This window comes from Acidovorax facilis, assembly GCF_023913775.1.
In the GTDB taxonomy this organism is placed as follows: Bacteria; Pseudomonadota; Gammaproteobacteria; order Burkholderiales; family Burkholderiaceae_C; genus Acidovorax; species Acidovorax facilis.
In genome coordinates this window covers 1-103,739 of sequence record NZ_JAMXAX010000007.1, presented here as the reverse complement: position 1 = coordinate 103,739, position 103,739 = coordinate 1, and the positions used below count along the sequence as shown (strand labels likewise).

General features: G+C 63.2%; 88 protein-coding genes, 7 tRNA genes, 1 other RNA gene and 2 pseudogenes. 42 read left to right on the top strand and 56 right to left on the bottom strand.

What is annotated here, in order from left to right; genetic code table 11:
• Positions 1-787 precede the first annotated feature (787 nt).
• From NFX52_RS04495 to ompA, 5 genes are all read right to left on the bottom strand, one after another.
• Positions 788-2,047, bottom strand: coding sequence for a tyrosine-type recombinase/integrase (locus NFX52_RS04495; protein ID WP_055402497.1), 1,260 nt, complete (start codon positions 2,045-2,047; stop codon positions 788-790).
• A gap of 218 nt (positions 2,048-2,265) precedes the next feature.
• Positions 2,266-2,652, bottom strand: a transfer-messenger RNA (tmRNA) gene (gene ssrA, locus NFX52_RS04490).
• 12 nt (positions 2,653-2,664) lie between these two features.
• Positions 2,665-3,330, bottom strand: coding sequence for an HAD-IA family hydrolase (locus tag NFX52_RS04485; protein WP_055402499.1), 666 nt, complete (start codon positions 3,328-3,330; stop codon positions 2,665-2,667).
• 10 nt (positions 3,331-3,340) lie between these two features.
• Positions 3,341-4,051 carry a bifunctional 2-polyprenyl-6-hydroxyphenol methylase/3-demethylubiquinol 3-O-methyltransferase UbiG gene (gene ubiG, locus NFX52_RS04480; protein ID WP_055402501.1) on the bottom strand — a complete coding sequence of 237 codons (711 nt, stop codon included), beginning with the start codon at positions 4,049-4,051 and terminating at the stop codon, positions 3,341-3,343.
• 93 nt (positions 4,052-4,144) lie between these two features.
• Positions 4,145-4,783 (bottom strand): outer membrane protein OmpA, encoded by a 639-nt coding sequence (gene ompA, locus NFX52_RS04475; RefSeq protein WP_055402503.1) that lies wholly within the window; start codon positions 4,781-4,783, stop codon positions 4,145-4,147.
• A 224-nt stretch (positions 4,784-5,007) separates the two neighbouring features.
• Between ompA and gyrA the strand changes: the two genes are divergently transcribed.
• The 16 genes from gyrA to mnhG all read left to right on the top strand — a co-directional run bounded on the left by gyrA (position 5,008) and on the right by mnhG (position 23,880).
• A complete protein-coding gene (gene gyrA, locus NFX52_RS04470) occupies positions 5,008-7,674 on the top strand; it encodes a DNA gyrase subunit A (RefSeq protein ID WP_055402505.1) in 2,667 nt (888 codons plus the stop codon).
• A 107-nt stretch (positions 7,675-7,781) separates the two neighbouring features.
• A complete protein-coding gene (gene serC / locus NFX52_RS04465; protein WP_055402507.1) occupies positions 7,782-8,891 on the top strand; it encodes a 3-phosphoserine/phosphohydroxythreonine transaminase in 1,110 nt (369 codons plus the stop codon).
• 54 nt (positions 8,892-8,945) lie between these two features.
• Positions 8,946-10,043: a prephenate dehydratase gene (gene pheA / locus NFX52_RS04460; protein ID WP_055402509.1), complete on the top strand. Its 1,098-nt coding sequence runs from the start codon at positions 8,946-8,948 to the stop codon at positions 10,041-10,043.
• Between the two features lie 12 nt (positions 10,044-10,055).
• Positions 10,056-10,928, top strand: coding sequence for a prephenate dehydrogenase (locus NFX52_RS04455; protein WP_055402512.1), 873 nt, complete (start codon positions 10,056-10,058; stop codon positions 10,926-10,928).
• 135 nt (positions 10,929-11,063) lie between these two features.
• Positions 11,064-13,106, top strand: coding sequence for a bifunctional 3-phosphoshikimate 1-carboxyvinyltransferase/cytidylate kinase (locus tag NFX52_RS04450; protein WP_055402514.1), 2,043 nt, complete (start codon positions 11,064-11,066; stop codon positions 13,104-13,106).
• 191 nt (positions 13,107-13,297) lie between these two features.
• A complete protein-coding gene (rpsA, locus tag NFX52_RS04445) occupies positions 13,298-14,998 on the top strand; it encodes a 30S ribosomal protein S1 (RefSeq protein WP_304439398.1) in 1,701 nt (566 codons plus the stop codon).
• A 137-nt stretch (positions 14,999-15,135) separates the two neighbouring features.
• Positions 15,136-15,471, top strand: coding sequence for an integration host factor subunit beta (locus NFX52_RS04440; protein ID WP_455423998.1), 336 nt, complete (start codon positions 15,136-15,138; stop codon positions 15,469-15,471).
• A 121-nt stretch (positions 15,472-15,592) separates the two neighbouring features.
• Positions 15,593-15,889: a LapA family protein gene (locus NFX52_RS04435; RefSeq protein WP_252635490.1), complete on the top strand. Its 297-nt coding sequence runs from the start codon at positions 15,593-15,595 to the stop codon at positions 15,887-15,889.
• The gene (lapB, locus tag NFX52_RS04430) at positions 15,874-17,031 is read left to right on the top strand and encodes a lipopolysaccharide assembly protein LapB (protein WP_207401857.1); all 1,158 of its coding nucleotides are present in this window, start codon (positions 15,874-15,876) and stop codon (positions 17,029-17,031) included. Before NFX52_RS04435 ends, lapB begins: the two co-directional genes overlap by 16 nt.
• Before the next feature lie 37 nt (positions 17,032-17,068).
• Positions 17,069-17,530, top strand: coding sequence for a ComEA family DNA-binding protein (locus NFX52_RS04425; protein ID WP_055402523.1), 462 nt, complete (start codon positions 17,069-17,071; stop codon positions 17,528-17,530).
• 115 nt (positions 17,531-17,645) lie between these two features.
• Positions 17,646-20,612 carry a monovalent cation/H+ antiporter subunit A gene (locus NFX52_RS04420; protein ID WP_207401856.1) on the top strand — a complete coding sequence of 989 codons (2,967 nt, stop codon included), beginning with the start codon at positions 17,646-17,648 and terminating at the stop codon, positions 20,610-20,612.
• On the top strand, positions 20,603-20,968 hold the full coding sequence (locus tag NFX52_RS04415; protein WP_055402527.1) for a Na+/H+ antiporter subunit C: 366 nt from the start codon (positions 20,603-20,605) through the stop codon (positions 20,966-20,968). The genes NFX52_RS04420 and NFX52_RS04415 overlap by 10 nt, the downstream gene beginning before the upstream one ends.
• Positions 20,965-22,689, top strand: coding sequence for a monovalent cation/H+ antiporter subunit D (locus NFX52_RS04410; RefSeq protein WP_055402529.1), 1,725 nt, complete (start codon positions 20,965-20,967; stop codon positions 22,687-22,689). Before NFX52_RS04415 ends, NFX52_RS04410 begins: the two co-directional genes overlap by 4 nt.
• Positions 22,686-23,216: a Na+/H+ antiporter subunit E gene (locus tag NFX52_RS04405; protein WP_055402531.1), complete on the top strand. Its 531-nt coding sequence runs from the start codon at positions 22,686-22,688 to the stop codon at positions 23,214-23,216. Before NFX52_RS04410 ends, NFX52_RS04405 begins: the two co-directional genes overlap by 4 nt.
• Positions 23,213-23,491: a K+/H+ antiporter subunit F gene (locus tag NFX52_RS04400; RefSeq protein ID WP_055402533.1), complete on the top strand. Its 279-nt coding sequence runs from the start codon at positions 23,213-23,215 to the stop codon at positions 23,489-23,491. Before NFX52_RS04405 ends, NFX52_RS04400 begins: the two co-directional genes overlap by 4 nt.
• Positions 23,488-23,880, top strand: coding sequence for a monovalent cation/H(+) antiporter subunit G (mnhG, locus tag NFX52_RS04395; RefSeq protein WP_055402535.1), 393 nt, complete (start codon positions 23,488-23,490; stop codon positions 23,878-23,880). Before NFX52_RS04400 ends, mnhG begins: the two co-directional genes overlap by 4 nt.
• A gap of 51 nt (positions 23,881-23,931) precedes the next feature.
• On the opposite strand, the gene NFX52_RS04390 is transcribed toward mnhG, so the two are convergent.
• Positions 23,932-27,582 carry a hydantoinase B/oxoprolinase family protein gene (locus NFX52_RS04390; protein WP_207401855.1) on the bottom strand — a complete coding sequence of 1,217 codons (3,651 nt, stop codon included), beginning with the start codon at positions 27,580-27,582 and terminating at the stop codon, positions 23,932-23,934.
• 79 nt (positions 27,583-27,661) lie between these two features.
• On the bottom strand, positions 27,662-28,198 hold the full coding sequence (locus tag NFX52_RS04385) for a winged helix DNA-binding protein (protein WP_055402539.1): 537 nt from the start codon (positions 28,196-28,198) through the stop codon (positions 27,662-27,664).
• 173 nt (positions 28,199-28,371) lie between these two features.
• Between NFX52_RS04385 and NFX52_RS04380 the strand changes: the two genes are divergently transcribed.
• The 5 genes from NFX52_RS04380 (at position 28,372) to NFX52_RS04360 (ending at position 32,691) form a co-directional block, all read left to right on the top strand.
• Positions 28,372-29,355 (top strand): TRAP transporter substrate-binding protein, encoded by a 984-nt coding sequence (locus tag NFX52_RS04380; RefSeq protein WP_055402541.1) that lies wholly within the window; start codon positions 28,372-28,374, stop codon positions 29,353-29,355.
• Positions 29,356-29,372: 17 nt separating this feature from the next.
• On the top strand, positions 29,373-29,882 hold the full coding sequence (locus NFX52_RS04375) for a TRAP transporter small permease (RefSeq protein ID WP_252635489.1): 510 nt from the start codon (positions 29,373-29,375) through the stop codon (positions 29,880-29,882).
• Positions 29,883-29,902: 20 nt separating this feature from the next.
• A complete protein-coding gene (locus NFX52_RS04370; RefSeq protein ID WP_252635488.1) occupies positions 29,903-31,207 on the top strand; it encodes a TRAP transporter large permease in 1,305 nt (434 codons plus the stop codon).
• Between the two features lie 111 nt (positions 31,208-31,318).
• Positions 31,319-31,705, top strand: coding sequence for a fluoride efflux transporter CrcB (crcB, locus tag NFX52_RS04365; protein ID WP_055402547.1), 387 nt, complete (start codon positions 31,319-31,321; stop codon positions 31,703-31,705).
• Between the two features lie 122 nt (positions 31,706-31,827).
• Positions 31,828-32,691: an LOG family protein gene (locus NFX52_RS04360; protein WP_055402549.1), complete on the top strand. Its 864-nt coding sequence runs from the start codon at positions 31,828-31,830 to the stop codon at positions 32,689-32,691.
• 39 nt (positions 32,692-32,730) lie between these two features.
• Here NFX52_RS04360 and NFX52_RS04355 read toward each other — a convergent pair whose 3' ends face one another.
• From NFX52_RS04355 to NFX52_RS04325, 7 genes and pseudogenes are all read right to left on the bottom strand, one after another.
• Complete coding sequence (locus NFX52_RS04355) at positions 32,731-33,927, bottom strand: MFS transporter (protein WP_055402551.1); 1,197 nt, start codon at positions 33,925-33,927, stop codon at positions 32,731-32,733.
• Entirely contained in the window at positions 33,924-35,450 is a 1,527-nt protein-coding gene (locus NFX52_RS04350) for a DNA recombination protein RmuC (protein WP_055402553.1), read from the bottom strand. Before NFX52_RS04350 ends, NFX52_RS04355 begins: the two co-directional genes overlap by 4 nt.
• Positions 35,451-35,531: 81 nt before the next feature.
• A complete protein-coding gene (locus tag NFX52_RS04345) occupies positions 35,532-36,524 on the bottom strand; it encodes a 2-hydroxyacid dehydrogenase (RefSeq protein ID WP_055402555.1) in 993 nt (330 codons plus the stop codon).
• Between the two features lie 169 nt (positions 36,525-36,693).
• A pseudogene (locus NFX52_RS04340) lies at positions 36,694-38,107 on the bottom strand (sodium:proton antiporter).
• A 125-nt stretch (positions 38,108-38,232) separates the two neighbouring features.
• Positions 38,233-39,453, bottom strand: coding sequence for a nicotinate phosphoribosyltransferase (gene pncB, locus NFX52_RS04335; RefSeq protein WP_055402558.1), 1,221 nt, complete (start codon positions 39,451-39,453; stop codon positions 38,233-38,235).
• Positions 39,454-39,683: 230 nt separating this feature from the next.
• On the bottom strand, positions 39,684-40,169 hold the full coding sequence (locus NFX52_RS04330; protein WP_055402561.1) for an acyl-CoA thioesterase: 486 nt from the start codon (positions 40,167-40,169) through the stop codon (positions 39,684-39,686).
• On the bottom strand, positions 40,166-41,107 hold the full coding sequence (locus NFX52_RS04325) for a histone deacetylase family protein (protein ID WP_055402562.1): 942 nt from the start codon (positions 41,105-41,107) through the stop codon (positions 40,166-40,168). Before NFX52_RS04325 ends, NFX52_RS04330 begins: the two co-directional genes overlap by 4 nt.
• Before the next feature lie 199 nt (positions 41,108-41,306).
• Between NFX52_RS04325 and NFX52_RS04320 the strand changes: the two genes are divergently transcribed.
• From NFX52_RS04320 to NFX52_RS04310, 3 genes are all read left to right on the top strand, one after another.
• Entirely contained in the window at positions 41,307-41,855 is a 549-nt protein-coding gene (locus NFX52_RS04320) for a phasin family protein (RefSeq protein ID WP_055402564.1), read from the top strand.
• 420 nt (positions 41,856-42,275) lie between these two features.
• Positions 42,276-43,328: an extracellular solute-binding protein gene (locus NFX52_RS04315; protein ID WP_055402566.1), complete on the top strand. Its 1,053-nt coding sequence runs from the start codon at positions 42,276-42,278 to the stop codon at positions 43,326-43,328.
• 115 nt (positions 43,329-43,443) lie between these two features.
• Positions 43,444-44,202: a 3-hydroxyacyl-CoA dehydrogenase gene (locus NFX52_RS04310; protein WP_055402569.1), complete on the top strand. Its 759-nt coding sequence runs from the start codon at positions 43,444-43,446 to the stop codon at positions 44,200-44,202.
• A gap of 204 nt (positions 44,203-44,406) precedes the next feature.
• Here NFX52_RS04310 and NFX52_RS04305 read toward each other — a convergent pair whose 3' ends face one another.
• The 12 genes from NFX52_RS04305 to folC form a co-directional block, all read right to left on the bottom strand.
• The gene (locus NFX52_RS04305) at positions 44,407-47,289 is read right to left on the bottom strand and encodes a bifunctional diguanylate cyclase/phosphodiesterase (RefSeq protein WP_055402570.1); all 2,883 of its coding nucleotides are present in this window, start codon (positions 47,287-47,289) and stop codon (positions 44,407-44,409) included.
• 142 nt (positions 47,290-47,431) lie between these two features.
• A tRNA-Asp gene (locus tag NFX52_RS04300) sits at positions 47,432-47,508 on the bottom strand.
• Between the two features lie 52 nt (positions 47,509-47,560).
• Positions 47,561-47,636 (bottom strand) — tRNA-Glu (locus tag NFX52_RS04295).
• A 30-nt stretch (positions 47,637-47,666) separates the two neighbouring features.
• Positions 47,667-47,742, bottom strand: a tRNA-Ala gene (locus tag NFX52_RS04290).
• Positions 47,743-47,806: 64 nt separating this feature from the next.
• Positions 47,807-47,883: transfer RNA gene (locus NFX52_RS04285), tRNA-Asp, on the bottom strand.
• Between the two features lie 52 nt (positions 47,884-47,935).
• A tRNA-Glu gene (locus NFX52_RS04280) sits at positions 47,936-48,011 on the bottom strand.
• 30 nt (positions 48,012-48,041) lie between these two features.
• Positions 48,042-48,117 (bottom strand) — tRNA-Ala (locus tag NFX52_RS04275).
• A 65-nt stretch (positions 48,118-48,182) separates the two neighbouring features.
• Positions 48,183-49,604 carry a glutamate--tRNA ligase gene (gene gltX / locus NFX52_RS04270; RefSeq protein WP_055402572.1) on the bottom strand — a complete coding sequence of 474 codons (1,422 nt, stop codon included), beginning with the start codon at positions 49,602-49,604 and terminating at the stop codon, positions 48,183-48,185.
• Positions 49,605-49,722: 118 nt separating this feature from the next.
• Positions 49,723-51,228, bottom strand: coding sequence for an amidophosphoribosyltransferase (gene purF, locus NFX52_RS04265; protein WP_055402574.1), 1,506 nt, complete (start codon positions 51,226-51,228; stop codon positions 49,723-49,725).
• 78 nt (positions 51,229-51,306) lie between these two features.
• A complete protein-coding gene (locus NFX52_RS04260; protein WP_055402576.1) occupies positions 51,307-51,795 on the bottom strand; it encodes a CvpA family protein in 489 nt (162 codons plus the stop codon).
• Positions 51,796-51,821: 26 nt separating this feature from the next.
• A complete protein-coding gene (locus tag NFX52_RS04255; RefSeq protein ID WP_055402578.1) occupies positions 51,822-52,655 on the bottom strand; it encodes an SPOR domain-containing protein in 834 nt (277 codons plus the stop codon).
• Positions 52,656-52,688: 33 nt separating this feature from the next.
• Complete coding sequence (gene folC / locus NFX52_RS04250; RefSeq protein WP_055402580.1) at positions 52,689-54,014, bottom strand: bifunctional tetrahydrofolate synthase/dihydrofolate synthase; 1,326 nt, start codon at positions 54,012-54,014, stop codon at positions 52,689-52,691.
• 48 nt (positions 54,015-54,062) lie between these two features.
• Here folC and NFX52_RS04245 point away from each other — a divergent pair, with 48 nt between their 5' ends.
• From NFX52_RS04245 to argG, 4 genes are all read left to right on the top strand, one after another.
• The gene (locus NFX52_RS04245; RefSeq protein WP_055402708.1) at positions 54,063-54,449 is read left to right on the top strand and encodes an ArsC family reductase; all 387 of its coding nucleotides are present in this window, start codon (positions 54,063-54,065) and stop codon (positions 54,447-54,449) included.
• A gap of 146 nt (positions 54,450-54,595) precedes the next feature.
• Complete coding sequence (locus NFX52_RS04240) at positions 54,596-55,252, top strand: glycine zipper 2TM domain-containing protein (RefSeq protein ID WP_055402582.1); 657 nt, start codon at positions 54,596-54,598, stop codon at positions 55,250-55,252.
• A gap of 151 nt (positions 55,253-55,403) precedes the next feature.
• Complete coding sequence (gene ppnP, locus NFX52_RS04235) at positions 55,404-55,721, top strand: pyrimidine/purine nucleoside phosphorylase (protein ID WP_055402584.1); 318 nt, start codon at positions 55,404-55,406, stop codon at positions 55,719-55,721.
• 84 nt (positions 55,722-55,805) lie between these two features.
• Positions 55,806-57,143 carry an argininosuccinate synthase gene (argG, locus tag NFX52_RS04230; protein WP_055402586.1) on the top strand — a complete coding sequence of 446 codons (1,338 nt, stop codon included), beginning with the start codon at positions 55,806-55,808 and terminating at the stop codon, positions 57,141-57,143.
• A gap of 129 nt (positions 57,144-57,272) precedes the next feature.
• Here the strand turns inward: argG and murB are convergent, their stop codons facing one another.
• Positions 57,273-58,346 (bottom strand): UDP-N-acetylmuramate dehydrogenase, encoded by a 1,074-nt coding sequence (murB, locus tag NFX52_RS04225; RefSeq protein ID WP_055402588.1) that lies wholly within the window; start codon positions 58,344-58,346, stop codon positions 57,273-57,275.
• A 74-nt stretch (positions 58,347-58,420) separates the two neighbouring features.
• Between murB and NFX52_RS04220 the strand changes: the two genes are divergently transcribed.
• The 3 genes from NFX52_RS04220 to NFX52_RS04210 all read left to right on the top strand — a co-directional run bounded on the left by NFX52_RS04220 (position 58,421) and on the right by NFX52_RS04210 (position 60,748).
• Positions 58,421-58,906, top strand: a complete 486-nt coding sequence (locus NFX52_RS04220; protein WP_055402590.1) for a YajQ family cyclic di-GMP-binding protein — start codon at positions 58,421-58,423, stop codon at positions 58,904-58,906.
• Between the two features lie 148 nt (positions 58,907-59,054).
• Positions 59,055-59,702: a retropepsin-like aspartic protease family protein gene (locus tag NFX52_RS04215; protein WP_055402591.1), complete on the top strand. Its 648-nt coding sequence runs from the start codon at positions 59,055-59,057 to the stop codon at positions 59,700-59,702.
• Positions 59,703-59,725: 23 nt separating this feature from the next.
• Positions 59,726-60,748, top strand: a complete 1,023-nt coding sequence (locus NFX52_RS04210) for an HD-GYP domain-containing protein (RefSeq protein WP_055402593.1) — start codon at positions 59,726-59,728, stop codon at positions 60,746-60,748.
• A gap of 71 nt (positions 60,749-60,819) precedes the next feature.
• On the opposite strand, the gene plsY is transcribed toward NFX52_RS04210, so the two are convergent.
• From plsY to NFX52_RS04195, 3 genes are all read right to left on the bottom strand, one after another.
• On the bottom strand, positions 60,820-61,485 hold the full coding sequence (gene plsY / locus NFX52_RS04205; RefSeq protein WP_055402596.1) for a glycerol-3-phosphate 1-O-acyltransferase PlsY: 666 nt from the start codon (positions 61,483-61,485) through the stop codon (positions 60,820-60,822).
• A 48-nt stretch (positions 61,486-61,533) separates the two neighbouring features.
• Positions 61,534-62,025, bottom strand: coding sequence for an aminoacyl-tRNA deacylase (locus NFX52_RS04200; RefSeq protein ID WP_055402597.1), 492 nt, complete (start codon positions 62,023-62,025; stop codon positions 61,534-61,536).
• A 70-nt stretch (positions 62,026-62,095) separates the two neighbouring features.
• Positions 62,096-63,055, bottom strand: a complete 960-nt coding sequence (locus NFX52_RS04195) for a LysR family transcriptional regulator (protein ID WP_055402600.1) — start codon at positions 63,053-63,055, stop codon at positions 62,096-62,098.
• A gap of 178 nt (positions 63,056-63,233) precedes the next feature.
• Between NFX52_RS04195 and NFX52_RS04190 the strand changes: the two genes are divergently transcribed.
• Both NFX52_RS04190 and NFX52_RS04185 read left to right on the top strand, forming a co-directional pair.
• The gene (locus NFX52_RS04190; RefSeq protein WP_055402602.1) at positions 63,234-64,232 is read left to right on the top strand and encodes a Bug family tripartite tricarboxylate transporter substrate binding protein; all 999 of its coding nucleotides are present in this window, start codon (positions 63,234-63,236) and stop codon (positions 64,230-64,232) included.
• Positions 64,233-64,251: 19 nt separating this feature from the next.
• Positions 64,252-65,667 (top strand): M20 family metallopeptidase, encoded by a 1,416-nt coding sequence (locus tag NFX52_RS04185; RefSeq protein ID WP_055402604.1) that lies wholly within the window; start codon positions 64,252-64,254, stop codon positions 65,665-65,667.
• Positions 65,668-65,735: 68 nt separating this feature from the next.
• Here the strand turns inward: NFX52_RS04185 and NFX52_RS04180 are convergent, their stop codons facing one another.
• The 4 genes from NFX52_RS04180 to NFX52_RS04165 form a co-directional block, all read right to left on the bottom strand.
• A complete protein-coding gene (locus NFX52_RS04180) occupies positions 65,736-66,797 on the bottom strand; it encodes an aldo/keto reductase (RefSeq protein ID WP_055402606.1) in 1,062 nt (353 codons plus the stop codon).
• Between the two features lie 122 nt (positions 66,798-66,919).
• Positions 66,920-68,140, bottom strand: coding sequence for a dienelactone hydrolase family protein (locus NFX52_RS04175; protein WP_207401854.1), 1,221 nt, complete (start codon positions 68,138-68,140; stop codon positions 66,920-66,922).
• 42 nt (positions 68,141-68,182) lie between these two features.
• Positions 68,183-69,730, bottom strand: coding sequence for a flavin-containing monooxygenase (locus NFX52_RS04170; RefSeq protein WP_055402610.1), 1,548 nt, complete (start codon positions 69,728-69,730; stop codon positions 68,183-68,185).
• Between the two features lie 10 nt (positions 69,731-69,740).
• Positions 69,741-70,541 carry an SDR family oxidoreductase gene (locus NFX52_RS04165; protein ID WP_055402612.1) on the bottom strand — a complete coding sequence of 267 codons (801 nt, stop codon included), beginning with the start codon at positions 70,539-70,541 and terminating at the stop codon, positions 69,741-69,743.
• Between the two features lie 247 nt (positions 70,542-70,788).
• On the opposite strand from NFX52_RS04165, the gene NFX52_RS04160 reads away from it, so the two are divergent.
• Positions 70,789-71,829 (top strand): AraC family transcriptional regulator, encoded by a 1,041-nt coding sequence (locus tag NFX52_RS04160; protein ID WP_055402615.1) that lies wholly within the window; start codon positions 70,789-70,791, stop codon positions 71,827-71,829.
• 7 nt (positions 71,830-71,836) lie between these two features.
• On the opposite strand, the gene NFX52_RS04155 is transcribed toward NFX52_RS04160, so the two are convergent.
• The 10 genes from NFX52_RS04155 to NFX52_RS04110 form a co-directional block, all read right to left on the bottom strand.
• Entirely contained in the window at positions 71,837-72,919 is a 1,083-nt protein-coding gene (locus NFX52_RS04155) for a 2Fe-2S iron-sulfur cluster-binding protein (RefSeq protein WP_055402617.1), read from the bottom strand.
• A gap of 17 nt (positions 72,920-72,936) precedes the next feature.
• Positions 72,937-73,656 (bottom strand): ABC transporter ATP-binding protein, encoded by a 720-nt coding sequence (locus NFX52_RS04150; protein ID WP_055402619.1) that lies wholly within the window; start codon positions 73,654-73,656, stop codon positions 72,937-72,939.
• Positions 73,653-74,411 (bottom strand): ABC transporter ATP-binding protein, encoded by a 759-nt coding sequence (locus tag NFX52_RS04145; RefSeq protein ID WP_055402621.1) that lies wholly within the window; start codon positions 74,409-74,411, stop codon positions 73,653-73,655. The genes NFX52_RS04150 and NFX52_RS04145 overlap by 4 nt, the downstream gene beginning before the upstream one ends.
• Positions 74,408-75,403, bottom strand: coding sequence for a branched-chain amino acid ABC transporter permease (locus tag NFX52_RS04140; RefSeq protein WP_082437672.1), 996 nt, complete (start codon positions 75,401-75,403; stop codon positions 74,408-74,410). The genes NFX52_RS04145 and NFX52_RS04140 overlap by 4 nt, the downstream gene beginning before the upstream one ends.
• 195 nt (positions 75,404-75,598) lie before the next feature.
• Positions 75,599-76,519, bottom strand: coding sequence for a branched-chain amino acid ABC transporter permease (locus NFX52_RS04135; protein WP_055402712.1), 921 nt, complete (start codon positions 76,517-76,519; stop codon positions 75,599-75,601).
• A gap of 36 nt (positions 76,520-76,555) precedes the next feature.
• Positions 76,556-77,767, bottom strand: a complete 1,212-nt coding sequence (locus tag NFX52_RS04130; RefSeq protein ID WP_055402623.1) for an ABC transporter substrate-binding protein — start codon at positions 77,765-77,767, stop codon at positions 76,556-76,558.
• A gap of 44 nt (positions 77,768-77,811) precedes the next feature.
• Complete coding sequence (gene andAb / locus NFX52_RS04125) at positions 77,812-78,159, bottom strand: anthranilate 1,2-dioxygenase ferredoxin subunit AndAb (RefSeq protein WP_055402625.1); 348 nt, start codon at positions 78,157-78,159, stop codon at positions 77,812-77,814.
• An 8-nt stretch (positions 78,160-78,167) separates the two neighbouring features.
• The gene (gene andAd / locus NFX52_RS04120) at positions 78,168-78,653 is read right to left on the bottom strand and encodes an anthranilate 1,2-dioxygenase small subunit AndAd (protein WP_055402627.1); all 486 of its coding nucleotides are present in this window, start codon (positions 78,651-78,653) and stop codon (positions 78,168-78,170) included.
• Between the two features lie 12 nt (positions 78,654-78,665).
• Positions 78,666-79,946, bottom strand: coding sequence for an anthranilate 1,2-dioxygenase large subunit AndAc (andAc, locus tag NFX52_RS04115; RefSeq protein WP_055402630.1), 1,281 nt, complete (start codon positions 79,944-79,946; stop codon positions 78,666-78,668).
• 189 nt (positions 79,947-80,135) lie between these two features.
• Positions 80,136-81,140, bottom strand: a complete 1,005-nt coding sequence (locus NFX52_RS04110) for an AraC family transcriptional regulator (RefSeq protein WP_055402631.1) — start codon at positions 81,138-81,140, stop codon at positions 80,136-80,138.
• A gap of 319 nt (positions 81,141-81,459) precedes the next feature.
• Here NFX52_RS04110 and NFX52_RS04105 point away from each other — a divergent pair, with 319 nt between their 5' ends.
• The 6 genes from NFX52_RS04105 (at position 81,460) to NFX52_RS04080 (ending at position 88,216) form a co-directional block, all read left to right on the top strand.
• Positions 81,460-82,368, top strand: a complete 909-nt coding sequence (locus NFX52_RS04105; protein ID WP_055402634.1) for an alpha/beta fold hydrolase — start codon at positions 81,460-81,462, stop codon at positions 82,366-82,368.
• Between the two features lie 201 nt (positions 82,369-82,569).
• Positions 82,570-83,674, top strand: a protein-coding gene (gene prfB / locus NFX52_RS04100; protein ID WP_121420455.1) for a peptide chain release factor 2 whose coding sequence is annotated in 2 segments (ribosomal slippage) — positions 82,570-82,650 and positions 82,652-83,674 — 1,104 coding nt in all. Because the reading frame shifts where the segments join, the coding sequence is not laid out codon by codon here.
• A gap of 9 nt (positions 83,675-83,683) precedes the next feature.
• Positions 83,684-84,358: an HAD family hydrolase gene (locus tag NFX52_RS04095; protein WP_055402639.1), complete on the top strand. Its 675-nt coding sequence runs from the start codon at positions 83,684-83,686 to the stop codon at positions 84,356-84,358.
• The gene (gene pepN, locus NFX52_RS04090; RefSeq protein ID WP_055402640.1) at positions 84,342-87,098 is read left to right on the top strand and encodes an aminopeptidase N; all 2,757 of its coding nucleotides are present in this window, start codon (positions 84,342-84,344) and stop codon (positions 87,096-87,098) included. The genes NFX52_RS04095 and pepN overlap by 17 nt, the downstream gene beginning before the upstream one ends.
• Before the next feature lie 23 nt (positions 87,099-87,121).
• Positions 87,122-88,129, top strand: a complete 1,008-nt coding sequence (locus tag NFX52_RS04085) for a class 1 fructose-bisphosphatase (protein WP_055402642.1) — start codon at positions 87,122-87,124, stop codon at positions 88,127-88,129.
• A gap of 11 nt (positions 88,130-88,140) precedes the next feature.
• Positions 88,141-88,216 (top strand) — tRNA-Thr (locus tag NFX52_RS04080).
• A gap of 960 nt (positions 88,217-89,176) precedes the next feature.
• Here NFX52_RS04080 and NFX52_RS04075 read toward each other — a convergent pair.
• The 3 genes from NFX52_RS04075 to NFX52_RS04065 are packed head-to-tail and all read right to left on the bottom strand — an operon-like array spanning position 89,177 to position 95,325.
• Entirely contained in the window at positions 89,177-92,575 is a 3,399-nt protein-coding gene (locus NFX52_RS04075; protein ID WP_055402647.1) for a DEAD/DEAH box helicase family protein, read from the bottom strand.
• Positions 92,576-93,790 carry a restriction endonuclease subunit S gene (locus NFX52_RS04070; RefSeq protein WP_238385808.1) on the bottom strand — a complete coding sequence of 405 codons (1,215 nt, stop codon included), beginning with the start codon at positions 93,788-93,790 and terminating at the stop codon, positions 92,576-92,578.
• Positions 93,787-95,325, bottom strand: a complete 1,539-nt coding sequence (locus tag NFX52_RS04065) for a class I SAM-dependent DNA methyltransferase (protein WP_055402651.1) — start codon at positions 95,323-95,325, stop codon at positions 93,787-93,789. The genes NFX52_RS04070 and NFX52_RS04065 overlap by 4 nt, the downstream gene beginning before the upstream one ends.
• Positions 95,326-95,669: 344 nt before the next feature.
• On the opposite strand from NFX52_RS04065, the gene NFX52_RS04060 reads away from it, so the two are divergent.
• Positions 95,670-96,515: a hypothetical protein gene (locus tag NFX52_RS04060; RefSeq protein ID WP_156358889.1), complete on the top strand. Its 846-nt coding sequence runs from the start codon at positions 95,670-95,672 to the stop codon at positions 96,513-96,515.
• 172 nt (positions 96,516-96,687) lie between these two features.
• On the opposite strand, the gene NFX52_RS04055 is transcribed toward NFX52_RS04060, so the two are convergent.
• From NFX52_RS04055 to NFX52_RS04015, 9 genes are all read right to left on the bottom strand, one after another.
• Positions 96,688-96,903: a hypothetical protein gene (locus NFX52_RS04055; RefSeq protein WP_055402655.1), complete on the bottom strand. Its 216-nt coding sequence runs from the start codon at positions 96,901-96,903 to the stop codon at positions 96,688-96,690.
• Positions 96,904-97,178: 275 nt separating this feature from the next.
• Positions 97,179-99,161 carry an AAA family ATPase gene (locus tag NFX52_RS04050; protein WP_082437673.1) on the bottom strand — a complete coding sequence of 661 codons (1,983 nt, stop codon included), beginning with the start codon at positions 99,159-99,161 and terminating at the stop codon, positions 97,179-97,181.
• Positions 99,161-99,481, bottom strand: a complete 321-nt coding sequence (locus tag NFX52_RS04045) for a hypothetical protein (RefSeq protein ID WP_207401853.1) — start codon at positions 99,479-99,481, stop codon at positions 99,161-99,163. Before NFX52_RS04045 ends, NFX52_RS04050 begins: the two co-directional genes overlap by 1 nt.
• Positions 99,478-99,819, bottom strand: a complete 342-nt coding sequence (locus tag NFX52_RS04040) for a hypothetical protein (RefSeq protein WP_207401852.1) — start codon at positions 99,817-99,819, stop codon at positions 99,478-99,480. Before NFX52_RS04040 ends, NFX52_RS04045 begins: the two co-directional genes overlap by 4 nt.
• An 82-nt stretch (positions 99,820-99,901) precedes the next feature.
• Entirely contained in the window at positions 99,902-100,153 is a 252-nt protein-coding gene (locus NFX52_RS04035; protein WP_055402659.1) for a hypothetical protein, read from the bottom strand.
• Between the two features lie 149 nt (positions 100,154-100,302).
• Positions 100,303-100,980, bottom strand: a complete 678-nt coding sequence (locus NFX52_RS04030) for a hypothetical protein (protein ID WP_156358892.1) — start codon at positions 100,978-100,980, stop codon at positions 100,303-100,305.
• Positions 100,981-101,082: 102 nt separating this feature from the next.
• On the bottom strand, positions 101,083-101,373 hold the full coding sequence (locus NFX52_RS04025) for a helix-turn-helix domain-containing protein (protein ID WP_055402662.1): 291 nt from the start codon (positions 101,371-101,373) through the stop codon (positions 101,083-101,085).
• Positions 101,370-101,693, bottom strand: a complete 324-nt coding sequence (locus NFX52_RS04020) for a type II toxin-antitoxin system RelE/ParE family toxin (protein WP_055402664.1) — start codon at positions 101,691-101,693, stop codon at positions 101,370-101,372. Before NFX52_RS04020 ends, NFX52_RS04025 begins: the two co-directional genes overlap by 4 nt.
• 21 nt (positions 101,694-101,714) lie before the next feature.
• Positions 101,715-103,037 (bottom strand): tyrosine-type recombinase/integrase, encoded by a 1,323-nt coding sequence (locus NFX52_RS04015; protein ID WP_055402666.1) that lies wholly within the window; start codon positions 103,035-103,037, stop codon positions 101,715-101,717.
• Between the two features lie 329 nt (positions 103,038-103,366).
• Between NFX52_RS04015 and NFX52_RS04010 the strand changes: the two are divergent.
• A pseudogene (locus NFX52_RS04010) lies at positions 103,367-103,739 on the top strand (helix-turn-helix domain-containing protein); the annotation flags it as partial.

Genomic DNA, 103,739 nt, shown 5'->3' with positions numbered 1-103,739 from the left:
CAGTCAGAAGTGGACCATGCCGATTCGGGATTGGAAGGCAGCGCTGACCCGATTTACCATTCAGTTCGGAGACCGCATCTCCGTCAACTGAAGTCCGAACCGTTTACACAAAAATTCGGACACGCCCCTTCTTCGAGAAGACTTTTTGACGCCTTCTGGCGGCGTCGGGCGATGAGCCTGCTGACCAGTCGTCGACAAGCACGTTGTTGCCCGCTGTCCATCCCGCGCGCCGACGTGCTGGCACATTGGGAGTTCCAGCTAACCCGCCCAACGATGGCCGTATGAGCCCCCCGGCGGCACTGTAAAAGCTATTGCAGGCCCGGTCGGCATGAGGAGCTCCCCCATATGGCTCCAGCAAGAAGCCGACCTCAAAAGCGCAGACAGTCTCACCGAATACCATCGTTCGAAGAGGCTTCTAGTCGCGATGGACATCGCAGTTGGGATCCGTCTGATTGAGAATGGTGCAGCGTACTCACGTGTCGCATGATGCTATCGTCGGTCGCACCTCCGCGCTGGACTTGGACCAGCATTCAAGGGCTGATGAGTGAGCAGCTGGCTCTCGTGAATGTGCACTTACGGTTACCCCGCCAGCGATGGGCGGCGGCTGCTTTTGGCCGACAGCGGCCGACCGCTAGCATAGCCCGAAGGTCTGCTTCCGCTGCAGAACGGCCATTTACACCGCCAAGCTCACACGCTTTGCCGACAGGGTCTCAGCATTCAATTGAAGAGAAACTGCCATCGATTCATGGCAACCCACCGCAATGACCAAGTCCAGCGAAATGGCAGATCAGGTACTTGCATCGTCAAGAGTTTTGGAAGTCGTCTTGCCTGCTGCTTTGCCTTCCCTCAGTCTGTCCAGATAGTCTGCCCACCGCTGCATCATTTTCGTTCGATGGGCTAGGTACTGTGTCCTGTTGTAAGCGCGCCCATTGGCGTCCTTCACGGCGTGAGCCAGCTGCGCCTCAATCACCAACGGGTCCACATCCAATCGCTCCGCCAGCATTGTTCGCGCCGTGGCGCGAAAGCCATGCCATGTTTGGATCTCCGGCGTATAGCCCATGGTGATGAGCGCGGTTCGCACTGAGTTCTCTGAAGTAGGTCGACTGTGGTTGCGCTCACCGGGAAACACCAAGGCACTGTGCCCCGTCAATGGATACAGCTCTCGCAACACTTTCACAGCCTGGGTTGAAAGAGGCACCAGATGTGGATCCCCGTTTTCCTTCCCGTCCTTGCCTCGCTTCATCCGGATAGCCGGAATCGTCCAGAGGGCAGCATCCAGGTCAACCTCGGCCCAAGCTGCACCGCGCAATTCGCCAGGACGCTGAAACAACAAGGGTGCCAACTGTAGTGCCGCCCGCACGATAGGCCCGCCCTTGTAAGCCTGGATAGCACGCAGTAGCTCACCCAGTTTGACCGGTTCGGTAATGGCAGCGAAGTGCTTACCCCGGTACGGAGACAACGCGCCTTTGAGGTCTCCCGTGATATCCCGCCCCACCCTACCGGTGGCGACGCCATAGCGCCAGACCTGGCGAGCCAACATCAATCCACGATCGGCCGTCTCTACAGCCCCGCGCTCTTCCACCTTGCGCAGGGTTGCCAGCAGTTCCACCGGCTCAATCTCAGCTAGGCGACGACCCCCTAGCCAAGGAAAGAGATCACGTTCGAACTGGCGCAGCGAGCGCTCGGCATGAGAATCACTCCATAGAGGCTTCTGTTTGTGGTACCACTCCAGAGCGACAGCCTTGAAGGTATCCCCGGCACTGGCAGAAGCCTTCAGCCTTTCCACCTTTCTGGCATGCACAGGATTTATTCCTGTCGATTTCTGCAGCCTGGCGGTATCACGAGCCTTGCGAGCCGCCGTCAGGCTGATCGAGGGATAGCTGCCCAGAGCCATGCGCCCTTCCTTGCCCTCATGCCGATACTTCCAGAACCAGCGCCTCGATCCCCCGGGAGCGACTTCCAGGTACAAGCCTCCCGAATCCGATAAACGCTCCCGCTTCGATGTGGGGGAACAGACGGCGTTGCGGCACTGTGCGTCGGTCAACATGGGGGAACACCTCCAGAGGTTTCACTAGGATTTCCCCTCTGAAACGGGGGAACAAACGCCGCCAGTCTACCCTTTTCGGATTTTGTTCCCCCGTCTGTTCCCCCGCCTCAGCCTGGCTGCCAGGAGATCGCCCCGGACGTCTCCACACCGTAACCCATTGATTTACCAAAGAAAAAGGGCGTTCACCGGATGTTGGTGAACGCCCTTGGACGTCGTAATGGTGGAGCTGGCGGGAATTGAACCCGCGTCCGCAAGCCTTCATCGGGCAGATCTACATGTTTAGCGATCTGATTTGAGTCTCGCCGCCTGTGTCGCGCAGTCGCACGCTACACAGGCCGCCAGCACCCTATTTTCTCACTCCAACCCAAGGTACCCGGATCAGAGCCAGCCCATGTAATTATCCTTGCAGCCGGGAGGCACTGATTGCTCAGAACCCCCTTGCCCAGCCCATCGGCCAACTGTTGCAAGGCTCACTGGCAATTAAGCAGCGAGTGCGAAACGTTCGTCGTTTGCAGTTAGTTTTTTAAATCGAGATTTACGAGCGTGACTCAAGCTCGACATGCACCACACCGATTCCGAACCCACGTCGAAACCAGGACAGCCCCAGACCCTCTATTTTAGGTGCGTACAAGCAATTGCAAGAGCTCGACCGGAGATTTAATTGCAGCATGGGCGCCCCACTCCGTCGGATTGGTCTTGGCCCCCAGGTATCCGTAGGTTGCTGCGACAGTTCCCATGCCCGCAGCGAGGCCTGCAAGAATGTCGCGCTCATCGTCCCCAACATAGATGCACTGCCCCGGCTCCAGTTTCAAGCGCGACGCCGCTTCGAGCAGAGGGGCTGGATGGGGTTTTGCATGGGGAGTGGTATCTCCGCTGATCACCGCTCCTGCGGTCGCAAACAGCGGAATGGCGCGGGTCAGAGGGTCCGTAAAGCGGGTCGCCTTGTTGGTCACCACGCCCCACGCCAGATTGCGGCGGAGGATCTGGGATACCAGCTCCGGGACCCCCTCAAAAATGCTGGTGCGTTCTGTCATGCACGACTCATAGTTCACAAAGAACTCCTCGCGCATGGTCAGAAAGTCGGGATGGTCAGGCGCCATGCCAAATGCCTCGCCCAACATGCCACGGGCACCGGCACCTGCCATCGGACGATAGCGCTCCAGCGGCAGGGAGGGCAAACCACGGTCCGTGCGCATCTTGTCGGCAGCAGCGCCTAAATCAGGGGCACTGTCAATCAGTGTTCCATCCAGGTCAAACAGCACCGCGCGGATATTCTGAAACATTGGCTCGGCCTCAGGCTGCGCGCCGAGTGGCAAACAGGTAGTTCACACTGGTGTCGCTGCTCAACCAGTAACGTTGCGTAAGGGGGTTGTACTCCAGGCCTCGGGTGGTCTGCACATCAAGGCCCGCACTGCGGCAGCTGGCGGCCAGTTCGCTGGGTCGAATCATCTTGGCGTATTCATGCGTTCCACGGGGCAGCATGTTTAATACATATTCAGCGCCCACAATGGCCAGCATGAAAGCCTTGGCACTTCGGTGTATGGTCGAAAAGAACACCCATCCGCCCGGCTTCACGAGCTCAGAGCAGGCTCGCACAACCGATGCAGGATCAGGCACATGCTCAAGCATTTCCATGCAGGTCACCACGTCAAAGCTGGCGGGTTGCTCTTTGGCGAGCGCCTCCACACTGACTTCCCGGTACTGGATGTTGGTGGTCTGTGCCTCCAGAGCGTGCAACTGGGCCACTCGCAGTGCCTTGGAAGCCAGGTCAATACCCAACACGTCCGCGCCTTTGCGGGCCATGGAGTCGGCCAAAATACCGCCGCCACAGCCAACATCCAGTACGCGCTTGCCTGACAGGCTGCACTGCGTATTGATCCAGTCAAGCCGCAAAGGATTAATCTGGTGCAAGGGGCGAAATTCACTTTCGGGATCCCACCAGCGATGGGCCAATTCCGAAAACTTGGCCAGTTCGGCCGGATCTGCATTGACGATTTCACTCATGCACTGATTCTCCACGACGAAAGGCAATGAACAAAAAACCCCAGACGCAAAAAAGCCCCGATAACGGGGCTTTTTTGGGAAGCAATCCGAGGATTACTTGGAAGCGCGGGTACCAACCACTTCGATTTCCACGCGACGGTTCTTCGCACGGCCTTCGGCAGTCTTGTTGTCAGCCACGGGTTGCTTTTCGCCCTTGCCTTCAGTGTAAACGCGGTTCTTTTCGATGCCCTTGGACACCAAGTAAGCCTTCACGGCTTCGGAACGACGCACAGACAGCTTCTGGTTGTAAGCATCGGAGCCCACGGAGTCGGTATGACCCACGGCAATGATCACTTCCAGGTTGATGCCCTTGACCTTGGAGACCAGGTCATCCAGCTTGGCCTTGCCTTCTGGCTTCAGCACCGACTTGTCGAAGTCGAAGAATGCGTCAGCAGCGTAGGTCACCTTGGTAGCCACAGCAGGAGCTGGAGCGGCAGGAGCTGGAGCAGCGGCAGCAGGAGCTGGGGCAGCAGCAGGAGCGGCAGCAGCAGGAGCTGGAGCAGCGATAGCGCCATCGCAGCCAGGAGCAGCCGTTGCAGGCGTCCAGTTGGCATCGCGCCAGCAGTATTCGTTGGTGCCGTTCTTCCAGACGATGCCAGAAGCGTTTCTCCAGTTGTCAACGGTTTGTGCGCCAGCGGCGGTTGCGAGCGCTGCAGAGGCAAACAACATCGCCACTTTGTTCAGTTTCTTCATGGTTCTCCTCTTGGGGAAAAAGCCGCAGCCGCGCTGCGAATCAGGACGCTTGGAGTGACCATCACCCAAAGCGTTCAAACGATTGTGCCATACGTAACAGGGCAAAAGCGGGGGCACCCGCCTGGGGCCCGTAGGACAAAACCGGAATTGCTTCGATATGTTGCGTGGTCGCTACACGGTCTTACCTCTAAAATGGTTCTCCTTCGCCGCCACCGCAGTCCCCAATGACCCAGTTTGCCAAAGAAACCCTGCCGATCAGCCTCGAAGAAGAGATGCGGCGCAGTTACCTTGATTACGCGATGAGCGTGATCGTGGGCCGGGCCCTGCCCGACGCGCGTGACGGCTTGAAGCCAGTGCACCGCCGCGTGCTTTTTGCGATGCACGAGCTCAACAACGATTGGAACCGGCCTTATAAAAAGTCGGCCCGTATCGTAGGCGACGTGATTGGTAAATACCACCCACACGGTGATTCCGCTGTATACGACACCATCGTGCGGATGGCACAGGATTTTTCGCTGCGCCACATGCTGGTAGACGGCCAAGGAAATTTCGGATCGGTGGATGGCGATAACGCCGCAGCGATGCGGTATACCGAAATCCGCCTGGCCAAAATCGCGCATGAAATGCTGGGCGATATCGATAAGGAAACCGTCGATTTCGGTCCCAACTACGACGGCAGCGAAAAGGAACCGCTGGTATTGCCCAGCAAGCTCCCGAATCTGCTGGTCAACGGTTCGGCCGGTATTGCCGTGGGCATGGCCACCAATATCCCGCCCCACAACCTCAACGAAGTGGTCGATGGCTGCCTGCACATGCTGCGCAACCCCGATGCCACGGTTGATGAGCTGATGGAGATCATTCCCGCGCCCGACTTCCCCACGGCCGGCATCATCTATGGCATCAACGGCGTCAAAGACGGTTACCGCACGGGGCGTGGGCGTGTGATCATGCGCGCCAAGTGCCATTTTGAGGACATCGACCGGGGCCAGCGCCAGGCCATCATCGTCGATGAGCTGCCCTACCAGGTCAACAAAAAGACGCTGCAGGAGCGCATGGCCGAGCTGGTGCACGAGAAGAAGATCGAAGGCATCAGCCACATCCAGGACGAGTCTGACAAGTCGGGCATGCGCCTGGTGATCGAGCTCAAGCGCGGCGAAGTGCCCGAGGTAGTGCTCAACAACCTGTACAAGCAGACGCAGCTGCAGGACACGTTCGGCATGAACATGGTGGCGTTGATCGACGGCCAGCCCCGCCTATGCAACCTGCGCGACCTGATCAGCGTCTTTTTGCAGCACCGCCGTGAAGTGGTCACCCGCCGCACAGTGTTCGAGCTGCGCAAGGCGCGCGACCGTGGCCACGTGCTCGAAGGCCTGGCCGTGGCGCTGGCCAACATCGACGACTTCATCGCCATCATCCGCAACGCACCCACCCCGCCGGTGGCCAAGGCCGAGCTGATGGCCCGCCCCTGGGACAGCAAGCTGGTGCGCGAGATGCTCACCCGCACGCGTGCCGACGGTGGCGTGATCAATGCTGACGACTATCGCCCCGACGGCCTCGAAAAAGAATTCGGCATGGGCCAGGACGGCCTGTACCGCCTGTCGGAAACGCAGGCCCAGGAAATCCTGCAGATGCGCCTGCAGCGCTTGACCGGCCTGGAGCAAGACAAGATCGTGGCCGAGTACAAGGAGGTCATGGCGGTCATCCAAGACCTGCTGGACATCCTGGCCAAGCCCGAGCGCGTCTCCACCATCATTGGCGACGAACTCACCTCCATCAAGACCGAGTTCGGCCAGCACAAGCTGGGTGCTCGCCGCAGCATCGTCGAGTACAGCGCGCAGGACCTCTCCACCGAGGACCTGATCACCCCCACCGACATGGTGGTGACGCTCAGCCACACTGGCTACATCAAGAGCCAGCCCCTGTCCGAATACCGTGCCCAGAAGCGCGGCGGACGCGGCAAGCAGGCCACAGCGACCAAGGAAGACGACTGGATCGACCAGCTCTTCATCGCCAACACGCACGACTACATCCTGTGCTTCTCCAACCGAGGCCGCCTGTACTGGCTCAAGGTCTGGGAAGTGCCCGCCGGCTCGCGCGGATCGCGTGGCCGCCCCATCGTGAACATGTTCCCGCTGCAAGACGGCGAAAAAATCAACGTCGTGCTGCCACTGACCGGCGACATGCGCACTTTCCCGGCCGACCGCTATGTGTTCATGGGCACCAGCATGGGTACCGTGAAGAAAACGGCGCTGGATGAATTCAGCAACCCGCGCAAGGGCGGCATCATCGCCGTCAACCTGGATGACGGCGACTACCTGATCGGCGCCGCCCTCACCGATGGCAAACACGACGTGATGCTGTTCAGTGATGGCGGCAAGGCCGTGCGTTTCGATGAAAACGACGTGCGCCCACTGGGCCGTGCGGCACGTGGCGTACGCGGCATGATGCTGGAAGACGGCCAGAGCGTGATCGCCATGCTGGTCGCCGAGGACGAAACCCAGAGCGTGCTCACCGCCACCGAAAACGGCTATGGCAAGCGCACCAGCATCACTGAATACACCCGCCACGGCCGGGGCACCAAGGGCATGATCGCCATCCAGCAAAGCGAGCGCAATGGCAAGGTGGTGGCCGCCACGCTGGTGCATGCTGACGACGAGATCATGCTGATCACCGACAAGGGCGTGCTGGTGCGCACCCGCGTCTCCGAGATCCGCGAACTGGGCCGCGCCACGCAGGGTGTCACACTGATCGCATTGGACGAAGGCTCCAAGCTCAGCGGGCTGCAACGTATTGTTGAAAACGATGCCAATGTGGCTGAGGGCGAAACCGAAGGCAACGCCAACGACGGAAACCCGCCAGCCGCCGAAACCCCGGAACCACCAGACGCTTGAGTCAGACCAGCGGGTGCTGCCCCGACGGCGCAGCACCCATTGCGCTATTAAAACTGAAGCTGCTAGCGCTTATCTGATAAGCGCTAGCAGCCATTTTGACCAAAAAAATGAAACGCCCATACAACTTCTCGGCCGGCCCGGCCGCCATACCCACCGAAGTCCTGGAGCAGGCCGCCGCCGAGATGCTGGACTGGCATGGCAGCGGCATGGGCGTGATGGAAATGAGCCATCGGGGCAAAGAGTTCCTGTCCATCTACGAACAGGCGGAAGCCGATCTGCGCGAGCTTCTGGCCGTGCCCGCCAACTTCAAGATCCTGTTCATGCAGGGCGGTGGCCTGGCCGAGAACGCGATCGTCCCGCTCAATCTCTCGCGGGCCGGCGTGGTTGATTTTGTGGTGACTGGCAGCTGGAGCCAAAAGTCGCAGAAGGAAGCGCGCAAATACGCATCCGAAGTGAACATCGTTGCCTCCTCCGAAGACACCAGCTTCACCACCGTGCCCGACCCGGCCTCCTGGACGGTGAGCCGGGGTGCGAGCTATTTGCACATCTGCAGCAACGAAACCATCAATGGCACCGAGTTCCACGAGCTGCCCGACCTGAAGGCCCTGGGCAGCGATGCACCACTGATCATTGACTTCTCTTCCCATGTCGCATCGCGGCCGGTGGACTGGTCACGTGTCGGACTGGCCTTTGGCGGTGCGCAGAAGAACCTCGGGCCTGCAGGCCTCACGCTGGTGATCGTGCGCGAGGACCTGCTGGGCCACGCCCTGCCCGCGTGCCCCAGCGCGTTTGACTACCGCGTGGTGGCAGAAAACCAATCCATGTTCAACACCCCCCCCACCTGGGGCATCTACGTTGCAGGCCTGACCTTCCAGTGGCTCAAGCGCCAGACCGAAGGGGCCTTGAGCGGTGTGGCAGCCATGGAGCAGCGCAACATGGCCAAGGCGGATCTTCTCTACAAAGCCATCGACAGCTCGCAGTTGTATGTGAACAAGGTGGCTGCCAACTGCCGCTCGCGCATGAACATCCCGTTCTTCCTGCGCGACGAAAGCCGCAACGAAGCCTTCCTGGTCGGCGCCAAGGAGCGCGGCCTGCTGCAGCTCAAGGGCCACAAGTCCGTGGGCGGCATGCGAGCCAGCATCTATAACGCCATGCCCCTGGCGGGCGTGCAGGCGCTGGTGGACTACATGCGAGAATTTGAACAAAAACACGCCTGAGCGGACTACGGCCCACCCACGTTTTCGCGACAGCGCACCGATATTTTCCCATCCATGAACACTCCGCAAGCCTCACCCGACCTCGCCAGCCTGCGCGTGCAGATCGACAGCATCGACCAGCAACTGCTCACGCTGCTGAACCAACGGGCGCTCGTGGCCGAACAGGTGGGTGAAGTCAAGAAGCGCGAAGGCACGCCCTTTTTCCGACCCGACCGTGTAGCCCAGGTCATCGACAAGATCACCAACGCCAACCCTGGGCCGCTCAAGGGCGCGCACGTCGCTGCCATCTGGCGCGAGATCATGTCCGCCTGCCTGGCGCTCGAATCGCCCCAGCGTGTGGCCGTGCTGGGCCCCGAGGGCACGTTCTGCGAGCAGGCAGCGATCGAGTTCTTTGGCGGCGCGGCCGACCTGATGTACTGCGCCAACTTCGACGAAGTGTTCCACGCCACAGCCGCTGGCAGCGCGCAGTACGGCGTGGTGGGCGTGGAGAACTCTACCGAAGGCGTGGTCACCCGCTCGCTCGACCTCTTCCTGCACACCCCCACCCACGTAGTGGGCGAAGTCAGCCTGCTCGTGCGCCACAACCTGCTGCGCACCCGCAACTCACTGGATGGCATTGAGGTGGTGCTGGCCCATCCGCAAGCGCTCGCACAATGCCAGGCTTGGTTGTCCAAGCACCTGCCGCATGCCGAGCGCCGCCCGGTGTCCAGCAATGCCGAAGGCGCACGCCTGGCCACCACCAACCCTGCCTGGGCGGCCCTCTCCAGCGAACGTGCAGCCACTCAGTTCGGCTTGCACATCGTCTCCCACGCCATTCAGGACGACGCCTACAACCGCACCCGCTTCGCCATCATCTGCCTGCCGCACACGCTGCAGACGCCACCACCCTCGGGCAAGGACTGCACCAGCCTTGTGGTGTCGGTGCCCAACCGCCCTGGCGCCGTGCACGACCTGCTGGTGCCGCTCAAGACGCATGGTGTGTCCATGACGCGCTTCGAATCGCGCCCCGCCCGCACCGGCCAGTGGGAGTATTACTTCTACATCGATCTCGACGGCCATCCTGCCCAGCCCCATGTGGCCAGGGCGCTGGAAGAACTGCGCAGCCTGTGCGCGTTCTACAAGGTCCTGGGCACCTACCCTGTCTCGTCATAAGGAGCCGTCGCCATGTTCGAACAACTGGGACTGATCGGCTGCGGGCTCATGGGAGGCTCATTCGCCCTGGCCATGAAGAAGGCCGGCCTGGTCAAACGCGTGGTGGGTTACAGCAAATCACCCTCCACCACCGACCGCGCCCGCCAGCTGGGTGTGATCGATGTCGAGGCGCCGTCCGCCTTGCTGGCCGTTGCTGGCGCTGACATTGTGCTGGTGGCCGTGCCCGTGGCCGCCACCGAAGCCACGCTCAAGGCCATCAAGCACCTGGTCACCCCCCAGATGCTGATCATGGACGTGGGCTCCACCAAGGCCGATGTGGTGCAGGCCGCACGCCGCGCCTTGCGCGACCAAGTGGGCTCGTTTGTGCCTGCACATCCAATCACAGGGCGCGAAGTGTCGGGCGTGGAACATGCCGAGGCCGATCTCTACAGCGGGCGCCAGGTGATCCTCACGCCCACCGAACGCACCTTCACCGCGCAGCTGCAAAAAGCCCAGGACATCTGGACGGCCCTGGGCAGCCGTGTGACCAGCATGTCGCCCGAGTCGCACGATGCGGCGTTTGCAGCTGTCAGTCACCTGCCTCATGTGCTCGCCTTTGCGATGATGAACAGCATCACGGGCCAGGACACCGGAGACGATTTCCTGTCGCTGGCGGGCCCGGGGTTCCGGGACTTCACGCGCATTGCAGCCAGTGATCCCAAGGTGTGGCGCGACATCCTGCTGTCCAACCGCGACGAGCTGATCGCCCAGTCCAAACTGTTCCAGCAGGCACTGCACACCATCGAGCAGGCCATGCAAAAGGGCGATGCCCAGGCGCTGGAAGACATGCTGACGCTGGCCAGCGAGACCCGGGCGCATTGGCGCATGGGTGCGAAGAGAAAGTAACCCCCTGAGTCGCCTGCGGCGCCTTCCCCCAAGGGGGACGCACCCAGTGGCCTGGCAAAGCCAGTTCCACGGGTGCACTGGGATGGGCCTGCGCCAGTAATGGCGGGCGCTTGGACCAATGGACGAAAGATACCGATGTACAGCACCGCATTTATTGACCTGCCCCCCTTGCAAGCCGCTGCAGGTGAAGTCCACCTGCCGGGCTCCAAGAGCATTTCCAACCGCGTGTTGCTGCTGGCGGCGCTGAGCAACGGCACCACCACCGTGCACGACCTGCTGGCGTCCGACGACACCCGCGTCATGCTCGACGGGCTGCGCCAGATTGGCTGCACCGTGGACGAGGCGGGCAGCACCGTGCACATCACGGGCCTGGGCGGCCGCGCACCGCAGTCGCCGGCCAAGCTCTTCATGGGCAATGCTGGCACTGCCATGCGCCCGCTGACGGCCGCACTGGCCTTGCTGGGCGGTGAATTCGAGCTGTCGGGCGTCCCGCGCATGCACGAGCGCCCAATTGGCGACCTGGTGGATGCACTGCGCCAGCTGGGCTGCCAGATCGACTACCTGGGGAACGACGGCTACCCGCCGCTGCGCATCGCCCACGCCAATGGCGTCCCTGCGCTGGCACTGGCAGAGCCCATCCGCGTGCGCGGCGATGTGTCCAGCCAGTTCCTGACCGCTCTGCTCATGGCATTGCCACTGGCGGCCGGCACTCAGAACATCGTGATCGATGTGGTGGGGGAATTGATCTCCAAGCCCTACATCGCCATCACCCTCCAGCTTCTGGCGCGCTTCGGCATCGTGGTCGAGCACCAGAACTGGCAGCGGTTCACGATTGCGGCGGGCAGCCGCTACCAGTCGCCCGGCACCATCCACGTCGAGGCCGACGCATCATCTGCTAGCTATTTCATAGCGCTTGGCGCAATCACATCAAGCGCTGGCGGCCAAAGTGGCATCAAAATTCAAGGCGTGGGCCTCGATTCGATCCAGGGCGACATCCGCTTTGTCGATGCCGCCCGTGCCATGGGTGCCGTGGTCACCGGTGGCCCCAACTGGCTGCACATCCAGCGGGGTGAACCGGGCCAGGGCTGGCCGCTCAAGGCCATTGATCTGGACTGCAACCACATCCCCGATGCCGCCATGACGCTGGCCGTGATGGCGCTGTATGCCGAGGGCACCACCACGCTGCGCAACATCGCCAGCTGGCGCGTGAAGGAAACCGACCGCATCGCCGCCATGGCCAACGAACTGCGCAAGCTCGGAGCCACGGTGGAAGAAGGGGCGGACTTCATCCGCGTCACGCCACCTGCCCAAGTCCAAGACTGGAAAGCAGCCAGCATCCACACCTACGACGACCACCGCGTGGCCATGTGTTTCTCGCTGGCGGCGTTCAACCCGGCGGGCCTGCCCGTGCGCATTGAAGACCCCAAATGCGTGGCGAAGACCTTCCCGGATTACTTTGAAGCCCTGTTCTCGGTGGCAAGCACTGCCACTGGCCACATCCCGGTGATCTGCATCGACGGCCCCACCGCCTCGGGCAAGGGCACCGTGGCGGCTGCGGTCGCGCAGCGCCTGGGCTACCGGTTCCTGGACTCTGGGGCGATGTACCGCATCACGGCCCTCGCCGCCCTGCGCGCTGGCCTGGCCATCACCCCCGAGCACGAGGCCCGCATTGCCGCCTTGGCGCAGACGCTGCCCGTGCGTTTCGAAGGGGGCCGGGTGTGGCTGGGCAGCGACGATGTAACGGAAGCCATCCGCACCGAAGAGGCCGGCATGAACGCATCCCGCGTCTCTGCCCTGCCCGCCGTGCGGGGGGCGCTCGTGGATCTGCAACACAGCTTCCAGCGTCTGCCGGGGCTGGTGGCCGACGGCCGGGACATGGGCACGGTGATCTTCCCGGACGCCCCTTTGAAGGTCTATTTGACGGCCAGCGCCGCCTGCCGCGCCGAGCGCCGTTATAAACAGTTGATTTCAAAGGGTTTTTCGGCTAGTATCGCAGACCTCCGCGCAGATCTGGAAGCGCGCGACGCCCGGGACAGCACCCGCAGCGTTGCACCTCTCAAGCCCGCGCAGGACGCTCTGGTCCTGGACAACTCCGATTTGACGATTGAACAAGCCGTTGAAAAGGTGCTGGCCTGGTGGCAGGAGCGTCAACCTTTCGCAGGGTCTGCGCAGGGTTGAAACGTGTGGAGCCTTTTTTAGAACGGGCTCCACAGGCAATGCTGAAAGGCCTTGCCACAGGCCCACGCAACTCCTCTCGCGCGCCAGCGCACAGGTTGTGTGGATCGATAACCTAACCCGCGGTTCTACCGCAAAAAACCACCGCAAGCAGCTATAAAAACAGTAGCAATGGTGCTACTGGAATCCTGTTTGTGGCAAGGAAACACATGTCCGAATCTTTTGCCGCCCTTTTTGAAGAATCTTTGCAGCGCACGGAAATGCGCCCAGGCGAAGTCATCACCGCTGAAGTCGTGCGCGTTGAGCACAACTTCGTGGTCGTGAACGCTGGCCTCAAGTCCGAAGCCTACGTGCCGCTGGAAGAGTTCAAGAACGACAAGGGCGAAGTCGAAGTCCAAGTGGGTGACTTCGTGTCGGTGGCCATTGGCTCCATCGAAAACGGCTACGGCGACACCATCCTGTCGCGCGACACCGCCAAGCGCCTGGCTTCGTGGATGAGCCTGGAAAAGGCCCTGGAATCCGGCGAATTCGTCACTGGCACGACCAGCGGCAAGGTCAAGGGCGGTCTGACCGTTCTGGTCAACGGCATCCGCGCATTCCTGCCCGGTTCGCTGATCGATACCCGTCCGATCAAGGATCTGACGCCGTACGAAAACAAGACCATGGAATTCAAGGTCATCAAGCTGGACCGCAAGCGCAACAACGTGGTGCTGAGCCGCCGCGCTGTGGTGGAAGCCTCCATGGGCGAAGAGCGCGCCAAGCTGATGGAAACCCTGAAGGAAGGCTCCATCGTTCAAGGCGTGGTCAAGAACATCACCGAATACGGTGCATTCGTGGACCTGGGCGGCATCGACGGCCTGCTGCACATCACCGACATGGCGTGGCGCCGTGTGCGTCACCCCTCCGAAGTGGTGACGGCTGGCCAGGAAATCACGGCCAAGATCCTGAAGTTCGACACCGAAAAGAACCGCGTGTCCCTGGGTCTGAAGCAAATGGGCGACGACCCATGGATGGGCGTGAACCGCCGCTACCCCCAAGGCACCCGCCTGTTCGGCAAGATCACGAACATTGCCGACTACGGCGCGTTCGTCGAACTCGAACCCGGCATCGAAGGCCTGGTGCACGTGTCTGAAATGGACTGGACCAACAAGAACATCGCTCCCGCCAAGCTGGTTTCGCTGGGCGACGAAGTCGAAGTCATGGTCCTCGAAATCGACGAAGACAAGCGCCGCATCAGCCTGGGCATGAAGCAGTGCAAGGCCAACCCATGGCAAGAATTCGCACAGGACACGAAGCGCGGCGACCGCGTGAAGGGTCCTATCAAGTCGATCACCGACTTCGGCGTGTTCGTGGGCCTGGCTGCCGGCATCGACGGCCTGGTTCACCTGTCTGACCTGTCGTGGAACGAAGCCGGCGAAGCCGCAGTTCGTAACTACAAGAAGGGCCAGGAAGTGGAAGCCATCGTGCTGGCCGTGGACGTGGACCGCGAACGCATCTCGCTGGGCATCAAGCAGCTCGACGGCGACCCATTCACGACCTTCGTAACGGTGAACGACAAGGGCCAGACGGTGACCGGCAAGGTCAAGACCGTGGACGCCCGTGGCGCTGAAATCGACCTCGGCGAAGACATCGTGGGTTACCTGCGCGCTTCGGAAATCTCCCGCGACCGCGTGGAAGATGCCCGCAACGTGCTCAAGGAAGGCGACGAAGTCACGGCCGTGGTGGTCAACGTGGATCGCAAGACCCGCAACATCCAGCTGTCGATCAAGCAAAAGGACATGGCTGACGAACAAGGCGCCATGGCCAACCTGAGCCAGCAATCGAGCCGCGAAAGCGCCGGCACGACCAGCCTGGGCGCCCTGCTGCGCGCCAAGCTGGACAACTCGGAAAAGTAAAGCGCTGACCCGTTGAGGAGCCTCAGCGCACATTGCGCGGTAAGCTCCTTGTACGGTCAGACAGCGGGCGCCTCGGCGCCCGCTCTTTTTTCAGCAAAGACCTGCCCACCCGCAGCCTGCCCATGCCCCAAGATTCCATGACCCGCTCAGACCTCGTTGAAGAACTGGCCGCGCGCTTTGGTCAGCTCACCCATCGCGATGCCGAATACGCCGTCAAGACCATCCTGGACGCCGTGGGCGAGGCCCTGGTGCGTGGGCACCGCATCGAGATCCGGGGCTTTGGCAGCTTCTCGGTCAACCACCGCCCACCCCGCATGGGACGTAATCCGCGCAGCGGCGAGGCCGTGGCCATCCCCGAAAAACGGGTGCCCCATTTCAAGCCTGGCAAGGCCCTGCGTGAAGCCGTGGACAAGCGCACCGCCGAGATGGAAGAAAACTCCGGTGCCGCCAGCAGCACAACCATTCAAAAATAATATCTGCTCGCGCTTTACAGATAAGCGCTAGAGGCCTATTTGACTTGAATTCTCATCCTGCAAGGGCCATGCGGCCCAGCAGGCACAAGCTCTTAGAATCGCCCCACCACTGGGGAGACCGATGAAATACCTCCTGTGGCTGCTCAAGGCAGCCATTTTTTTTACGCTGTTTGCCTTCGCGCTGAACAACCAGCAGGACGCCACCGTGCACTTCTTCTTTGGCACACAATGGCGCGCGCCGTTGGTGCTGGTGGTGTTGACCGCATTTTCAGCGGGCCTGGCCGTGGGAGTGCTGGGCATGGTGCCGCGCTGGTGGAGGCACCGCACCGCAGCGCGACGCGCCCATGCCGCGGTGGCAGCGCCCACGCCTGTGGCATCCTCCGCCCGACCTGCCTTCCGCCCATGGAATTTGACCTGACCTGGATCCTGCTGGGTCTGCCCGTGGCCTTTGTGCTGGGCTGGCTGGCTTCGCGTTTTGACCTGCGCCAACTGCGTGCAGAAAACCGCCGCGCGCCCAAGGCCTACTTCAAAGGCCTGAACTTCCTGCTCAACGAGCAGCAGGACCAGGCCATCGACGCCTTCATCGAGGCCGTGCAGAACGATCCCGATACGTCTGAACTGCACTTTGCCCTCGGCAATCTGTTCCGCCGCCGGGGCGAATACGACCGCGCCGTGCGCGTGCACGAGCACCTGCTCTCGCGCGGCGACCTCTCCCGCACCGACCGCGAACGTGCCCAGCACGCGCTGGCGCTCGACTTCCTCAAGGCCGGGCTGCTCGACCGCGCGGAAGACGCCCTGCGCCGCCTGGAAGGCACGCCCTTCGAGGCCCAGGCCCGCCTGGCCCTGCTGGCCATTTATGAACGCTCGCGCGACTGGCCACACGCCGCCACCATTGCCCGCAAGATGCACGACGCCGACCAGGGCGATTTCAGCACCCGGCAGGCCCACTACCTGTGCGAGCAGGCGCTGGCGCTGAGTGCCCAGGGCGACCTGCCCGGTGCCCAGGCGTTGCTGGAACAGGCCGTGGCCGCCGCCCCTGAAGCTGCACGCGCGCGCATTGAACTGGCGCGCCTGCAACGCCTGATGGGTCAGCCGGCTGCCGTGCTGTCCACGCTCAAGGCGCTGGGCGAGCGCAACCCCGCAGCGCTGCCCCTGGCCGCCCCGCTGATGGTCGAGGCTGCCACCGCTACCGGCCGCACCCAGGAAGTACATGCCCTTTTGCAGGCGCACTATGCGCAAGCGCCTTCGCTGGACGTGCTGGAAAGCATCGTGGCCATGGAAGCCGCCGACGAGACCACCCGCCCATCCGCCCGCCAGCGTTATGTGGAGCACCTGGACAAGGAGCGCTCGCTGGTCGCCGCTGCCAAATGGCTGGCCACTGAAAAGCTGGAACACGAAGAATTTCACCCCCAGATCCAGCGCGCGCTGGACCACGCGGTCAAGCCCCTGACCCGCTACCGCTGTGCGGCCTGTGGCTTCGAGGCCCGCCAGCATTTCTGGCAATGCCCCGGCTGCCAGACCTGGGACAGCTACCCCGCACGCCGGGTCGAAGAACTCTGACCCAAGCCTTCATCCCCAACGCTGTAAAACCCTTGCCATGCTGAAGAAACTGCTGACCCTGCTGGTTGCCACGCTGCTCGCCACCGCCACCTGGGCCGCCGTGGACGTGAACACCGCCACCGAGGCCGAACTCGACGGCATCAAGGGCATCGGGCCCGGCCTGTCGGGCCGCATCCTGGAAGAACGCAAGAGCGCCCCCTTCAAGGACTGGGCCGACTTCATTGGCCGCGTGGGTGGCGTGGGCAACAAAAGCGCCGTGAACTTCTCCAAGGAGGGCCTGACCGTCAACGGCAAGAAGTACAGCGCAGCGGCCGCCGCCAAGGCGGAAGCCAAGAGCAAACAGAAAGAGAAAGAAAAAACCGCCAGCCACGAGGGCACCGAACGCAAGGCCCGCAGCAGCGCAGACAAGACCGCCGCAGCACCAGCCACACCACCAACAGCGGCACCTGCAGCCCCCGCCCCTGCCGCTACCCCAGCAGCCAGCGCTAGCAAAAACTAAGCAGACTTCACAAGCAGCAAGCCCGCTCCAGCGGGCTTTTTTTTTTCACCCACCACAAGCTCGGCAGCAAGGGCTGGGCAGGGTTTTTAGGGGCTGCCCCTAAAATTGTTCGCGCATGCCCCTGATCACTCTCATCCTCCTCCCCTTCATCGGCAGCCTGCTGGCGGCAGTGTTGCCCGCCAATGCCCGCAACACCGAGTCCACGCTCGCCGGGCTCATTGCCTTGTTCTGCACGGTGCAGGCGGCGCTCTACTTCCCACAGATTGCAGACGGCGGCGTGCTCCGGCAAGAGCTGGCTTGGCTCCCTGCCCTGGGCCTGAACCTCGTCATCCGCATGGATGGCTTTGCGTGGATGTTCTGCATGCTGGTGCTGGGCGTGGGTAGCCTGGTGGTGCTGTATGCGCGCTACTACATGTCGGCCGCCGACCCGGTGCCACGCTTCTTCTCGTTTTTTCTGGCGTTCATGGGAGCTATGGCGGGTGTGGTGCTGTCGGGCAACATCATCCAGATTGCGTTCTTCTGGGAGCTGACCAGCCTGTTTTCCTTCCTGCTGATCGGCTACTGGCACCACCGCAAGGATGCGCGGCGCGGCGCACGCATGGCGCTCACGGTGACGGGCACAGGCGGGCTGGCCATGCTGGCGGGCATGCTGGTGCTGGGCCACATCGTGGGCAGCTACGACCTGGACCATGTGCTCGCGGCCGGGCAGCTCATCCAGAACCATCCGCTGTACCTCACGGCCCTGGTGCTGATACTGCTGGGCGCGCTCACCAAAAGCGCACAGTTCCCGTTCCACTTCTGGCTGCCCCACGCCATGGCTGCGCCCACGCCCGTGTCGGCCTACCTGCACTCGGCCACCATGGTGAAGGCCGGTGTGTTCCTGATGGCCCGGCTGTGGCCCGCACTGTCGGGTACGGAAGAGTGGTTCTGGCTGGTAGGCGGTGCGGGCCTGGCCACGCTGCTGGTGGGCGGTTACGCGGCCATGTTCCAGAACGACCTCAAGGGCCTGCTGGCCTACTCGACCATCTCGCACCTGGGCCTCATCACCCTGCTGCTGGGCCTGAACAGCCCGCTCGCTGCCGTGGCCGCCGTGTTCCACATCATGAACCACGCGACCTTCAAGGCCTCGCTGTTCATGGCTGTGGGCATCGTGGACCATGAAAGCGGCACGCGCGACATACGGCGCCTGTCGGGCCTGCGCAGGATGATGCCCATCACCGCCACCCTGGCCATGGTGGCCAGCGCGGCCATGGCGGGCGTGCCGCTGCTCAACGGCTTCCTGTCCAAGGAAATGTTCTTTGCCGAGACGGTGTACGTGAACACCACGCCGATGCTCGAATGGCTGCTGCCCGTCGCCGCCACAGTGGCCGGCATGTTCAGCGTGGCGTACTCGCTGCGCTTCACGGTGGATGTGTTCTTTGGCCCACCCGCTACCGACCTGCCGCGCCCGCCCCATGAGCCGCCGCACTGGATGCGCGTTCCTGTCGAACTGCTGGTGCTGGCCTGCCTGGTGGTGGGCACGCTGCCCGCCTGGTCGGTGGGTGCCTACCTGGCCGCCGCCGCACGGCCCGTGGTGGGCGGCGAGCTGCCCACGTACAGCCTAGCGGTGTGGCATGGCTTTAATACCCCGTTTGTAATGAGCCTGGTGGCATTGGGCGGTGGCATTGCGCTGTATGCGCTGCTGCGGCGCCAGCGCGCGCGCGGCATGCTGGATGCACCGCCCCTCATGCACCACCTGAGCGGCCAGCGCATGTTTGAGCACCTGCTGGCCGCCCTCACGCTGGCGGGCCGCAACGGCCGCCGCCTGCTGGGCACCAGCCGCCTGCAGTGGCAGATGCTGTGGCTGGCCGCAGCGGCCCTGGTGGCGGGTACCCTGCCCCTGTGGGCGCGGGGACTGCCAATTGGCGACCGCGTGCAGTTGCCACTGTCGCCCACGTTTGCGCTGCTGTGGCTGCTGGGCGCCGTGTGCGCCGTGGCGGCGGCCTGGCAGGCCAAGTACCACCGACTGGCCGCACTCACACTGCTGGGCGGCTCGGGCCTGTGTGTGTGCCTGACCTTTTTGTGGTTCTCGGCGCCCGACTTGGCGCTCACACAGATCGTGGTGGAGATCGTGACCACCATCCTCATCCTGCTGGGCCTGCGCTGGCTACCCCGCCGCGACGAAAGCCTGCGCGTGCCCACCCTGGCCGAAGAGCGCCGGACCCAGCTGCGCCGCTACCGGGACCTGGCACTGGCGTTGAGCGCGGGCGCAGGCATGGCGCTGCTGTCGTTCGCGATGATGAGCCGCCCCTTCCCTGACAGCACCTCCACCTTCTTCCTGGAGCGCGCACTCACCGAAGGAGGCGGCACCAACGTGGTCAACGTCATGCTGGTGGATTTCCGGGGCTTTGACACCTTTGGCGAGATCGTGGTGCTGGGCATAGTGGCGCTCACGGTGTATGCGTTGTTGCGGCGCTTCCGCCCCGCGCGCGAAGTGATGGACCTGCCACCCCAGCAGCGCGCCCTGCCCGCCGATGTGGACACCGACCTCGCCAACCCACGCCAGACTGCTGACACCGCCGTGGGCTACCTCATGGTGCCCGCCGTGCTGGTGCGGCTGATGCTGCCCTTTGCCACGCTGGTCGCGGTCTACCTCTTCATGCGCGGGCACAACGAGCCCGGCGGCGGCTTTGTGGCGGGGCTGGTGTTCTCGGTGGCGCTGCTGCTGCAGTACATCGTTTCGGGCACCTCGTGGGTCGAGGCCCACCTGCCGCTGTACCCACGCCGCTGGATCGGCATGGGCCTGCTGACGGCACTGGCCACCGGACTGGGGGCGTTGGCCTGGGGCTACCCGTTCCTCACCAGCCACACCGCGCACTTTGCGCTGCCTGTGGTGGGCGAGATCCATGTGGCCAGCGCGCTGTTCTTCGACATTGGCGTGTTCACCCTGGTGGTGGGCTCCACCATGCTCATCCTCACCGGCATTGCCCACCAGTCGGTGCGCAGCCACCGCTACAACAATGCGCGCGCCGACGACGAGGCGGCAGAACAGGCCGCTGCCGCCGCGGTGCCCACCACCCGGGGAGAAACTGCATGGAACTGATACTGGCCCTGGCCATTGGCGTGCTCACCGGCTCGGGTGTGTGGCTGCTGCTGCGCCCACGCACCTTCCAGGTCATCATGGGCCTGTCGCTGCTGTCGTATGCCGTCAACCTCTTCATCTTCAGCATGGGCCGCCTGGGCCTGGCGATTGACAAGGAGCCCGTGCTGCAGCCCGGGGTGCCGCAAGACCTGGCCCACTATGCCGACCCCATGCCCCAGGCACTCACGCTCACGGCCATCGTCATCGGCTTTGCCATGACGGCGCTGTTCCTGGTGGTGCTGCTGGCCTCACGCGGCATGGCGGGCACCGACCATGTGGATGGCAGCCGCTCGAAAGACGCCCAGGAAATGCCATGACGGGACCCGGTTTCACTGCCTCCCTCGCGGCATCGCTCATGCCGCACCTGATCCTCGCCCCCATCGCGCTGCCCCTGCTCACTGCCGGGCTCATGCTGCTGTTGCGCGAAGAACGACAGCGCACCAAGGTCACGCTCAACATCACATCGACCCTGGTCGGCCTGGTGGTGGCTGTGTTGCTGCTGGTGCAGGCCAAGGAGCCCAGCGTGCAAACCAGCCTGGGCGTGTACCTGCCGGGCAACTGGCCGGCGCCGTTCGGCATCGTGCTGGTCATCGACCGCCTGTCGGCCATGATGCTGGTGCTGACCAGCACAGTGGCGCTCGCCACGGTGCTGTTCTCGGCCGCGCGCTGGCACCGGGCGGGTGTGCACTTTCACCCGCTGTTCCAGTTCCAGCTCATGGGGCTGGCAGGCGCGTTCCTCACGGCCGACCTGTTCAACCTGTTCGTTTTCTTCGAGATCATGCTGGCCGCCTCCTACGGGCTGCTGCTGCATGGCTCGGGACGCCCACGCGTGTCGGCGGGGTTGCACTACATCGCCATCAACCTCGCGGCCTCGTCGCTGTTCCTGATCGGTGTGTCGATGCTGTATGGCATCACCGGTACGCTCAACATGGCCGACCTGGCGCAGAGCATTGCAGGCATTGCGCCTGCAGACCGAGGCCTGCTGCATGCGGCGGCGGCCATCCTGGCGGTGGCTTTTCTCATCAAGGCCGCTGTGTGGCCGCTCAACTTCTGGCTGGTACCCGCCTACAGCGCGGCCACGGCGCCCGTGGGCGCACTGTTTGCGCTGATGACCAAGGTGGGCGTGTACAGCGTGCTGCGGCTGTGGACGCTGTTGTTTGGCCCCGAGGCCGGTGAATCGGCCCAGTTTGGCAGCCAGTGGCTCATCGGCGGGGGCCTGCTCACCATGGCCTTCGGCGCTATCGGCATGCTGGGCTCGCAGCGCCTGGGGCACCTGGCAGGCTTCAGCGCCGTCCTGTCGTCGGGCACGCTGCTGGCGGCCGTAGGCTTCGGCCAGAACCTGCTCACAGGCGGGCTGCTGTACTACCTGCTCAGCTCCACGCTGGCGGTGAGCGCCCTCTTCCTGCTGACCGACCTGATCGACCGCTGGCGCAACGACGGCTTCAACCTCGCCCCCTACGAGCAGACGGACGATGCGCCGTTTCTGTCGGCCGATCTGGTGCCCACGGAAGGCATGAACCTCGACGACAAGGAGGAGGCGCTCATCGGCGAGGTGATCCCTGCGGCCGCTGCCTTCCTGGGTCTGGCCTTCATCGCCTGCACGCTGGTCATTGCGGGCCTGCCACCGCTGCCAGGGTTTGTGGGCAAGTTCGCCATGGTGCATGCGCTGCTCAACCCGCTGGGGCTGGGCGCATCCAGCGGGTTCCAGCTGGGCGCGGCGGGCTGGACGCTGGTGGCCCTGCTGGTGGCCTCGGGCCTGCTGGCGCTGGTGGCCTTGACCCGTGCAGGCATCCGCCATTTCTGGGCCGCACATGATCGGTCGGCCCCCAAGCTGCTGGTACTGGAAGGCTTGCCCATTGCTCTGCTGCTGGGTGCCTGCGCTGCGCTGGCATGGCAGGCCGGCGCGGTGATGCGCTACACCCAGGCCACGGCCGACGCATTGCACGCGCCCGCTGGCTACATGCGCGCGGTGATGACCGCTGAGCCTGTGCCCAACCCGCCCCATCCTGCCACCACACCGGGGGGCAACCTGCCATGAAGCCAGAGCCCCTTCCCACATCCACATCGCCCCGGCCCTTCAAGCGGCTGGTGCCCGCGCCCCTGCTGTCGCTGGCGCTGCTGGGCCTGTGGCTGCTGCTCAACCGCAGCCTGAGTGCCGGGCATTTTGTGCTGGGCAGCGTGCTGGCGCTGGCGATTCCGCTGCTCACGGCCGGGCTGCGCCCGCTGCCGGTGCGCGTGCGCAAACCGGGCGCCGTGCTGCGCCTGGCCTTCACGGTGGTGGCCGACACCACCCGCTCCAACCTGGCCGTGGCCCGCCTGCTGCTGGCGCCCGGCCGCAGGCGCCACCCTGCCGGGTTTGTGCATATCCCGCTCGATGTGCGCGACCCCAACGCGCTGGCCGTGCTGGCGATGATCGTCTGCATCACCCCTGGCACGGCCTGGGCCGAGCTGTCGCTGGACCGCAGCGTGCTGCTGCTGCATGTGCTGGAACTGGACGACGCGGCCACCCTGATCGCCGACGTGAAGCGGCGCTACGAGACCCCTTTGATGGAGATTTTTGAATGACCCCGATACTGGATTGGGCCCTCCCCATCGCCCTGTTCATGCTGGCCCTGGCCATGGGCTGCGCGCTGATCCGCCTGCTCAAGGGCCCCTCGGCGCAGGACCGCGTGCTGGCGCTCGACTGCATGTACCTGAGCGGCATGCTGGTGATGCTGGTGCTGGGCCTGCTGTATGGCAGCAAGAACTACTTCGAAGCTGCGCTGCTGCTGGCGCTGTTCAGCTTTGTGGGCTCCATGGCCATGGCCAAGTTCCTGCTGCGTGGCGAGGTGATCGAATGACCGAAGCCGCTACCACTGCCGCCGCCGTGCTGCCGCTTTGGCTTGAAGTCATCGTGGCCTTGCTGGTGTTGGCGGGCGCCGGGCTGGCTCTGCTGGGCTCCACCGGCTTGCTGCGCCTGCCCACGTTTTTCGAGCGTGTGCATGCGCCCGCCATCATCGCCACGCTGGGCTGCTGGCTGATCATGCATGGCACCGTGCTGTACTTCTCGGTGGCCGACCGCAGCCTGGCGCTGCATGCGCTGCTGATCGCCGTGTTTGTGGCTATCACGGTGCCGATCATGTCGATCTTCTTGATGCGCGCGGCGCTGTTCCGCGCGCGGCAGATGGGGCTGGACGTGCCGCCCAGCCTCAGCCAGCCCAAGGCTCCCGCAGAAGGCAAAGACTCCTGATTTGATAGCTGCCTGCGCTTGATGGACGAGCGCAAGCAACCATTTTGATTCCTACTTTTGGTCTGAAGATCCAAAACCGCCGCCGCCCGGCGTGTGGATTTCAAACACGTCGCCCGGCAGCATTTCGGCCTGGCCGATGTGGTCCAGCAACTCCACGCGGCCATCGCTGCGCACCACCTTGTTGATACCCACAGCGCCCGGCCGGCCGCCCGCCATGCCAAACGCGCCATGGTGGCGGCCGTTGGACAAGATGCTGGCCGTCATCGGCTCCAGAAAGCGCACACGGCGGATGCCGCCATCACCACCCTTCCACTGCCCGGCGCCGCCCGAGCCCTTGCGGATCTCGTAGCCCTCCAGCCGCACCGGAAAGCGGAACTCCAGCACCTCGGGGTCCGTGAGGCGCGAGTTGGTCATGTGGCATTGCACGACGCTGGTGCCTGCAAAGCCGCCAGTGAGCTGCCCGTTGGCATCCCACACGCCGCCCGCGCCGCTGCCCCCCGAGATGGTCTCGTAATACTGGTAGCGCGTGCTGCCAAAGGTGAAGTTGTTCATGGTGCACTGCCCCGCCGCCATCAGACCCAAGGCGCCATACAGCGCATTGGTGATGCACGTGGACGTTTCCACATTGCCCGCCACCACCGACGCTGGCGGGTTGGGGTTGAGCATGCTGCCCGGCGGGATGATCACGTTGAGCGGCTTCAGGCACCCCGCATTGAGAGGAATGTCGTCATCCACCAGCGTGCGGAACACATACAGCACCGCCGCCATGCACACCGCCGTAGGCGCGTTGAAATTGTTCGTCTGCTGCGCGCTGGTGCCGGTGAAATCGATGGTGGCGCTGCGACTCGCTGCATTCACTTTCACCGCCACGCTGATCTGTGCGCCGTTGTCCAGAGGCAGCGTGAACGCACCGTCCTTGAGCCGTGTGATGACGCGGCGCACGGACTCTTCGGCGTTGTCCTGCACGTGGCGCATGTAGGCCAACACGACATCGAGGCCAAACTCGGCCACCATGCGGCGCAGCTCCTGCTGGCCCTTTTCGTTGGCGGCTATCTGAGCCCGGAGGTCGGCCATGTTCTGCTGAGGGTTGCGGCTGGGGTATTCGCCGCTCTCCAGCAGCGCAATCATCTCGGCTTCGCGCAGCACGCCGCGCTCCACCAGCTTCACGTTGTTGATCTGCACGCCCTCTTCCTCGATGCGCGTGGAGAACGGTGGCATGGAGCCCGGCGTGGTGCCGCCCACATCGGCGTGGTGGCCCCGGCTGCCGACGTAAAACGTGGGCGTGGCCTCATCGGCGATGTAGACCGGCGTGATGACCGTGATGTCCGGCAGGTGCGTGCCGCCGTGGTACGGGTCGTTGAGCACGAACACATCGCCGGACTGCATCTTGCCTTGGTTCTCACGGATCACGGTTTTAATGCTCTCGCCCATCGAACCCAGGTGCACCGGCATGTGCGGCGCATTGGCAATCAGGTTGCCTGCGGTGTCGAACAGCGCACAGCTGAAGTCCAGCCGCTCCTTGATGTTCACCGAGTAGGCCGTGTTCTGCAGCTGCAGCCCCATCTGCTCGGCGATGTTCATGAACAGGTTGTTGAACACTTCGAGCAGCACCGGGTCCACCGTGGTGCCCACGGCGTGTTGCACGGCACGGGCCACGCGGCGGTTGAGCAGCAGGTGGTCCAGGTCGGTCAGCGCGGCCTCCCAGCCGGGCTCCACGATGGTGGTGGCGTTCTTCTCGGCAATGATGGCCGGGCCGGGAATCACATCGCCGGGGCGCAGGTCCTCGCGCACCACCAGGGCGGCGTCGTGCCATGCTGCAACGCCATCCACCCCGCCGGTGTACATGCGCACGGTGCTGCGGCGCGGCACTTCGCGCGCGGGCTGCAGCGCGTGGCGCGGCTCCACGGGTGCATCGCCGGACACCACGGCCTCGACGGACACGGCCTCCACCACCAAGCCCTTGCCCTGCATGAGAAAGGCAAAACGCTGGCGGTAGGCGTTCTCGAACGCGGCGGTGATTTCGGCCAGCGACCCAAACGGCACGATGAGTGCCGAGTCGCTGCCCTCGTAGCGCACATGCACGCGGCGGTGCACCACCGCAGTGCCCGCGCCCACCTGCTGGCGCTCCAGCTCGGTGCGCGCGGTGGTGGCGAGTTGGTCCAGCGTGGCTTCGATGCCTGCGAGCGCTTCGGGCGCGAGCTTGGTTTCCACCGCCTGTTCGCGGATCACGTTCTGGTCCGCCAGGCCCATGCCGTAAGCACTGAGCACGCCCGCCAGCGGGTGCACAAACACGCGTGTCATGCCTAAAGCATCGGCCACCAAACACGCATGCTGGCCGCCCGCGCCCCCAAAGCATTGCAGCGTGTAGCGCGTCACGTCATACCCACGCGCTACGCTGATCTTCTTGATCGCGTTGGCCATCTGCTGCACGGCGATCTGGATGAAGCCATGGGCCACGTCTTCTTGCGAGCGGCCGCTTTGCACCGCCAGCTGCGCAAACTTCTGCCCCACTACATCGCGATCGAGCGCCTCGTTGGCTGCGTGGCCAAACACCTTGGGGAAGTGCGCGGGCTGGATCTTGCCCACCATCACGTTCGCATCGGTCACGGCCAGCGGGCCGCCCCGGCGGTAACTGGCAGGGCCGGGGTTCGCGCCCGCGCTTTCGGGGCCGACGCGGAAGCGTGCGCCGTCAAAACCCAAGATAGAGCCGCCACCAGCCGCGACGGTGTGGATGCTCATCATCGGCGCACGCATGCGCACGCCCGCCACCTGGGTCTCGAACTCGCGCTCGAACTCGCCCGCGTAGTGGCTCACGTCGGTGCTGGTGCCGCCCATGTCAAAGCCGATGACCTTGTCGTGGCCCGCCAGGCCTGCGGTGCGCGCCATGCCAACGATGCCGCCTGCGGGGCCTGAGAGGATCGCGTCCTTGCCCTGGAACACCTGCGCATCCGTGAGGCCGCCCGACGACTGCATGAAGAACAGCTTCACGCCTGGCATTTCGCTCGCCACCTGGTCCACATAGCGGCGCAGGATGGGCGACAGGTAGGCATCCACCACCGTGGTGTCACCCCGGCTCACCAGCTTCATCATGGGGCTGGTGGCGTGGGATGCACTCACCTGTGTGAAGCCCGCTTCGCGCGCAATGCGGGCGGCGGCTTCTTCGTGTGCGGTGTAGCGGTAGCCGTGCATGAACACGATGGCCGCGCTGCGCAGGCCCGCGTCGTAGGCGGCCCACAGACGTTCCTTCAGGTGGGCTTCGTCCAGCGCTTCGATGACGTCACCATGTGCGCCCATGCGTTCCTGGGCCTCGATCACGCGCTCGTACAGCAGCTCGGGCAGCACGATGTGGCGGTCGAACAGACGCGGGCGGTTCTGGTAGGCGATGCGTAGCGCGTCCTTGAAGCCCTTGGTGGTGATGAGCAGCGTGGGCTCGCCCTTGCGCTCCAAGAGCGCGTTGGTGGCCACGGTGGTGCCCATCTTCACGCACTCCACCAGCTCGGGCGTCACGGGTTCACCGGGCTTCAAACCGAGCAGGTGGCGGATGCCTGCGACAGCCGCGTCCTTGTACTGCTCGGGGTTCTCTGACAGCAGCTTGTGCGTGACCAGCGTGCCGTCCGGCCGCTTGCCCACCACGTCGGTGAAGGTGCCGCCCCGGTCGATCCAGAACTGCCAGCGGGACATGGGTGAAACTTGGTGGGACATGAATAACTATCTTTTTGATAGCTACCAGCGCTTATCAGATAAGCGCTAGAGCATGGTTTTATTCAGAATTCTGCGCCGATCAAAGGGATGCCGCCGAGCGCGCCGCCTGGTCGTACATGCCTGAGAGCACACGCAGCAACCGGGCCAGCTCTCCGATGTCGCGGTTCAGCGCGTCGTCGGCTTTCAGGGCGTCGATCAGGCAGCTCTCGCGGATCTCACGGTAGCGCTGCACGTAGGCACGGCCCACATCGGTGGCGGCGTAGGTGACTTCCTTGCCGTTCTTTTGCGAGGCCACGACGCCCAGGTTCTGCAGCTTTTTCAGTGCGTAGTTCACCAGGTGCGTGTCTTCCACATTCATGATGAAGCAGATGTCGGCCAGGCGTTTGTCGCGCGCGCGGTGCGTGACATGGTGCAGCACCACCACGTCGAGCGGCGTCAGGTCCTTGAGCCCCGCCGCCGCCATGCAGTGCACCACCCAGCGGTGGAAGGCATTGCCCGCCACGATGAGACCGAACTCGAACTCGCTCATCTCTGCGCTCTGTGCCGACACCAGATGCGCCGAAGACACGATGGGGCCGGAGTCGGTTTTGGCCTTGGGCTTGGCGTCAGATTTCATGGCGGGTTCGGGCCTGTGGGTTCTGTCATTGGCACGGGATATGCATGGGGCATTGTAGGCAAGTCGATGGTAATTTGTTGGCAATTTGTCAGCGTTTAGGCAAAACACCTATCGCAATCGGATCGGCTTCCGATACAGTGATTTGTTACATCCAACCCTGCGGAGCAATATCCATGAAGCGTCGAATCTTCCCCGTGACCGCACTTGCCCTGACCCTGGCGGCGGGCCTGTCTGCCACCTCGGCATTCGCCCAGACCAAGTGGGATCTGGCAGCCGCCTACCCAGCCACCAACTTCCACACCGAGAACATGGTGCAGCTGGCCGGCGATGTAGACAAGGCCACGGGGGGCAAGCTCAAGATCACGGTGCATGCCAACGCCGCACTGTTCAAGGCCCCCGAAATCAAGCGCGCGGTGCAAGGCGGCCAGGCGCAGATGGGTGAGATCCTGCTGGCCAACTTCCAGAACGAATGGCAACTGTTTGGCGTGGACGGCCTGCCGTTCCTGGCCGACAGCTACGACGCCTCCAAGAAGCTCTACGCCGCGCAAAAGCCTTTCCTTGAAAAGAAGCTGGCCGAACAAGGCATGGTGCTGCTCTATGCCGTGGCCTGGCCTCCCCAAGGCATCTACACCAAGAAGCCCCTGGCCTCGGCCGCCGACCTCAAGGGCATCAAGTGGCGCGCCTACAGCCCCGCCACCGCCCGCATTGCCGAACTGGTGGGCGCACAGCCTGTGACAGTGCAGGCCGCAGAGTTCTCGCAGGCCCTCGCCACGGGTGTGGTCGAATCGACGATGACCTCGGGCGCCACCGGTGTGGACAGCAAGCTGTACGAGCACCTCAAGTTCTACTACGACACCCAGGCCTGGCTGCCCAAGAACGCCGTGCTGGTGAACAAGAAGGCCTTTGACGCGCTGGACAAGCCCAGCCAGGACGCCCTCCTCAAGGCCGGTGCCGACGCCGAAGCACGCGGTTGGGCCGCCAGCGCCAAGGTCAACACCGACACCATCGCCAAGCTCAAGGCCAATGGCATGGCGGTAGAAGCGCCGCCCGCCGCACTCAAGGCCGACATGGCGAAGGTGGGCGACACCATGCTCAAGGAATGGCTGGACAAGGCCGGTCCTGAAGGCAAGGCGCTCATCGACGCCTACCGCAAGTAAGCCAGGGCACCTGCGCAATGCGTCGTCTGCTGGACTTTCTGTACGACAGCGCCGCCGCCCTGGCGGCGCTTTTCATGGTCGGCCTGCTGGGCATGGTGCTGCTGTCCATCGCCAGCCGGCAGTTCCACTTCCACGTGCCGGGCACCGATGCCTATGCGGGCTACCTGATGGCGGCTGCGGGTTTTCTGGCGCTGGCCCACACCTTGAAGCGCGGCGAACACATCCGCGTCACGCTGCTGCTCAACTTTTTGAAGGGCGGCGCCAAGAAGGCCTTTGAGATCTGGGCCCTGGCCATTGCCACGCTGCTGGCCGTGCTGTTTGCGGTGTACAGCTGCAAGCTGGCCTGGCAATCGCACGAGTTCCACGACATCTCCACCGGCAGCGATGCCACCCCCCTGTGGATTCCCCAGATCGCCATGGCCGTGGGCACGGTGATTCTGGCCATCGCCTCCATCGACGAGCTGGTGCTGGAGGTGATGAACAAACGCGCCGAAGCCCATCCCGGCGAAGCCTTGCGCAATGAATAAGACAACCAGGTCCACCTACCATGAGTGATCTCGCCATTACCGGCCTGCTGGTCCTGTCGCTGTTCCTGATTCTGGGCAGCGGTGTGTGGATCGGCCTCACCCTCTCGGGCGTAGCCTGGATCGGCATGCAACTGTTCTCGTCGCGCCCAGCGGGCGATGCGATGGCGGTGACGATCTGGGGCAGCGCCTCCAGCTGGACCTTGACCGCCCTGCCCCTGTTCATCTGGATGGGGGAAATCCTGTTCCGAACGCGGCTGTCGCAAGACATGTTCAAGGGCCTCGCCCCCTGGGTGCAGGCCCTGCCGGGCCGCCTGCTGCACACCAACGTAGTGGGCTGCACGATTTTTGCGGCCGTGTCGGGGTCGAGTGCCGCCACCTGCGCCACCATTGGCAAGATGACACTGCCCGAACTGACACGCCGGGGCTACCCTGAGCACATGGTGGTGGGCACCCTGGCCGGTGCCAGCACGCTGGGCCTCTTGATCCCGCCGTCGATCATCATGATCGTCTACGGCGTATCGGCCGAAGTGTCCATCTCGCAGCTGTTCATTGCGGGCGTGCTGCCGGGCATTCTGCTGGCGGCGCTGTTTTCGGGGTACATCATGCTGTGGGCGCTGCGCCACCCCGACCAAGTGCCCGCCGCCGACGTGCGCCTGACCTTTGCGCAAAAGCTGGCCGAGTCGCGCAGCCTGATTCCGGTGGTGCTGCTGATTGCGGCGGTGCTGGGCAGCATCTACACCGGCTTTGCCACAGCCACCGAAGCCGCAGCCGTGGGTGTGGTCGGCTCACTGGTGCTCTCGGCCGTGCAGGGCTCGATGAGCTGGAGCACCTTCAAGGAATCGCTGATGGGCGCCACGCGCCTGTACTGCATGATTGCGCTGATCCTGGCCGGTGCCGCGTTTCTCACGCTGTCCATGGGCTATATCGGTCTGCCGCGCCACCTGGCTGAATGGATTGCGTCGCTGGGGCTCAACAAGGCCCAGCTCATTGCGGCGCTCGCAGTGTTCTTCATCATCCTGGGCTGCTTCCTGGACGGCATCTCCATGGTGGTGCTGACCATGGGCGTGCTCATGCCCACGGTACACGCGGCAGGCATCGACCCCATCTGGTTCGGCATCTTCATCGTGCTGGTGGTCGAGATGGCGCAGATCACACCGCCCGTGGGCTTCAACCTGTTCGTGCTGCAAGGCATGACCGGCCGCCAGCTGCCCTGGATCGCCAAGGCGGCCCTGCCCATGTTCCTGCTGATGTGCGCGGCCGTGGCGCTGCTCTATATCTTCCCCGGCATCGTCACCTGGCTGCCGCAGCAGATGGCGGCGCGCTAAGCCGCCAGCATGCGAAACGGGTGTGGTCCAGACCAGGGCCACTCCGTTTTGCGCTTTGGGGGAAGGCGCGAAGCGACCCAGGGGGACTTCATTTGCTGTGACAATCCCCCCATGCTCAATGTTCTGGCCATCTGCATCGGCGCCTGTGTGGGCGCACTGGCGCGCTGGCGCCTGGGCCTGTGGCTCAGCCCGGGCGGCTTGATTCCCTGGGGAACCCTGGCAGCCAACCTGGTGGGCGGTTATCTCATCGGCGTGTGTGTGGCTGTTTTTCACGCCCTGCCCCAGATCGATCCCGTCTGGCGGCTGGCCTTGGTCACGGGTTTTCTGGGCGCACTCACCACGTTCTCCAGCTTCTCGGCCGAGGTGGTTGAAATGTTGATGGTGCAACGCTACGCCATGGCCCTGGGCACTACAGCACTGCACCTGTTCGGGTCGCTATGCCTGACGGCGCTTGGCATACAAAGTGCTTCATATTTCATAGCAGCCCGCGCATTGTAGACTTGCCCAAGGGCCCATTTTTCTCTACACCTCATCCTCCATTGCATTACGCTGCCCAAGCCGGTGGCCGCAGCATTCGCCCCACCCCTTTTCCCCCTACAGACCGACACGAAGAGTCTCTTATGGACGCCAATACCCAACTCAACGAACGCCGCCTGGCCGATGCCTGGGCGGAACTGCAGAACCACGCAGTCAACGGCAACCCCTTGCATGCAGACGCTTATCGCCTCGCGTTTGCCGACCCGGAATTCCTGTTCCGCCGCGAGACACGCGGCATCCGCTTTCAGCTGGAAATGCTCAAGCCCGACCTGGGCCAGGCCGAGCAAGGCATCGAGAACACCGTGGTGGTCTACGGCAGCGCCCGGTTTGTGGCACCCGACGAGGCCGCAGCCCAGTTGGCCGAGGCCGAGGCCAGTGGCGACGAGGTGCGCCTGCAGCGTGCCCAGCAGGCCGTGCGCAACGCCCGCTACTACGACCTCGCCCGCCAGTTCGCCAAGGTGGTGGCGGAATACAGCGAGCACCAGCGCCCCGCAGACCGCATCTACATCTGCACGGGCGGCGGCCCCGGCATCATGGAGGCCGCCAACCGGGGTGCCCACGAAGCCGGTGCACTGAACGTGGGCCTGAACATCGCCCTGCCCCACGAGCAAAGCGGCAATCGCTTCATCTCGCCCTCGCTCTCCTTCAAGTTCCACTACTTCGCGCTGCGCAAGATGCACTTCATGATGCGCGCCAAGGCATTGGTGGCCTTCCCGGGGGGTTTTGGCACGCTGGACGAACTGTTCGAGGTGCTCACGCTGGTGCAGACCAAGAAAGCCAAGCCCGTGCCCATCGTACTGTTTGGCACCGACTACTGGAGGCGGCTGATCAACTTCGAGGTGCTGGTGGAAGAAGGCACGATCTCCGCCCAAGACCTCAAGCTCTTTCACTACACCGACGACCCGCAAGAAGCGTGGGAGCTGATCAAGTCGTTCTACCAGCTGTAGGCCTTTCTTTGCCTACTGGCTCCGCACGGCAAGCGGCACTCAGCGCGGCCCCTGCCCCGGCTGTTTTTTCTCGCCCCCGATGCGCCACGCCAGCCGGGCGCCGCCCAGGCCTGCGGCGCCCACCCCCCAGAACAGGCCGCTCACGCCAATCACCGCCCCGGCCGATCCGAACATCAGGGGCATCAGCACGCTGGATGCGTTGATGGCCATGAGGCGCAGACCCAGAGCTTCGCCCTGGCGATGTGAGGGCGTGATCTGGTGCAGCAGGCTCATCACCATGGGCTGCCCCGTGCCCAGCACCAGGCCTAGCAACACCGAGCACAGCCCCATGGCCCAGGCGCTTTGCAGCATGGGGTACACCGCAAACAACACGGCCGTCACCAGCATGGCGCCGGCCATCACGCCCCGCTCGCGCAAGTGCTTGGCCACAAAGGGCATGAGCACGCGGATCACGGTGGCCGCAATCGCAAACGCCCCGAAGATGGTGCCAATGACCGCCGCCGACAAGCCGCGCTCATGCCCCAGCAGCGGCACCGCAAAGGCATGCACATCCCAGCACGACGAGATGAGCCAGTTCACGATGAGCAGGCGGCGAAACGGTGGGTCGTTCAGCAGATCCCACGCGCGCTGTGGCGGGCCATCTTTGGCGGAGGCTGCAGCCGCAGCGGGCAGATCCTGCGTGCTGCGCACACACCACCAACTGACCAGGGGCAGCAACGCCAGCAATGCAAAGGCCGCGCGGTAGCCTTCCAGGCTGCCCGGGGTGGTACCCGCATGGTCGATGGCCAGCCCCGCCGCAAATGGGCCGATGAAGTTGGACACCGCCGGGCCTATCGACAGCCAGCTGAACACCTGCTTGAGTTCGGTGGCGTCATGCACGGCGCGGCCCGCGTGGCGCTGCACGGCAATGGTGGCGCCCCCTGCGCCCGCCCCTGTCATCAAGGCCGCAACGCACAAGACCGCATAGGTCGGAAACACCACCGCCAGCCCTGCGCCCATGCACGCCACAGCCACCGAATAAGCCATCGGACGCTTGAGGCCGTGGCGGTCTGCAAACCGGCCCGCAGGAAGGGCCAGAAACACCTGGGTGAGCGCGAACAGCGCCACCAGAAACCCCACCGCCGCCACACTGTAGCCCTCGCGCAGCGCGAGCAGGGGCGCGGCCAGCCGCATGCCAGCCATGCTGCCGTGCACACAGATCTGCGCGGCAATCAGCCGGGCCAGTGCCCAGTTCACAGCGGATCGTCCTCCGGGTCCAGCCCCGGCAACGGCACGGTGGTAGCCGCTGGCGCGGGCAGGTCCTGCACATCCCGCAGGCGTTTCTGGATGGCGCGGGTGCGCACGCCCACCTCGTCAAACTTCTTGGCGGCGGCGTCGATGGATTTTTTGGTGGCCTCGACCACGTCGCCAAACTTGGCGAACTCGGTCTTGACCATGCCCAGAAGGCTCCACACTTCTGACGAGCGTTTTTCAATCGCCAGCGTCTTGAAACCCATCTGCAGGCTGTTGAGCATGGCGGCCAGATTGGCCGGGCCGGTGATCATCACGCGGCAATCGTTCTGCACGGCCTCGACCAGGCCCGGACGGCGCATGACCTCGGCAAACAGGCCTTCGGTGGGCAGGTACAGCACGGCAAAGTCGGTGGTGTGCGGGGGCGAGACGTACTTCGCGAAGATCTTCTTGGCTTCGAGCTTGATCGAGGTCTCGAACGCATTGCCCGCAGACAAGATGGCCGCCTTGTCGGCCGCGTCCTGCGCATCCATCAGGCGCTGGTATTGCTCCACCGGGTACTTGGAGTCGATGGGCAGCCACACGGGGTGCTCGTCGCTCTTGCCCGGCAGGCGGATGGCAAATTCCACCAACTCATCGCTGCCTGGCACGGTTTTGACGTTGCGCGCGAACTGCTCGGGGGTAAGCACGTTGTCGATGATGGCGCCGAGCTGCATTTCGCCCCAGGTACCGCGTGACTTCACGTTGGTCATCACACGCTTCAAGTCGCCCACACTGCCGGCCAAGGTCTGCATCTCGCCCAGGCCCTTGTGCACTTGTTCCAGCCGGTCGCTCACCAGCTTGAAGGATTCGCCCAGGCGCTGCTCCAGCGTGGCGTGCAGCTTTTCGTCCACCGTGCGGCGCATTTCCTCGAGCTTGGTGGCGTTGTCGGCCTGGATGGCGGCCAGCCGCTCGTTGAGCGCGGTGCGCAGTTGCTCGGCGTTGTGCTGGCTGCCCTGCACCAGCCCGGTGAGCTGCTGCGACACAGCGTCTTGCAGCACCGCAAACTGGTTCTTGATCTGAAAGCTGTTGGCTTCGAGCTGGTCTTTGAGCGCTTGTGACATCACCCCCAGCTGCGACTGGGTGTCGCTCTTGAGCGAATCGAGCGTGAGGCGCGTGGCTGCGTCCAGGGCCGTGAGGCGCTGCTCCAGCCGCGCCTCGAACACGCCAAAGGCGGCCAACAGCTCGGCACGGCCGTTGCGCGATTCGGCCACCGCCTGCGTCAAACGCTCATCGACCGCGTGGCGCAGCCCCTCCAGCGTGGTCTGCGTGGTTTGGGTGAAGCCGCGCAGCTGCTGGCCCATGCCATCCAGCGCGCCATCGTTCTTGGCCACGGCCAGTTGGGTGGCCTGAGCAGTGCGCTCCAGCGCCTGCAGGCGGGCCAGCCATTCGGGCGGCAAATCCACGCGGGGGCGGCGCAGCGCCAGCAGCGCGAGCGCGATGAACACCAGGGCCAGTGCGGCCAGCAGAACGAGGGTATCGGTAGTCAAGGAAGGATTACTATGGTTTCGATAGCTGCCAGCGCTTATCTATCAAGCGCTAGCGGCCAATTTCTCTTAATAAATCCGGCGTTACTGCGCCCGCAGGCCAGGCACGGGCTGGTTCACCGGAGTGAGGGGGGCACGCCCGCCCAAAAAGGCAATCAGGTTGTCCGCCGCCAGGTTGGCCATGGCGCGGCGCGTGGGCACCGTGGCGCTGGCGATGTGAGGCGTGAGCACCACGTTGGGCACGGTAAGCAGGTCGGGGTGCACGCTGGGCTCGCCTTCAAACACATCCAGACCCGCCGCGGCAATGCGGCCTTCGCGCAGCGCCACGGCCAAAGCCGCGTCGTCCACAATGCCGCCACGCGCAATGTTGATGAGGGTGGCCGTGGGCTTCATCAGCGCCAGTTCGGCCGCGCCAATGGTGTGGTGCGAGGCTGCGCTGTACGGCACCACCAGCACCACATGGTCGGCCGTGCGCAGCAAGTCTTCCTTGCCCACGTAGGTGGCCTTGCATTCGGCTTCCAGGTCAGCCGACAGGCGCGAGCGGTTGTGATAAACCACCTTCATGCCAAAGCCATGCGCGCCGCGCTTGGCAATGCCCTGCCCGATGCGACCCATGCCGATGATGCCCAGCGTGCTGCCGTGGATGTCGCTGCCCGCAAACATGTCGTAGCTCCACTTCGTCCACTTGCCAGCGCGCAGGTAATGCTCGCTCTCGGTCATGCGGCGCGCCGTGGCCATCAAGAGCGCAAAGCCGAAGTCGGCCGTGGTCTCGGTCAGCACGTCGGGAGTGTTGGTGCCCAACACGCCCGCCGCCGTCATCGCGTCCACATCAAAGTTGTTGTAGCCCACGGCCATGTTGGCGCAGATTTTGAGACGCGGCGCCGCAGCCAGTAACGCGGCATCCACGCGCTGGCTGCCGGTGGTCAGCACTCCGTCCTTGTCCGCCAAGCGCGCGGCCAACTCGGCTGGGGTCCAGATCACGTCGTCGGGGTTGTCCTCCACGTCGAAGTGCGCGCGCAGGCGGTCCACGATGTCGGGGAAGATCGCTCGCGCGACCAGGATGCGGGGTTTGCTCATGAATCTTCAGTCTCCAATGTATCGATACGGCTGCCCTACCTTGCAACTGGCGCGGCCCGCACCAGCGGCCACCGTGCAAGGGCAGCCCCGCCGCACTGGTGGCGTCCCCCTTCCCATCGCGCAGCGATGAGAGAAGGGGGACGCGGCGCGCCGCTCAAGGGGATGGTCACTACCTAAACCAGATGAAAGTCATGACGACAAACAGCGGCACCAGGATGCCCCCCCGACCACAGCATGTAGCCAAAGAAGCTGGGCATCTTCACGCCCCGGTCTTCGGCGATGGCCTTGACCATGAGGTTGGGCGCGTTGCCGATGTAGGTGTTGGCGCCCATGAACACCGCGCCCGCCGAGATGGCGGCCAGTGTGGGCGCCAGGGTGGTCATCAGCACCGCTGGGTCGCCACCGGCAGTGTTGAAAAACACGAGGTAGGTGGGGGCGTTGTCCAGGAACGAGCTCAGGGCACCCGTGGCCCAGAAATACATGGCCGGGTCGGGCGAACCATCTGCGCGGGTCACGGCCGACACAACGGCGCCAAACGGGCCGTTGACGCCCGCCTTGAGCATGGCGATGACCGGGATGATGGTGAGAAAGATGCCCGCAAACAGCTTGGCCACCTCTTGCATCGGCCCCCAGCCGAACTGGTTGTCTTCGTGCACCTTCTTGGGCGTGAGCCACAGGGATACAAAGGTGACGATGACCAAACCGACGTCGCGCACGATGCCAGGCAGGCCAACGTCGGTGCCCGCGATGTTGAACACCACCGACGACTTCCAGAAGCCGCTGACCAGCACCAGCGCCACCACCACGCCCAGCAGGGCAAAGTTGACCTTGCCATCAAAGCCGATGGCCCGGCTGTCGGGTGTGGGGTCGGCCGTGACCACCTCTTCGCTGCGGCGGTAGTACCAGGAATCGAACACAAAGAAGATGACCAGCAGCGCACCCACGAGGAAAAGCGTTTCCTGGAAGATGTGGCTCACCGTCCAGAAGAAATCCACGCCCTTCAGGAAGCCCAGGAACAGTGGCGGATCGCCCAGCGGCGTGAGCGAGCCCCCGGCGTTGGACACGATGAAGATGAAGAACACCACCACATGCGCCACATGCTTGCGGTTGTCGTTGGCGCGGATCAGGGGGCGGATCAGCAGCATGGACGCCCCGGTGGTGCCCATGAAGCTGGCCAGCACGGCGCCAATGGCCAGGATGGTGGTGTTGAGCCCCGGGCTGCCGTGCAGGTTGCCGCGAATGAAAATCCCGCCCGCCACCGTGAACAGCGCAGTCAGCAGGATCACAAACGGGATGTACTCCGCCACCAGGGCATGCACCAGGCTCACGCCCGCCATGCCGGGGCCGAATGTGATGGCAAACGGCACCAGAAACGCCAGCCCCCAGGCTGCCGCCACCTTGCCAAAGTGGTGGTGCCAGAAGATCGGCGCCAGGAGCGGCATGAGGGCAATCGACAGCAGAATGCCCGCGAATGGAACGCCCCAGAGGACGGACAGCGTGCTGCCATCGATGTCGGCGGCCAGGGCCCAGCCGGGCAGTGCCGCCAAAAGACCGGCCACTGCCAGCCCGCGCGAGAGTTTCATGGGTTGTGTCTCCATCCAGTTATAAAAATCGGGTCGCCTCACGGCGGTTTGACGTACTTCACAGCACATCGCGGCACTTCACGGAACATCACGGAACCTGTGGGCGCTTCCGAGCGCCAGCGCGGCTACGCTGTCACAGGGATGTCAAACACCTGCCGCAGGTAGGCGAGGTATTTCTCGTCATCACACATGCCCTTGCCCGGCGTGTCCGACAGCTTGGCCACAGGCTGGTCGTTGCAGCGCGTCATCTTGATGACCACCTGCAGCGGCTCGTGCGCTGGCGGGCTGCCCAGGTCATTGGTGAGATTGGTGCCAATTCCAAACGCCAGCTGGCAGCGGCCCCGGAACTGCTGGTACAGCTCGATGGTGCGCGGCACCGTGAGCGCATCGCTGAAGATCAGCGTCTTGGTCAGCGGGTCCACGCGGTTCTTGCGGTAGTGGTCCAAAAGGCGCTCGCCCCAGGCGAACGGGTCGCCGCTGTCATGCCGCGCGCCGTCAAACAGCTTGCAAAAGTAAAGGTCAAAGTCGCGCAGGAAGGCGCTCATACCGTAGACGTCCGACAGCGCAATGCCCAGGTCCCCCCGGTACTCCTTGGCCCACATTTCAAAGCCAAAGACCTGGCTGTCGCGCAGGCGCGGGCCCAGCGCCTGGCAGGCCTGCAGATATTCATGCGCCATGGTGCCCAAGGGCGTCACGCCCAGCTTCATGGCGTAAAGCACATTGCTGGTGCCCGCAAACTGGCCGGGGCCTGCCGGTGCGCCGGGACGGCGGTCGCCCGTGCCCAGGCGGGCCACCAGCACGCGCAGCACTTCTTCGTGCCAGGCACGGCTAAAACGCCGGCGCGTGCCGTAGTCGGCAATCTTGAGGTCCGACAGGCCGTCACCCTGCAGCAGCGCAATCTTGGCATCCAGGCGGCGGCGGCCTTCCAGGAAGTCGGGCACTTTCTGCGTGTTGCGAAAGTAGACCTCATTGACAATGGCCAGCACCGGGATCTCGAACAGGATGGTGTGCAGCCACGGCCCCCGGATGGAGATTTCGATCTCGCCGTTGTGCTGGGGCGTGACGGTGATGTATTTCTCGTTGAGCTTGAACAGCCCGAGAAAATCCACGAAGTCGCTCTTGATGAAACGCAGGGACCGCAGGTAGGCCAGTTCGGCATCCTGGAACTGCAGGCAACACAGCGACCGGATCTCGTCGCGGATTTCGTTGGCAAACGGTGCCAGTTGCACGCCGGGGTTGCGGCACTTGAATTTGTATTCGACCTGCGCCCCCGGAAACTGGTGCAGCACGACCTGCATCATGGTGAACTTGTACAGGTCGGTGTCGAGCAGGCTGGTGATGATCATGGACAGGGCAAGCCTCAGAAATCGCGAACACGTTCCCAAGGCCTCAGACCGGGCAACGAAGCCACAAAGTGTAGGCCATCGGGAGCCCTGGCACCGCGCAAGGCCAGCGGCGTCAGCCAGGTTTCAGCCGCCGCACAGCGCCTGGCCTGGTTGAGTGCCCTGTGGTGCGCCAGCACCTATCGGTGTTGCGTTACGCGCTATCAAAACCATACCAGCCAGTTTGAACGCGGTCAGCCGAGCACCACCAGAGCTTGCAGCACGGTGCGCAGCGCCTCGGGCACGGGCACCGGTCGGCGGGTTTCACGGTCCACATACACATGGATGAAATGGCCAGCGGCAGCGGTCAGTGGCTCGCCTTGGGCAAACAGGCCCACCTCATACCTGACGCTGGAGCCGCCCAGCCGTGCCACGCGGATGCCCGCCTCCACCGTTTGCGGAAACGCCAGCGGGGCAAAGTAATTACACTGGGTTTCGATCACCAGGCCAATGGTGCCGCCCGCATGGATATCGAGCACGCCCTGGTCGATCAGGTGGGCATTGACCGCAGTGTCAAACCAGCTGTAGTACACGACGTTGTTCACATGGCCATACACGTCGTTGTCGGCCCAGCGTGTGGTGATGGAGCGAAAGGCCTGGTAGGCGCTGCGCGGCTGCGGGGACGGGCGGGCGGCCGGTGCGGACGCAGCGGCTGGGGTGGTGCTGGCGGCAGAAGTCATGGCCGCACATTCTGCCAGCGCTGGTGGTACTGCCAGGCCACGCGCCAGGTGTTGAGCTGGGCCAACACCGTGTCGTCCAGGTTGCGGCCGTAACCCCCGGCCATGGCAAAAACCAGGGGGATGCGCCGCTGCCACGCCCAGTCGAACACACGCCGGTCGCGCGCCTCCAGCCCGTCGTGCGTCACCGCCAGCCGCCCCAGGCGGTCACCTTCATGGGGGTCGGCACCTGCCAGATAGAAGATGAGCTGGGGCGCAAACCGCTGCTCCAGGGTATCGAGCGCCTGCTCCAGGGCCTGTAGATAGTCAGGGTCCGTGCAGCCATCGGGCAGCTCGACATCGAGGTCGCTGGGCTCCTTGCGGAACGGAAAGTTGCGGGCCCCGTGCAGCGACAGCGTGAACACGCTGTGGTCTCCCCGGAAGATGTGCGCCGTGCCGTTGCCCTGGTGCACATCCAGGTCAATCACCGCCACCTGGAGCGGCCGGGCGGTGCGCCCGCCGTCTCCCCGCGCCCATTCCACCTGCATCAACCGGGCGGCCACCGCCACGTCGTTGAACACACAAAACCCGCTGCCCTTGTCGGCATAGGCGTGGTGGGTGCCCCCCGCGAGGTTGCCCGCCACCCCTTCGTGCAGCGCCACGCGGCTTGCGGCCACGGTAGCGCCCACAGAGCGCCGCGCGCGCTCGGCCATGGCCTCGCTCCAGGGAAACCCAATCTCGCGCTGGGCCAGGGGCGGCAGCGTGCCGTCGGCAATCGCATCGATGTAGTCGGGCGCATGGGCCAGCGCCAATTCGCGGTCGGATGCGGGCAAGGCCACCTGGAGCGACACACCCGGCAGGTGTTGGGCAATCCGGTCGCGCAGCAGTCTGTACTTGGCCATGGGAAACCGATGGCCTTCGGGCAAGGGCAGCACAAAATGGTCTGCGTAATAGGCGTGCATGACGCGATTGTGGCGAAGGGCGGATTTCTGGGTGGCCGTCCCTAATTTGCTGCACCGCAACAAAAAACCCTTGCAATCGCGAACGAAGCCCCTAAAATTCAAACCATGCTGCACTGCAACATGACTTACCGAGTCAGGGCCAGCGCAGATGTCTGTGAACCACCTGGCCTTCAAGGCCCTCATTTTTAGGAGATATGACATGACGCTGACCGCTGAACAAATCCTGGCCTCGCACAAAGCCAACATCGAAACCCTGTTTGGTCTGACCACCAAGGCCTTCGAAGGCGTGGAAAAGCTGGTTGAACTGAACGTGACCGCTTCGCGCGCCGCTCTGTCGGAAGCCGCTACCCACACCCAGGCTGTCCTGGGCGTGAAGGACGCACAAGAACTGCTGGCCCTGCAAGCCGGCCTGTTCCAGCCCCTGGCTGAAAAGACCGCCGCCTACAGCCGTCACCTGTATGACATCGCTTCGGGCACCGGCGCCGAATTCGGCAAGGCTTTTGAATCGCAAGCTGCTGATGCTCAGAAGAGCTTCACCAACTTGGTCGACAGCGCCGCCAAGAACGCACCTGCCGGCTCCGAAACTGCTGTGGCCGTGATGAAGAGCGCCGTCTCCGCTGCCAACAACGCTTTTGAATCCGTTCAAAAGGCCGTCAAGCAAGCGTCTGATGTAGCCGAAGCCAACTTCAACGCCGTGGCCAATACCGCTGCCAACGCCGCCAAGACTGCGGCTCCCCGCAAGCGCTAAGTCCAGTACCTGCGGTCTGGAGTGCAACCTCTAGGCCGCATTCAGGGAATACCCTGATAATTCAACCACGCGCTGCGGACTCCCTCCGCAGTGCACCAGTTGTCTCCTTGGATCCTCTCGAAACCCCCGTTTCAGGGATCCTTTTAAAGCCCGGTTCATGACCGGGCTTTTTTTTGCCTGGACCTTCGCGCAGCGCACTGGAACTGGCTTTGCGCGGCTTCAGCGGCCGGTTCGGCGGGCGGCGGGGCCCCGTTGTGGCGGCCTTGTCGAAAATACCCGCCCCGTCCTCCCCGGCGGGCAGCCTCGCCTTTGCGCTGCATCAGACGCTTGCACCAAATCCCGCTCTCTCTCGGGCATTTATTAAGAATAATTCGTGTTTGCTTTATCATTGGCGGAGTTACAACCCCGAAAGATGCATCCATGTCGAAGACCGTGAAAGCCTTGCTGAGTGCTTGTGCCCTGGCCGCCGCTGCAGGCGTTGTCCATGCCCAGGAACAAGTCGTCAACCTCTACTCGGCCCGCCACTACTCCACCGACGAAGCGCTGTACAGCGGCTTCACCAAGGCCACTGGCATCAAGATCAACCGCGTGGATGCCGACGACGCCGGCATCCTGGCGCGCCTGAAGGCCGAGGGCGCTGCCTCGCCCGCGGATGTGATCCTGCTGGTGGACGCCGCACGTCTGTACAAGGGTGAAGTTGACGGTCTCTTCCAGCCCATCCAGTCCAAGGTGCTGAACGACGCCATCCCCGCCAACCTGCGCAGCAAGCCAGCCGCTGACGGCGGCATCGCCTGGTTCGGCCTTTCCACCCGCGCCCGCGTGATCGTCTACAACAAGGTCAAGATGCAAAAGGCGGACATCGATACCTACGAAGAGCTGGGCGACCCCAAAAACAAGGGCAAGCTGTGCATCCGCTCCGGCTCGCACCCCTACAACCTGAGCCTTTTTGGCGCCGTGACAGAGCACATGGGCGAGCAGAAGGCCGAGGCCTGGCTCAAGGGCCTGGTGGCCAACCTGGCGCGCCCTCCCAAAGGTGGCGACACGGACCAGATCAAGGCAGTGGCTGCTGGAGAATGCGATATCGCCGTGACCAACAGCTACTACCTGGCCCGCATGATGCGTTCTACCAAGCCTGAAGATGTGGCTGTGGTGAACAAGGTGGGCGTGGTGTTCCCCAACCAGGAATCCTGGGGCACCCACCTGAACATCGCGGGCGGCGCTGTGGCCAAGCACTCCAAGAACCAGGCCAACGCGGTCAAGTTTCTGGAATACCTGGCCAGCCCCGAAGCACAGAACTACTTTGCCAACGGCAACAACGAGTGGCCTGCCGCAAAGGGTGTGACCCTGGACAACCCTGCCCTCAAGGCCATGACGGGTGGACAGCCTTTCAAGAGCGAGACCATTCCTATCAGCGCAGTGGGCGCCAACACCACGAAGGTGCAGCAGATGCTGGACCGCGTCGGCTTCCAGTAAGCCCGCCCGGCTCCTGACAAGCCCGGCCTGGCCGGGCTTTTTTTCGCCTGCAGAAAGTCGGCCTCGATGCGCCATAATTGACGTTTACGTTAACGTCACTTACAGGAGACAGCACATGGACATCAAGGGCAAGGTATTCATCGTCACCGGCGGCGCATCGGGCCTGGGTGAAGGTACGGCACGCATGCTGGCGGCCCAGGGCGGCACCGTGGTCATTGCCGACATGCAGGCCGAAAAAGGCGAAGCCGTGGCCAAGGAGATCGGCGGCGCCTTTGTGAAATGTGATGTCAGCAACGAGGCCGATGGCCAGGCGGTAGTGGCCAAGGCGGTTTCGCTGGGCAAGCTCATGGGCCTGGTCAACTGCGCTGGCATTGCCCCCGCAGAAAAAACAGTGGGCAAGAACGGCGCCCATGCCCTCGCGCTGTTCAGCAAGACCATCACGGTCAATCTGATCGGCAGCTTCAATATGATCCGCCTGGCCGCTGAAGCCATGAGCAAGAACGAACCCGAATCCACCGGCGAGCGCGGTGCGCTGATCTCGACGGCCAGCGTCGCGGCCTATGACGGCCAAATTGGCCAGGCAGCCTATGCCGCATCCAAGGGCGGCGTGGTCGGCATGACACTGCCGATCGCCCGCGACTTGGCGCGCAACGGCATCCGCAATATGACGATTGCCCCCGGCATCTTCGGCACACCGATGCTGTTTGGCATGCCGCAAGAAGTTCAGGACGCGCTGGCCGCTGGTGTGCCCTTCCCCAGCCGCCTGGGCACGCCGCAGGACTATGCCAAGCTGGTGCAGCACATCTTTGAGAACGACATGCTCAATGGCGAAGTGATTCGCCTCGACGGAGCCATCCGCTTGGCACCACGCTGAAACAATGGCCTGTGGTGCCGACAGCGTCACACCTTATTTGCTATTAAATATATAGCAAACAATGCTTTCATATAAAGTGCTACAGGCCATTTTCTTCAAACTTCTACCTTTCGCACCTCCTGAGGAGGAGGTTGTCATTGCCAGGAAGGTAGACGGCTGTCATCAGCAGCCTGTTCACGGTTTCGCACGGTCGTAAGCAGGCTCTCAAACCAGGGTGACGCGACGCTCTGTCATCCAGGCATCCAGTTGCGCCGCCGGAACCGGCCGACTGAAGTAATACCCCTGGCCGGTATTGCAACCCAAAGACAACAAAGCTTCACACTGCGTGGCCGTCTCGACCCCTTCGGCGATGGACTCCAGGTCGAGGCTCTGCGCCAAGCCGATGATGGCGCGCACGATGTGTTGGGCGCTGCCATCCTCGCCAAGATGGCGCACGAAGGACTGGTCAATCTTGAGCTTGTGAACCCGCAGGCGCTGGATGTAGCTGAACGACGAGTAGCCTGTGCCAAAGTCGTCAATGGACAGCTGCACCCCCAGGTCGAACAGCTGCTGGACAATGGCGATCACCTTTTCGGGGGCGTCCATGGCAATGCTCTCGGTCAGCTCCAGCTCCAACATCTGAGGCGACACCCCGCTGTCAGCCAGTGCCTGCTGCACCATCTCGACCAAACCGGGATGGCGAAACTGAACCATCGACAGATTGACCGCCACCGTGAACCCGGTATGGCCCGCTTCGCACCACGCGCGTGCCTGTGCCAATGCAGTGCGCAATACCCATTCGCCAATGCCCAGAATCTGCCCACTGCTTTCCGCCACGGGGATGAACTCTGCGGGGCTGATCAAGCCGAGTTCCGGATGGGTCCAGCGCAGCAGTGCCTCGACCCCAGTGAGCCTGCGGTCGCGCAAGCGGATCTGGGGCTGGTAGTGCAATGCCAACTGGTTTTGCACCACCGCACTGCGCAACGCATTTTCTATCTGCAACACCCGCAATGAATGGGCTTGCATATCGGCAGAGAAAAACCGGTAGGTGTCACGCCCCGTCTCCTTGGCACGGAACATCGCCGCATCAGCACGCTGTGCCAGGGTTTCAAACTCACGGCCATCCTCTGGATACAAAGCAATGCCGATGGACGACGTCACCACCAGCTCATGGTGGCCCAACCTGCAGACCCGACGCACCTCCGACTGCAGGCTCTCGGCCACATGGGCTGCATGCTGCGCATCCGCCAATGGCAGCACGATGATGAACTCGTCTCCCCCAGGGCGCGACACGGTATCCTCCTCGCGCAGCACCAACTGCAGCCGGTGTGCGATCTCCACCAGCAACTCATCGCCCACCTGGTGGCCCAGGGAGTCATTGACATTCTTGAAATGGTCCAGATCCAAGTACAGCAATGCAAGATGCTGTCCGCTGCGCTGGGTCAGCGCAAGCGCCTGGCTGAACCGCGACGCAAACATCGTACGGTTGGGCAAGCCCGTAAGCGCATCAAAGTTGACCAGCTTGCGGATACGCTCTTCGTCGCGCTTGCGTTCGGTCACATCTTCTTGCACGGCCAGGTAGTGCGTGATACGCCCTTGCTCATCGTGCAGCGGCGAAATGATGGCCGACTCATAGTACTCACGACCGTCCTTGCGGCGGTTGAGAAACTCGCCGCGCCAGACACGCCCCGATGACAGATGCGCCCAAAGGTCGGCATAAACAGACAGCGGGGTTCCCCCCGCGCTGAGCAGACGCGGGTTGCGCCCGACAACTTCGGCAAGGCTGTATCCGGTGGTGACGGAAAAAGCCGGATTCACATATTCAATGTTGCCGTCGGCTCCAGCGATGAAGATCGAATTGGGAGCCTGTTCTACGGCATGGCGCAGTTTGCGCAAAGTATCGAGCGTCTGCACCCGCTGCGTGATGTCACGGGACAACACCACAAAATGCGCCTCTGACGCCTCATCCATCACTTTGCGGGCCACGGAGAGTTCGAACCAGTGCTTGCCATCTGGCAGATCGAGTGTGTACTGGAAATCACGGGCAACCCCGTGCTCGGCAGCCGCGTCAATGGCACGCTGTGCCACCGCAGCAGCCTGCGGTGGAAGAATGTCGTGAATGGTGCGACCCAGAACCTGTTCGGCCGGCAACAGCAGCAACTCGGGCTGGCGCGTATGGATCTCGACATAACGACCACCGCGCGTCACCTCGAACATGAGATCGGGAACCGCGTCCAGCACCGCACGCAAGGCCTTGTCGGACTGCTTCAATGCGCGGTATGGCGCCTCAATAGTGCCCACAAAAATGGCCCGGTACAGATAGTAGTAACCCACCACCTTGTAGACATGGCCCAGCAGGTTGAAAGGATCAGTGGCGGTAACGTAGAAAGTGAAAAAGAACTCGCTCAGGGCCATCACCCAGACCGCAGCGAAAAGGCGAGCCACATCAAACGATGTACGCTCTCTCGCCAGACGCAACAAGAGAGCCAGCGACGCGGCATACAAGGCAATCACGCCATATTCAGCCGCAATCTTGAACGGGGTAAGGCCTGTTGATCCGTAGGTTTCGGGATACCAGTGCGGGTACCAGAAAACCAGCACGTGAACCGCTGCGACAACGCCCAGGACCAGCGCCAGCACGGCAAATCGCCCCGGCCCCGCAGATGCCGAATCCCCAGGCGCATGCCAGTGCAGCCCCAGCGCCCACAGCAGGCTTACAGCCACCAGGTAACGCGCAGGCAGCCAGAAATTGATGCCCTTGGCCACCGAATTGGCCGTGACGTAATCGGGCATGCCGGCATACGACAGCATGTGCGAAAAATCTAGCAGGGCCACACCCAAAAACCCGCAGGCGAGGATGAACACGTTCCGCTGAGGATTGATGCTGTGCGCCTTCCAGCCCACCGCAAAGACCAGTGCCGACACCACAATAGAGAGCGTTTCCAGCCCCTGGTGAAGTACCAGGAAATGCCGCACTCGTTCGGGAGTCGCCATCGAGAAATACGCCCAGGCGGCAACTGCAGCCCCGGTCAGCAGCCACAACACAGGAGCCACACTTCTGAAGCTGGCGGTATGTTGGGAATGGATCTGCCACCGAGAGGGAGTCATGGGCGCCGTGTCTCTTTGATGTGCCCCACCCTCAGTGCGGCCATGCCGTTACACATTCTTGCACACCCCGTCTTCAGCCACAAACCAGGAACGCAGGCGCAAAAAAAACCGCTGCAGCCTTGCGACTGCAGCGGTTGATGACTGGCGGAGTGGACGGGACTCGAACCCGCGACCCCCGGCGTGACAGGCCGGTATTCTAACCAACTGAACTACCACTCCTGGCAGGCAGCTTTTGCTTGCATCTTTTCAACACAAGCCAAGCGCTACAACTTGGCGACCCTACGGGGATTCGAACCCCGGTACTCACCGTGAAAGGGTGATGTCCTAGGCCTCTAGACGATAGGGTCAAAACCTTGGAACTAACCGTTAACAAACTTTGGTGGAGGTAAACGGGATCGAACCGATGACCTCTTGCATGCCATGCAAGCGCTCTCCCAGCTGAGCTATACCCCCAAAATTTCTCTGGCTTACACCAAAGAAAAACCCTTGCATATCAAAGACCTGCAAGGGTTTTGACTGGCGGAGTGGACGGGACTCGAACCCGCGACCCCCGGCGTGACAGGCCGGTATTCTAACCAACTGAACTACCACTCCTGGCAGGCAGCTTTTGCTTGCATCTTTTCAACACAAGCCAAGCGCTACAACTTGGCGACCCTACGGGGATTCGAACCCCGGTACTCACCGTGAAAGGGTGATGTCCTAGGCCTCTAGACGATAGGGTCAAAACCTTGGAACTAACCGTTAACAAACTTTGGTGGAGGTAAACGGGATCGAACCGATGACCTCTTGCATGCCATGCAAGCGCTCTCCCAGCTGAGCTATACCCCCACTTAATGACTCGAAACACACCGTGTTTGTTGTCATCATCTGAGCCTTGAATTATAGACAGATTTTTAGCGGTTTCGCAAACGCGCTACAACTTTTTCACGACCGACCAATTCCAGCACGGCATCCACCGAGGGCGTGTGGGCCGTACCCACGGTCAGAACCCGTGCGGGCATGGCCAGCTGGGGCATCTTCAGGCCCTGGCTAGCCAGCACCTGCTTAAACGCAGCGCTGATGGAAGCCTTGTCCCATGCACAGGCCGACAGCGCATCGGCCAAAGCATCCAGCGCGGGTGCAATGGCTTCGGTAACGTGCTGGCTGCGCTCCGCATCCACGGGCGTTACCTCACCGTAGAAGACATGCGCCCAATCGGCGAGCGCCACTGTGGTGTCGCAGCGATCCTTGAACAAGGCGCAAATCCGCGCAAGCCGTCTATCTGCCAGCGCTTCGGCAGATACACCCCGCTGCTGCAGCTGAGGCGCCACCAGCGCGGCCAGTGCATCGTCGGCCATGGCCTTGAGGTGCTGGGCGTTCACCCAACGCAGCTTGGCTTCGTCGAACTGGGCCGCACTGCGACCCAGGTGGTCGAGGTTGAACCACTGCAGGAATTGCTCGCGGCTGAAGATCTCATCGTCGCCGTGGCTCCAGCCCAAGCGCGCCAGGTAGTTCACCATGGCATCTGGCAGATAGCCCTCATCGCGGTACTGCGTGACGGGCTTGGCACCGTTGCGCTTGCTCATCTTCTCGCCTTGCTCGTTGAGCACGGTGGGCAGGTGGGCATACACGGGCGGCTCCTTGCCCAGAGCGCGGAAGATATTGATCTGGCGCGGCGTGTTGTTCACGTGGTCGTCACCCCGGATCACGTGGGTGATGGCCATGTCGATATCGTCCACCACCACACAGAAGTTGTAGGTGGGTGTTCCGTCCGGGCGCGCAATCACAAGATCGTCGAGCTCGTCATTGCTGATCTCGATGCGGCCTTTGACCTTGTCGTCCCACGCCACCACACCGCCTTGCGGGTTCTTGAAACGCAGCACGGGCAATACCCCCTCGGGCACGGGCGGCAGGGTTTTTCCAGCCTCGGGGCGCCAGGTGCCGTCATAGCGGGGCTTTTCCTTGGCGGCCATCTGCTTCTCTCGCAAGGCATCCAGTTCGGCCACGCTCATGTAGCAGGGATACACATGGCCTGCGGCCTGCAGCTCTGCCAACACAGTCTTGTAGCGGTCCATGCGCTGCATTTGGTAGAACGGGCCTTCGTCGTGGTCCAGCCCGAGCCATGCCATGCCTTCGATGATCACGTCTACCGCCGCCTGGCTGGAACGCTCCAGGTCCGTGTCTTCAATGCGCAGGATGAAATCGCCGCCCGTAGCACGGGCAAACGCCCAGGGATACAGCGCAGAGCGGATGTTGCCCAGGTGGATAAATCCCGTGGGAGACGGGGCAAAACGGGTGCGCACGCGGCCCGCGCCGGAAGCAGTGGTATCAGTCATGTCAATAAGTTCTGGCCCTCGCGGGGCCAGTTTCAAGATTCAATCAATCCAGAGAGCGGGGGCAAAGCTTGCTGCCAGGTCGCCATCCAGGACAAGGCGACCTGCAACGATCCTATGCCTAAACCTCTTGGGCATTCGGCAGCGCCAGGCGGGAGGTGTCTTCCTCTCCCTCCTCCACCCCCACCCGCCCCTCGTTCAGGCTGGCGATGCCCTCGGCGGTAATGTCTCCGGTCACATAAACACCATCAAAGCAGGACGCATCAAACCCTACGATGGCGCTATTGAGGGCGCCCACCGCCTTTTTCATGCCGTCCACATCCTGATAAATCAGTGCGTCGCAGCCAATCGCCTGGCGAATCTCTTCCACGGTGCGGCCATGGGCCACCAGTTCGCTGCTGGTGGGCATGTCAATACCGTACACGTTGGGGTAACGCACCGGCGGTGCAGCGCTGGCAAGGTACACCTTGCGCGCGCCGGCGTCACGTGCCATCTGCACGATCTCGCGGCTGGTGGTGCCACGCACGATGGAATCGTCCACCAACAACACGTTGCGGCCCTTGAACTCGCTGCCGATCACATTGAGCTTCTGGCGCACCGACTTCTTGCGCACACCCTGCCCCGGCATGATGAAGGTCCGGCCCACATAGCGGTTCTTGACGAAGCCTTCGCGGTATGGGATGCCCAGCAGGTGAGCCAATTGCGTGGCACTGGGGCGGCTGGACTCGGGGATCGGGATGATCACGTCGATTTCGTTGGGTGGCACGGTAGACACCACGCGCTTGGCAAGGGCCTCGCCCAGGTTCAGACGCGCCTGGTACACCGAAATGCCGTCGAGCACCGAGTCCGGGCGCGCCAGGTACACGAATTCGAAGATGCAGGGGTTGAGCTGCGGGTTTTCGGCGCATTGGCGGGCATGCACCTGTCCGTCGAGCGTGATGAAGATCGCCTCACCGGGGTCGATGTTGCGCTCGAACACATGCGATGTGCCCTCCAGGGCGACCGATTCGCTGCCCACCATCACAGTTCCATCCTGGCTGCGCCCCATGGCCAGCGGGCGAATGCCGTGCGGGTCGCGGAAGGCCAGCAGGCCGTGGCCTGCTATCAGCGCGATCACGGCATAAGAGCCCTTGATGCGTTTGTGCACCGCACGTACCGCCGTGAAGACGTCTTCAGGCTGTAGCGGCACACCCCGGGTGGCGCGCTCCAGCTCGTGCGCGAACACATTCAGCAGAACTTCAGAATCGCTTTCCGTGTTGGTATGGCGGTGGTCCGTCAGGAACAGCTCGGTGCGAAGTTCGCGCGCATTGGTCAGGTTGCCGTTGTGCACCAGCACGATGCCGAACGGTGCATTGACATAGAACGGCTGCGCCTCTTCTTCGCTGTAGGCGTTGCCTGCGGTGGGGTAGCGGACCTGGCCCAGACCCACATTGCCAGGCAACGCGCGCATGTTGCGCGTGCGGAACACATCGCGCACCATGCCCTTGGCCTTGTGCATGAAAAACTTGCGGCCCTGCTGGGTCACGATGCCCGCTGCGTCCTGACCACGGTGCTGCAAGAGCAGCAAGGCGTCATAGATCAGCTGATTGACGGGCGCTGGACTGACGACGCCGACGATTCCACACATAGTTGTATTCCATCCGTTTGCGGGAACAGCCCCGCGGCAACCCAGCGGCAACGGCTTCTGGCCGCAACCGCATCGCTATCAGGAAGGCAGATGCCTTCCAAATTCTTCCGGCAGCGCCGGTTTCAAGCCCCGAAGCACTTCAGCCAGCACCGGGGCCCCTTGGGACTCCTGCCACCACAAGGCTTCGTGCAGGGGCGTGAGGCCCGCCACCACGGCCACCGCCAGCAGCAAAACCACCCCGCGCAACACCCCGAAGGCCGCCCCCAAAGTACGATCTGCAGGCCGCAGGCCGATGGCATCCACCAGCTTTTTTGCCAGCCATGTCAAAAAACCGCAGGCAAACACCGACGCAACAAACACCACCACAAACCCTGCGGCATAGCGCAATGCTTCGGCCGACTCGCCCATAGGCAACAACGCCGCCATGTCCTCGGCAAACCATTGCGCCACAAAAAAAGACACCACCCAGCCCACCAGAGACAGCACCTCGAACACCAGCCCGCGCCAGGCTCCTACGAGCATCGATGCCAGCAGCACCGCCGCAAAAATCCAGTCCAGCGCAGCCATGGATACAAAAACCCCTTGGCGCTGGCCTACAGAGTCAGCACAGAGGCCGACAGATCCAGCGCCTTGATGCGCGCCGCAGCCTTGTCCGCCTCAGCCCGGTTGGTGAAAGGCCCCACACGAACCCGTGTGCGCTTGCCCTCCTTGGTGTCCACCACCTGGGTGTAGGTTTTCATGCCCGCACGCTCCACTTTGGTACGCGCTTCACGGGCTTTGTCTGCGTCTGCGAAAGCACCCACCTGCACAATGAACCGGGCTTCCTCTGCGGTGGCAGCCGCAGTCGCGGGCTCTGCCGACCGGCCTTCCAGCAGCGCACGCGCGCGGGCAGCCTCGTCCGGGCGCTGCACAGGCTTGGGCTCGCTGGGCACCGGCGGCTTGGGCTCTGGCTTCGGTTCGGGTTTTATTTCCGGTTTGGCTGGCGCTGCAGGGGCAGGTTTGGAAGCCGCGGAACGCGATCCTTGCACCAGTTCCTCGCCATCCGCGAGCCCATTGCCCACCGCACTGTTGTTGCGCTGGGGCGTGGGGCGCGGTGCGGTGGCCACGTCCTGCGAAGACGGGGTCGAAGGCTTGGCAGCCGCTGGCGCCTCAGCAACCGGAGCGGGTACCACCAAGGGGGCCACCTTGTTGCGGTCCGGGATCTCGATGGGAATATCCACCGGAATCGGCCGGGGTTGGGTGTCAAACAGCATGGGGAAACCGATCACCCCAATCAGCACCAGCACTGCGGCGCCGATCAACCGATGGCGAGCACGCCGCCGCATCACCTCGATGCTCTCGGCCTGCGGGGTGCGCGGGCGCTTGGACGGCTTTTCGGCCTGAGCTTGTTCACCCTGACCGGGCCACCGAAACTTGAAAAATGCCATGGAGTAACGACTCGTTCGGACCTCAGAACCTGTCTATTGGCCCAGATGTTTGGCGTGCAGGCGAGGTGTTCCGTTGATCAGAACACCACCCACCGTGTAAAACGAGCCAAAGACCACGATTCTATCAGCGGGGTCTGCTGCGGCCACCGCCGCCTCCAGGGCCTCCATGGGGTCTGCGTGCAGACTGGAGGTCACATCGCGGCGCCCGCCCGCCACCATCTGCACGGCGTTCCACTTCTGCTGCAGGACGGCAGCAGTCTCGGCGCGTGGGGTCGGCAGGTTGGTGAAATACCAGCGGTCCACCAGCGGGCCGACCTTGGCGAGCATGGGCCCCAGGTCCTTGTCGGCCATGGCGCCGAACACCGCATGCGTCGTGGGGAAAAACCCCATGGCATCCAGATTGGCAGTGAGTGCAGCCACTGAATGCGGGTTGTGCGCCACGTCGAGCACCAGCGTAGGCTGGCCTGGCACGATCTGGAACCGCCCCGGCAGCTCCACCAATGCCAGCCCGTTGCGCACCGCCTGGGCCGTGACGGGAATGCGCTCGCGCAGGGCCTCCAGCGCGGCCAGCACGCCCGAGGCATTGATCAGCTGGTTGGCGCCGCGCAGCGACGGATAGGCCAGCCCCGCATAACGGCGGCCCCGCCCTGCCCAGCTCCACTGCTGTTTGTCGCCGGAGAAATTGAAATCCTTGCCGAAACGCCACAAATCGGCACCGATTTCCAGCGCATGGTCGATGACACTCTGGGGAGCCATCGGATCGCCCACGATCACGGGGCGGCCCGTGCGCATGATGCCGGCCTTCTCCCGGCCGATGCTCTCGCGGTCTGGTCCCAGGAATTCAGTGTGGTCGATGTCGATGCTGGTGATGATGGCGCAGTCGGCATCAATGACGTTGGTGGCATCCAGGCGCCCGCCGAGCCCCACTTCGAGGATGGCCAAGTCCAGCCGCGCATGGCTCATGAGGCGCAGGATGGCCAGCGTCGTGAATTCGAAGTAGGTGAGGGAGATTTCATTGCCATTTTGGACCCTGGCGCTTTCCACAGCTTCGAAGTGCGCTATCAAATCAGAAGCATTGACAATTTCACCGTGAACGCGGCAGCGCTCCTCGAAATGCACAAGGTGGGGCGACGTGTACACGCCTGTGCGGTAGCCCGCCTGCTGCGCCACCGCCTCCAGCATGGCGCAGGTGGAGCCCTTCCCGTTGGTGCCCGCCACGGTGATCACGGGGCAGTCAAACCGCAGCACCATGCGGCGTGCCACTTCACGGACACGGTCCAGGCCCATTTCGATGTTGCGGGGATGAAGCTGCTCGCAGTGGCGGAGCCAGCCTTCCAGGGTGTGGATTTTGGTATGCATACAGGGCGGGATTGTCGCCCAGCCACAAGTTCGGGGATGATGCGCGGCATGACAACCTCACTCATCACCGTTTACGGCATACCCAACTGCGACACCGTCAAGAAATCCCGCACCTGGTTGACTGAACACGGCGTGGACTACCAGTTTCACGACTTCAAGAAACAAGGGGTGCCCGCCCACCGCCTGCCCGACTGGATGGCGGCAGCAGGCTGGCAAAAACTGGTCAATCGGCAGGGGACCACATGGCGAAAGCTGGACGCGCAAGCCCAGGCAGCTGTCACCAACGACGATACCGCCAGCGCCCTGATGCAGGCCCAACCTAGCGTCATCAAACGCCCGGTGGTGGAGTGGCAGCACGGTGGCCAGGTGCACATTTCCGTGGGTTTTGCTCCCGACCAATGGCAGATGTGGTTGGGACGGGCTGCAGGCACCTGAACCGGCACGTGAATCAATCGCCAGGACCGGAGAAATTGCACAAATCTTTACGCAGATTTACGGCGGGCAGGCCCTGAATTGACCGTGCGGGCCTAAACTTTTCTGCAGTCTGGTGCGTTATGTACCGACCCGAAAGGAGTTTCTCCATGAAAAAGATCGTCATTTTTTCCGCCATGGCAGCCATCGCCACCATGGCCAACGCCCAGGAACAGGGCCGCGTGCTCTCGGCCACCCCCATCGTCCAGCAGGTCGCGACGCCGCAGCAGGTGTGTGGCAACGAGACCGTCTATAGCGGTAACCGCACCACCGGAGCAGGCGCCGTGATGGGCGCAATTGCGGGTGGCGCAGCCGGCAACGCCATTGGCAAAGGCAGTGGCCGCGCCGCCGCCACAGCCATTGGCCTGATCGGTGGCGCCGTGATTGGCAACCAGATCGAAGGTGGCCAGCCGCAGTACCAGAACGTACAGCGCTGCACGACCGAGACGTATTACGAGAATCGCACAGTGGGCTACGACGTGGTGTATGAATATGCAGGGCGCCAGTACACCACCCGCACCCAGAACGATCCAGGGCGCTGGATCCCGCTGAGCGTGCAGCCTGCAGGCCAGACCTATTCCACCCAGCCTGATCCTTACGCCTCACAAGGTGTGTACAGCCAGCCGGGCGTGGTGACCTCCACCTACCCTGCGCAACCGGTGTACCAGCAGCAACCCACTTATGTGACGCCGCCCGTCACGGTGATCGAGTACGGCTACGACAGCCGTCCTCATTACCCGCACCACCGCAACCCCTACTGGCGCTAAGCCTCGGCATGCCAGCATCACCAAGAGCCCTTCGGGGCTCTTTTTTTTGCGCCCAACGGCTGATGGGGATTTTTCAGAGGCCCGCTTTGGCGGCGCTCCCCGCCCCCTGCCCTAAAATCCCGTGTTTCCCTCTACCTTATCCAGCGCACCCATGACCACCGAAAAAATTGACGGCGTGTCCGTCACCACCCAGGCCAATGTGTACTTTGACGGCAAGTGCGTGAGCCACGGCATCACGTTTGCCGACGGCACCAAGAAGTCGGTGGGCGTGGTGTTGCCCGCAACGCTGACCTTCAACACCGGCGCGCCCGAGATCATGGAATGCGTGGCAGGGTCCTGCGAATACAAGCTCGACGGCACCGACGCCTGGGTCAAGTCTGCGGCGGGCGACAAATTCAGCGTGCCCGGCAACTCCAAGTTCGACATCCGCGTGACCGAGGCCTATCACTACATCTGCCATTTCGGTTGATCTGACGGCCGAAATTTGACTGTTTTTGGCTTCTAGCGCTTATCCAATAAGCCCGAGCAGCTATCATTTTTGAACAAGCATTCCATGGCAACCATCCTCCAGAACCTTCCCCTCGGCCAAAAGGTCGGCATCGCATTTTCCGGCGGCCTGGACACCAGCGCAGCCCTGCACTGGATGAAGCTCAAGGGCGCCGTGCCCTACGCCTACACCGCCAACCTCGGCCAGCCCGACGAGCCCGACTACGAAGCCATTCCGCGCAAGGCCATGGAATACGGCGCAGAGAAGGCTCGCCTGGTGGACTGCCGCACACAGCTGGCGCACGAAGGCATTGCTGCCCTGCAGGCCGGCGCCTTCCATATCAGCACCGGCGGCCTCACCTACTTCAACACCACGCCCCTGGGCCGCGCTGTGACCGGCACCATGCTGGTGGCTGCGATGAAGGAAGACGACGTCAACATCTGGGGCGACGGATCGACCTTCAAGGGCAACGACATCGAGCGCTTCTACCGCTACGGCCTGCTGACCAACCCATCCCTCAAGATCTACAAGCCCTGGCTGGACCAGCTGTTCATCGACGAGCTGGGCGGCCGCGCCGAGATGTCGGCGTTCATGACACAAGCCGGCTTTGGCTACAAGATGAGCGCCGAGAAGGCCTACAGCACCGACAGCAACATGCTGGGCGCGACGCACGAGGCCAAGGACCTGGAGTTCCTTTCCAGCGGCATCCGCATCGTGAACCCCATCATGGGCGTGGCATTTTGGAAGGAAGAAGTCGCCGTCAAGGCCGAGGAAGTGTCGGTCCGCTTTGAAGAAGGCCAGCCCGTCGCCCTGAACGGCGTGGAGTTCAACGACCCGGTGGAGCTGATCCTCGAAGCCAACCGTATCGGCGGCCGCCACGGCCTGGGCATGAGCGACCAGATCGAAAACCGCATCATCGAAGCCAAGAGCCGCGGCATCTACGAAGCCCCGGGCCTGGCGCTGCTGCACATCGCCTACGAGCGCCTGGTGACGGGCATCCACAACGAAGACACCATCGAGCAGTACCGCATGAATGGCCTCAAGCTGGGCCGCCTGCTGTACCAGGGCCGCTGGTTTGACCCCCAGGCCATCATGCTGCGCGAAACCGCCCAGCGCTGGGTGGCCCGCGCCGTGACCGGCACCGTGACGCTGGAACTGCGCCGTGGCAACGACTATTCGCTGCTGAACACCGAATCGCCCAACCTGACCTACGCGCCCGAACGCCTGTCGATGGAGAAGGTGGAAGACGCACCTTTCAGCCCGCTGGACCGCATTGGCCAGCTGACCATGCGCAACCTGGACATCTCGGACACGCGCGACAAGCTGGGTGTGTATTCGCGCGCTGGCCTGCTGTCGCTGGGTGGCAACGCGGCACTGGCGCAGCTGGAAAACGACCGCAAATAAACCTTGGACCCAGAATATGGGTCAAAATGGCTCTAGCGCTTACCCATCAAGCGCTAGCAGCTACATATATATGAGCAAAGCCACCGGAAACGGTGGCTTTTTTCTTTGTGGAGAAGGTTGGCTGCTGGTCTAAACCACCACCGGCTCGGGCTCCAGCCGGATGCCAAAGCGCTCGTACACGCTGGTCTGGATGGCCTTGGCCAGGGTCATCACCTCGCCGCCCGTCACGCTGTCGGCGCCGTGCCCCCTGTTGACCAGCACCAAGGCCTGCTTTTCGTACACCCCCGCCTTGCCGATGGACTTGCCCTTCCAGCCGCAGGCATCAATCAGCCAGCCCGCCGCCAGCTTGATGCTGCCGTCGGGCATGGGGTAATGCACGATCTTGGGCTCGCGCGCGATGATGTCGGCGCACTGGTCGGGCGACACCGTGGGGTTCTTGAAGAAGCTGCCTGCGTTGCCCACCACGGCAGGGTCGGGCAGCTTGGCGCGGCGAATGTCGCAGATCCAGTCAAAAATCTGCTGGGCACTGGGGTGCTCCACGCCCGCCTCGGCGCGGCGGCGCTCCAGATCGAGGTAGCCCAGCACGGGCTTCCAGGGCTTGGGCAGCCGAAACCGCACATGGGTGATGACCGCGCGCCCCGCCAGGCCCATGCCGCGCGGCATCCCGCTGCCGTCGGGTGCTTCAGACGGCGCATGCTTGAAGACGGAGTCGCGGTAGCCAAAGCCGCATTGCGCAGCATCCAGGCTGAACGACTGGCCGGTGGCCAGATCGAGGGCGTCGAGCGATTCAAACCGATCCTGCAGCTCCACGCCATAGGCACCGATGTTCTGCACGGGCGAGGCGCCCACCGTGCCCGGGATGAGCGCCAGATTTTCCAGCCCCGGGAACCCGTGTGCCAGCGTCCAGGCCACAGCATCGTGCCAGACCTCACCCGCACCCGCCTCCACGATCCAGGCCTTGGGGGTTTCCTCCACCAAGCGCAGCCCCTTGATCTCCATCTTGAGCACGATAGATTTCACATCGCCGGTCAGGATGATGTTGCTGCCACCGCCCAGCACAAACTTGGCTGCGGGGGCCAGCTCCATATCGGCCAGAACGGCCTTCAGATCCGACACGGAGCGCACACGCACCAGGGTTTGGGCACGCGCAGCAATGCCAAAGGTGTTCCAGGGCTGCAAAGGGGCGTTTTTCTCGACTACCATTGGCCCGATTGTCGCACCCGTCCTTTCGGGCCCCCGCGATCTGTAGCTGTTTTCCCTGAGATTGAGAGCCATCCATGCCATCTTTTGACACCGTCTGTGAAGCCAACCTGGTTGAAGTGAAAAACGCCGTCGAGAACACCGCCAAGGAAATCGCCACCCGTTTCGACTTCAAGGGCACATCGGCCAGCATCGAGATCAAAGACAAGGACATCACGCTGATCGGCGACGCCGACTTTCAGCTCACCCAGATCGAGGATGTACTGCGCAACAAGCTCACCAAGCGCAACGTGGACGTGCGTTTTCTGGACATGGGCGATGTGCAGAAGATAGGCGGCGACAAGGTCAAGCAGGTCATCAAGGTGCGCAACGGCATCGAGAGCGAGCTCGCCAAGAAGATCCAGAAGCTCATGAAGGAAAGCAAGCTCAAGGTGCAGGCCGCCATCCAGGAGGACAAGGTGCGCGTGACGGGTGCCAAGCGCGACGACCTGCAGGCGGCCATGGCGCTGATCCGCAAGGATGTGACGGACGTTCCCCTGTCGTTCGACAACTTCCGCGACTGAGATGGAGATGGCGCACCCCCTGAGTCGCTTCGCGCCTTCCCCCTCCAAGGGGACGACGCCCTCGCTGCGGGGCGGCCCTGGCTTGGCGTCCCTCGCCTGGGCCGCGCCAGTTTCGAGGTACGGGGGAGGCGCACAGCGCTATCAACGAATGACGATCCACTCCTTTGCACTGGCCGCGATGGTTACTCTGTGCTTGGCTCCGTCCTGGGCCCATGCGCAGGCGGTGGCGCTGGCGGGCATGCTGGGCAGCAAGGCCTTGCTGGTGGTGGATGCCAACCCACCCAAGGCGGTGGGTGCTGGGGATGAGTACCAGGGCGTCAAGGTCATTACCGTCACCAAAGAAGAAGCCACCATCGAAGTCAATGGCACGCGACGCGTGCTGCGGCTGGGCGAGGCCCCGGTGAGCGTTGGCGCCCGTGGCGGAAGCGGCAAGCGCGTCGTATTGATGGCCGACAGCCGTGGGCATTTCATCAACAGCGGCACCATCAACGGGCGTGTGATGCAGTACATGGTGGACACCGGTGCTTCCACCGTGGCCATCGGGCGGCAGGATGCTGAGCGCATGGGGCTCAACTACCAGAACGGCCAGCCCGTGCGCATGAACACGGCCAATGGTGTGGCGCAAGGTTGGCGCATGAAGCTGGACTCAGTGCGCATCGGCGATGTCGAGGTGTTCGGGGTCGAGGCCATCATCACCCCGCAGCCCATGCCTTACGTGCTGCTGGGCAACAGCTTTCTGACCGAGTTCCAGATGACCCGCATCAACGACCAGATGGTGCTGGAAAAGCGCAACTGAGCCTGGCCGCTGCACACACCACCATGTCTGCCCACCACTCCACCGGCACCCCCCACCACGCCGAAGGCGAGTACGAGGACTTGCTGGGCCTGTGGTCAGACCTGGAATCAGCGCTGTCGGTGCTGCTGTCGCGACCTCTGCAGGTACAGGATTTTGCCGCCAAGGTGCGCCAGTTCGATAGCTGGATGCAGGACCTGGTGGCGCACGACATCGACGCAGCGCTGTACCTGATGTTCCAGCTGGCGTCCACATCCACCGTGGGCTATAGCGCCTCCCATGCGCTGGTGTGCGGCACCTTGTGCCACATCATGGCGCACGAACTGCAGCTGGCACCACGCGAGCGCGACAGCCTGGTGCGCGCGGCCCTCACCATGAACATCGGCATGACGGCCCTGCAGGATGAGCTGGCCGAACAGCGTGAACGCCCGACACCGGTCCAACAAGAGGCCATCAAGAGCCACCCGGAAGAAAGCATGATGCTGCTGGAGCGCCTGTTCATCAACGATGCGCTCTGGCTGGACGTGGTGGGACAACACCATGCCACCGTGGCCGACCGTGTGCCGCTGGCCAACCAGGACCCCGTGGACCGGCTCACACGCGTCCTGGGCACCATCGACCGCTATGCAGCCATGATCAGCCCACGCAAGTCCCGTGCAGGCCGCAGTGCCACCGACTCGGTACGCGCCATCGTCGGGCAGGAGATCGACCAGCGCGATGAGGTGAGCTACACCCTGGTGCGCTCGATCGGCCTGTGCCCGCCAGGGACTTTTGTGAAGCTCGACAACGGCGAGACCGCCATCGTGCTGCGCCGCAGCGAAAAAGCCAATCATCCGCTGGTTGCCAGCCTTCTGGACCGCACCGGTACCCACCACGCGCAGCCCAGCCTGTACCAGACGGCCACCGGAAAACCCCGCATCCAATCCGCCCTGGCCCGATCGGCCGTAAGCCTGGAGCTCAACCACCGCACCATGGTGCGCCTGGGCCTTTATGCCGCCCAGCACAGCGCCGGGCTCCGGGGGCTGATTTCAGGGCCAGGTTCGCTGTAGAACCTGTCCGTACAAGAAGCTGAGCAGACGGCACGTGCACCGCAGTCAGCGCGGCGTGCCTTCCCCTGCGTTTACTTTGCCGACTTGCCTGCACCCTCGGCGTTAGGCTTGGCCTTTTTGCTGCCCAGTCGCGACTCCTTGCCTTCGATCAGGCGCTGGATGTTCTCCTTGTGGCGCCAGGCCAGCAGCATGGCCATCACGATGATGGAGCCCGCAATCGTGCCCTCGGCATACCACACCACCCCATCCACCAGCAGGTAATACACCGGCGCAAAGGCGGCAGCCACCAGCGAGGCCAGGGACGAGTAGCGGAAGAAAAACGCGATGATGAGCCAGGTCGCAGCCGTGGCCAGCCCCAGCCAGACGCTGATGCCCAACAGCACGCCCAGCGCAGTGGCAACGCCCTTGCCCCCTTCAAATCGGAAGAACACAGGCCACAGGTGGCCCAGAAACGCCGCCAGCCCCACCATGGCGACCGTGCCGTCGTCCAGCCCGTAGGGCTGACCAAACCACATCACCAACGCCACAGGCAGCCAGCCCTTCATGGCGTCCAACAGCAGTGTGACGATGGCTGCGGCCTTGGAGCCCGAGCGCAGCACGTTGGTGGCACCGGGGTTCTTGCTGCCATAGGTGCGCGGGTCGCTCAGCCCCATCACACGCGTCACGATGACGGCGAACGACAGCGAGCCCAGCAAGTAGGCGGCCACAGCGGCAAGGATGGGATACACGGCGGTCAAGGCAACTCCTCAAAAATCGGGGGACGGCGGACGGTCTGCCGTGGCGGCCTATTCTGCCAGCGCGCAGTGCACCGGTTTAGCACCCAGCAACTGCACGCACACCTGCGGATCGATCTGCACTAAAAAGCCCCGGCGCCCGCCATTAATGGCAATGCGCGGCAGCGCGAGGATGGTTTCTTCGATGTACACCGGCATGGCGCGCCGCGTGCCAAAGGGCGACGTGCCGCCCACCAGATAGCCGCTGTGGCGGTTGGCGACCTCCGGCGCGCACGGCTCGACCGACTTGGCGCCGATCTGGCGCGCGAGGTTTTTGGTGGAGACCTTGCGATTGCCATGCATCAGCACCAGCAAGGGCTTGGCATCCTGGTCCTGCATGACCAGGGTTTTGACCACCGTGAAGGGGTCGAGGCCTAGCACCTCGGCGCTGTGCATGGCGCCACCGTGCTCCAGGTATTCGTAGGGGTGCTCAGTGAATGCCACCTTGTTCGCCTTGAGCAACTGGGTGGCTTGGGTCTCGGAGACGTGTTCTTTCTTGGCCATGGTGCAATCTGGGTAGGGAACGAATGGTATCCAGTTGCGAGCCCCCACTGCGAACGGCAGGCAGCCCGAATCAAGGCACCTCGATCACCCTCGCTGATGTCGTCTTGCGCCGCCCCACCTTGCGCTTGCCGTACTGCTCAATGGCAGCCACCAGCGCCTGCGTGAACTGCTGCACCAGCGCCGACGGCACTCGCCCCTCCACAGCCAGCACCTGCAGACGCCGCTGCTGCAGTTGCACCTCATCAAACGGCCGGGCGGCCAGCAGGCCCGCCTCCACCCAGCGCGACGCCGTGAGGTAGCTGGCCAGCACCACGTCCTGCCCGCCCAGCAGCGGCAGCAGCGCCGACGAAAAATTGCTCTCCACCGCAGGCATGTAACGCAGGCCCTGGACTGCACAGCTCAGGTCAAACAGCTGCCGCCCGGTGGTGTCGCCCGCACCCAGCAGCAGCGGATAACGCACCACATCGGCCACACTCACGCTGCGCTGACGGGCCAGCGGGTGCTGCGCGGGCATGATGGCGTAGATCGGAGCAATGGCGGAATGCAGCACCTGCAAACCTTTCTCGGGCGCCACGCTGTACTTCAGCGCCAGATCGACGTCTCCGCGCTGCACCAGGGCCGACACTTCCTGCGGCACGTGCACCAGCAACTGCAGCTGCACCTGTGGGTGCGTCTGCCGGAACGCCGACATCACCAGCGGCATGAAGCTCGCGGCAAAGCCTTCGGTGCAGGCCACCCGTACACGCAAAGCCTGCTGGGCCGACAGCCCTTGCAGTTGCTCGACCAATTCTGTGGCCTGCGCATCGTGTGCCGTGGCATGGGCCAGCAGCCGGGTGCCCGCTTCAGTCAGCGCCATGCCACGTGCCTGGCGTTCGAACAGCGTCACGCCCAGGCTGTCTTCCAGCTTGCCCAACTGGCGGCTCACTGCCGATGCAGCCACGTACAGGCGCTGCGCCGCCTGATTGACAGAGCCGGTGCGCGCCACCTCCAGAAAGTAACGCAAGGGCAGGCTGAGCAGTGAAATGGGCATCGTGTACCTACTAACCAAAAGGCAACGCTCAGTTGCCAAATCTCTATCCAGAGCAATGGTAAACCGGCTCCCATCTTGCATGGTTTAAGGCTCCAATTCACCCATGGCTGTGGATATCAGCGCGATCGCCTTTGCGGCAGTGCTACCAACACCCCACGCATCAACCTCTGGAGCCTGCATGAAAAGCCTTGTCCGAGTCTCTTTGCTGTCCGCCGTCCTGGCCACCTTCGCCAGCGCCAGCACCCTGTCCCTTGCCCAGACGGCTGCGCCCTCGGAGGCGTGGCCCCAGCGCACTGTGCGCCTGGTCGCGCCCTTCCCACCCGGTGGCGGCACCGACGCCGTAGCCCGCGCGCTGGGCCAAAAGCTGTCCACGCGCCTGGGCAAACCCGTGGTCATCGACAACAAGCCCGGCGCCTCCACCATCATTGGCACCGACAGCGTGGTCAAGGCCGAGCCCGACGGCTATACCCTGCTGGTGTCGGGCTCCACCAGCTACACCGTTAACGCTGCGCTGCGGCCCAAGCTGCCGTACGACCCGCTCAAGGACTTGGCGCCTGTGGCCATCGTTGCCCGCGCACCGCTGGTGATCGTGGTCAGCGCCAGTTCGCCCCACAAGGACTTCGCCGCCCTGCTGGCCGCCGCAAAGGCCGCGCCCAAAACTATCAACTACGCCACTTTCGGCTCCGGTTCGGCCCCCCACCTGGTCGGCGCACTGTTGGAGCAGGCCGCTGGCGTGCGCCTGCAGGACGTGCCCTACCGGGGCAGCGCACAGGCCATGATGGGGTTGATCGGCGGTGAGATCCAGATGGCCATCGACACCGTAGCCAGTGCCGCACCGCATGTGCGCTCAGGCAAGCTGCGCGCACTGGCCATTGCAGGCAACGAGCGCGCCCGCGCCCTGCCCTCGGTTCCTACTGTGCGGGAACTGAAGCTGCCAGACGCAGCCTTTGACGGCTGGTACGCCGTGGCAGCCCCGGCGCGCACGCCCGCGCCCATCGTGGACAAACTGGTGAAAGAAGTCGAGGCCGCCATGCGCGACGTCCAGCTGCAGGACCAGATCCGTGCCCAGGGCATGGAGCCCGTTTTTGTGGGCCCCAAGGCCATGCACGCCGCCATGGAAGACGAGATCGGGCGCTACCGCGCGCTGGCCCACCGCGCACAGATCGTGGTGGAGTGACCCCAGCAAGGAGAAAACGATGAACCGAGAGCAACTGATCAACAACGTCCACCACTACTTCGATGACGGCCGCTTTGCCGATGACCTGCGCCGACGCGTGACCTGGCGCACCGAAAGCGACACCGGGCAAGTCCCCCCCACGCTGCGCAACTACCTGACCGACGAAATCGTGCCTTGTCTGGAGCCGCTGGGCTTTGACTGCCAGGTGCTCGAAAACCCCGATCCCAAGGGTGGCCCGCTGTTGCTGGCCCACCGGGTAGAAGACCCCGCTTTGCCCACCGTGATGACCTATGGCCACGGCGACGTGGTCAACGGCCAGGACAGCCAATGGCGCGAAGGTTTTTCGCCCTGGGAGCTGACCATTGAAGGTGACCGCTGGTATGGCCGTGGCACCGCCGACAACAAGGGCCAACACACCGTCAGCCTTGCCGCGCTGGCGCACACGCTGGAGGCACGCCAAGGCCGTCTGGGCTACAACGTGACACTGCTCATGGAGATGGGCGAAGAAGCCGGTTCACCCGGCCTGGCCGCATTCTGCGAACAGCACAGGGATGCGCTGAAAGCCGACCTCTTCGTGGCCAGCGACGGCCCCCGGGTGAACGCGGCGCGCCCCACGCTCTTTCTGGGTTCGCGCGGTGCCATCAACTTTTCGCTCGCGGTGCGCAGCCGCGACAAGGCCTACCACTCGGGCAACTGGGGCGGCGTGCTGGCCAACCCGGCTACGGTGCTCACGCACGCGCTGGCCACGTTGGTGGACGCCCAGGGCCGCATTCTGGTCGAGGGCTTGCTACCGCCTGCCGTGCCCGACAAGCTGCGCTCCGCACTGAAAGACGTGGTGATCGGCGCAGGTGTCGATGACCCTGCGCTCACGCCCGGATGGGGCGAACCCGGCCTCACGCCCGCCGAACAACTGGTGGGCTGGAATACGCTGGAAGTGCTGGCTCTGGGTGCGGGCAACGCCCAACGCCCGATCAATGCCATCCCTTCCCAAGCGGTGGCCCATTGCCAGCTGCGCTTTGTAGTGGGCACCGACTGGAAGAACGTGCAAGCCACGCTGCGCGAGCATTTGGACGCGCATGGTTTCAGCCAGGTGGAGATCACCATGGGCATGGTGTGCGGCGCCACCCGGCTCGACCTGCACAACCCCTGGGTGGACTGGACGCTGGCGTCGCTACAAGCCAGCGCGGGGCAGCCTGCCACCTTGCTGCCCAACCTGGCGGGCTCTCTGCCCAACGACATCTTTGCGGACCAGCTGGGCCTGCCCACCCTTTGGGTGCCCCACTCGTACCCGGCGTGCGCGCAACATGCGCCCAACGAGCACCTGCTGGCACCTGTGGCCCGCGAAGGGCTGGCCGTGATGGCAGGGCTGTTTTGGGATCTGGGTGAGGCGCAGGGCACACCGTGGAAGGAAGGACGTATCACCGCCGTTGCATAGACACCAGCCGTTCTGACCGACGTAAAAAAGGGGCTGTTCAGCCCCTTTTTGCTATCTGTGCACAGTGATCACAATGCCGGGTCGCGCAGCTCCCAGCGGATGGCGTCGATCTCCTTCAACACCTCTGGCGACAGCGTGGTTCCCCACGCATTCAGGTCTTCATCCAACTGCGCCACCGACGTCACGCCGATGATGGTGCTGGCCACCTGCCACTTGGTGTAGCAGAACGCCAGCGCCATTTGCGTAGGCGTCATGCCATTGGCACGGGCCAGGGCGTTGTAGCGGCGCGATGCCGTGAGCGCCTCGGGGCGGCCCCAGCGCTGCTTGCGCACGGATTCATACGTGGCAATGCGTGCGCCCTGGGGTGCCGATGGGCCGGTGATGCCGCTCTCGTCGTACTTGCCCGTCAGCAAGCCAAAACCCAGCGGTGAGTAGGCGAGCAGCGACACGTTCAGGCGGTGGCAGGTTTCGTCCAGGCCGTTTTCCCAGGTGCGGTTGATCAGGCAATACGGGTTTTGCACCGTAGCCACACGAGGCAGGCCGTGCTGCTCGGCCAGGCGCACGAATTCGTGCACACCATAGGGCGTCTCGTTCGACAGGCCGATGTACCGCACCTTGCCCGCCTTCACCAGCCCCGACAAAGCTTCGAGCTGCTCGCGAATGGGGGTGGTGGAGGTTTCTTTGGAAGGGTCGTAGTACAGGTTGCCAAAAGCGGGCACATGGCGCTCGGGCCAGTGGATCTGGTAGAGGTCGATCACATCGGTCTGCAGGCGGCGCAGGCTGCCCTCGCACGAAGCAACGATATCGGCCGCAGCCATGCCCTTGCCCTCGCGCACCCAGGGCATGCCGCGCGAAGGACCTGCTACTTTGGTGGCCACCACCAGTTTCTGGCGCGCACCGGGGTTCTTGGCGAACCAGTTGCCGATGATGGTTTCGGTAGCGCCAAAGGTCTCAGCCTTGGCTGGCACCGAATACATCTCGGCCGTGTCGAGGAAGTTCACCCCCCTTGCCAGCGAGCGGCTGAGGATGTCGTGGGAATCAGATTCGTTGACCTGTTCACCAAAGGTCATGGTGCCCAGGCAGATGGGGGTGACGTGCAGGTCGCTCTGACCGAGTTGGATATTGTTCATGCGGACTCCGTTGGCAAGCCGCGCAGTTTACGGGTTGCCAGCAAAGTCTGCAGGCCTGGGCTTGCACACCCGCCTCACAGGGTTTGCTGCACGCGATATGCGGCAAACCCTGCGGAGTTTTTCTACCGTTCCATCAGCCCGTTCGACGGCAGCGTTTCATCCAGCAGTTTGCGCGCTGTCTCCACCCCTGCCACGGGCAGGCCGTTGGGATCCAGCAACCCCACCTGCACAAGCACACTGGCCTGGTCCCAGTAGATATGCTCGTGGTAGAGCTTGTCGCCGCGAAACTTGACCACCGCCAGCAGCGGTATTTCTACGCGCCGCCCCGTGGGCGCGACGCCGGGCAGCATCCAGGGGATCTCGGTGGTATGGGTGAAGCAAAACAGCATTTCATCCACCACCTGCGTGGCGCCCACCGTGCGCGAGATGGGGGTCAGGCTGGTATCAGGTGGGTTGCTGTTGACAAAGTGACGGGTGTAGAAGTCGTGCAGATGCCGGTAGCCCACACCGCCCGTCATGGTGGGGATGTGGTTCACATAGGGCTCCGCCACCATGGTGGACATGGTGGCGTCCACATTGCGCGTGGCGAACTCATATTCGCAGTGTTTGTCCCACAGAGCTGAGAGGTCGTAGTGTGGCCCCATTGCGCGTCGCAAGGCAGCCACGCTGCGCTGGTGTGCCATCAGGGCCGACGGCTTGTGGAAGTGGTCGCCACCCACGCGTGCAAACGCATGGTCGGTGCCGGGGTAGATGTACAGCTCCACGTTCTCGCGGCCCGAAAGGGTCTGCACGATGGCCTCGCGCGCGGGCGGCGGGCAAAAACCGTCAAGCTCAGCGATGTGCAGCACCAGGCGGCACTGGATATCAGCGGCTTCAGCCAGCGCAGCTTCTATGCCGACGCCGTAGTAGCCCACCGCCACGTCGGCATCGGTACGGCAGGCCGCCAGGTAGGCCAGCTTGCCGCCCAGGCAGAAGCCCAGCACACCCACCTTGCCGCCCTGCGTGCGGACCTCGGGGCGCGCACGCAGCGCCGAGATGGCTGTCTGCAGGTCCTGCACGCCCTTGGCTTCGTCAAAGCCCTGGTAGAGCGCAAATGCGCGCGGCATATCCTTCGCTGCATCGAGTTCTACAGACGGCTCCTGGCGCCAGAAAAGATCGGGTACCAGCACCACATAACCTTCCTCTGCGTAGTAGTCGGCGACGTCACGCATGGTGCCGTTCACTCCAAAAATTTCCTGTGCAAGCACCAGCCCTGGTCCGCCGCCACTGGCGGGTGTGGCGAGGTAAGCGCGAAAGCTGCCGCTGCCGTCTGCGGCTTCGAGGGTGATCCATTGTCCTGGCATGTTCGGGATCCTTGTAGAGGGTATTAGTGGTTTCAAGAAGGTTCAGGAAGCCGCAGCCCCCGAGGTGGCTTGGGGCGCTGCCACAGCCACGGTGGCATTCGCATGCCGCGCCAGCAGTTGCCGGGTGACCACCGCATAGTCCGACGGATCCACCGGCCCCAGCCACTGCTTGACGCGGGTGAGCACACCAAGCGGCAGCCCCATGTCCTGCAGCAGTTCGTCAATGTTGTGCACCGAGAACGGGATGATGTTGGTGCCTTTGGAATGCTTGCCGTCGGTGCGCTCCTCCATCCAGGCCAGGCGCCGGTCGATCTGCGCGTTCATCTGGTCCGGCGGTGGCAGTTGCAGCCCGCCGCGCAGGTGGTTGGCCAGCCACAGCGCACCGATCTCGCAGTTCAGCTGGCTGAAGAATGAGGAGTTGTAGCCGTTGAACGCCAGGCGCGGCATGCCCACCGGCAAGATGGAGCGGTACAGCCGGAAGTTGCCGCGCGCGTCCGTCACGCGCTGCAGCACGCTGCCGTCAAAGAATGGCACCTGCTGGTGCCAGCCCGTGCCGCAGACCACAATATCGGCAAGCACCGTTGCGCCATCGCTCAGTACGGCCTGGCCGGGCTGCAACGTGCGGATGCTCACGCCCTTGCGCACCCCGAGCGTGCCGGCAGCCACCTTCTCGTAGAAGCCATCGGTCACCAGGCTCACGGTGCTGCGGGCAATGGTTTCGAGCGGCGTGCCGGGGTGCAGGCCAATCTCGCGTAATTTGAGTTGGCGCGTGACCACCGATTCCACGCTGCCCAGCATGGAGTTGCGCACCGGCAAGCCCGTCCCGTGCAGGAATTTTTCGAAGCCCTTAGGCTCGATGTACTTGAACAACGCCTCGCCCATGCGCGTGAGCAGCAGGAACTTGAAGTTCAGAACGTTCATGAACTTCTTCGGGATCTTCCAGATCAGCTGGCGCGCGAGCACCGTGGTGCTGGCGCTGTCGGCCGCGATGGCATTGGCCACGTCGCACGACGACTTGCCGTAGCCCACCACCAGCACATGCTTGCCGCGCGCCTCGTTCGCGTCGTTGAACTGACTGGTATGGCACACGCGCCCGCCTGCAGCCACGAAGGAATCCGCGCCCGGGTACTGCGGCACGGCCGGCTCGCTGAAGATGCCATTGCACACCACCAGGTAGTCGAAGCGGTGCACCTCGGCCGGCAAGGCACCGCCCTGGCCGGACACTGCTCGGCGCGCCTTCACGGTCCACACACCGGCCTCTTCATCGAGTACCGCGCTCTCCACCGTAGTGGACATGCGCAGGTACGGCACCAGTCCGAAGTGCTCGGCATATGACTGCAGGTAGGCCTGCACCTGCTGGCCCGAAGGCCACTCGGGGTAGCTGGCCGGCATCGGAAAATCCGACAGCGCATAGGTGGTGCGCGGGTTCTGCGTAGTCAGGCCCGGGTAACGGCGCGAGGCCGCCCAGACGCCGCCGACGTCGGGCTCCTTCTCGAACACCGTCACCTCAAAGCCAAAGGCGCGCAGCACCTTGGCGGTGGAAAGGCCGGCGAAACCGGCACCGATGATGCCTACAGATCGGATGGTCATGGCTGCTCCTTCACGACATGAGTTTGGGGATGGCCGGCTCGTACGACTCTGGCCCCATGGCCGAGTAGCCGCCGTCGCAGGCATAGTCGGCGCCGGTCACGAAGCTGGCCAGGTCCGAGCACAGGAAGAGCACCACGTTGGCCACCTCGGCCGGGTCGCCCACGCGGCGCAGCAGGTGGAAGGGCGCGGCCACGCGGTCGGTCTTGGCGCGGTCGCCGCCGGTGAGCTGGTCCATGATGGCCGACCAGGTCCAGCCCGGCGAAACGCTGTTCACGCGCACGCCCTCGCCCGCGAGGTCCATGGCCATGCTGCGCGTGAGCTGCACCATGGCCGCCTTGCCCACCGGGTACAGCCAACGCCCGGTCTGCGCCACGCCCGAAGAGATGCTGGTGAAGTTGACCACCGCCCCGCCGCCCGAGCGCTGGAAGTGCGGGCGCACGGCCTTGAGCACCATCACCGCGCTGACCAGGTTGACATTGAGCGAGGCCAGCCAGTCCTCGCGCGGCGAGGCGATACCATCGTCCAGATAGGAACATGCCAGGTTCACCAGGTAGTTCACCCCGCCGTGGCGCTCTGCGGCCAGCGCCACGCAGGCAGCCACCTGGGCGTCGTCGGTGATGTCGGTGCGGCTGAACAGCACCCCATCGCCCAACTCGTCCGCCAGGGCCTGTCCGGCCTCGGCATTGATGTCGGCCACCACCACCCGCACCCCAGCCTGGTGCAGTGCACGCACCACCCCGGCACCGATGAGGGTGGCGCCCCCGGTCACGATCGCGCTCTTGCCGCGCATGCCTTCAAATCCCTGGACCATGCTGACTCCTGTGGCTATTGCAATGACTGTTGCGGTGCAGCAGCGGTAACACGCCGTCACATCCGCCCCCATGCACCCGGTGCTAACGCTCTTGCGCAGCACCCGGGGCATGCACAAGAATAGAAAAGCAGCCCGCGCATCCACATCCCGAAAGCGCAGGGCGTATCCCACAAACGCATGTTTTCGCGCCCCTGCCGTGGCGTGTTTCGTGCTTTCCCAAGAACCAACATCCCACCGGCCAAACCGCATGCACACCGCCCAGCAGAACAGCACCGCGCACCCGCTACCGCTGGAGCGCTATCGCCTGTTCGACAGCCACGACCTGGACGAGGCGCGCGAGTTCGTGGGCCGCGTGTTCTGCCCGCATGACCTGGCCACACTGCGCCCGGGCGCGCAGCTTGACGCCTGCCACCACAGCGTGCCCCTGCACCGCGACGCAAGCCTGAACTACGTGCAGTACGGGCCGGCGGTGCGCATTGAGCCTGGCCATTTGGGAGGCTTTTACCTGCTGCAGATTCCGCTGCGCGGCGGCGCCATGGTGCGGTGCGGCAGCCAGGCCGTGGAATCGCATGCGCTCATGGCCTCGCTGCCATCGCCCACTGAAGCGCTGTCGATGCACTGGCATGACGACAGCCCACAATTCATCGTCAAGATAGACCGTGCCGCTGTGCAATCACGCTTGTCTGCACTGCTGCAGGCGCCCTTGCACCAGCCGCTGGTGTTTGACCTGGGGGTGGACCTGACCAACCCGGCACTCTTGGGCATGACGAGCTTCATTGCCTACCTGCGCTCTGCGGTAGAAACCAATGCCATCCTGCTGGGACACCCGGTGCTGGCCGAGCAGGCCGAGAACCACCTGCTTACCAGCCTGCTGCTCAGCACGGGGCATAACTACTCAGCGGCACTGGCCTCGGGTGCATTCAGTTCTGGCGCAGTGCCCACGGTGCTGCCGCGCGTGGTCAAGCGTGCGCAGGAGTACATGCACAGCCAGTTGGAACAACCCATCACCCTGGCCGATGTGTGCGCGCATGTGGGCGTCAGCGCCCGCTCGCTGCAGCAGACCTTTGCGCAATGCACGGGTAAGAGCCCCATGGCATTCCTTCGGGATTTGCGGCTTGATGCCGCCCGCACGGCACTGCAAAGCAAGTTTGCAGAACGTGCACCGCAGGTGTCGGATATCGCCGCGCGCTATGGTTTTTTTCACCTCGGCCACTTTGCAGAAGGCTACCGCCGGCGCTTCGGCGAGACGCCCTCAGAGACACGCCAGCGCCTGGGCCCACCGCACTGATCCCCGCTCACCCCGGCTGTGCCACGAAGGCATCTGCAAAGAACAGGGTGGACTGCATACCGGCCAAGGCCATAAAGTCTCGCCGCGCGGCATTCACCATGGCGGGCGCACCGCAGGCATACACCTCATGCTGCGACAAATCTGGATGGTCCTGCAACACGGCCTGATGTACCCAGCCCCTCCGTCCCGTCCAACCATCGGCTTCGGGGGAGTCTGACAGCACCGGCACATAGGTCAGGCGTCCCTTCCAGGCCTGTTCCCATTCCTTGCAGAGGTCATGCAGATACAGGTCCTGCCGCGCGCGGCCGCCCCAGTACAGGGTGATTCGGCGTCCACTCCCCGCAGCAAGGAGCTGCTCCACCAATGCCTTGATAGGCGCAAAGCCTGTTCCGCTCGCCAGAAGAATGGCCGGGGCATCGGTGGCGGTGTGCATGCCGAAGGTACCAAACGGCCCCTCAATGCGCAGCACATCGCGCACCTTGAGTTTGCCGAACACCTGGTCCGTGAAAAGGCCGCCCGGCAGGTGGCGGATGTGCAGCTCCAGCAGGTCAACGCCCTCACGCGCCGGGGTGGCCAGCGAATAACTGCGACGCCGGTTGCCAGGCAGCAGCACATCCGCGTAGTGCAGGCGCTGGCCTGCGGGCGGTTGCAACTGCACGCGCACCACATCAGGTGCAAGACGCTCCATGGCCGCCACCCGCACCGGTAGCTTGCGCACATCGATACCCGGAATGTGGGGGATCTCGGCACACTCCAGCTGCAGGTCACCCGCTGCAGCCGAGCAGCACAAAAGGCGCTGGCCCTGGGCCAGGTCTTCAGCCGTCAGCGCGGAGGGTAAGGCCCCAGCAATATCCTGGACCGGCCCATGCAGCACCTGCGCCCTGCAGGCGCCGCAGCTGCCCGTTTTGCAATGGTGGGGCAAGCGGATGCCTGCGCGCGCTGCGGCGTCCAGCAGACTCTCGCCAAGCTGCGCCACAAACATCTTGCCGGCCGGCAGCAGCGTGACGCGGTGCTCCTGCGCACGGAGTTCAGCGTATGCCTGCGCAGATGGCGATTTCTGTAGATCCAAGTCCACATCACAGTCCAGCATGGTCGGCCCTTCAACCCTTACACCGTAAGGTAACGCGCCCACAGGCTGCGGTCTGCATTGAGCGCAGCAGAGTCGCCCTGCCACACCACCCGCCCGCGCTCCAGGATCACATGGCGGTCTGCAAGGTCCACCAGGCGGTGCACGTATTTGTCCACCACGAGAATGGTCTGCCCAGCGGCCTTGAGCGTGGCCAGGCAGCGCCAGATCTCCTCGCGGATCACCGGCGCCAGGCCTTCGGTGGCTTCATCCAGGATGAGCAGGCGCGGGTTGGTGGACAGCGCTCGGCCAATGGCCAGCATCTGCTGCTCGCCCCCCGATAGCTGGTTGCCCAGGTTGTTCTGCCGCTCCTTCAGGCGCGGAAACACAGCGTAGATGCGCTCCAGGTCCCACGCATCGCGCAGGCCATTGCGGTGGTCGGCAAAGGCCACCAGATGCTCGCGCACGGTGAGGTTGGGAAACACATGCCGCCCCTCGGGCACGATGGCCAGGCCCAGACGGGCGATGGCATCGGTCTTGAGCCTGCCGGTCGCCTCCCCCGCAAAGCGGATGCCACCGGCTGTAGGGCGCAGCGCACCGACCAGGGCTTTGATCGTGGTGCTTTTGCCCATGCCGTTGCGGCCGAGCAGCGAAACCACTTCGCCTGCCGCGATCTGAAGGTCAATACCAAACAACACCTGGCTCACGCCATAGCCGGCCTCCAGGGCCTGGCAGTTCAACAGGGGCTCTGGCGCGCTCATGCGATGGTCTCCAGCGTTTCGGTGCCCAGGTACACAGCCTGCACCTCGGGATGGTTGCGGATCTCGTCGGGCTTGCCAGCGGTGAGCACACGGCCATACACCAGCACGGAGATGCGGTCGGCGAGGCGAAACACGGCCTCCATGTCATGCTCGATGAGCAGCACCGCCATGTCCTTGCGCAGAGCCTCGATGAGCTGCACCATCTGTTGCGACTCATCTGGCCCCATGCCCGCCATGGGCTCATCCAGCAGCAGCAGCTTGGGACCCGCAGCCAGTGCCAGCGCCACATCCAGCGTGCGCTGTGCGCCATGCGGCAAGGCCCCCGCCGTCTCGGCAAGGCTGTGCTGCAGCCCTACGCGCTCTGCCAGTTGGTCTGCCTTGGCGTACAGCTCAGCGGCTTGCGAACGTGGCTGCAGGAAACGAAAGCTGGAGCCACTGTGCGCCTGCACCGCCAGCAGCAGGTTGTCACGCACGGTCTGCGCAGGGAAGATGCGCGTCACCTGGAAGCACCGCGACAGCCCGTGGGCCACACGGCCGTGCATGGGCAGCGGAGTGATGTCCACGCCGTCGAGCAGCACACGCCCTGCATCGGGCTGCAGCAGGCCCGATATCTGGTTGACCAGCGTGGTCTTGCCAGCGCCGTTGGGGCCAATCAGCGCATGGATCTCTCCCCGCTCCACCGACAGGCTCACATGGTCGGTGGCCAGCAGGCCGCCAAAGCGCTTGACCAGGCCTTCGACTTGAAACAGGCTCATCGGGCACTCCTTGCACGCCGGTCTGCCAGCGCCGCCAGGCCCTGGGGCGCATACAGAGCGGTGACGATCAACAGCGCCCCCAACGGCATGTGCCAGTAGTCGGTATTGAGCTTGAGCACCTCTTCGAGCGTGAGCCACACCGCAGCCCCCACTGGCCCGCCCCAACGTCGGCCCAGGCCACCAATCACCACCATCACAATGAGCGTGGCCGATTGCGTCCAGTGCATCATCGACGGGCTCACGAAGCTGTTGCCAGTGGCCAGCAACGCACCAGCCAGTCCCGCCACCGCCCCCGCCAGCACAAATGCAGTCAGCTGCAGCAGATACACCGGGTAGCCCAACGCCCGCATGCGCGTTTCGTTGTCGCGGATGCCCGTGAGCGCTGCACCAAAACGCGAGGCCGTGGCCCGGTCAAGCCACCACAGCACCAAAGCCACCAGCGCCAGCACCACCCAATACAGCGTGGACTCATCGGCCCCGTTGAGGCCCAGGCCCAGCAGCGGCCGCATGGGCAGGGTGTAGCCGTCGTCGCCGCCATAACTGCGCAGTGACACAAACACGAAATACAGCATCTGCGCAAAAGCCAGCGTGATCATGATGAAGTACACGCCCCTGGTGCGCAGCAATACAGCGCCAATCAGCAACGCCGCCAATGCCGCCAATGCCATGGCTGCAGCCCACACAACCCAGGCCGATGTCACGCCCGCATCCGAGAGCATGACCACCGCATAGGCCCCCACGCCCACGAACCCGGCATGACCCAAGGCCACCATGCCACCAAAGCCCATGATGAAGTTCAGGCTGGCAGCAGCCAGGGCCACCACCAGCACGCGGCGCACAAAACCGATGTAGAAATCCAGACCCAGGGCCGATGCCACCAGCGGGAACAGCGCCAGCGCCACCAGCAAGGCCAGCGGCAGCAGTGCGCCACGCCAGCGCGGCACATTCTCCTGCTGCAACGCGGAAAAAGTAAAACTCAGGGAAGAAGGCATATCAGGTTCCGTCGGTTCTATACGCCACCCGCAGCGCATGGAACTGGCGCGGCCAAGGCCAGTGCCCCCGCGCAAGAGCCGCCCCGCCGCAAAGGCGGCGTATCCAGAGCTTGCGCTGGGGGCGTCCCCCTCCCGACTCGCGCCGCGAGTCGAGAAAGGGGTGAAGGCGCGAAGCGACTCAGGGGGTGTTTCATTTCAGCCCTTGGCAGAAAACAGCCCCGCAGGGCGAAAAGACAGCACTGCGGCCATCAGCGCGTACATGGCCACTTCGGCGCACAGCGGCCCCAGGTCGGCAGCCACGGCGGGCGGCAAGGTAGCGCGCAGAAGCAGCGGCAGGAAGGCTCGGCCAATGGTGTCCACCAGGCCCACCAGCAGCGCGGCCACAAAGGCGCCCCGCACCGAGCCAATGCCGCCGATGACAATGACCACCAGCGCAGGAATCAAAATGGACTCACCCATGCCCACCTGCACGGCCATGATGGGTCCCATCAGCGCACCAGCCAGTGCGGCCAGTGCAGCACCCAGCAGAAAGATGCCACTGAACACGCGCTTGACGCGCACGCCCATCAGCTCGGCCATCCACCGGTCGGATGCCCCCGCCCGCACCAGCATGCCCACGCGGCTGTGGTTGACCAGCAGGTACAAAAGCCCTGCCACCAACACCCCTGCGCCCAGCACCACCAGGCGGTACGAGGGGTAAGGCAGCCCGGCAAACAGCTCCACCGGCCCCGCCAGGGCTGCGGGCGTGGGGGCCATGATGGGGGACGGGCCCCACACCATCTTTACGGCATCGTCGGCCACCAAAATCACACCGAACGTGGCCAGCACCTGGGCCAGGTGGTCACGCCCATACAGGCGGCGCATCAGCGTCACCTCCAGCAGCACCGCCACCAGCATCGTGGCCGCTATGGCCACCAGCACGGCGCCTGCCAGCGAGCCGCTTTGCACATGCACGGTGGCCGCCACATAGGCCCCCACCATGAACAGCGAGCCATGCGACAGGTTCATCACGTCCATGATGCCGAAGACCAGCGTGAGGCCCGCAGCGATGAGGAACAGCATGAGCCCATAGCCCGTGCCGTTGAGCAACTGCTCGAAGACAAGTATCGGATTCATGGTGCGCAAGGGCCTGTTCAAGTGGGCTGCCAACGATCACTTCAACGGGCACTGGCTGGCATAGGCATCGCCGTAGTTCTCCAGCACCGTCTTGATGGTCTTGTTGGTCACACGGCCTTCAGCGTTCTTGCCGATGGTGCGCAGGTAGAAGTTCTGCACCGGGAAGTGGTTGTTGGCGTATCGGAACGTGCCACGCACCGAGGGAAACTGCGCCTTGGCAAAGGCCTTGATAAGAGCCTCCTTGTCGCTCACCTTGCCGCCCACGGCCTTCACAGCGGCGTCCATGGCGGCAATCACGTCATAAGCCTGGGCTGCGTAGATGGAGGGATAGCGGCCGCCGTACTCCTTGCGGAAAGCCGACACAAAGGCCTTGTTGGGCGCGTTGTCCATGTCATGCGCCCAGTGTGTGGTGTTGAACAGGCCCAACATCGGTTCGCCCACCGCACCGATGATGTCTTCGTCGGCCGAAAAACCGCTGGTGACCAGCATGATGTCCTTGGACAGGCCTGCGCCCACAAACTGCTTGATGAAGTTGATGCCCATGGCACCTGGCAAAAAGAAATACACCGCATCAGGCTTGGCCGCGCGCAGCTGGGCAAGCTCGGTGGCGTAGTCGATCTGCCCGACCTTGGTGTAGATCTCGTCGGCCACCTGGCCCTTGTACTTGCGCTTGAAGCCGATGATGCCGTCCTTGCCCGCCGGGTAGTTGGGCGCCATCACCACCATGCGGCCAAATTTCTGATCGGCAGCAAACTGCCCAGCAGCCTCGTGGAACTGGTCATTCTGGTAGGCCGTGCCGAAGAAATACGCGTTGCACTGGGCGCCTGCGAGCTGGCTGGGACCGGCGTTGTTCGAGAGGTAAGGCACCTTGGCCGCGAACAGCGAAGGCGCCACCGCCAGCGCCACGTTCGACGCGATGGGGCCGGTGAAAAGGTCGATCTTCTCGCGCTGCACAAAGCGGTCCACCAGCTGCTTGGCCTGGTCGGGGCTGCCGGCCATGTCGGTTTGCACAAACTCGACCGGTTGGCCGCCCAGCTTGCCCCCGAGCTGCTTGATCGCCAGGGCAAAGCCGTCACGCGCCTCGGCACCGGGGCCTGCAAATGGGCCCGAGATATCAAGCGCCATGCCGACCTTGATGGGGCCGGACTGCGCAATCGCAGATACGCAGCTGCAGGCCGCCAGGGCCACCAGAGCCGTCAGGCGTGCCACAACGTGCACGCGAGAGGATGAGCGAAATGTGAGAGCCATCTTCAGTCCTTGTCTAACAACGTTCAAAAGAAAATCGGTGTGCACTACACGCCCACCTCGACCCGCCCCGCCACCACGCGCACCGGGAACGTGCGCACCGCTTCGGTGACCGGTGCCTTGCAGGGAGCGCCCGTGCGGATGTCAAAGGTGCCCTGATGCAAGGGGCATTCCACACAGCCGTCTTCCACGTAGCCATCGGACAACTTGGCGGCACCGTGGGTGCACAGGTCGTACAGGGCGTACAAGCCCTCTCCTTCGCGGAACACCGCCACGGGCAGTCCGCCCACCACCACGGGCCAGACGGCGCCGTCCGGGAAGTCATCGGGTTCGCCCACGTCGTGCCAGGCGGCGCAGGTGTGCCCGGTGGTTTCAATGTCTGTGGTTGTTTGCATGGTGGATCTCAGATGGGGGTGGCCAACAAGGTGGGTACGCGCAAGGTGTCGTACACCACCCGCTTGCTGCGGTAGCGCCACTCGCCTTCGTGTTGCACCACCTCGTCGAGGTAGGTGCCCGCCTGGTACACGGTGGAATCCCCGGCCTGACCGGTGATCACCACGATGTAGCTCGACTGCGTGCGCACCACGTCGTCCTCCACACTGGTGATGACCAGGCCCGACGTGGCGTGGCGATAGGCATGGTCCTCAAAGATGTTGGCGTGGCGCAGGGAGAGCACACGGTCGCGCAACATGCCGGCGTTGCGGCAGTACACGATGGGCGCAGGAAAGCCCGCATCGAAGTTCTCCTTGGGGATGATTTCGTAGCGGCAGTCCTCCACAAAAAAACCAGGCCAGTCTTCCAGCCGGTTGGTGTCCAGCGCGCTCACATAGCGGTGCTGCAGCTCCAGCAGCTCGGTCCACAGTTGCAGTCGTTGTAGTTGTGTTGTCATCTCCGTGGTTCCTCAATAGCCCATCAGCTTCTGGTAGCCCACCCAGAAGCGGCGGATCAGGTTTTCGGTGATGACGGTGTCTTGCTGGTCTGGCGCCTCGCGCGCCATGGCGATGTAGGAGTGCTTGTCGCCATCGCGCACCGTGCCCCGCTGCACCAGCTCGGTGGCCTCGGTGTCTTCCATCGAGATATAGCCCGCAGGCCCCACCAGGTTGGCCTGCAGCAGGCGCAGCTCGCGCATCTCGGGCGTGTCGTCCTCGTAGCCAAAAAAGTGAAACACCAGCTCGAAGTTGCTGGGCCCCTTGGGCAGCAACTGGCGCGCCACCAGCGTGTTGTGGATTTGCTGCACCACCAGCTGCGGAAAGATGGGCTGGATGTGGTTGGTGGTCATCTCATCGAACTCCTTGATCTGCCCCAGCAGCGTCGGGTCTTCGAGCGCAAAGCCTTCGTCCATCGAGCGGATGTTCTGCGCGCTGTAGGCCGCAGCGGTATCCGTCTCCACCTCAGGCTTGGTCACGGTGATGATGCTGTGCAGGCCGTGGTTCGCATCGGGGATCGAGCGCGCCTTCATCCCCACGCGGAAGATGTTGAAGGTGGTGTGGAACAGGTGCAGCAGGCTCGCGTGGTACGGGTCCTTCACGTTCTCGAAGTACAGCTTCCAGTTCGACTTGGAGTACTGCCGCGTGCAGCCCAGGTAGACGATGGGCTTGTGGAAGATTCGGTCGATCCATGGGCGCATCTCGGCGCCCAGGTAGTCAGGCAGTGGTGGGGTTTCGCCGCTGAAGGTGGCAAACAGCAGCCCCTTGTAGCTGTCCACGCGCAGCTTGTGCAGGTTGTGTTCTTCGGGCTTGAAGTCCTTGGGCATGCCCACCATGCCCTTTTGGCCCCGGCGAAACGGCACACCCTGCAGGTCGCCATTGGCCGCAAAGCTCCACTGGTGGTACACGCAGGTGTGGCTGGCGGCATTGCCGCGCTTTTCGCGGCACACCATGGCGCCACGGTGCGCGCAGCGGTTGACCCAGCACGAAAGGCCTTCAGGGGTGCGGGTGACCACCACGGGCGTATCGCCAATGAACGTGGATTTGAAGTCACCCACATTGGGGATCTCGGCCTCCAGGCCCAGAAAGCTCCACACGGGGCCACGGAAGATGCGCTCCTGCTCGCGGTCATAGACCTCTTGCGCGCTGAACACCCGGTACGGCACGTTGGAGCCGTCAGGCTGCGGGAAAAACACCTGGCGCTGGGCCTTCAGCGAGGCGGGTGGTGCGACTTCAACAACCGGGATTTCAGACATGGGCAACACCTCTTGGATGGGGATACCTCCATGCTAAAAATCGAAGCACACTCGCGCTATCCAGTATCGGCACAGTGCGCGCAACGCCTGTCCGGTTCTTGCAAATCTGATGCGAGTTGTGCAACGCCGGAGCATGCGACAGCCCCTGCGCCACGCAGGCGACTGCAGCAGTCGTGGTGGCCAGTGAAACTACGCGCCAGCCGTCTGGCTCGGCAGCTCGCCGAAGCGCTCGCGGTAGTAGCTCGAAAAGCGGCCCAAGTGGCCAAAGCCAAATTCCAGCGCGGCATCTGTCACGCAGTGGCCCGGCTGCTCCAGCAGCCGCGCACGCACGGCGTCCAGTCGGCGGTTGCGCAACAGCACCATGGGGGACTCGCCATGGTGGCGCTGGCACAGCATGTTCAGCCCGCGCACGCTCACGCCAGCGGCACGCGCCAGGTCTTCCAGCGCCACGGGGGCGCTGAGGCGGCTGCGCATGTAGTCATCCAGCCGCTCCAGGCGGCGCAGGTCGCCTGCGGCAGCGGCACTGGAAGGCAGTTCGATCTGTGGCACCGTAGGCTGTATAGGTACCGGCATGCCCTGCGCACACGATGCAAGGAACAGCGCCACGTTGCTCTCCATGTGATCCACCCAGCGCACCTGGGCGGCGCTCTCCACCGTCTGCTGGCTCACGTGCAGCAGGGACTGCATCAGAAAATGCCACTGCTGCCCCTGCACCGAGGACAGCGCAACGATGGGGTGCACAAAACGGGTGTCGTTCTGCAGAGATTCGGGTGCCCAGGCCCGCAACAACTGGCACGGCACCTTGAGGATGAGCTGGCGCGCGCCCTGCTGCCAGCGCATGTGCAGGTCGCGGCGCGGCGCGATGAGCGCAGCGGCCCCCGCAGGCAGGCGGATCGGTACCCCATCCGACACCATCTCGGCCACGCCCGACAGCGACAGATGCACAAGGACAAAATCATCGAAAGGGCGCGGGCGGATTTCCACCTCTGCACCGTATTGCAGCATGAACATCTGCAACTGGCGGATGCGCACCTTGGACAACGCAGTGTCCACCGCACCACTGCACCATTTAAGGCCGTGGTCCGAAAACTCGCGGGCCACCAGATCATGGGAATCCACCCGCGCGTCCGAGGTGAACACCGGCCGCCGCTGCAGGGCGGACAGGTCCAGAGACAAGGCAGACGGGGACGCCATCGGATAAGACCTCTTCGTGGGAATAGGCGCAGCACATTCGACGATGCGCTGCTTGATATGCGTCAAAACAGCAATTTCCATACCCAAGGGGTCTTATCCGTCTTTTGTCCGTTGCAGGCCCTTTGCCTGGAGGGGCACATTCCATCGCGCTCCCTGGCTTTCGCTGCCTGCGCAGCCCTCACTACCTTGAGCCACCTAGGCGACAGGCCCCGCCCCACGGCTGGCTGGCACCCGACGTAACATTGCCGCCACACCGGATGCGTGCTTTGCAGCCACCTGCGCAGCCCCACCCCACACTGACCGCCCTGCCCTTCTCTCCATGTACCAAGCCCTCAAGCCCTCCCGCAGCAGCACGCTGCCATTGCGCCACCTCGATTACCACGTCCGCCACTGGGGCCCTGAGCAGAGCCATCTGCCCACGCTGGTGCTGGTGCACGGCTGGATGGACGTGAGCGCCTCCTACCAGTTCACGGTGGACGCGCTGCAGCAAGAGCGGCGCATCATCGCGCCCGACTGGCGCGGCTTCGGGCTCACGTCCAGCGCGCAGGCCGACCATTACTTTTTTGCCGACTACCTGGCCGACCTGGACCTGCTGCTGGACCACTACGCGCCCGGCGAGGCCATCGACCTCGTTGGCCACAGCATGGGCGGCAACGTGGCCATGATGTACGCCGGTGTGCGGCCCGAACGCGTGCGCAAGCTGGTCAACCTCGAAGGCTTCGGCTTGCCCGCCACGCGGCCCGCGCAGGCGCCCACGCGCTATGCGCAATGGATCGACGAAATCAAGCAGCTGCACCAGGGCAACAAGGACCTCAAGACCTACGACAGCGCCGATGGCGTGGCGCGCCGCCTCATGAAGACCAACCCGCGACTGTCGGAAGACAAGGCGCAATGGCTGGCCCAGCACTGGGCGCGACCCAACGCGCAGGGCCTGTGGGAGATCCTGGGCGACCCTGCGCACAAGATCACCAGCGCCCAGCTGTATCGCGTGGACGAAGCCCTGGCCATCTACGAGCGCATTACCGCCCCCGTGCTGGCCATAGAGGCCAGCGGCGACAGCCTGGGCCAGTGGTGGAACGGCCGGTACACGCTGGACGAATACCACCAGCGCCTGACCCATGTGCGCAACTGCCGCACCGCTGTCGTCGCAGACGCGGGCCACATGCTGCACCACGACCAGCCCGAGCAGGTGGCGCAGCTCATGGAGCAGTTCCTGAACGAAGCGTAGCCAGAATTTGAGCCCAATTGGCCGCTAGCGCTTATCCAAAAAGCGCTAGCAGCTATCATTTTTGAAATTTTGTCCCCACAGATTCTCCGTTTGGCAAGCCCTCTGTCAGTCCAGTTGCCCAGCAAGGGGGCATTGAGGGGGCCGTGGCCCATCCCATGAGAAAATCGCGGGTTATTCCACCGAACACTCAGGACAAGAATCATGGACGCAGAACGTATCAACCTCATCGGCACCACCCTCAGCGACCTGGCTCTGCGCACGCAAGAGTTACGGAGGTATCTTTGACTTCGATGCCAAATTTGAACGCCTGCGCACGGTAAACGCATCGCTGGAAGACCCTGCGGTCTGGAACGACCCCAAGAAGGCCCAGGAGCTGGGCAAGGAACAAAAGTCTCTCTCCAGTGTGGTCGTCACGCTCGACAAGCTCACGCGCGAGCTGGCCGACAACGCCGAGCTGTATGAGATGAGCAAGGAGGAAGGCGACGAGCCGGGCCTCATGACCATCGAGGCCGAAACCGCCAAGCTGCGCCCGCTGATCGAAGAGCTGGAGTTCCGCCGCATGTTCAGCAACGAGGCCGACCCGCTCAACTGCTTTGTGGACATCCAGGCCGGCGCCGGCGGCACCGAGGCATGCGACTGGGCGAGCATGCTGCTGCGCCAGTACCTCAAGTACGCCGAACGCAAGGGCTTCAAGACCACGGTCGAGGAAGAAACCCCGGGCGACGTGGCCGGCATCAAGAGCGCCACGATCAAAGTTGAGGGCGAATACGCCTATGGCCTGCTGCGCACCGAAACCGGCGTGCACCGCCTGGTGCGCAAGAGCCCCTTCGACTCGTCGGGCGGCCGCCACACCAGCTTTGCCAGTTTGTTCGTCTACCCCGAGATTGATGACTCGATCCAGATCGACATCAACCCGGCCGATGTGCGCACTGACACCTACCGCGCATCGGGCGCGGGCGGCCAGCACATCAACAAGACCGACTCGGCCGTGCGCCTGACGCACATCCCCACGGGCATCGTGGTGCAGTGCCAGGACGGCCGCAGCCAGCACGGCAACCGCGACATCGCCTGGCAACGCCTGCGTTCGCGCCTGTACGACCACGAGATGCGCAAGCGCCAGGAAGAGCAGCAAAAGCTGGAAGACACCAAGACCGATGTGGGCTGGGGCCACCAGATCCGCAGCTATGTGCTGGACAACAGCCGCATCAAGGACCTGCGCACCAACGTCGAAATCTCGGCCACGCAGAAGGTGCTCGACGGCGACCTGGACGCCTTCATCGAAGCTTCGTTGAAGCAAGGCGTCTAAGCGATGCGGATGCGCACCGACGCCATCATCTTCGACATGGACGGCACCATGATCGACTCCATGCCCTGGCACGCCCAGGCGTGGGTCGAGTTTGCACGCCGCCGTGGCATGGACATTGACGTGCCCGATCTCATGGCACGCACCACGGGCCGCAACGGCACCGAGTGCATCGTGGAGCTGCTGGGGCGCCCCGTGTCGCAAGACGAGGCCGACGCGCTCACGCACGAAAAGGAAACCATCTACCGCGAACTGTTCGCCCCCCGCTTTTCCGAAGTGGCGGGTTTTCGCCAGTTCGCAACCCAGGTGCGCGCGCGCGGGCTCAAGGTGGCCGTGGGTACTGCGGGCGACATCGGCAATGTGGAATTCGCCCTGGGCCACCTGGGCCTGGAACCGGCCCCACAGGCCATCGTGCGCGGCGACGAGGGCCTGCCTGGCAAGCCCCAGCCCGCCATCTTTCTGGAGGCGGCACGCCGCATTGCGGCAGCCCCCGAGCACTGCATCGTTTTTGAAGACGCGCCTTTTGGCATTGAGGCCGCACGCCGCGCCGGCATGCGCGCCGTGGCCATCTGCAGCACCCACACGCCCGAACAACTGGCCGGGCCCCATGTGCTGGCTGCCGTGCGCGACTACACCGAACTCATGAACACCGACTTTCTGGAGAGCATCCATGTTGCAACTGCATAGCGCAGACGGAAGCGGAGACGGCGCAGGCCCGGCCGCCGCCATCCGCCGCGAGGACTACACGGCCCCCGCCTACTGGATCGACAGCGTGGAGCTGACCTTCGACCTGGACCCCAACAAGACCCGCGTGCTCAACCGCATGACGCTGCGCCGCAACCCCGATGTGGCTGCGCAGCCGCTCAAGCTCGATGGCGATGACCTGAACCTGGCGCGCGTGCTGGTCAACGGCCAGGGCACCTCGTTCAAGATGGAAGGCGCGCGCCTGGTGCTGGAGAACCTGCCGGAGGGCGCCGAGCCCTTTGCGCTCGAAATCTTCACCACCTGCTGCCCCGCCAAGAACACGCAGCTCATGGGCTTGTACGTGAGCCAGGGCACCTTCTTCACGCAGTGCGAGGCCGAGGGCTTTCGCCGCATTACCTACTTCCTGGACCGCCCGGACGTGATGGCCAGCTACACCGTCACGCTGCGCGCCGACAAGGCCCAGTACCCGGTGCTGCTGAGCAACGGCAACCTGGTGGACAGCGGCGACCTGGAAGACGGCCGACACTTTGCCAAGTGGGTGGACCCGCACAAGAAGCCCTGCTACCTGTTCGCCCTGGTGGCGGGCAAGCTGGTGGCGCGCGAGCAGAAGATCAAGAGCCGCTCGGGCGCCGACCACCTGCTGCAGGTCTACGTGCGCCCCGGCGATCTGGGCAAGACCGAACACGCCATGAACTCGCTGATGTACAGCGTGGCCTGGGACGAAGCCCGCTTCGGCCTGCCGCTGGACCTGGAACGCTTCATGATCGTTGCCACCAGCGACTTCAACATGGGCGCGATGGAGAACAAGGGCCTGAACATCTTCAACACGAAGTACGTTCTGGCGAGCGAATCCACGGCCACCGACACCGACTTCGCCAACATCGAAAGCGTGGTGGGCCACGAGTACTTCCACAACTGGACGGGCAACCGCGTGACCTGCCGCGACTGGTTCCAGCTGAGCCTGAAGGAAGGCCTCACGGTCTTCCGCGACCAGGAATTCAGCATGGACCTCGCGGGCAGCCCCTCGGCCCGTGCCGTCAAGCGCATCGAAGATGTGCGTGTGCTGCGCACGGCGCAGTTCCCCGAAGACGCGGGCCCCATGGCCCACCCGGTTCGTCCCGACAGCTACGTCGAGATCAACAACTTTTACACCGTCACCATCTACGAAAAGGGTGCCGAGGTGGTGCGCATGCAGCACAACCTGGTGGGCCGCGAAGGCTTTGCCAAGGGCATGAAGCTGTACTTTGAACGGCACGACGGCCAGGCCGTGACCTGCGACGATTTTGTGCAGGCAATCGCCGATGCCAACCCAGGCAGCCCGCTCACGCAGCATCTGGCCCAATTTAAGCGCTGGTACAGCCAGGCCGGCACGCCCCGCGTGCGCGCCACGGGCCGCTACGACGCGGCCACGCGCTGCTATGCGCTCACCCTGTCGCAAAGCTGTGCCCCTACGCCCGGCCAAAGCGAGAAGCAGCCTTTCGTCATCCCGGTCGAGCTGGGCCTGATCGATGCCACCACCGGTGCCGCCCTGCCCTTGCACCTCGCGGGTGATGGCGCTGCAGAAGGCGCAGCCCCCACCACCTCGCGCGTGGTGGTGCTCACCGAGGCATCGCAGACCCTGACCTTCACCAACCTGGACGCCGAGCCGGTGCCGTCGCTGCTGCGCGGTTTCAGCGCCCCGGTGGTGCTGGACATCGACTACACCGATGCACAGTTGCTCACCCTGCTGGCGCACGACGCCGACGCCTTCAACCGCTGGGAAGCAGGGCAACGCCTTGCGCTTCGCACCGCTATCAATGCAATAGCTGATAGCACAATGGGGACAAGCGCTAGCGGCCAATTTGACCATCAAATTCTTGCTGCGGAATTTGTGGATGCCATGCGCAGCGTGCTGCGCAACCCAGCGCTCGACGCGGCCTTCAAGGAGCTGGTGCTCACGCTGCCATCCGAAACCTACATTGCAGAGCAGCTTGCGGTGGTGGACCCACAGCGCATCCATGCCGTGCGCGAAGCCATGCGCGAGCAGTTGGCCCTGTCGCTGCAGGCCGACTGGGAAGCGGCCTGGGAGCAGAACCAGGACACCGGTGGCTACAGTCCCGATCCTGTGTCCTCGGGCCGCCGCGCACTCAGCGGGCTGGCGCTGCACATGCTGTGCATCGCCGCGCAGAAGACGGGCGACGTGGTCTGGCCCGGCAAGGCGTACCAACGCTTCAAGGTGGCCACCAACATGACGGACCGCTTCAACGCCCTGACTGCCCTGGTGGCCAGCGGCAGCGAACTGGCCACACCCGCCCTCGCCCGCTTCCATACGCTGTTCAAGGACGAGCCCCTGGTCATCGACAAGTGGTTTGCGCTGCAGGCCGGTGCGCCCGACCGTGGCGGCAACGTGCTGCCCGCAGTGCGCCAGCTCATGGCGCATCCAGACTTCAGCCTGAAGAACCCCAACCGCGCACGCAGCGTGATCTTCAGCTACTGCAGTGCAAACCCCGGCGCCTTCCACCGGTCGGATGCCGCAGGCTACGTGTTCTGGAGCGACCGTGTGATCGAGCTGGACGCCATCAACCCGCAGGTAGCGGCCCGCCTCGCGCGCGCGCTCGACCGCTGGAAGAAGCTGGCCGACCCGTGGCGCAGCGCCGCGCGCGAAGCCATTGCCCGCGTAGCCGCCAAGCCGGATCTGTCCAACGACGTGCGCGAGGTGGTGACCCGCGCACTCGCCGAATAAACCACGACCGAGAAGAGACCGACATGGCAAAAAGCATCAGCCTGACCCGCTACCTTGTTGAACAGCAACGGGTGGACGGACTCATCCCCTCGCAACTGCGCCTGCTCCTGGAAGTGGTGGCACGCGCCTGTAAGAGCATCAGCCACGCCGTGAACAAAGGCGCGCTGGGCGGCGTGCTGGGCACGGCCAGCAGCGAAAACGTGCAGGGCGAGATCCAGAAAAAGCTCGACATCATCGCCAACGAGGTGCTGATCGAAGCCAACGAATGGGGCGGCCACCTGGCGGCCATGGCGTCCGAGGAAATGGACGGCATCTACCTGGTGCCCAACCGCTACCCGCAAGGCGAATACCTGTTGCTGTTCGATCCCCTGGACGGCTCCAGCAACATCGACGTGAACGTGAGCATCGGCACCATCTTCAGCGTGCTGAAAAAGCCCGATGGTGACCGCGGCGTGGAGGAAGGCGACTTCCTGCAGCCCGGCACCCAGCAAGTGGCCGCGGGCTACTGCATCTACGGCCCGCAGACCACCCTGGTGCTCACCGTGGGCGATGGCGTGGCCATGTTTACGCTCGACCGCGAACAGGGCTCCTTTGTGCTGACCGAAGAAAACGTGCGCATTCCCGAGGACACCAAGGAATTCGCCATCAACATGAGCAACATGCGCCACTGGGACGAGCCCGTGAAGCGCTACATCGACGAATGCCTGCAGGGCAAGGACGGCCCGCGCGGCAAGGACTTCAACATGCGCTGGATTGCCAGCATGGTGGCCGATGTGCACCGCATCCTGACCCGGGGTGGCGTCTTCATGTACCCCTGGGACAAGCGCGAGCCGAACAAGCCCGGCAAGCTGCGCCTGATGTATGAAGCCAACCCCATGGGCTGGCTCGTCGAGCAAGCTGGCGGCGCCGCTACCAATGGCAAGCAGCGCATCCTGGACATCCAGCCCACCCAGCTCCATGAGCGCGTCAGCGTGATCCTCGGCTCAAAAAATGAGGTCGAGCGCGTGACCAGCTACCATTCCACGCTATAATTCGAGGCTAAGCCGGTGTAGCTCAGTCGGTAGAGCAGCTCATTCGTAATGAGAAGGTCGGGTGTTCGATTCATCTCTCCGGCACCAAGTGAGTAAAGGAAACCCCGCTATTCAAAAGATAGCGGGGTTTTTCTTTTCCCCTTTGATGTAAGGGCGGATGTAAGACGATTTCGGCAATACCACCCAGCGCCGGACAAAAGAAAAGCCCCACGGCAGGGCTTCGGTATGTTTGGGAGCGGGCCGGCAGTAAACACGTAAGCGGCGGCGCGTGATGCGGTCGGCACGCAGGTAGTGGTCGGCTGCGCGGGCCGGGTGCCAAAAGTAGACAAGAGATTGCCAGCGCTGTGGTTCTTCCCGAGCGCGAGGGTCTGTATCTCACCAACGCTTCGGTGGGCGTCAAGTAGCCGTTTGCGGGTACTACGAAGCTTTCGTAGTTCAAGCGGCGCGGTCCAGCCCCTGAACGCTCGCTAACAATGGCGTCAAGCTGCGCAGCACAAAACTAGGATTCCGTGCGTACCGGCCTGCGCACCAGGTGATGCGTACCGGCTGAAAACATGGGTTTCCGTGGAAACACCTTGGAAACCTGCGGCTGGAAACTGAGGTTTTCTCAGACTCCAGAAATGCGCTGTTCGCTGTTACCGCGCCTGTTACGCGCTCTTCAGACAACTTGCGCTTTCGCGTTTACCTGCTTGTTAACCATGCGCTGGTAAACATCCAGCAAATGCCCGATTGCGTGGATACCAGCATGGATACCTTGCTGTCTGCGGTCGCCAACAATCAGTGGGCGATGCTGAAAAACTGCCGATTGCGGCGCCTCTCCGTCCCCGTGCGCTGTATGTCCGCACCAGGGACCCCGGTCCTCGCCGTGCACATGCACCACGTCCTGCTGCACAGCAAAACCCAGCGCGCTGACCGGCCTAAAGACCGGTGGAATACACAGCCACGGGTGCAACGCCGTTAAGGCTCGCCGGCAGCTCAGGTCCGCTCAACTCAGGTCAGACGCACATGGTCTTTATGCGCAGAGTCACGCAATGCTGTGCGTGCTCATCAAGCCACCGCCCGCTCCCGAATCCCCTCCAGCACCCGCACCATCTCATCCACCCTGGCGGGCAGGAAAATCGCCTCCGGCCCCTTGTCATTGATGTCGATGAACGGCGACTCATACAGCCGCGCCGGCTCCATCACACCGTTCTCCGTCAGGTACTGCACCACCAGGTCGATGAACTCAATCTGGCTGGCCGTGGCGGTCGTGCCGGCGACGAACTGGCTGAACGCCTGCCGTGCCGTCTCGCTGTCCAGCCCCACCAGCGAGCGGATGAAGATGCCCAGGCCGTGGCTTTGCGCCTTGGCCTGCTCGATGACCTCCGGTGACCCGCCCGCCTGCACCAGCATGCGCTCCAGCTCCGTCAGGTCCGTGGGCGTCAGCGGCTGGTTGCGGCGCAGGCGCTGCAGCGACACATGGCTTGCATGCGCCTTCAGGAACTGCCGCGCCTTGTCCCTGAACTTCGCCAGATTCATGCCCGTGCCGACCTGCGGCAACTCAATCGCGGTCTCGTCGCCCAGCTCATCCTCGAAGTCGGTGTAGACGACCTTCTTCTTGCCCTTCTCAATCAGCTTGACCAGCGCCCGCAGCCGCTTGCGCGCCGTCTCCAGCATGGCCACGGTCACGTCTTCCCACCATTCCTCACCGACCAGGGACTGAATCAGCACCATCTGCGCCTTGATGGCGGGAATGGCGTCCTGCTCCTCCAGCGCGCTGGCGATGCTTTGAATCTTTTCTTTCAGGCCATCGAACCCCGGCAGCGCCTGCAGAATGGCCAGTTGCGTGCGCAGCACCAGCAGGTCGAACCGCTTGGCCTCCTCGTCGTCATCGACGAACTCCGTCGGCAGGTCGGCCACGCCGTCTGCCAGTTCGGCAAAGTCGTCAGGCCCCAGCGTCTTCCACGCCTGCGGCTTCGCGTATTTCTCCACCAGCCGGCGCTGCGGCCGCACCACGAAGTTGTCCATGTTCATGGCCGCCACCTGCTGGTGCAGAAAGCCGGCCACGTCACTGCGCAACTGCGCGTCGTCATAAGGTGCGCCAAAGGGTGGGGGCGGTTCTGCCACCACGAAGCCGGCGGCCACCCGGTGGTCCAGTTCGGCCACCAACTGCAGCCGCGCCTTGAACAGCCGCGTGCCCAGCGCCTCACCGCCCGCGCCATCGACGTGGTCCGGGTTCTGGCTGAAAAACTCCAGGTTCTGGCAGTAGTCGAACAGGTAGAAAAACTGTTTGTCCTCGCCCGGCGCGAACAGGTCCCGGCACAAGCGGGTCCCGCGCCCCAGCATCTGCCAGAACTTGGTCTTGGAGCGCACCACCTTGAAGAACACCAGGTTCACCACCTCCGGCACGTCAATGCCGGTGTCCAGCATGTCCACCGACAGCGCAATGTGCGGCGCCTTGTCCTTTGCAGAAAAGTCGTCAATCAGGCTCTGCGCGTACTCCGTCTTGTACGTCACCACCCGGGCGAAATGGCCCTTGTAGTGCGGGTAATTGACGTTGAAGCGGTCGGCGATGAACTCCGCGTGCTCGTTGTTCTTGGCAAACACAATGGTCTTGCCCAGGCGGTCGCCGCCGGCCACCTTCTGGCCCTTGGTCATCAGGTGCGCCAGCACCTTGTCCACCGTGTCGGTGTTGAACAGCCACTTGTTCAGGGCGGTGGCATCCACCGCATCGGGCGCGGTGCCGTCCTCGTTCCACTCCAGCGCATCCCACTGCTCCTGCTCCGCCTCGGAGAGGTCGTCGTACTTGATGCCCTCGCGCTGGAACTTCAGCGGCACCGACACGGCCTTGGGCGGCACCAGATACCCGTCAGCTACCGCCTCGTCCAGCCCATAGGCATCGGTCGGCACGCCGCTTTCCAGGTCAAACAGGCCGTAGGTGTTGTGGTCAATCTCGTCCTTGGGCGTGGCCGTCAGGCCCACCAGCAGCGCATCGAAATACTCGAAGATGGCCCGGTACTTCTGGTACACCGAGCGGTGCGCCTCGTCGATGATGATGAGGTCAAAATGCCCGACCCCGAACCGGCGCTGCCCGTCAAAGGCGTCGTCAATCAGCCCCATCATCGTCGGGTAGGTGGACACAAACACCCGGCCCTCGGTGTACTTCTCGGTCACCAGATTCACCGGCGATGAATCCGGCAGGTGCGTCTTGAAGGCGTTCACCGCCTGGTTCACCAGCGCCACCCGGTCCGCCAGGAACAGCACGCGCTTTGCCCAGTTGCATCGCATCAGCACATCCGCCAGCGCAATCACCGTGCGGGTCTTGCCCGCGCCCGTGGCCATCACCACCAGGGCCTTGCGTTGGTTGTCCACCTCAAAGGTTTCCCCAATCCGGCGCACGGCGCGGGTCTGGTAATAGCGTTCGATGATGTCGCCGTTCACCACCGCGTCCGCCAGCTTTTTGCGGCTGGCGCGGCGCTGAACCATCAGTTCCAGTTCGGGCTTCTTGAAGAACCCCTGCACCGCGCGCGGCGCGTACCGGGCGTCGTCCCATAGCCAGTGCTGGTAGCCGTTGGAATAGAAGATGACCGGGCGCTGGCCGTACTGAGCTTCCAGGCAGTCGGCGTAGAGCTTGGCCTGCTGCTGCCCCACCTTGGCGTCCTTCTTGGTGCGCTTAGCCTCCACCAGCGCCAGCGGCAAGCCGTCGTCACCCCACAGCACGTAATCGACAAAGCCTTGCCCCGCGTTGTTGGGCATGCCCGAGACTTCAATCTCGAAGTTCTTCTGGTCCAGCTCCCAGCCGGCTTCTTTGAGCAGCAGGTCGATGAAGTAGTCGCGGGTTTCGGCCTCGGAGTAGTCGTGGGTGTCGGGCTGGGCCGTGTTGGCCTTCTTGGCGGCGGCCACCTGCTCGCGCAGCGCCTGCAGTTCGGCATTCAGCACGGCCTGGCTCGACAGCAGGGTCGAGAGCTTCTCGTCACGCTCATGCAGTTGCGTTTCGAGCTTTTGCAGTTGATCCAGGCTCTGGGGCTGAGCGGCGGTGGCCTTGGGTAGCAAGGCGGCTGAAAACTGCAGGCTTGGGTCCGGCCTCGCCAGCTGGCCATAGGTGCGCGCCAGCCAGTAGCAGAAGTGGAAGAGTTCCCGCGTGGCCACCAGCGCGTCGCTTGGCGCGACCTTGCGCGTGCTGTGGACCGCCAAATTGCCCAGGTCCTTGATGAGCCGGGCCTTGGTGAACAGCGCATCGCCCACCACCTGCCGGAAGCTGGGCTCGTGAATCAGAGCGCTGAGCTGGTCCTGGTACGGCAGCCGAAACGCCTTGTCGTGCTTGTAGAGCCAGTCCACCGCCAGCTCCAGCGTGCGCCGGGCATAAAAGCACGACGCTCGCGCATCCGTGTTCGCCATGCCTTCCGCCTTGCTGGCGGCCTCGAACAAAAGAGACCACTCGGATTGGAGGAAGGCGAAGTTGCTCATTCAGAGTTCGCCTCGGAAGGCGCGGTGTTGGAGGGAGGCGAACAGTGCGTCAAGTGCCGCTAGGGATGCAACATGACTGGATTGCTGCTCAGCCAAGGCTGCAGCATGTTGGGTGAAACGTCTTTGGAGTTCAATCGGGGGCAGCAGCAAAGGGAAGCTGCGAAGCTGCGTCATATTGATGGACGCTATACCCGTCGTCTGTTTGGCAGAACGAAGGAAGAACTTCTTCCCACGTTGACTACCCACCAGCCAGTTCAAGAAAAGGGGTGTCAGCTTGTCACTGGTCAGGCGCACCCTGAAAATGTGATTTTGGTGAATGCACTCAGGGAGTTCATTTTTCCAGAGTGTCCCGCGCCCAAGTTTGTCGGGGTCGCCACCTTCGGTGAGGAGCAAGTCATCCAACTCCAAACGGTAACGCGAAATCTCGTCTTCGGTAGCTTCAATTACTTTGACCGCAGAAAGACTCAGCGACTTGTCTTGCACATTTGCAACTGCGAGGTAGGGCACGGTCCGCGTCGTCTTGCCAGTCAGATTTCTTCCCTTGGTGACCCCCGAAACAATATGCGCTACTTGGCCCAACTTGGTTGAATCCGGCCAGCCTTTGGTGTTGCTGACCGGGTCCCCAAACATCTCAATGAAAATTGACTGCGTGAGGCTGTCCAGTTGCGCCAGAGCTTCCCGGCGCTTGGCTCTGAGGGCATCGGCCTGGTCCAGGATGGCGGCGATGCGGCGTTGTTCGGGGAGCGCTGGAAGGGGAACGCGCAGGTTCATGCAGCGTTCGGCGCTAAGGTTGGAAATGTTGGTCGTCTTCTGTCCAAAACTTCTCAACAAGGCTTGCGTTCTATCTGATGAAAACCACCAGTAGAGAAACCGTGGGGACAGCTGCGCTGGGTCGGCTCTAAGCGCCGAAACAAATCCACCAAAGCTCGATTTCCAGGGCAACGACGGTATCCAACAACACTTGCCCACGAGATTCCAGCTATTGGCGCTAGAGACCAGAATGTCGCCTTCTTTCAGAATTTGTTCAGGTCGCCGAACAAAGCCCTCGGACACACCCCATACATCACTGCAATCAAGCGACTCCTGGATGTTCTTTGTCCGCATGCAGGCCACCGTTCCTGGCGTCCCTACGGGAACAACATCGTCGGGTTTGAAATTGATGCCACGCAAATACTGTGCAACATCACCCAGCCTGGCGAATGCAAGGCCAGTCAATTTAACATCCCCTCAAGCTCTTTCATCCCCGCCTGAATCTCCGCCTCCAGCACCGCCAACTTGGCCAGAATCTCTTTCGGCGGCAGGTGCTCGCTCACCGCATGGACCACTTCCTTGTAGCGGTTGATGGAGAGGTCGTAGTCGTTGCCTTCAATGTCGCCCTTGGGCACGCAAAAGCTCTGGTCCGTGCGGTCGCGCTCCAGCTCCGACGTGTCCCGCGCCTTCCAGCGCGCCAGCAAGTCGGGTAGGTTGTTCTTGGCGTGTTCCTCATCGCTCAGGGCCTGTGCCGGCGAAGCGCCCAGCTTGTCCTCGGCCAGCAGCGGCTGGCGCTTGTCGTCCAGGCTCCAGCCATCGGCCTTCATGTCGTAGAACCAGACGTTGTCGGTGCCACCCGAGTTGGTCTTGGTGAACAGCAGGATGGCAGTTGACACCCCGGCATAGGGCTTGAAGGCGCCGGCAGGCAGCGAAATGACGGCGTCGAGCTTTTGCTCTTCCACCATCATCCGGCGCAGCTCCTTGTGCGCCTTGCTGGAGCCAAACAACACCCCGTCCGGCACGATAACCGCCGCCCGGCCGCCGGGCTTCAAAAGCCGCAGGAACAGGGCCAGGAACAGCAGCTCGGTCTTTTTGGTCTTGACGATGGCCAGCAGGTCCTTGGCTGTGTTCTCATAGTCGAGCGACCCGGCAAATGGCGGGTTCGCCAGAATGAGCGAGTATTTCTCCTCGTCGCCCGCATGGTCCTGCGCCAGCGAGTCCTTGTAGCGGATGTCGGGGTTGTCCACCCCGTGCAAAGCCAGGTTCATGCTGCCAATGCGCAGCATGGTGTTGTCGAAGTCGTAGCCGTGGAACATGCCGTGGTGGAAATGCTCACGGGCCTGGGCGTCACGCAGGATTTCCGGGTGCATCTCGCGCAGGTACTCCCCGGCCGCCACTAGGAAGCCGCAAGTTCCGCTGGCCGGGTCACAAATCACGTCTTTGGCGGTGGGGGCCGTCAGCTCCACCATCAGCCGGATGATGTGACGCGGCGTGCGGAACTGGCCGTTCTGGCCGGCGCTGGCAATCTTGCCCAGCATGTACTCATACAGGTCGCCCTTGGTGTCGCGGTCCTCCATGGGCACATGGTCCAGCATGTCCACCACCTTGGCCAGCAATGCTGGCGTCGGGATGGTGAAGCGCGCATCCTTCATGTGGTGCGCATAGGTGGAGCCGTCGCCGCCCATGCTGCGCAGGTAGGGAAACACATGCTCGCCGACCACTGTGAACATCTCGGCCGGCGCAAAGTTCTTGAAGCGCGACCAGCGCAGGTCGTTGTAGTCGCGCCCTTTGGCGTCAGCCCCATCCGGGAAAATCCGCCGCTCCATGGGCTTGCCCAGCCGCACAGACTTGTTTTCTTCCAGGGTGTGCAGGTCGTCCAGGCGGCGCAGGAACAGCAGGTAAGTGATTTGCTCCATCACCTCCAGCGGGTTGGAGATGCCACCCGACCAGAACGAGTTCCAGATGGCGTCGATTTGGCTGCGTAATTCGCCTGTGAGCATGCGTGCGGACCTGTGTGTTTTTGTACCGCAGGCATTTTTGCACGGCATGAGGCCCGACTGGCGCCAGAGAATCCGAACTTTGGCGCTTGCTGCGCGTTGTGGCGATTTTGCCGGTCCAAATGAGCGGCGTCGGTCACGGCCCCGTCGAGAGCCCGATTGAACGAAATGCGGAGGTTGAAATATCTTGCCCTTAGACTGGGTCAGTCCTGCCTGTCAGGCAGCCCGAGTCAACCGAATGTTCACTCAACCCTCAGGACGCCACCTATGCTCCGTCTCGCTGCGACTCTTGCCGAAACTCGATTCGACACTTCTGATGCTGCAGTCAGCAGACCAGGGGGGCCACGATGAATTCCAGGAAATCATCAAGGTACGAGTTGGATGGATTCGACCTGAGCATCGTTTCTGCCGCAAAAAATCTGCTGACCAAGTTGACGCAACCCAACGTGCTGCATCCTTCGCAATTGGTGAGCGTCGCCAAGGTTCTGCATGTTTTTTCCCGACTCCCCCGGGTTTCGGAAGCGATGGAAATCACTGTTGAAATCACCGGGCCTCGTCGCAAATTCGGAGAAATTACAACGTACCACTGGTGGACGTTGAAGATTGAAGACCATCAAATTGCCATTTCGAGTGGCGGTCACTTTTACCGTCCAAGTACCGGCGGCGACACGTTTTCAACCATGGCCTGGGTCGCCGAACCCGGTGGGCCTACAGAGTTCGACGACTACCTTGATGGACTGGGAATCGTCCCAGATGTCCAATCCTTCCCAGATGCAGCTCAGTCAATCGACTTTTCAGCAGACGCCTATGGAATTCAAGTGACCGATTCAGAGAACGCGCTACTCGACGAAGAGGAAGAGGAAGAGGAAGAGGAAGAGGCGGAGCCCCCATTACAGGTCATACCCGTCGATGCATCGGGCCGGACGTTGGCGCAATTGGTGGATGTTGCTGAGGTGAATCGAAGGAAGCCGGCCTATGCCTACGGTATCGAGGACTGTGACCTGTGCCAACGTTCCCTGAATGAGGTGAAACTTTTCGTTGACGGTGGTCTTCGAAGTCAGGCGGGATGGGTGAATATGTGTCCAAGCTGCTTTGAGAAACACGGTCACAGCATTGGCTGGGGGAAGGGACAAATCTACGCGAGGCAGTCGAACGGTAGATGGCGCCTAGTGCGGGGGTTTCCTCCAAAGTGAACCAACCTGGGAATCGTGGATGCTGGGTGGTTTGAGCCAGTCCTGTGTGGCGGCCTCTGCCTCGCGCGCCCGCGCGTACTGTTCGGAAAACTCTGGGCTGCATACATTCGGCTTGCAACTGTGCTGCGCCGGCGCTCTCCCACAGCTGTGCTACGTTGGCTGCTGCGCAATGTCAGGTTTTGTCAGGTCGTAGCAGCGCATTCAGCATCCGACGCATGCGCCCCTTTTTTGGGGCTTCGGGTGTGCGCCACCAGTCCAGGCCGTAGGCTGCACCGCTGACATTGCTGGCGTCGCAGTGCCGCTTCACCAGCAGCCGCGCGGGGCCGTCCTGGGTTTGCACTTCGATATGGCCCAGACGGGTGTGCGGTTTGATGGACTTGGGTGTCATGCTGGGGATGGTCGCAGGTTGTCCGCAATCAGTCCAGAAATCAGGTTGGGGACTGGCGTACGCTGCAGCGATGGAATCCGACTCCACAGACTCGGCCAGCTTCGGGGCGGATGTTGGTGCGGGGTGTCTGTTGTTCCAGGCCGAAAAGGTCAGCATTCATTGCAAACCCCCTTCCCCCGGAATTTCTCCCCGGAATCCTCCCCCCTTATAGGGGGGGCGGGGATTTTCGGGCCTGGGAATCCCCGAAACGGGGAAAAACGGGGAATTTCGGGGTATCAAGCAAGCCATATCCACCCCTTGTCACACCCCACCACACCACGCGAAACCAGCCCGGTAATTCCATCTCTGGCGCGTTCTGTTTTGCGGTCTGGTGCCACTGTCAGGCGCTCGGCAAGGCGGGGCAGCATCACCTCCAATTCCACAGCAGGGCGGCCCGGCGGGCAGGATGCAGGCGCACCCAGCGGATTGAATGGCCCGGCCTTTTGCAGCAGTTCGCGCAGGGCATCAAGAATCACCCGTTGATTGCCACCCTGGGGCAGCTTCACGGCTCGCACATCCTCCACGGCGGTATCTCGCACCACCACGCACGATGTAATGGCCTCCCCGGTCGGCTCAGTTCCCAGCGCCTCTACTTGCAGCTTGAATTGGTGCGCGGTTCCGTCCTGCCCGTCCTTGCTTTTCGTCACCTTCCATTCCCGGCGGTCGCCCTCGCGTGAAACCTCGATGGCGGCATCCATCGCAGCGAATAGCGAACTGTGCCCACGCAGGCCAGCGGCGGCATTCTTCCCCGTGTGGTGAACCAGCACCACCAGCCCACCGGTCAGGGTTTGCAGGGTCTTTGCTGCCTCCAGAATCTCGCCCATGTCGCGTGAACTGTTTTCGTCGGCAGTGGGCGCGGCGCGGTTCAAGGTGTCCAGCACCACCACAGCGCCACGAGGCACCACGTCGGCAAGGTCTATCACGTCCTGGGAGTCGGTCAGCTTGAACGGTTGCAGCATTATGCGCAGGCTATCGGGCAGGGCCCGGCCCCGGCTTGTCTCCCATGCCTGGGCACGCAGCTTGAACCCGGCTTCACCCTCCAGCGCGGCATACACCACGGGCGCAGCCTCTACGCGGCAATCAAACCAGCGTTGCCCCTCAGCAATGGCGGCGGCCATGTCGAAGGCCAGGAATGATTTACCGGATGCGCTCGGGCCATACAGCGCAGCAAGCCCCACGGCAGGCAGCACACCACGCACACGCCACGCCAGCGGTGGCAGGTTGCGCAGCTCATCAGCCCCCAGCAGCTTGTAACGGGGCTCAGGCTTGGGCGGCGCTGTTGCTGCCTCCAGCAGCCCGGCCAATACATCGTGCCCGTCACGCTGCGCAAGGTCGTTTGCGTCGAAGTTCTGCGGCTCACCCTGGGGCATGTAGGCCACGGCAGCGCCCACGGCCTGGGCAATCTCTGCGGCGTCTGATTCCTTGCCCGTGTCAGGCACCAGCACCAGCCGGGCGGATGTGTCACGCTGGCGCAGGGCTTCGGCCACCTTGCCCACATTGCCCCAGCCAAAGCACGCCACGGCAGGATGCCCGGTAGCCCGCCAGCAGGCCCATGCAGTGCCCACACCCTCGCACAAAGCCACGGGCGCACCGGGCACCAACTCGCCCACCGTGAAGGATGCCCCGGCCATCGGCGCACCGGGCAGGTTCAGCTTTTTACCAGCACCGGGCGGCGGTATCAGTTGCAGGCTTTGCAATGCGCCATCGGGCGCAAAGGCAGGCAGTACCAGCGCACCGGCCATGCTCTGCCCGGCAATGCGCAGGGCATCGCCAGCAGGCAGAACGCGAAGGGTATCCAGCGGTACCCCGGCGGCGGCCTTCGCCACGATGTAGCCGTGCTGTGCGGTCGCAGGTTCGCAGCGTGCCCACACCTCGTCAGGGCTCATGCCTGGGGCGGGCTTGCGCGACGGCTCTACGGCCTTTTTGGGGGCTCGAATGGGCCTTTTTTGGGGCTTGCCCTTACCCATTCGCCAGCCATGTGCAGCAGCCACGCGAAACAATGTCCCAGCGCCCAGTCCCGTACCCAGTTTGAAACTGCGCCAGGTGTCACGGACGGCGCGTTCGTCGTAGTTCCCGGCCTGGGCGCTCCAATCGTTGAACGTGTCGAAGTCAAGGCCCGCAGCTTGTGCAGCCATGCCAGCACGAACCCACTCATCGCGGGGCAGGTCCGGCGGGATGGCGAAAAGTGCATCATGGGCACGAGCAGTGTCTGCGGCCATCAAGTTTCACCCCCATTCATCGCTAGGGCTTGCGCGGTGTATTTCCCGTCAAGGCGGTACAGCGCAATGATTCGGTCGGGGCTATGTTCCGTGGGGCTTGGAACCTCGATGGTTTCCACCGGCCAGCCCAAAGCGCGAAGCGTGAAAATCACGGCACCCAAGCGCCAGGATTGCGTGCTGTTCTCAAAGTCGGGATGGTCTATCAGGCGGCCATCCATCAGCATTCCTAGGGCACGGTCTGCCAGGGTTCCACGCTTGGGCCATGTGGGGCAAAACGGCGGGGGTGGCAGAAACGAAAGTTGCTCGGACATCGTGGTCATACAGCACCGCCTTGCTTGCGCTTGGCCATCCATGCGTACACCATGCGGCGGCCTTTTTCCGTCAGGCTGTAGACGCCTGGGCGGCACAGGTTGCCGTCGCGGTCAATGAACTTGATGCGTTCGCATGGGAGGTGGTCATCACCCAAACCACGGCGGCGCAGGTCGGCAATCAGGTCCGGCCCGTTGGAGCATCCCGCGATGCTATCGATTTGCTCGCGCGGGACTGGACGGCGCAGCAACACGGCTATGGCGCGAAGGTGGCGCGGGTTGTCGGTTCCGGTAAACTCACGCTTGCTTCGGGCGCTCTGTTCTGCTTTGGTGGAACGGGGCGTTTTCATTTGACAGCCCTCCCACGTTGAAACCAGCGGGAAGGGGCTGCACACCACAACGCCAGCAGCAGGCGATTGATTGCGGCGCGCATTACTGAACTCCCAGCGCGGAACGAATGCCCGAAACCGGCCAGGCCAAGCGGCCATTTATGCGCACGGGGCGCAGGCCATCAGGGAAGGTCTCGGCGGATGCCCAACCGCGCATGGTCTGCGGACGGCGGTTCAGGTAATACGCTGCCTGCTCGGTCGGAACCGTGGGGCGGTTGACCAGGTCCAGCGACGGGAACTGGTGGGGCTCAGTAGCAGCGCGGCGGGTCTCTGCGCAGTGTTGGGTTGTTTGCATCGCAGTTTGCTTTCAGCCCGGCAGCACAGGCCGGGTATAGGCAAACTTTTTTCGGGGCAAGCGTTGCCCTCAAAACGACACTAACGCCCTGCAAACCCGCATGGATGCTTTCTTTCACGGGGCAAGACGTTGCCCCGGAATTGGTTGCCCTATTTGCCCCGGCGATTTGAAGTTGATAGGCGCTTGCCCACGTCGCTTGTTATTCCTTGCAGCGCATGGCGTTTGATGTAGGCGCCGGTCAGCGGCTTGCCATCGGCGCCCACCACGCCAGCATCGCGGAACTCGCGGGCGATTTGGTCGGCTATGTGCTGCTGGCTGGGATAAAGGTCTTTTGCCTTCTGATGAGTGATGATTTCAGCGGCGCGGGATTGCGCCTTAGCTTTCCAGTTGCTGGCATCGGAAGCGGCACGGTTATGGGCCCGAGGCCGTGCTGGTGCTGCTGCGGGTTGGTGCTGCGCTGCGACCTCAGTCGAATCTATCGGGCCGAAGCTATAAGCGGACTTCCGTCCCGTGGCGGTGATGTAGCTGTGTAGTGCCGCACGGCTAACAAGTTCGCCGGCCAGTACCCCTGGCACGGGAAACGTAGGCAGCGTCCCATCGTCATTTGGAAGTCCTTCCAAGACGACAGTTCTGGGGCGTTCTGGATTCTTGGTTTGAAAAAACCATTCATAGTACGCACCCCCAAGTGCTATGAGGATTGGACGCGCCTGCGGAGGTAACTCCTCGCTCGTCGGAAATCGCTTTGACAAAGGCATGACACCAGCGATTAAGCAGGCAGCATCGTGAATGCGGAAAGTATTTGTCCAATCCCAAGCGGAGAAATCCATGCATCTTCCCGAATGCGCTCCCTTGATAGGAGCCCCAGCAGGCCAGCGGGAGGAACCGGCTTTTCGGCAGGATTGCGGCCCTGCCTAGCTGGGGCGAAACGGTCACGCGTGGGCGGCCTGGGGTTCAATACGCACCACAGCACGGGCTCCTACTGCCTGGGCATAGCGTTGCACTGTGCGCATAGATGGCGTGCCCTTCCCCCCCTCCAGGCGTGCAATCACGCTTTGCGTGGTGCCCATGCGCTGGGCTACGTCGCTTTGCGTCAGTCCGGCGCGGCTACGGGCTGCAATCAGTTCACGGGCCATGTCGAATTCAGCGGCTTGGCTTTCGTAGGCGGCCTGGGTTGCAGGGTTCGCCAGCAGTTCGCGCTTGATGTCTCTCAGGGTTTTCATGTTGTGGCCTCCAGGCGTTTGCGGGCTGTCTCCAATGCGCTGCGGGGCGTGGTCTGGGTCTTTTTCACAAACACATATAGCACCAGCAGGCGGCGGCCTTGGATGGCGGCATACACGGCGCGGGCGATACCGTCACGGCCTTGCATTCGCATTTCCCACAGCTTGCCCTCCAGCGGGCGAATGTGCGGCAGTCCAACACGCTGCGGCCCAAAGTCTCGCAGCAGTTCGGCAATGTGCAGAAAGCGGGCTTGCATATCGGCGGGAAGTGCTTGCAATTCGGGCTCTGCCTGCGGGTGCAATGTCACAGTCCAATTGTTCATAGTATAGCTTTTTTGCTATCTTTAAGCCACCGCGCGCAGCGCACCGGGTGCCGCCTGGGAATCAAACTGCACACCGGTAAGGCTCAGAATATGCGCCTCTATTTGTTCCAGAAACGGGCGCAGGGCGTCAATGCTGCGCGGCCTGTAGCCCTCGGCTGTTGCGCTTGGCTTGTGGCCCATCACTTGCGCAATAGCCCCAGCAGGTGCCCCGGCAGCCTCACCCAGCAGCGAAAAGGAACGGCGCAGGCCGTGGATTGTCAGGCCCTCGATTGCAGCACTTTGCAGGGCCTTTGCATGGCTGTTGCGGGTGTCTGTAATGCGCCCTGCCTTGCCCGTGCTGGCGAACACAAACGGCCCCACCCTCGGCAGCGTTGCCAGCATGTGCGCCACGTAAGGGCTCAGGGGAATGGTTCGGGTGGTGTCCACCTTGTCGGCAATGGTCAGCTTGCGCCACTGAAAATCCACATTCGCCCACGTCAGAGCGGCCAATTCTTCACGGCGCGCGCCTGTTAGCAGCAAGGCGCGCAGATAGGCGCTTGCGGTGCGGTTGCTCAGTTGCTCCACACCAACCCACCACCCGGGCACCTGGGCCGCTTCTAGGGCGTCGGTGCGGCGTGTGTTGCTGGGCAGGTTCTCGACAATGGCGGCTGCCTTGCCTGCATCGCGGTCTGTCAGGTTCCGATACTCAGGGCGGGCAGCACACCAGCGCAGGAAACCCCGGAACATCATCAGAGCGCGGGCGGCTTGGTGCTTACCTGCCACGGCTTCGCGGTCGTACCAGCTTTTCAGTGTGTCCTCATTCACGCCAGCCAGCGGCAGTGCCAGCAGCGGGTACAGCGGCCCCGGCCTAGTCGTGCCCTGCCCTCGTTTTTTCTTTTCACCACCTGGGGCGGCCATCGCTTCAAGGTCGGCACGGTAGCCGGGCTTCCATGCTTCTTTGCGCTTGGGTCTGCCATTTTCCAGATACAGCGGCCACACCTCGCCCACGGTCAGGGCTTTGGCCTTGTCGGCTTGCACTTTGGCGGCGGCGGCGGCCAGCTTTTCGGCCTGGGCGGCCAGGGCGTCACGCTTCAGGTCGCGGGGGTCTTTGCCTTCATCAATCAACCGTTGCAGTTCGCGTGCTTTGGCTTGCGCGGCTGGAATGCTCCAGGCGGTGGGGCTCCCGATGGTCAGGCGTATGTCTTTGCCTTGGTACACGCTCTGGAACACATAGGCGGGTTTCCCGGCGGGTGTTGCACGCAGCCCCAGCCCCGGCGCGGTTACATCCCACATGAAAGCCTGTTTCTTGTCGGGCGGGCACTTGAACCCCGATACCCGGCCAGCGGTGAATGCAATCTTTGCCATGTAGTGCCCCTTGCGGTCTTACATCGGCCAGGATGTAAGGGCAGATGTAAGACTGTTTGCCGAAAAGAACCGAATTTCAATCAACGCTATAACTGTTTGCCCATCCAGAAAAATGCCTATAACGTGTTGATTTATATAGATTCTATCAGCATCAATCAACAGGGGCGAATACAGCCATCCCATCATTCGTAATGAGAAGGTCGGGTGTTCGATTCATCTCTCCGGCACCAAATAAAAGCCCCTGATTCGCAAGAGTCAGGGGCTTTTTGCATGCGCTTGACCCGTCCTACCCAGCGTTGACACGTGGACCTTTCAAAAGGGCATGTGTCATGGAATCGAGTGTCAAACGCACGCAGCGCGACTACACGCTGGCCTTTAAATTGGCGGTGGTGGAGCAGGTAGAAAAAGGCGAGCTCACGTACAAAGAGGCGCAGCAGCGCTACGGCATTCAGGGCCGCTCGACAGTGTTGGTGTGGCTGCGCAAGCACGGCCGCCTGGGCTGGAGTCCTGCGGCATCATCCGCAGCCATGCCACTAGACAAGACCAAAGGACCGCTCACGCCCGAGCAGCAGATTAAGGCGCTGCAGGTGCAGCTCGAGCAGGCGCAGGAGAAGGCCAGGCTGTTTGAAGCCGTCATCGATGTGCTGCGCAAGGACTACGGGGTGCGCGTCGTAAAAAAGCCTTTGGGCAAGTTCTCTCGCA

What these genes read in the sequence shown, in the direction of transcription:
- NFX52_RS04495 (WP_055402497.1), bottom strand. Translation starts at nt 2,047, where the DNA reads ATGTTGACCGACGCACAGTGCCGCAACGCCGTCTGTTCCCCCACATCG.
- NFX52_RS04485 (WP_055402499.1), bottom strand. Translation starts at nt 3,330, where the DNA reads ATGTTTCAGAATATCCGCGCGGTGCTGTTTGACCTGGATGGAACACTG.
- ubiG (WP_055402501.1), bottom strand. Translation starts at nt 4,051, where the DNA reads ATGAGTGAAATCGTCAATGCAGATCCGGCCGAACTGGCCAAGTTTTCG.
- ompA (WP_055402503.1), bottom strand. Translation starts at nt 4,783, where the DNA reads ATGAAGAAACTGAACAAAGTGGCGATGTTGTTTGCCTCTGCAGCGCTC.
- gyrA (WP_055402505.1), top strand. Translation starts at nt 5,008, where the DNA reads ATGACCCAGTTTGCCAAAGAAACCCTGCCGATCAGCCTCGAAGAAGAG.
- serC (WP_055402507.1), top strand. Translation starts at nt 7,782, where the DNA reads ATGAAACGCCCATACAACTTCTCGGCCGGCCCGGCCGCCATACCCACC.
- pheA (WP_055402509.1), top strand. Translation starts at nt 8,946, where the DNA reads ATGAACACTCCGCAAGCCTCACCCGACCTCGCCAGCCTGCGCGTGCAG.
- NFX52_RS04455 (WP_055402512.1), top strand. Translation starts at nt 10,056, where the DNA reads ATGTTCGAACAACTGGGACTGATCGGCTGCGGGCTCATGGGAGGCTCA.
- NFX52_RS04450 (WP_055402514.1), top strand. Translation starts at nt 11,064, where the DNA reads ATGTACAGCACCGCATTTATTGACCTGCCCCCCTTGCAAGCCGCTGCA.
- NFX52_RS04440 (WP_455423998.1), top strand. Translation starts at nt 15,136, where the DNA reads ATGACCCGCTCAGACCTCGTTGAAGAACTGGCCGCGCGCTTTGGTCAG.
- NFX52_RS04435 (WP_252635490.1), top strand. Translation starts at nt 15,593, where the DNA reads ATGAAATACCTCCTGTGGCTGCTCAAGGCAGCCATTTTTTTTACGCTG.
- lapB (WP_207401857.1), top strand. Translation starts at nt 15,874, where the DNA reads ATGGAATTTGACCTGACCTGGATCCTGCTGGGTCTGCCCGTGGCCTTT.
- NFX52_RS04425 (WP_055402523.1), top strand. Translation starts at nt 17,069, where the DNA reads ATGCTGAAGAAACTGCTGACCCTGCTGGTTGCCACGCTGCTCGCCACC.
- NFX52_RS04420 (WP_207401856.1), top strand. Translation starts at nt 17,646, where the DNA reads ATGCCCCTGATCACTCTCATCCTCCTCCCCTTCATCGGCAGCCTGCTG.
- NFX52_RS04415 (WP_055402527.1), top strand. Translation starts at nt 20,603, where the DNA reads ATGGAACTGATACTGGCCCTGGCCATTGGCGTGCTCACCGGCTCGGGT.
- NFX52_RS04410 (WP_055402529.1), top strand. Translation starts at nt 20,965, where the DNA reads ATGACGGGACCCGGTTTCACTGCCTCCCTCGCGGCATCGCTCATGCCG.
- NFX52_RS04405 (WP_055402531.1), top strand. Translation starts at nt 22,686, where the DNA reads ATGAAGCCAGAGCCCCTTCCCACATCCACATCGCCCCGGCCCTTCAAG.
- NFX52_RS04400 (WP_055402533.1), top strand. Translation starts at nt 23,213, where the DNA reads ATGACCCCGATACTGGATTGGGCCCTCCCCATCGCCCTGTTCATGCTG.
- mnhG (WP_055402535.1), top strand. Translation starts at nt 23,488, where the DNA reads ATGACCGAAGCCGCTACCACTGCCGCCGCCGTGCTGCCGCTTTGGCTT.
- NFX52_RS04390 (WP_207401855.1), bottom strand. Translation starts at nt 27,582, where the DNA reads ATGTCCCACCAAGTTTCACCCATGTCCCGCTGGCAGTTCTGGATCGAC.
- NFX52_RS04385 (WP_055402539.1), bottom strand. Translation starts at nt 28,198, where the DNA reads ATGAAATCTGACGCCAAGCCCAAGGCCAAAACCGACTCCGGCCCCATC.
- NFX52_RS04380 (WP_055402541.1), top strand. Translation starts at nt 28,372, where the DNA reads ATGAAGCGTCGAATCTTCCCCGTGACCGCACTTGCCCTGACCCTGGCG.
- NFX52_RS04375 (WP_252635489.1), top strand. Translation starts at nt 29,373, where the DNA reads ATGCGTCGTCTGCTGGACTTTCTGTACGACAGCGCCGCCGCCCTGGCG.
- NFX52_RS04370 (WP_252635488.1), top strand. Translation starts at nt 29,903, where the DNA reads ATGAGTGATCTCGCCATTACCGGCCTGCTGGTCCTGTCGCTGTTCCTG.
- crcB (WP_055402547.1), top strand. Translation starts at nt 31,319, where the DNA reads ATGCTCAATGTTCTGGCCATCTGCATCGGCGCCTGTGTGGGCGCACTG.
- NFX52_RS04360 (WP_055402549.1), top strand. Translation starts at nt 31,828, where the DNA reads ATGGACGCCAATACCCAACTCAACGAACGCCGCCTGGCCGATGCCTGG.
- NFX52_RS04345 (WP_055402555.1), bottom strand. Translation starts at nt 36,524, where the DNA reads ATGAGCAAACCCCGCATCCTGGTCGCGCGAGCGATCTTCCCCGACATC.
- pncB (WP_055402558.1), bottom strand. Translation starts at nt 39,453, where the DNA reads ATGATCATCACCAGCCTGCTCGACACCGACCTGTACAAGTTCACCATG.
- NFX52_RS04330 (WP_055402561.1), bottom strand. Translation starts at nt 40,169, where the DNA reads ATGACTTCTGCCGCCAGCACCACCCCAGCCGCTGCGTCCGCACCGGCC.
- NFX52_RS04325 (WP_055402562.1), bottom strand. Translation starts at nt 41,107, where the DNA reads ATGCACGCCTATTACGCAGACCATTTTGTGCTGCCCTTGCCCGAAGGC.
- NFX52_RS04320 (WP_055402564.1), top strand. Translation starts at nt 41,307, where the DNA reads ATGACGCTGACCGCTGAACAAATCCTGGCCTCGCACAAAGCCAACATC.
- NFX52_RS04315 (WP_055402566.1), top strand. Translation starts at nt 42,276, where the DNA reads ATGTCGAAGACCGTGAAAGCCTTGCTGAGTGCTTGTGCCCTGGCCGCC.
- NFX52_RS04310 (WP_055402569.1), top strand. Translation starts at nt 43,444, where the DNA reads ATGGACATCAAGGGCAAGGTATTCATCGTCACCGGCGGCGCATCGGGC.
- NFX52_RS04305 (WP_055402570.1), bottom strand. Translation starts at nt 47,289, where the DNA reads ATGACTCCCTCTCGGTGGCAGATCCATTCCCAACATACCGCCAGCTTC.
- gltX (WP_055402572.1), bottom strand. Translation starts at nt 49,604, where the DNA reads ATGACTGATACCACTGCTTCCGGCGCGGGCCGCGTGCGCACCCGTTTT.
- purF (WP_055402574.1), bottom strand. Translation starts at nt 51,228, where the DNA reads ATGTGTGGAATCGTCGGCGTCGTCAGTCCAGCGCCCGTCAATCAGCTG.
- NFX52_RS04260 (WP_055402576.1), bottom strand. Translation starts at nt 51,795, where the DNA reads ATGGCTGCGCTGGACTGGATTTTTGCGGCGGTGCTGCTGGCATCGATG.
- NFX52_RS04255 (WP_055402578.1), bottom strand. Translation starts at nt 52,655, where the DNA reads ATGGCATTTTTCAAGTTTCGGTGGCCCGGTCAGGGTGAACAAGCTCAG.
- folC (WP_055402580.1), bottom strand. Translation starts at nt 54,014, where the DNA reads ATGCATACCAAAATCCACACCCTGGAAGGCTGGCTCCGCCACTGCGAG.
- NFX52_RS04245 (WP_055402708.1), top strand. Translation starts at nt 54,063, where the DNA reads ATGACAACCTCACTCATCACCGTTTACGGCATACCCAACTGCGACACC.
- NFX52_RS04240 (WP_055402582.1), top strand. Translation starts at nt 54,596, where the DNA reads ATGAAAAAGATCGTCATTTTTTCCGCCATGGCAGCCATCGCCACCATG.
- ppnP (WP_055402584.1), top strand. Translation starts at nt 55,404, where the DNA reads ATGACCACCGAAAAAATTGACGGCGTGTCCGTCACCACCCAGGCCAAT.
- argG (WP_055402586.1), top strand. Translation starts at nt 55,806, where the DNA reads ATGGCAACCATCCTCCAGAACCTTCCCCTCGGCCAAAAGGTCGGCATC.
- murB (WP_055402588.1), bottom strand. Translation starts at nt 58,346, where the DNA reads ATGGTAGTCGAGAAAAACGCCCCTTTGCAGCCCTGGAACACCTTTGGC.
- NFX52_RS04220 (WP_055402590.1), top strand. Translation starts at nt 58,421, where the DNA reads ATGCCATCTTTTGACACCGTCTGTGAAGCCAACCTGGTTGAAGTGAAA.
- NFX52_RS04215 (WP_055402591.1), top strand. Translation starts at nt 59,055, where the DNA reads ATGACGATCCACTCCTTTGCACTGGCCGCGATGGTTACTCTGTGCTTG.
- NFX52_RS04210 (WP_055402593.1), top strand. Translation starts at nt 59,726, where the DNA reads ATGTCTGCCCACCACTCCACCGGCACCCCCCACCACGCCGAAGGCGAG.
- NFX52_RS04200 (WP_055402597.1), bottom strand. Translation starts at nt 62,025, where the DNA reads ATGGCCAAGAAAGAACACGTCTCCGAGACCCAAGCCACCCAGTTGCTC.
- NFX52_RS04195 (WP_055402600.1), bottom strand. Translation starts at nt 63,055, where the DNA reads ATGCCCATTTCACTGCTCAGCCTGCCCTTGCGTTACTTTCTGGAGGTG.
- NFX52_RS04190 (WP_055402602.1), top strand. Translation starts at nt 63,234, where the DNA reads ATGAAAAGCCTTGTCCGAGTCTCTTTGCTGTCCGCCGTCCTGGCCACC.
- NFX52_RS04185 (WP_055402604.1), top strand. Translation starts at nt 64,252, where the DNA reads ATGAACCGAGAGCAACTGATCAACAACGTCCACCACTACTTCGATGAC.
- NFX52_RS04180 (WP_055402606.1), bottom strand. Translation starts at nt 66,797, where the DNA reads ATGAACAATATCCAACTCGGTCAGAGCGACCTGCACGTCACCCCCATC.
- NFX52_RS04175 (WP_207401854.1), bottom strand. Translation starts at nt 68,140, where the DNA reads ATGCCAGGACAATGGATCACCCTCGAAGCCGCAGACGGCAGCGGCAGC.
- NFX52_RS04170 (WP_055402610.1), bottom strand. Translation starts at nt 69,730, where the DNA reads ATGACCATCCGATCTGTAGGCATCATCGGTGCCGGTTTCGCCGGCCTT.
- NFX52_RS04165 (WP_055402612.1), bottom strand. Translation starts at nt 70,541, where the DNA reads ATGGTCCAGGGATTTGAAGGCATGCGCGGCAAGAGCGCGATCGTGACC.
- NFX52_RS04160 (WP_055402615.1), top strand. Translation starts at nt 70,789, where the DNA reads ATGCACACCGCCCAGCAGAACAGCACCGCGCACCCGCTACCGCTGGAG.
- NFX52_RS04155 (WP_055402617.1), bottom strand. Translation starts at nt 72,919, where the DNA reads ATGCTGGACTGTGATGTGGACTTGGATCTACAGAAATCGCCATCTGCG.
- NFX52_RS04150 (WP_055402619.1), bottom strand. Translation starts at nt 73,656, where the DNA reads ATGAGCGCGCCAGAGCCCCTGTTGAACTGCCAGGCCCTGGAGGCCGGC.
- NFX52_RS04145 (WP_055402621.1), bottom strand. Translation starts at nt 74,411, where the DNA reads ATGAGCCTGTTTCAAGTCGAAGGCCTGGTCAAGCGCTTTGGCGGCCTG.
- NFX52_RS04140 (WP_082437672.1), bottom strand. Translation starts at nt 75,403, where the DNA reads ATGCCTTCTTCCCTGAGTTTTACTTTTTCCGCGTTGCAGCAGGAGAAT.
- NFX52_RS04135 (WP_055402712.1), bottom strand. Translation starts at nt 76,519, where the DNA reads ATGAATCCGATACTTGTCTTCGAGCAGTTGCTCAACGGCACGGGCTAT.
- NFX52_RS04130 (WP_055402623.1), bottom strand. Translation starts at nt 77,767, where the DNA reads ATGGCTCTCACATTTCGCTCATCCTCTCGCGTGCACGTTGTGGCACGC.
- andAb (WP_055402625.1), bottom strand. Translation starts at nt 78,159, where the DNA reads ATGCAAACAACCACAGACATTGAAACCACCGGGCACACCTGCGCCGCC.
- andAd (WP_055402627.1), bottom strand. Translation starts at nt 78,653, where the DNA reads ATGACAACACAACTACAACGACTGCAACTGTGGACCGAGCTGCTGGAG.
- andAc (WP_055402630.1), bottom strand. Translation starts at nt 79,946, where the DNA reads ATGTCTGAAATCCCGGTTGTTGAAGTCGCACCACCCGCCTCGCTGAAG.
- NFX52_RS04110 (WP_055402631.1), bottom strand. Translation starts at nt 81,140, where the DNA reads ATGGCGTCCCCGTCTGCCTTGTCTCTGGACCTGTCCGCCCTGCAGCGG.
- NFX52_RS04105 (WP_055402634.1), top strand. Translation starts at nt 81,460, where the DNA reads ATGTACCAAGCCCTCAAGCCCTCCCGCAGCAGCACGCTGCCATTGCGC.
- NFX52_RS04095 (WP_055402639.1), top strand. Translation starts at nt 83,684, where the DNA reads ATGCGCACCGACGCCATCATCTTCGACATGGACGGCACCATGATCGAC.
- pepN (WP_055402640.1), top strand. Translation starts at nt 84,342, where the DNA reads ATGTTGCAACTGCATAGCGCAGACGGAAGCGGAGACGGCGCAGGCCCG.
- NFX52_RS04085 (WP_055402642.1), top strand. Translation starts at nt 87,122, where the DNA reads ATGGCAAAAAGCATCAGCCTGACCCGCTACCTTGTTGAACAGCAACGG.
- NFX52_RS04075 (WP_055402647.1), bottom strand. Translation starts at nt 92,575, where the DNA reads ATGAGCAACTTCGCCTTCCTCCAATCCGAGTGGTCTCTTTTGTTCGAG.
- NFX52_RS04065 (WP_055402651.1), bottom strand. Translation starts at nt 95,325, where the DNA reads ATGCTCACAGGCGAATTACGCAGCCAAATCGACGCCATCTGGAACTCG.
- NFX52_RS04060 (WP_156358889.1), top strand. Translation starts at nt 95,670, where the DNA reads ATGAATTCCAGGAAATCATCAAGGTACGAGTTGGATGGATTCGACCTG.
- NFX52_RS04055 (WP_055402655.1), bottom strand. Translation starts at nt 96,903, where the DNA reads ATGACACCCAAGTCCATCAAACCGCACACCCGTCTGGGCCATATCGAA.
- NFX52_RS04050 (WP_082437673.1), bottom strand. Translation starts at nt 99,161, where the DNA reads ATGGCCGCAGACACTGCTCGTGCCCATGATGCACTTTTCGCCATCCCG.
- NFX52_RS04045 (WP_207401853.1), bottom strand. Translation starts at nt 99,481, where the DNA reads ATGACCACGATGTCCGAGCAACTTTCGTTTCTGCCACCCCCGCCGTTT.
- NFX52_RS04040 (WP_207401852.1), bottom strand. Translation starts at nt 99,819, where the DNA reads ATGAAAACGCCCCGTTCCACCAAAGCAGAACAGAGCGCCCGAAGCAAG.
- NFX52_RS04035 (WP_055402659.1), bottom strand. Translation starts at nt 100,153, where the DNA reads ATGCAAACAACCCAACACTGCGCAGAGACCCGCCGCGCTGCTACTGAG.
- NFX52_RS04030 (WP_156358892.1), bottom strand. Translation starts at nt 100,980, where the DNA reads ATGGATTTCTCCGCTTGGGATTGGACAAATACTTTCCGCATTCACGAT.
- NFX52_RS04025 (WP_055402662.1), bottom strand. Translation starts at nt 101,373, where the DNA reads ATGAAAACCCTGAGAGACATCAAGCGCGAACTGCTGGCGAACCCTGCA.
- NFX52_RS04020 (WP_055402664.1), bottom strand. Translation starts at nt 101,693, where the DNA reads ATGAACAATTGGACTGTGACATTGCACCCGCAGGCAGAGCCCGAATTG.
- NFX52_RS04015 (WP_055402666.1), bottom strand. Translation starts at nt 103,037, where the DNA reads ATGGCAAAGATTGCATTCACCGCTGGCCGGGTATCGGGGTTCAAGTGC.